50 protein-coding genes, 3 tRNA genes and 1 pseudogene are annotated in these 83,644 nt (G+C 71.4%); 38 read left to right on the forward strand and 16 right to left on the reverse strand.

Annotation, left to right across the window (positions count from 1 at the left end):
• The 4 genes from BLR49_RS09950 to BLR49_RS09965 form a co-directional block, all read left to right on the forward strand.
• The coding region (locus BLR49_RS09950; protein ID WP_143013687.1) for an integrase core domain-containing protein at positions 1–288 on the forward strand (288 nt) is incomplete at its 5' end.
• A 156-nt stretch (positions 289–444) separates the two neighbouring features.
• Entirely contained in the window at positions 445–1,719 is a 1,275-nt protein-coding gene (gene serS, locus BLR49_RS09955) for a serine--tRNA ligase (protein WP_092537208.1), read from the forward strand.
• A 47-nt stretch (positions 1,720–1,766) separates the two neighbouring features.
• Complete coding sequence (locus BLR49_RS09960; RefSeq protein WP_092537210.1) at positions 1,767–2,774, forward strand: HAD family hydrolase; 1,008 nt, start codon at positions 1,767–1,769, stop codon at positions 2,772–2,774.
• The gene (locus BLR49_RS09965; RefSeq protein ID WP_092537212.1) at positions 2,771–4,351 is read left to right on the forward strand and encodes an ABC transporter substrate-binding protein; all 1,581 of its coding nucleotides are present in this window, start codon (positions 2,771–2,773) and stop codon (positions 4,349–4,351) included. The genes BLR49_RS09960 and BLR49_RS09965 overlap by 4 nt, the downstream gene beginning before the upstream one ends.
• 40 nt (positions 4,352–4,391) lie before the next feature.
• On the opposite strand, the gene BLR49_RS09970 is transcribed toward BLR49_RS09965, so the two are convergent.
• The 5 genes from BLR49_RS09970 to BLR49_RS09990 all read right to left on the reverse strand — a co-directional run bounded on the left by BLR49_RS09970 (position 4,392) and on the right by BLR49_RS09990 (position 12,252).
• Positions 4,392–7,469, reverse strand: a complete 3,078-nt coding sequence (locus tag BLR49_RS09970; RefSeq protein ID WP_092537214.1) for an alpha-mannosidase — start codon at positions 7,467–7,469, stop codon at positions 4,392–4,394.
• A gap of 48 nt (positions 7,470–7,517) precedes the next feature.
• Positions 7,518–8,396 (reverse strand): carbohydrate ABC transporter permease, encoded by an 879-nt coding sequence (locus tag BLR49_RS09975; protein ID WP_092537216.1) that lies wholly within the window; start codon positions 8,394–8,396, stop codon positions 7,518–7,520.
• 1 nt (position 8,397) lies between these two features.
• Positions 8,398–9,327, reverse strand: coding sequence for a carbohydrate ABC transporter permease (locus BLR49_RS09980; protein ID WP_092537217.1), 930 nt, complete (start codon positions 9,325–9,327; stop codon positions 8,398–8,400).
• Entirely contained in the window at positions 9,327–10,718 is a 1,392-nt protein-coding gene (locus BLR49_RS09985) for an extracellular solute-binding protein (protein WP_092537218.1), read from the reverse strand. Before BLR49_RS09985 ends, BLR49_RS09980 begins: the two co-directional genes overlap by 1 nt.
• Positions 10,719–11,028: 310 nt before the next feature.
• Positions 11,029–12,252 (reverse strand): ROK family transcriptional regulator, encoded by a 1,224-nt coding sequence (locus BLR49_RS09990; RefSeq protein ID WP_092537219.1) that lies wholly within the window; start codon positions 12,250–12,252, stop codon positions 11,029–11,031.
• A gap of 107 nt (positions 12,253–12,359) precedes the next feature.
• Between BLR49_RS09990 and BLR49_RS09995 the strand changes: the two genes are divergently transcribed.
• From BLR49_RS09995 to BLR49_RS10035, 10 genes and pseudogenes are all read left to right on the forward strand, one after another.
• A complete protein-coding gene (locus BLR49_RS09995) occupies positions 12,360–12,959 on the forward strand; it encodes a malonic semialdehyde reductase (RefSeq protein WP_092537221.1) in 600 nt (199 codons plus the stop codon).
• A gap of 96 nt (positions 12,960–13,055) precedes the next feature.
• The gene (locus tag BLR49_RS10000; protein WP_092537223.1) at positions 13,056–14,414 is read left to right on the forward strand and encodes an AGE family epimerase/isomerase; all 1,359 of its coding nucleotides are present in this window, start codon (positions 13,056–13,058) and stop codon (positions 14,412–14,414) included.
• Between the two features lie 99 nt (positions 14,415–14,513).
• Positions 14,514–14,654: pseudogene (locus BLR49_RS14015) on the forward strand (GntR family transcriptional regulator); the annotation flags it as partial.
• A 25-nt stretch (positions 14,655–14,679) separates the two neighbouring features.
• Positions 14,680–15,030, forward strand: a complete 351-nt coding sequence (locus BLR49_RS13705; protein ID WP_245690600.1) for a hypothetical protein — start codon at positions 14,680–14,682, stop codon at positions 15,028–15,030.
• 56 nt (positions 15,031–15,086) lie between these two features.
• Positions 15,087–15,175: transfer RNA gene (locus BLR49_RS10010), tRNA-Ser, on the forward strand.
• 101 nt (positions 15,176–15,276) lie between these two features.
• Positions 15,277–15,366 (forward strand) — tRNA-Ser (locus BLR49_RS10015).
• Between the two features lie 725 nt (positions 15,367–16,091).
• On the forward strand, positions 16,092–19,649 hold the full coding sequence (locus BLR49_RS10020; RefSeq protein ID WP_245690601.1) for a S8 family serine peptidase: 3,558 nt from the start codon (positions 16,092–16,094) through the stop codon (positions 19,647–19,649).
• A 162-nt stretch (positions 19,650–19,811) separates the two neighbouring features.
• A tRNA-Arg gene (locus BLR49_RS10025) sits at positions 19,812–19,884 on the forward strand.
• 198 nt (positions 19,885–20,082) lie between these two features.
• Positions 20,083–20,814, forward strand: coding sequence for an aquaporin Z (gene aqpZ, locus BLR49_RS10030; protein ID WP_092537227.1), 732 nt, complete (start codon positions 20,083–20,085; stop codon positions 20,812–20,814).
• Positions 20,815–20,979: 165 nt separating this feature from the next.
• Complete coding sequence (locus BLR49_RS10035; protein WP_092537229.1) at positions 20,980–22,425, forward strand: GuaB1 family IMP dehydrogenase-related protein; 1,446 nt, start codon at positions 20,980–20,982, stop codon at positions 22,423–22,425.
• 130 nt (positions 22,426–22,555) lie between these two features.
• Here the strand turns inward: BLR49_RS10035 and BLR49_RS10040 are convergent, their stop codons facing one another.
• The 3 genes from BLR49_RS10040 to BLR49_RS10050 all read right to left on the reverse strand — a co-directional run bounded on the left by BLR49_RS10040 (position 22,556) and on the right by BLR49_RS10050 (position 26,586).
• The gene (locus BLR49_RS10040; protein ID WP_092537231.1) at positions 22,556–23,788 is read right to left on the reverse strand and encodes a PLP-dependent transferase; all 1,233 of its coding nucleotides are present in this window, start codon (positions 23,786–23,788) and stop codon (positions 22,556–22,558) included.
• 112 nt (positions 23,789–23,900) lie between these two features.
• Positions 23,901–25,211, reverse strand: coding sequence for a MalY/PatB family protein (locus tag BLR49_RS10045; RefSeq protein ID WP_092537233.1), 1,311 nt, complete (start codon positions 25,209–25,211; stop codon positions 23,901–23,903).
• A 556-nt stretch (positions 25,212–25,767) separates the two neighbouring features.
• Positions 25,768–26,586 carry a TetR/AcrR family transcriptional regulator gene (locus BLR49_RS10050; RefSeq protein ID WP_092537235.1) on the reverse strand — a complete coding sequence of 273 codons (819 nt, stop codon included), beginning with the start codon at positions 26,584–26,586 and terminating at the stop codon, positions 25,768–25,770.
• Between the two features lie 205 nt (positions 26,587–26,791).
• Here BLR49_RS10050 and BLR49_RS10055 point away from each other — a divergent pair, with 205 nt between their 5' ends.
• The 5 genes from BLR49_RS10055 (at position 26,792) to pulA (BLR49_RS10075) (ending at position 43,818) form a co-directional block, all read left to right on the forward strand.
• Entirely contained in the window at positions 26,792–29,701 is a 2,910-nt protein-coding gene (locus tag BLR49_RS10055) for a YhgE/Pip domain-containing protein (RefSeq protein ID WP_092537237.1), read from the forward strand.
• A gap of 219 nt (positions 29,702–29,920) precedes the next feature.
• Positions 29,921–31,873, forward strand: coding sequence for an ABC transporter transmembrane domain-containing protein (locus BLR49_RS10060; RefSeq protein ID WP_092537239.1), 1,953 nt, complete (start codon positions 29,921–29,923; stop codon positions 31,871–31,873).
• On the forward strand, positions 31,873–33,636 hold the full coding sequence (locus tag BLR49_RS10065; protein ID WP_092537241.1) for an ABC transporter ATP-binding protein: 1,764 nt from the start codon (positions 31,873–31,875) through the stop codon (positions 33,634–33,636). The genes BLR49_RS10060 and BLR49_RS10065 overlap by 1 nt, the downstream gene beginning before the upstream one ends.
• Before the next feature lie 680 nt (positions 33,637–34,316).
• Complete coding sequence (gene pulA, locus BLR49_RS13945; RefSeq protein ID WP_218121348.1) at positions 34,317–40,598, forward strand: pullulanase-type alpha-1,6-glucosidase; 6,282 nt, start codon at positions 34,317–34,319, stop codon at positions 40,596–40,598.
• A 379-nt stretch (positions 40,599–40,977) separates the two neighbouring features.
• Positions 40,978–43,818, forward strand: a complete 2,841-nt coding sequence (gene pulA, locus BLR49_RS10075) for a pullulanase-type alpha-1,6-glucosidase (protein WP_092537245.1) — start codon at positions 40,978–40,980, stop codon at positions 43,816–43,818.
• Between the two features lie 92 nt (positions 43,819–43,910).
• Here the strand turns inward: pulA (BLR49_RS10075) and BLR49_RS10080 are convergent, their stop codons facing one another.
• Entirely contained in the window at positions 43,911–45,332 is a 1,422-nt protein-coding gene (locus BLR49_RS10080; protein WP_092537247.1) for a replication-associated recombination protein A, read from the reverse strand.
• Between the two features lie 396 nt (positions 45,333–45,728).
• Here BLR49_RS10080 and BLR49_RS10085 point away from each other — a divergent pair, with 396 nt between their 5' ends.
• A complete protein-coding gene (locus BLR49_RS10085; RefSeq protein ID WP_092537249.1) occupies positions 45,729–46,688 on the forward strand; it encodes an SPFH domain-containing protein in 960 nt (319 codons plus the stop codon).
• A 31-nt stretch (positions 46,689–46,719) separates the two neighbouring features.
• Positions 46,720–46,992 (forward strand): type II toxin-antitoxin system antitoxin, encoded by a 273-nt coding sequence (locus BLR49_RS10090; RefSeq protein ID WP_092537251.1) that lies wholly within the window; start codon positions 46,720–46,722, stop codon positions 46,990–46,992.
• Positions 46,993–48,214: 1,222 nt separating this feature from the next.
• Here the strand turns inward: BLR49_RS10090 and BLR49_RS10105 are convergent.
• Positions 48,215–50,770 (reverse strand): excinuclease ABC subunit UvrA, encoded by a 2,556-nt coding sequence (locus BLR49_RS10105; RefSeq protein ID WP_092537253.1) that lies wholly within the window; start codon positions 50,768–50,770, stop codon positions 48,215–48,217.
• A gap of 73 nt (positions 50,771–50,843) precedes the next feature.
• Here BLR49_RS10105 and BLR49_RS10110 point away from each other — a divergent pair, with 73 nt between their 5' ends.
• The 3 genes from BLR49_RS10110 to BLR49_RS10120 all read left to right on the forward strand — a co-directional run bounded on the left by BLR49_RS10110 (position 50,844) and on the right by BLR49_RS10120 (position 57,242).
• Complete coding sequence (locus BLR49_RS10110; RefSeq protein ID WP_086615438.1) at positions 50,844–51,314, forward strand: helix-turn-helix domain-containing protein; 471 nt, start codon at positions 50,844–50,846, stop codon at positions 51,312–51,314.
• Entirely contained in the window at positions 51,311–51,718 is a 408-nt protein-coding gene (locus BLR49_RS13720) for an antitoxin (RefSeq protein ID WP_176765843.1), read from the forward strand. Before BLR49_RS10110 ends, BLR49_RS13720 begins: the two co-directional genes overlap by 4 nt.
• A 106-nt stretch (positions 51,719–51,824) precedes the next feature.
• Positions 51,825–57,242 (forward strand): DEAD/DEAH box helicase, encoded by a 5,418-nt coding sequence (locus tag BLR49_RS10120; protein ID WP_092537255.1) that lies wholly within the window; start codon positions 51,825–51,827, stop codon positions 57,240–57,242.
• A gap of 70 nt (positions 57,243–57,312) precedes the next feature.
• On the opposite strand, the gene BLR49_RS13075 is transcribed toward BLR49_RS10120, so the two are convergent.
• Positions 57,313–57,672, reverse strand: coding sequence for a hypothetical protein (locus BLR49_RS13075; RefSeq protein WP_143013745.1), 360 nt, complete (start codon positions 57,670–57,672; stop codon positions 57,313–57,315).
• Between the two features lie 65 nt (positions 57,673–57,737).
• On the opposite strand from BLR49_RS13075, the gene BLR49_RS14020 reads away from it, so the two are divergent.
• Positions 57,738–58,049, forward strand: coding sequence for an L-threonylcarbamoyladenylate synthase (locus BLR49_RS14020; RefSeq protein WP_092537257.1), 312 nt, complete (start codon positions 57,738–57,740; stop codon positions 58,047–58,049).
• 384 nt (positions 58,050–58,433) lie between these two features.
• Here the strand turns inward: BLR49_RS14020 and BLR49_RS10130 are convergent, their stop codons facing one another.
• Positions 58,434–60,890, reverse strand: a complete 2,457-nt coding sequence (locus tag BLR49_RS10130; RefSeq protein ID WP_092537259.1) for a heterodisulfide reductase-related iron-sulfur binding cluster — start codon at positions 60,888–60,890, stop codon at positions 58,434–58,436.
• A 1,235-nt stretch (positions 60,891–62,125) separates the two neighbouring features.
• Between BLR49_RS10130 and BLR49_RS10135 the strand changes: the two genes are divergently transcribed.
• Complete coding sequence (locus BLR49_RS10135; protein ID WP_092537260.1) at positions 62,126–63,187, forward strand: helix-turn-helix domain-containing protein; 1,062 nt, start codon at positions 62,126–62,128, stop codon at positions 63,185–63,187.
• Between the two features lie 62 nt (positions 63,188–63,249).
• Here the strand turns inward: BLR49_RS10135 and BLR49_RS10140 are convergent, their stop codons facing one another.
• Positions 63,250–63,543, reverse strand: coding sequence for a DUF4235 domain-containing protein (locus BLR49_RS10140; RefSeq protein WP_092537261.1), 294 nt, complete (start codon positions 63,541–63,543; stop codon positions 63,250–63,252).
• Between the two features lie 386 nt (positions 63,544–63,929).
• Between BLR49_RS10140 and BLR49_RS10145 the strand changes: the two genes are divergently transcribed.
• From BLR49_RS10145 to BLR49_RS10155, 3 genes are all read left to right on the forward strand, one after another.
• Entirely contained in the window at positions 63,930–65,102 is a 1,173-nt protein-coding gene (locus BLR49_RS10145) for a thiamine ABC transporter substrate-binding protein (protein WP_092537263.1), read from the forward strand.
• Positions 65,103–65,152: 50 nt separating this feature from the next.
• On the forward strand, positions 65,153–66,880 hold the full coding sequence (locus BLR49_RS10150) for an ABC transporter permease (protein WP_245690602.1): 1,728 nt from the start codon (positions 65,153–65,155) through the stop codon (positions 66,878–66,880).
• A 160-nt stretch (positions 66,881–67,040) separates the two neighbouring features.
• Positions 67,041–68,198: an ABC transporter ATP-binding protein gene (locus tag BLR49_RS10155; RefSeq protein ID WP_092537267.1), complete on the forward strand. Its 1,158-nt coding sequence runs from the start codon at positions 67,041–67,043 to the stop codon at positions 68,196–68,198.
• A gap of 107 nt (positions 68,199–68,305) precedes the next feature.
• Here BLR49_RS10155 and BLR49_RS10160 read toward each other — a convergent pair whose 3' ends face one another.
• Both BLR49_RS10160 and BLR49_RS10165 read right to left on the reverse strand, forming a co-directional pair.
• Complete coding sequence (locus BLR49_RS10160; RefSeq protein ID WP_092537269.1) at positions 68,306–69,787, reverse strand: hypothetical protein; 1,482 nt, start codon at positions 69,785–69,787, stop codon at positions 68,306–68,308.
• An 81-nt stretch (positions 69,788–69,868) separates the two neighbouring features.
• Positions 69,869–71,503 carry a hypothetical protein gene (locus BLR49_RS10165; RefSeq protein WP_092537271.1) on the reverse strand — a complete coding sequence of 545 codons (1,635 nt, stop codon included), beginning with the start codon at positions 71,501–71,503 and terminating at the stop codon, positions 69,869–69,871.
• A 355-nt stretch (positions 71,504–71,858) separates the two neighbouring features.
• On the opposite strand from BLR49_RS10165, the gene purD reads away from it, so the two are divergent.
• From purD to purQ, 6 genes are all read left to right on the forward strand, one after another.
• Positions 71,859–73,112 (forward strand): phosphoribosylamine--glycine ligase, encoded by a 1,254-nt coding sequence (purD, locus tag BLR49_RS10170; RefSeq protein WP_092537273.1) that lies wholly within the window; start codon positions 71,859–71,861, stop codon positions 73,110–73,112.
• Between the two features lie 102 nt (positions 73,113–73,214).
• Positions 73,215–74,120 carry a phosphoribosylaminoimidazolesuccinocarboxamide synthase gene (locus BLR49_RS10175; protein ID WP_245690606.1) on the forward strand — a complete coding sequence of 302 codons (906 nt, stop codon included), beginning with the start codon at positions 73,215–73,217 and terminating at the stop codon, positions 74,118–74,120.
• Positions 74,117–74,743, forward strand: a complete 627-nt coding sequence (locus BLR49_RS10180) for a hypothetical protein (RefSeq protein ID WP_092537275.1) — start codon at positions 74,117–74,119, stop codon at positions 74,741–74,743. Before BLR49_RS10175 ends, BLR49_RS10180 begins: the two co-directional genes overlap by 4 nt.
• Positions 74,740–75,621, forward strand: a complete 882-nt coding sequence (locus BLR49_RS13725; protein WP_245690603.1) for a PsbA protein — start codon at positions 74,740–74,742, stop codon at positions 75,619–75,621. Before BLR49_RS10180 ends, BLR49_RS13725 begins: the two co-directional genes overlap by 4 nt.
• Positions 75,622–75,793: 172 nt before the next feature.
• On the forward strand, positions 75,794–76,081 hold the full coding sequence (purS, locus tag BLR49_RS10190; RefSeq protein WP_092537276.1) for a phosphoribosylformylglycinamidine synthase subunit PurS: 288 nt from the start codon (positions 75,794–75,796) through the stop codon (positions 76,079–76,081).
• Positions 76,082–76,777 carry a phosphoribosylformylglycinamidine synthase subunit PurQ gene (gene purQ, locus BLR49_RS10195; protein WP_092537277.1) on the forward strand — a complete coding sequence of 232 codons (696 nt, stop codon included), beginning with the start codon at positions 76,082–76,084 and terminating at the stop codon, positions 76,775–76,777.
• Between the two features lie 630 nt (positions 76,778–77,407).
• Here the strand turns inward: purQ and BLR49_RS10200 are convergent.
• Positions 77,408–78,826: a glycosyltransferase gene (locus tag BLR49_RS10200; RefSeq protein WP_092537278.1), complete on the reverse strand. Its 1,419-nt coding sequence runs from the start codon at positions 78,824–78,826 to the stop codon at positions 77,408–77,410.
• Positions 78,827–79,047: 221 nt separating this feature from the next.
• Here BLR49_RS10200 and BLR49_RS10205 point away from each other — a divergent pair, with 221 nt between their 5' ends.
• From BLR49_RS10205 to purL, 3 genes are all read left to right on the forward strand, one after another.
• Positions 79,048–79,515, forward strand: a complete 468-nt coding sequence (locus BLR49_RS10205; RefSeq protein WP_092537279.1) for a TM2 domain-containing protein — start codon at positions 79,048–79,050, stop codon at positions 79,513–79,515.
• Positions 79,516–79,916: 401 nt separating this feature from the next.
• The gene (locus tag BLR49_RS13730; protein ID WP_245690604.1) at positions 79,917–80,357 is read left to right on the forward strand and encodes a 2'-5' RNA ligase family protein; all 441 of its coding nucleotides are present in this window, start codon (positions 79,917–79,919) and stop codon (positions 80,355–80,357) included.
• Positions 80,358–80,727: 370 nt separating this feature from the next.
• The gene (gene purL / locus BLR49_RS10215) at positions 80,728–83,118 is read left to right on the forward strand and encodes a phosphoribosylformylglycinamidine synthase subunit PurL (RefSeq protein WP_092537281.1); all 2,391 of its coding nucleotides are present in this window, start codon (positions 80,728–80,730) and stop codon (positions 83,116–83,118) included.
• The last annotated feature ends 526 nt before the right edge of the window (positions 83,119–83,644 follow it).

An 83,644-nucleotide genomic window follows, 5' to 3' on the forward strand; every position in this document is an offset into this window, starting at 1 on the left:
ACCTCCCAGGCCTTCGCCGACCACCTGGCCTCTTATGGGATTCGGCCGTCGGTGGGGCGTACGGGGGTGTGTTGGGACAATGCGTGGGCGGAGTCGTTCAACGCGACATTGAAGAATGAGCGCGTGTATCGTATGGTCTACCCCACGCGGGATAAGGCGATAAGGGATGTGGCGGCGTGGATTGAATTGACCTATAATCAAAGACGTTTGCACTCGGGGATCGGGTACCGCACACCCAACCAGTTCGAACGCGAACTACAGCAGGCCGCCACCCCGAAAGCAGCCTGACAAACACACAACAACACCGTGTCCAAAAAACACCCAGCATTCCAGACCGCCTGAGACGGCGTCTAGGGCGGTCCAAGCAGGGCTGGGCGGTACAAGTAGGGCTGGGCGGGCCAAGCAGGCGCGGGCGCCCGTCCGCTCCCGGATACACTCGCACCCATGATCGATCTGCGTGCGCTACGTGAGAACCCCGAGCCCTTCCGTGACAGCCAGCGTGCCCGCGGCGCCGACGTCGCCCTCGTCGACCGCATCATCGAGGCCGACGAGGCCCGCCGCACCAGCCTCGCCGCGTTCGAATCGCTGCGCGCCGAGCAGAAGACGGTCTCCCGGTCGGTCGGCAAGGCGTCCACCCCCGAGGAGCGTGAGGCCGCGCTGCGCGGCGCCAAGGAGCTGGCCGAGCAGGTCCGCCAGGCGGAGGCCGCCTCCAACGCCGCCGCCGCCACGCTCGACGAGCTCGCCTCCCAGTTCCAGAACCTCATCGAGGGGGCGCCCTCCGGCGGCGAGGAGGATTACGTGGTCCTGCGCCACGAGGGCCCCGCCCCGCGCGACTTCGCCGCCGAGGGCTTCGAGCCCGCCGACCACCTGGCGCTCGGCGAGGGCCTGGACATCATCGACACGCGCCGCGGCGCCAAGGTCTCCGGCGCCCGCTTCTACTACCTCAAGGGCTGGGGCATGCGCCTGGAGCTGGCGCTGATGACCGCTGCGCTGGACAAGGCGGTCGAGCACGGCTTCATCCCGATGACCACTCCGACCCTGGTCACTCCGCAGGTGATGGGCGGCACCGGTTTCCTCGGCGCCCACAGCGACGAGATCTACTACCTTCCCGCCGACGACCTGTACCTCACCGGCACCTCCGAGGTGGCGCTGGCCGGCTACCACACCGACGAGATCATCGACCTGTCCGCCGGCCCCAGGCGGTACATGGGCTGGTCCACCTGCTACCGGCGCGAGGCCGGCGCCGCCGGCAAGGACACCCGCGGCATCATCCGCGTGCACCAGTTCAACAAGGCGGAGATGTTCTCCTACTGCCGCCCCGAGGATGCCGCCGAGGAGCACCAGCGGCTGCTGGCCATGGAGGAGGAGATGCTGGCCCTGGTGGGCCTGCCCTACCGGGTGATCGACACCGCCGCCGGTGATCTGGGCTCCTCCGCCGCCCGCAAGTTCGACTGCGAGGCCTGGCTGCCCACCCAGAACCGCTGGATGGAGGTCACCTCCACGTCCAACTGCACCACCTTCCAGGCGCGCCGCCTGTCCATCCGGGAGCGCCGCGACGGCAAGACCGCCCCGGTGGCCACCCTCAACGGCACCCTGGCCACCACTCGCTGGATGGTCGCCATCCTGGAGAACCAGCAGCGCGCGGACGGGACCGTCGTCGTCCCCGAGGGCCTGCGCCCCTACCTGGGTGGTCTCGAGGTCATCGAGCCGGTCGCCTGACGGTATGAGCAGCGATAGCGCGCGCCCCGCCCGGTCGGCGGTCTGAGATGTCCCCCAGGAACGACGACGGCGCCCCCCTGGTCGGCTCGGCCGCCTGGAACTCCCAGACGGTCGGCGTCTACGGGCCCGGATACGACCGGCCGCTGTCACACGACGACTACCACGCGCTCGTACGCGCCCGCATGGCCGACCTGGACCGCCTGGAGGCCACGGGCCCGGGCGGGCGGGCGCACCTGCTCCCCGATGAGCGGCTGGTGGTGGCGTTGGATGTTGACGGCACCATCCTCGACCTGGAAGGCCGCGTCTCCGAGCGCGTCATGGCGTCCATCGCCCGCATGCGGCACCGCGGCGTGCAGGTGGTCATCGCCACCGGGCGCGGCATCACCGCCGCCCTGCCCGTCGCCCGCCGCCTGGGGCTGACAGACGGGTGGATGGTCTGCGCCAACGGCGCCATCACGCTGCGCATGGACCCGGTCTTCCCGGGCGGATACGAGATCGTTGACTCGCGCACCTTCAACCCGTCCAGCGCCATCGACGCCCTGCTGGAGGCGGTGCCGGACGGGATCATCGCGGTGGAGGACCTGGGGGCCGGCTTCCGGGTCTCCCGGCCCTTCCCCGACGGGGAGCTGATGGAGAAGCAGACCGTCGTCTCCCTGGACGAGCTGCGCCGCGAGGAGGTCACCCGGGTGGTGCTGCGCGCGCCGGGAATGCCGGTGGACGAGTTCAGCGCCGTCGTCGGAAGGGCCGCGCTGCACTCGGTGGAGTACGCGGTCGGCTGGACCGCCTGGCTCGACGTCGCCCCGCAGGGCATCACCAAGGCCTCCGCCCTTCAGGCGCTGGTGACCCGGCTGGGCACCGACGCCGGCCACGCCATCGCCGTGGGGGACGGCACCAACGACGTCGAGATGCTGCGCTGGGCGGGTGTCGGGGCCGTGATGGGCTCGGCGCCCCAGTGGGTCAAGGAGCAGGGCGACGTCGTCACCGAGACCGTATGGCACGATGGTTGCGCGGCCGTGCTGGACGCAATCGTGGAGAGGACCCGGAGGAACTCATGAGACCGTCGCGGAGCGCCCTGCGGCGCAGCGCCGCCCACCTCGCCCCCGCCGCTGCGGCACTGCTGCTGCTGACCGGAGGCCTGGCCGCATGCTCGGCGGACGACGCCGATCCCACCGCCTCCGCCACGGACCCCTGCGCCGCGCTGACCGCCTACGGGGACTTCCCCGACGGCGCCACGGTCACCATCGCCACCGCCTTCACCGGTACGGAGGCGGAGCGCTTCGACGCCTCCGTCGAGCAGTTCGAGGAGTGCACCGGCATCGATATTGTCCACAGCGGCTCGGACGCTCTGGAGACGGTGCTGCGCCAGACGCTGGAGGAGCCCGGGGCCGGGGAGGCGACGAGCACGGACCTGCCTGACCTCGCCGTCGTCCCCCAGCCGGGCCTGGTGCGCGACTTGGCGCGGGCCGACGCGCTGACCGCCCTGCCGGACGCCGTCGGGGCGAACGTCGAACTGGGGTGGGATCGCTCCTGGATGGATGCGGGCTCGGTCGACGGCGTCCTGTACGCCGCCCCGCTCATGGCGTCGGTCAAGTCCTTCATCTGGTACTCGCCGGTGGCCTTCGAGCAGGCCGGTTACGAGGTTCCCACCACCTGGGACGAGCTGGTGGAGCTGACCGAGCAGATCGTCGCGGACCAGGCCGCACCGGCAGACGCGGATGGTGCGAAGACCGCCGCGGAGACCAGTGAGCCCGGTGCCACCCCCTGGTGCCTGGGCGTGTCCGACGGCGATTCGACCGGCTGGACCGTCAGCGACTGGCTGGAGGAGACCCTGCTGGCCACCCGCGGCGTCGGCGCCTATGACGCCTGGGCCGGTCACCGTGTGGCCCTCGACGACGCCTCCGCCGTGAGCGCATTGGACGCGGTCGGCGACCTGCTCCTGGCCGACGGGAGCGTCGCCGGTGGCGGCGAGGGCGCCGTGAAGACCACCGTGGAGGAGGCCGGCCAGCAGCTTCTGGACGGCTCCTGCTACATGCTGCACGCCTCCTCCGGCTACGAGAACCTGCTGCCCGCGGGCACCGAGGTAGTCACCGCCGATTCCGCGGCTGTCGGGGCCGCCACCGGCACGGATACGACCGGCGGCGCAGCGTCTACGGCACCTGCCACGGCCGCCGAGGCCCCGGCGGCGACGGGCGGCGTCGTCTCGGCGTTCCTCGTGCCCGGAGTGGCCGACGACGACGCCGGTGCCCCGGTGATCGTGGGCGGTGACTTCCTGGTGCGGATCGCCGCCTCGGACGGTGACGGGGCCGACGAGGAGGACGGCACGGCTCCCGATGCCGTCGAGGCCGTCATGACCTACCTGACCAGCGCCGCGTGGGCGCAGGCCCGGGTGGAGCTCGGTGGTGTGGCCACCGCCAACCGGGGCGTGAACGCCTCCGCCATGAGCTCCGACGTCGCCAGGCGCGCAACCGAGCTGCTGCAGTCGCGACAGTCGGTGATTCGCTTCGACGCCTCCGACTCCATGCCCGCGGGCGTGGGCACGGATGTGCTGTGGAGCGCGCTGACCCAGTGGACTACCGGCGAATTGGACTCCAAGCAGGCGCTGGCCCAGGCGGAGGCCGCCTGGCCCGAGTGAGCGGTCGTGAACGGCGGCCTCCTGCGCGTCGCCCAGCGGGTCAAGCCCGCGCGATCCGCAGGGTGAGGATTTGGAAGGGGCGCAGCGCGAAGCCGCGGCTCAGCGCGCCCGCCTGCCGCCCGCCCGGCTCATCGGCGGGCATGGTGCACAGGTCGACGTCGCCTACCGGCCGCTCCAACAGATCGGTGGCGACCACCGAGGCGGCGGCGAAGCCGGTGGTGAGCGTGCCGCGAGTGCGGGCACCGAGGGACTCGTACAGGCGGACGACGACGTCGCCGCTGCGGTCCTCGGCGAGCTTGACCGCCTCCACCACCACGCCCGCGCCGTCGACCGACACCAGCGGGGCGACCTGGCGGGCGCCGGCGACCATGCGCGCGGGCAGGTTGAAGGCGTAGCCCTCCCGCACGGCGTCGTCGATTCCGGCGCCCGGCCGCAGCGCCACCCGCAGCCGGTGCCGGCCCTGATCGGCCTCGGGATCCGGGAACAGGGGAGCGCGCAGCAGGGACAGGCGCACCGTCGTGGTGGGGCGACCGGCGGCGTCGAGGTCACGGGTGACGTCGTGCCCGTAGGTGGAGTCGTTCAGCACCGCCACCCCGTAACCGGGCTCGCCCACGTGAATCCAGCGGTGGGCGCAGATCTCGTAGCGGGCGGCGTCCCAGGAGGTGTTCTGATGCGTGGGGCGGGCCACGTGCCCGAACTGCATCTCAGCGGTGGAGGCGTCCGCCACCAGGTCCAGCGGGAAGGCCAGCTTGAGCAGCCGCTGGCGCTCATGCCAGTCGACGTCGAAGTCGAAGCCCACCTGCTTGGAACCCGGACGCAGGCGGATGCGCTCCACCAGCCTGGAGGCACGGCCGAGCGTGCGGGTGACGCGCACGCAAACGCCGTCAGCATCCCGCGTGACCTCCCGGTCGCCCGCGTCGAGCACGTCCGTGACCGTGTGGCGGTACTCGGCATCGATGTCCCAGGCGTCCCACTGGCGCGGCGTATCGCGGTGCAGCTGCAGCAACCCGGCGCGGGCTCCCGGCGGCAGCAGCTCCCGGTCGGCCTCCAGGTCCACCACCGAGGTCAGTGTGCCGACGGCATCAACCACCAGGCGGAGCAGCCCGTTGTCAATGACCGTGCCGTCCGTGGTCTGCTCCACCGACACCTCGCCGACGGCGGCTATCGGCGCGGCGGCGCCCAGCGCGGGCACGCCGTCGCGTGACGCCGGGGCGGCGTTGAGCAGCAGGGGGGTGTCGCCGCTCCCCACGAGCACGGCGGCGGCGTCGGCGATCACCGCCTCGAGGGTGCGCGCAACCTCGGCGTACTCGGCCTCCGTGCGCTGGTACACCCAGCCGATGGAGGTGCCCGGGAGGATGTCGTGGAACTGGTTGCGCAGCACCGTGCGCCAGGAGTCCCGCAACTCCGCATACGGGTAGGGCGTCCCCTCCCGGACGGCCGCCGTCGCCGCCCACAGCTCGGCCTCCCGCAGCAGGTGCTCACTGCGGCGGTTGCCCTGCTTGGTGCGCAGCTGGGAGGTGTAGGTGCCGCGGTGGAACTCCAGGTACATCTCCCCGTGCCACACCGGCAGCTGCGCGCCGCCCTGCGCGGTCAGGGCCTGCGCCTCCGCCTGGGTGCGCTCGAAGAAGCTGTTCGGGCTGCCCATCTCCACCGTCGGCACCCCCTCCAGGTTCTGGAAGCGGTGTGCGGCCGCCAGCATCTCCCGGGTGGGGCCGCCGCCGCCGTCGCCGTAGCCGAAGGGCACGATCGAGGCGGAGCAGATCCCCTTCTCCGCGAAGTTCGCCTCGGCGTGGCGCAGCTCGGCAACGGATAGTCGGGCGTTGTAGGCGTCCACCGGGGGGAAGTGCGCCAGCACGCGGGAGCCGTCGATGCCCTCCCAGTAGAAGGTGTGGTGCGGCATGTGATCGGTGTCGTTCCAGGACAGCTTCTGGGACAGGAACCAGGATGAGCCCGCGGCTCGGGCGATCTGGGGCAGTGAGCCGCTGTAGCCGAATGAGTCCGGTAACCACACGTCGCGGGTCTCCACCCCGAACTCCTTCAGGAAGAACCGCTTCCCCTCAATGAACTGCCGGGCGAGCGCCTCAGAGCCGGGCATATTCGTGTCCGACTCCAGCCACATGCCGCCCACGGGCACGAAGCGCCCCTCGGCCACCCGCTGCCGAATGCGCTCGTACAGCTCCGGCTGGGCCTCCTTGACCCACTGGTACTGCTGGGCGGAGGAGCAGGCGAAGACGAACCGCGGGTCCTGATCCATAAGGGCGAGCACGTTGGAGAAGGTGCGTACGCACTTGCGGACCGTCTCGCGCACCGGCCACAGCCAGGCAGAGTCGATATGCGCATGCCCGACGGCGAGCACGTGGTGCGCGCTCGCATTGGCCGGGGAGGTGAGCACGCCCGCCAGCTCGGCCCGCGCCGCCGCCGCGGTGCCGACGACGTCACCGGGGTCGATGCGGTTGGCCGCCCGCTCCAGCGCCGTATCGATGCGGGCCCGGCGGGTCGAGTCCTGCGGGAGGGCGGCCGCCAGCTCCAGCAGGACGGTCAGGTCCTGAACCAGCTCCCACACGACGTCGTCGCGCAGGGCCGCATCCACGGCGCCCAGACGGTACAGCGGCTCGCTGCCCGCGGTCTCCCGGTAGCCCAGGGGAGTGGGGGAGAACTCGAAGCCGCCGGCCACGTCCGGGTTGCTCGCGGCCTCGATGTAGACGTCGATCAGGTCCGGCTCGGCGTCCCAGGGCACCGCGTGGTTGCGCGGGGAGAGCGCCTTGACGGCCGCCCCGTCGGCGCGCAGCAGCAGGCCCTCGGCCTGGAACCCGGGCTGCGCGGCGGTGAACCCCAGGTCGATGCTCAGCTCCACGCGGGTGCCCTCGACTTCCCGCCACGCCGCGGGCACGCCTCCGGTCACGTGGAACCAGGTGGTGCCCCACGGCGGCCCCCAGGGGGTGCCGACGGCGATGGGGGAGTAGTGCTCGCCCACGGCCCGGGTGAAGGGGACCGGCTCGCCGGGCGCCTGCCAGGCCGACAGCTCCAGGGGCAGGCGGTCGCGGTAGATCGCCGGGCGGATGTGGTCGCGCAGCAGGCGCTCGGCGCGCTGCTCAGTCAGGCGGGGGTTGGAGTGCATGGTGATGGTTCTCCCTGGTCTTGTCTGTGGTGGGGTGCCGGCGTCGGATCAGCCCTTGACGGCGCCGGCCATGGCGAAGCCGCCGCCGACGCGGCGCTGCACGATCAGGTAGAGCAGCAGCACGGGGGTGGAGTAGAAGATGGAGAAGGCGGCCAGCTTGCCGTAGGCGATGGAGCCGTGGGTGCCGAAGAAGTTGTAGATGGCCACCGCGGCGGGCTGGTGCTCGGGGGAGAACAGCAGCACGAAGGGCACGAAGAAGTTCCCCCAGGCGCCGGTGAACACGAAGATGAACACCACGGCTATGCCGGGCTTCATCAGTGGCACCACTATCCGCCACAGGGCGGTCATTGCGGAGGCGCCGTCGACCCAGGAGGCCTCCTCCAGGGAGATCGGCACGGAGTCCATGAAGTTCTTCATCATCCAGATGGCCATGGGCAGGGAGGTGGCCGCCATGAACAGGATGGTGCCGGCCACGGAGTCGAGCAGCTGGAAGCTGACGAACAGGGTGTAGACGGGCACCATCATGGCCGTGATCGGCAGGCAGGTGCCGAACAGGATCGTGTACATGAACCCCTTGTTGAAGCGCATCTGGAAGCGCGAGAGCGGGTAGGCGGCGAGCGTGGCCACCACCACCGTGATCGCCGCGGTGCCGAAGGAGATGAGCAGGGAGTTCCACAGCGGGCGCAGGGTCTCGTCGACGTTGGCGATCTCGGTGAAGTTCGCCAGCGTCCAGGTCTCCGGGATAGAGATGGAGACGGTGGCTGCGGGATCGAAGGCGGACAGGACGATCCAGGCCAGTGGGATCAGGAAGCAGATCCCGATCAGGCCCATGATCGCCGAGGCGATGATCCTGAGCCCGCGTCCGCGCGGCGAGGAGAGTCTGAGCGATGCTATGGGCGACTGCTGCGTGTCGGGCCTGTCGGGCATGTCAGTCCACCTCCGGTTTGAGCAGTTTCATGTAGACGACGGAGAACAGCGCTCCCACCAGCAGGGTGACGGTGGCGATGGCCGTGCCGTAGCCGACCTGGGAGAACTTGAAGGCCTCCTGGTAGGCGAGCACCGGCAGGGTGGAGGAGCTGGTGCCCGGGCCGCCTCCGGTCATGACCCAGATGAGGGTGAAGACGCCGAGCGTCTGCAGCGTGGTGAGCATGAGGTTGGTGGCGATGGACCGGCGGATGATCGGCAGCGTGATGCGGAAGAAGCTCTGCACGGTGGAGGCGCCGTCGATGGCGGCGGACTCCTTGACCTCGGGCGGCACCTCCGCGAGCGCGGCGTTGTACTGCATCATTGAGAAGGCGGTGCCGCGCCAGACGTTGGCGAGGATGACCGACAGCATGGGGAAGGCGAGCAGCCACTTGGGGCCTTCCAGGCCGATGAAGGCGAGCATCGAGTTGAGGGTGCCCTCGGAGGCGAAGAAGGCGTAGCAGGCGAAGGCCGCCACGATCTCCGGCAGCGCCCAGGCCACCACCACGATCCCGCCCACCAGGGAGGCCAGGGGGCGGGCGCAGTGCCGCATGAGGACGGCCAGCGCCATGCCCAGCACGTTCTGGCCGACAATCGCCGAGGCGAAGACGAACACCGCCGTCAGGAGGATCGACTTGAGGAAGGCCGGGTCGGACAGGAGGGTGACGTAGTTGTCCAGGCCCACGAAGGAGGGCGCGGCGGCCTTGTAACCGCTCATCGCCCGGTCGGTGAGCGACCCGTACAGCGAGTAGACGATCGGCCCGAGCAGGAACAGGGCGAGCAGGACGACCGCCGGGATGAGCGGGGCGGTGCGCCGCAGAGTCCTGCCGGGGCGAAGGCGGGACGACGGCGCGCCCCCGCCCGCCGTCGTCGCGGTTGCGGCCGGGGCGGTCATCAGGAGGCCGCCTCGGTGCCGTCCTCGCCGACGATGGAGATCAGGCCGGAGTCGTAGGTGGCGGCGGCCTGCTCGGGGGTGGCGTCGTCGGTGACCACGGACTCGCAGGCGATCTGGATGTTTCCGGAGATCTGCGAGTAGTCGGGGGTGGTGGGCCGGAAGTGCGTGTACTGGACCAGGCCGGAGAAGAACTCGAAGCTCGGGTTGTAGGAGAGGTAGTCCTCGGACTCGGCGACGTCCCTGCGCACGGCGACCTGGGCGTTCTCGGTGTCGTACTTGAGGGTGTTCTCGTAGTTCAGGGCGATCGAGATGAATTGGAAGGCGGCCTCGGGATTGGCGCACTTGGAGCCGACGGCGAGAGTCCAGCCGCCCGACATGGAGGTGAACCCGTCGCCCTGCCCGTTCTGGGTGGGCATCTTGGCCAGGCCCATGGTCTCCTCCCACTCGGGCCACGGGTTGTCGCCGGAGATCCAGCCGCCGGGCATCCAGGAACCGTCGATCGCCATGGCGAGCCTGCCCTGGGGCAGGAGCTCGGTGGAGACGCGGTTGCCGATGGTGGAGTCCAGGGCGACGTCGAGTGCGGGGCCGAGCTCCTCGGCGTAGACCGTGTCCATGAAGGCCAGGGAGTCGATGAAGCCCTGTGAGCCGGTGACCCACTTCTTCGTGTCGGCGTTGTACAGCAGCTCGGAGTCGGTGCCGGACAGGAGCATTTCGAAGCCCTGCATGGAGGTCATCTCCCCACCGGCCTTGGCGACGAAGATGTTCAGCGGGATGACGTCGGGAACCTGCTCCTTGATGGTGCGGGCGGCGTCGAGGATGTCATTCCAGTTGGTCGGCTGCCAGTCCTCGGGCAGTCCGGCCTGGGCGAAGATCTGCTTGTTGAAGTAGATGCCGCGGGTGTCGGTGCCCATGGAGACGCCGTACAGCTTGCCGTCGTCGCCCAGGCCCGCCTCCTTGGCGGAGTCGACGAACTGGTCCCAGTCCTCCCAGGCATCCACGTACTCGTCGATGGGCATGAGGTAGCCGGCGGCGGCGTCGGAGCGGACCTGGAAGGAATCCTCGTACATTACGTCCGGTGCGGTGGAATCCGAACCGTTCATCAGGGCGAGCTTGGTGAAGTACTGGTCCTGCTCGGCCTCGATCGGCACCAGCTCGACGGTGACCTCCGAGTTGGCCGCCTCGAACTCGCCCTTGGCCTTGGTCAGCAGGTCCTCGAGCTGGGTGAAGGCGGAGGTCTTCTGGTAGGCGACCTTGAGGGTGTTGCTCGAGCGCTCGCCCGAGGAGCCCGAGCAGGCGGCGAGTGCGGCGGCCGCCGCGAGCGAGGCGCCGATCAGGAAGCTCCTGCGGTTCGGGCGCAGGTGGCCTAGGGGGGTGCGGGTCGACTGGGACATGGGTGGGCTCCTTCGCGCCGGGGGCGTCTACGGTGACGCCATCACTAAATACTCCATCAAATGGATAAAATACTGTCAAGAGGCCGCGGTTGTCGTTGCCGAGTCGTTATATTGTGGCGCTCCTCGCCGCACGGCCGATAAAAGTGTCCGGATTCGGGACAAACGACGTTCTCGCAGCCGACGCTGTGGAAAAGAACCGCATGATTCCAGCGTTTTGCCGACGGCATCCCGGGGCCTTCAGACCCGTTTGTCCCGAATCCGGACACTCTGCGCTTTTTGCGCGCCAACGACGTCCCGCTCCAGCGGGGGTTCACTTGCCGATGAGCAGCGTGGCCGGCGTCGGGGAGAAGAGGCGGTCGAGCACCAGGCAGGCGGCCCCCACGGTGCCGGCACGCTCTCCGAGTGAGGAGGTGTGCACGGTCAGCGGGCGCGGCTGCCCGTGCAGGGTGTGATCGGCGATCATGCGTTGCAGCTCGGGCTCGCACAGCGGACGCATGGCGGCCCAGCGCGGACCGGTGATGACAATCGCGGACATGTCCAGCAGCTCGGTCACCGCCAGCGCCGCCGCGCCCAGCACGCGCCCCGCCGAGGCGAACACCTCTATCGCCGTGGCCTCCCCCCGCCCGGCCCGGCTCAGCAGTTCGGTGAAGCCATCCTCGATCTCATGGGGATTCCACGAGTCGACCTCACCCGGGAGCGTCATGCCGAGTTCGCGCGCGTGGGCCACCAGTTCGCGCTCGCCCAACGATGTCCCCAGGAGACGTCCGCGCGGCGAGGCGGAGCGCGGATCGCCGGGCAGGTGCATGGTCTCGCCCGCGTTACCGGTGGTTCCGCGCACCACCTGTCCGGCTATCACCGGGGAGATCGCGGCGCCGGCGCCGAGGTAGAACACCAGGAAGTTCTCCGGGTCCGGAGACTCGCCGGTCCACAGGTGCGCCTTGGCCACCGCCGTGACGTCCTTGTCCAGCACGACGTCCAGGCCGGTCCGCCGAGCCAGCAGGTCGCGCAGCGGCACCGTGCCCCAGCCCGGCAGTAGGGGCGGGCTGACGGTTCCGGCGGCGTCGTCGATGGGGCCGGGTGCGGCGACGCCGATGCCCAGCAGCCGCTCGCGCGGCACCGACGCCTCGCGCTCCATGCGTTCCACCTCGTGACGCAGATGCGCGATCACCGCCGCGGAATCCTGGGGCGAGGGCAGGGACCCGTAATTCTCGGCGACGACCTCGCCGGTCAGGTCCACAACTGCGATCCCCAGGGCGGAGGGGTCAATGTGGATGCCGACGGCGTAGCCGCCTGCGGGGTTAAGGGTGAGGGCGACGCCGGGCCGTCCCCTGCCGCCGGGAGCTACGATGCCGGTCTCCTGGATCAGGCGCTGTTCGAGCAGTTCACGGGTCACGTTGGAGACCGTCTGCGGCGCCAGGCCGGTGATCCGCCCCAGCTGAGCCCGGGTGAGTCCGTCGCCGGAGTGGCGGATCGCCTCCAATACGACGGCCCGGTTGAATCCGCCCACCCGGGGCAGGTTGCTGCCGCGTCCCATGGCGCCTCCTCCTGCTGTGCTCGCGCCCGACCGCGCGGGACGGGGCGAGAGTATCCGGGAATCCGGCGCCCCGGAATAAACCCTGCGGCAGCTCGGTTGCCGCCGGTATGAGCAGTCACAACACCGCCGTTTCCGACGACGCTCTTGCGGTCCTCTTCACCAACGCCCGTACGGCCCGCTCCTTCCGCGACGAGCCCGCCGCGATCGAGCAGGTGCGCCGCGCCTATGACAATGCGCGCTGGGCGCCCACCGCGCTCAACTCCCAGCCCATGCGCCTGGACCTGCTCGCGTCCCCGGAGTCTCGCCAGCGCCTCGTCCCGTTGATGGCGGGGATCAACCAGGAGCCGGTGCTCGGCGCCCCCCTGGCCCTGATCGTCTCCGCCGACCTCGCCCTGGAACAGTCCATGCGGGAGCTCGGCGCGCCGGAGCAGATGCTCCAGCGCCTGGCCGGATCCCTGGAGATGCGCCAGGGGCTCGCCCGCGACTCGGCGCTGATCCAGCTCGGCTACCTCGTGCTCGCCCTGCGCGCCGAGGGGCTCGACGTCGGCGTCATGACCGGCGCCGACCTGCCCGGTATTGATGCGGAGTTCCACGCCGACCGGCCCTGGCAGGCCATCGCCGTCGTCATTGTCGGGCACGCCGACGCCGATGCCTACCGCCCCCGCGCCGCCCGCCACGACTTCGACGCCGTCTCCCAGGTGCTCTGAGACCGCCGACTGCCTCCGCCCCGCCCTCGCCTGCTAACGTTCGGGGTGCCCCGGCGCCAACAGGTCCGGGCGCGGACGACGGGTCGAGGAGGACTCATGGGACTGGGATGGTTCGGCGCCCCCGAGCACAACCGCTGGCTCGCCGAGGAGACGCACGCCCTGCTGCGCTATGCGCGCTCCGCCAAGGTGCCCGCCGGCTTCGGCTGGATTGGCGCTGATGGCGTCGTCGACACCAGCCACCCCGTGGAGCTGTGGATCACCGGCCGCATGACCTTCGCCTTCTCCCTGGGTGCCCTGCTGGGCATCCCCGGCTGCCGCCGCTACGCCGACCACGGCGTGCGCGCCCTGAGCAAGGTCATGCGCGACTACGACCGCGGCGGCTGGTACTCCGCCGTCCGCCACGAGCTCGACGCCGCCGGTCACGGCGTTCCGGTCGACGCCGACGCCCGCAAGGAGTGCTACCAGCACGCCTTCGTGCTGCTGGCCGCCGCCACCGCCACGGCCGCCAACCGCCCCGGCGCGCACGAGCTGCTGCGGGACGCCATGGAGGTCCAGAACCGCTACTGGTGGGACGACACCTACGGGCTGCCCATTGAGTCCTACGCCGCCGACTTCACCGGCCCCGAGGACTACCGCGGCATCAACGCCGCCATGCACACGGTGGAGGCCTACCTGGCCACCGCCGACGTCACCGGGGACATCACCTGGCTCACCCGCGCCGTCCAGATCATCGACTACGCCGTCAACATCCAGGCTCGCGCCCACGACTGGCGCCTGCCCGAGCACTACGACACCAAGTGGAAGCCGCGCCTGGACTACAACCGCGACGCCCCCGCCCACCCCTTCCGCCCCTACGGCGTCACTCCCGGCCACGGCCTGGAGTGGTCACGCCTGACCGTGCAGGCCCGCGCCGCCCTGGTGGCCCGCTCCCTGCCCACGCCCGACTGGATGCTGGATGCCGCCGAGCAGCTGTTCGACCGGGCCCGCACCGACGGCTGGCGGGTCGACGGGGCCCCCGGCTTCGTCTACACCACCGACTTCGACGGCCGCCCGATCGTGCACGAGCGCATGCACTGGGTGGTCTGTGAGGGCGTGTCGGCCGCCGCCGCCATCCGGCAGGCGCTGCTCGACGACGGCCGCAGCGAGATCGACGTCGAGCACTATGAGCACTGCTACCGCTCCTGGATCGACTACGCCGAGGAGTACCTCATCGAGTCCCCCGGCGTGTGGACCCACGAACTGAGCCAGGACAACGAGCCCTCCACCCGCACCTGGGAGGGCCACCCGGACATCTACCACGCCCTGCAGATGACGCTGGCCGCCCGCATGCCCGTCTGGCCGACGGTGGGGCAGGCGCTGAGCGAGGGCCGGCTGGATAGGCCGTCCCGGCCCGCGCCGGCAGTCGAGCAGTCGCGCGGCCAGACCCGCCGTCGCGGCCTGTTCGGCCGGGGCTGAGCGGCGGCCCGTCCTCGGCCGCATGAGGAGGACGTGATGACGCCGATACAGGTTGCCCCACTGGACCGGCAGAGCACCAGGCCGCTGTTCGCCCAAGTCATGCAGTCCCTGCGCGCCGAAATCGACTCCGGCGATTACCAGCCCGGTGGGTGCATCCCCACCGAGCCGGGGCTCGCCACCATGTACTGGGTCAGTCGCATCACCATTAGGCGCGCCATTGAGGAACTGTGCGAACACGGGCTGCTCATCCGCCTGTCCCTCCTTGATGGAGGCACCGCTGGAGGGTTCTCTGTTCGAAGTGCCGGCCGAGCACGGAGTGCGTGTCGGCGGATCGCGCAACTCCTACATCGACGCGCCCGCGGCCACGGCAACCCAGTCAGAACTGCTGCAGGTACTGGTCGGGGGTCCGCTGTTCTTCTTCTACCGGGAGATGCTCGACGACGCCGGGCGGCTCATCTATGTGGGCCGCCGACACATCGCCGCCGCCCGCCGCCGCTTCAACTACGACATCGCCTCGCTGAGCGCAGTCCACCCCGCGGGTCAGTATGTCCATGACGATACCTGTTGTGTGGCGCGGCGCATAGGGGGTGAAGGCCCCGCTTTGTGGTTGGGGTGACAGCTGCGGGTGTCGCGGCGGTATGGGGGTGAGGTGGTAGGGTCTCGGGCGTACCCGGAGAGGTGACAGAGCGGCCGAATGTGGCGGTCTTGAAAACCGCTGTGCGCCCGGCGCACCGGGGGTTCGAATCCCTCCCTCTCCGCCACGGGCGGTGACGAGCCGTCGTCGGCGCCCCGCGCGGGGCCGTCGGCGGTCGTTGCCTCGCTCCGTGTGCTGGGGTAGGCTCGTCGGGCCGATCCGGCAACTGGAGATGTCGCATAGTGGCCTAGTGCGCCTTCCTGCTAAGAAGGTTGGGGATAAAACCCCTCGGGAGTTCGAATCTCCCCATCTCCGCCACACGTTGGGGCTCCAACGACTGCGTCCCGCGTCCTCGCTCCGGGGATCCCGGGAGCAAATTGTCTGAGATCGGCACAAACGCCGGAGCCGGTGGGGCGTCTGGTCAGTGAAACCGCATGATTTCAACGATCTTCGGGGCTGATTTCGGTGCTCCGGGCACGTTTGTGCCGATCTGCGACATTCTGCGGCCGCGACGCCTGTCATGCGCCCTCGACGGCGGACCCGCGTGCCCGACGGCGGGCCGCCCCTGGCGTCAATCGGGTTGTGAGGCTACCGGCTGCCATATCCGGCTCTTCGTGTTTGGGGGTGTGGCGGGCTGATGGGCGGCGGTTGGCCGGGTGAGGCTCTTGGTGCGTGTGCCCGGGGGTGCGGTGCGCAGTGGCCAGGCTCGGGGCTGGCGGGGTCGTTGTCGGCAGGCCGGCACCTGCCGAGCGCGACCTCCCACGCCCGAGCGCTACCACCGCGTCACAGCCCCGCCCCGAACCGCCGCACCCACAAACACGAACAGCCCCATATCTACCGATCTGGGCACGTAACTTCTGCCGATCTCGGCGAAGGGGGGCGCGGGTGGGCCGGAGCGTGCGGACGCGATTGTGATGTGATCCACGTCCCGCTTCGCAGGTTAAGTCTTCACCAACAGAGTCTCGATTGGATAACGTGGCGTCTGGAGCCTACTGCTCTGGTTCCGAAACGCGTTCGCGCTCCCGACACCAGGAAGAAGAACAGTGCGCCACCGCCACCGATCCGTACGCCCTGAACAACAGATCCGCCGCCCGCTGGCCGCTGCCGCAGCTGCCCTCACCGCCGTGGCCCTGCTCGCCCCGGCGGCCGCTGCGCCCGCCGACACCGACACCCCGGCCGCCGCCTCCGCGATCCCGTCCGTCCCTGACACCGACGCCGTCGCGAGCACCAAGATCACCCGTGACATCACCCTGCCGGACGGGTCCGACGCCGAGGCCATCGAGAACCGCTGGTTCGTCGAGCTCGCCTCGCCCGCCGTCGCCGACGGCGGGGACGCGGCCACCGTCGCCGCCGAGCAGGACCAGCTGGCCGCCGCCATCCGCGACGCGGGCATCGACGCCGAGGTCACCACCGCATACGGGGACCTGTGGAACGGCGTCGCCCTTGCGGTTGACGACTCCGCCATCGAGTCCCTGGCCGAGCTGGACGAGGTGGTCTCCATCCAGCCCGTCGTCCGCATCCCACAGCCCGCTGAGGAGGCCTCCGCCGACTCACGCACCGATGCCGAGCAGGCCGAGGGGGTGCTCACCCCGCAGATGACCACGGCGCTGGATCTGACCGGCGCCGACCTCGCCCACTCCGAACTCGGCTACACGGGCGACGGCATCAAGATCGGCATCATCGACTCCGGCGTCGACTACGACCACGTCGAGTTCGGCGGCACCGGCACCGCCGGCACCGAGACCACCGAGGGCGACGGCTCCACCAGCTTCCCCAACGCCAAGGTCACGGCCGGCTATGACTTCGTCGGTGACGCCTACGGCGACCCGACCGTGGCCGCGCAGGACGCTCAGGCCGCCTTCAAGCCCGTACCGGACGCCTACCCGGACGACTGCTCCGGTCACGGCAGCCACGTCGCCGGTATCGCCGCCGCCCAGGGGACGGCCGGCACCGCGGAGATCACCGGCGTCGCCCCCGACGCCGAGATCGGCGCCTACCGGGTCTTCGGCTGCCAGGGCAGCTCCAACGCCGAGGTCATGGCCGCCGCCATGCAGCAGGCCGCCGCCGACGGCATGGACGTCATCAACCTGTCCGTCAGCGCCGACTACATGGTCGTCACGGGCTATCCCATCACCGCCTCCGCCGAGTCCCTCGCCGCCCAGGGCGTCATCATCACCGCCTCCCAGGGCAACGCCGGCGAATCCGGAGTCTGGACCCTGGGCGCCCCCGCCGCCGCCACGCACGTGCTGGCCGCCGGCAGCGTCGACAACACCATCGCGCTGAGCCACTACCTGACCGTCTCCTCCGCCGGCACCAGTGAGAAGTTCCTCTACGCCACCGCCGAGGGCGGCACCGCCTCCGTAACCCGCGACGACGACGCCCACTACCCGCTCATCGCCTCCGGGGATCCCGCGGCCGACGGCGGAGACGAGGCCGCCGACCCCTCCCTGCTGTGCCGGCCGGTCGACGCCGACGCCTTCGCCGGGAAGATCGTGCTGGTGCGCCGCGGCGGCTGCGACTTCTACACCAAGGCCGCCAATGCCCAGGCCGCCGGCGCGGTCGGCGTCGTCTTCGACAACTCCGCCCCCGGCCAGCTCGGCGTCACCCTGACCAGCAGCGACGGCGGCGTCATCTCCATCCCCGTCGTCGCCGTCGACCAGGCGTCCGGCGACGCCATCCGCGCCGCGCTGGCCGACGACTCCCAGCTGACCTTCGCCGAGGAACCCGCGGAGTTCAACATCGCCACCGGGGGGAAGGTCTCCGCCTTCAGCGCCTGGGGGCTGAACACCGACCTCGGCCTGAAGCCCGACGTCGTCGCCCCCGGCGGCTACATCTGGTCCACCTGGCCGCTGGAGGACGGCGGCTACCGCTCCGCCTCCGGCACCTCCATGGCCGCCCCCTACCTGGCCGGCTCGGTGGCCCTCATCCTGCAGGCGCACCCCGAGATTCGGGACGCCTCCGGCACCGGTCCGGTCGACGAGGTCGCCTGGCGGCTGCGCTCCACCGCCACCCCACTGGCCTGGTCGGGCGCCGACGACGCCGCGCTGCTCGAACCCGTCGCCCACCAGGGCGCCGGCCTGATCGACGTCGACGCCGCCATCGGCGCCACCACCTCCGTCAGCGCCTCCGTGCTAAACCTCGGCGAGTCCGAGCACTACCCGGACGGCAACACGCAGGAGGTCACCCTGACCAACCGGGCCTCCCGGCCCGTCACCTACTCCCTGTCGCACGCCGACGCCGTCACCGTCACCGGAGCCGCCTCGGCGCCCGAGCAGGGGACCTCCACGCCGGCCGCCGTCTCCAGCGACGGCACCACCATCACCGTGCCGGCGGGTGGCTCGGAGACCCTCACGGTCACCATCACCGCGCCTGCAGACGCCGCCGACGGCGACCTCTACGGCGGCTGGCTGGTGCTGACCCCCGACGGCGGCGGGGACGCGGTTCGCATCCCGTACGCGGGGGTGGCCGGCAACCTCGCCGCCGCGCAGGTCTTCGGCGACGCCACCGCCGTCGTCGACCTGGACGGGAAGGCCGTGAACACCGGCCGGTACGTGTTCGGCGACTCCACCCGCACCAGCGAGGGCGCCTACGAGGACCTGCCGGCGGTGCTCATCGAGCCGCTGATCCCCTACCGCGGCGCCGTCCTGGAGGTCTCGCGGGTCTACAACGACGGCACCGTCAGCTACCTGGGTCCGGCCGCCTACGACACCGAATGGCGCGTGCGCGGCCAGAACCCCGCCTTCGTGTGGTCCGGCGGCTACTACGACGCCGACGGCGCCATCCAGCAGGCGCCCACCGGTGACTACCAGCTGACCGTGCGGGTGTGCCCGGTCGGTGGCGACGGCACGGAGGCGACCGACTGGGCCACCTGGACCTCCCCGGAGATCGCCATCGACTGGAAGACCGACGGCTACCTGCCCCAGTCCGCCTTGACGGCGGTCTCGCCCGACGGGGCCGGCGTGGACGACAACATCTTCACCACCGTCGTCGCCGAGTCTGCCGAGGCCGGCTACGTGCTCGACCTCGGGGCCACCCATGACATGACCAAGTTCCACTACACCCCCGACCAGAGCGCCGGCGCCGCGCACGCCACGGGGATGACCGTGTACGTGTCCGCAGACGGGGAGAACTGGGAGTCGGTCGGCACGACGGAGATCGACGCCACCCGGTGGGCGCCCACGATCCTGGAGCTCGACCAGGCGGTGCGCGGGCGCTACGTGCGCTTCGACCTGACCAATGCCCGGTCGGGTGAGACCAGCGGCGTCAGCGCCGCCGAACTGCGCGTCGCCGGCGAGCAGGTCGCCGACCCGACGCCGTCCCCGACCTCGGATCCGTCCGCGGAGCCCACCGCAGCACCCAGCGCCGACCAGCCGAGCGCGCCGACGGGGTCAATGGGCTCCGGGAGCGCCGAGGATGCGATCGGCTCCTCGGCGGAGGGCGGCGCCCACCAGGCCGCGGCCACGGCAGCGGCGGCATCCACCACGGTCACCGGTCAGGCGCTGGCGCGCACCGGCGCATACACCGCTCTGGGCCTGGTGGCGCTGGCGCTGGTGATCGTCGGTGTCGCGCTGCTGTGGCTGCGCCGCCATCACCGCGTGTGACGATCGCCCCGATGCGGCCGCGGGGGAGGCGCACGTCCTCCGGCCGCGGCCGCATCGGGGGCGCGGTCCCCGCTCGGGCTGAGGCTGTGCGAAGGCTCACGGGCTGAGGATTTGTGGGCCGCCGGTTCGCCGGGTAATGTTCCGGGTTGTCCGAACCGGATTGCGCCAGTAGCTCAATGGATAGAGCATCTGACTACGGATCAGAAGGTTGGGGGTTCGAGTCCCTTCTGGCGCACTGACGCCCCGTCATCGGCTGAATAGTCGGTGTTGCGGGGCGTTTTCCATGCCCACACGGGCATGCCGCTCGTCTCCGCGGTGGGCTGCTTGACGGCACCGTCGGCGGAGGCGCCGTCGGGAAGCCGCGCGCTCAGGATCCCTGCCCGGCTCCCGGCCCACCTACCTGAAATCACCTGCACAACAACGAAAGGTCCCCATGGCCCCCCTGTCCAAGCGCCTCGGCGCCGAGTTCCTCGGCACCTTCTGGCTCGTCTTCGCCGGCTGCGGCTCCGCCGTCCTCGCCGCCACCGCTCTGACCGACTCCGACTTCCCGGTCGGCATCGGCTACCTCGGCGTGGCCCTGGCCTTCGGCCTGGCCGTGACCACCATGGCCTACGCCGTCGGCGCCGTCTCCGGCGGCCACTTCAACCCCGCCGTCACCCTGGGACTGGCCGTCGCCGGCCGCTTCTCCTGGAAGGACGTCCTGCCCTACTGGTGCATCCAGGTCATCGCCGGCCTGGTGGGTGGCGGCGTCCTGTACGCCATCGCCTCCGGCACCGACAGCTTCGACGTGGCCGCCAACGGGTTCGCCGCCAACGGCTACGGCGAGCACTCCCCGCACGGTTACGGGCTGGCCGCCGGCTTCATCTGCGAGCTGGTCATGACCGCGATCTTCCTGATCGTCATCCTCGGCGCCACCGACTCCCGCGCCCCCAAGGGCTTCGCCCCGCTGGCCATTGGTGCGACGCTGACCCTCATCCTGCTGGTGTCCATCCCGGTCACCAACGCCTCGGTCAACCCGGCCCGCTCCATCGCCGTCGCCTTCGAGGCCGGCAACGGCGCCCCGGGCCAGCTGTGGCTGTTCATCGTCGCCCCGCTCCTGGGCGCCGCGATCGCCGGCTTCAGCTACGCCTTCCTGGTCGGCAAGGACCCCGAGCAGAACGCCTGAGTCCCGCCGCGTAGCGGCCCGGCCTCGGCCGGCCCACACGCGGAAGACGGCCCCTCACGACCCCGCCCCCGTCACCTACGGGGAGCCGGGCGTGAGGGGCCATGTGCTACCACCAGGACCACCAGGACCCTGTTGAGCCACCACTGTCCGCCGTAGGATTTCCAAGTGAGGTTCCTCAACGGCATGACGCCCACCTTCGACCTGACCTACGACGACGTATTCATGGTCCCCTCCCGCTCCGCCGTGGGATCGCGCACGGGCGTGGACCTGGCCACCGACGACGCCAGCGGCACCACCATCCCCCTCGTGGTGTCCAACATGACCGCCGTCGCCGGCAAGCGCATGGCGGAGACCGTCGCCCGTCGCGGCGGCCTTGCCATCATTCCGCAGGACATCCCCTCCGACGTCGTCATCGACACGGTCGCCCGGGTGAAGGCCTGCCACCTCGTCTACGACACCCCGGTCACGGTCAAGCCGCACCACACCTGCGGCTACACCCTCGGCCTGATCACCAAGCGCGCCCACGGTGCCGCCGTCGTCGTCGACGCCGACACCAACGCGCCCATCGGCATGGTGAACACCGCGGACGTGTCCGGCGTAGACCGCTTCACCCAGGTGCGGCGGGTGATGAGCGCCGAGCTGGTCACCCTGCCGGAGGGCATTGACCCGCGCGAGGCCTTCGACCGGCTGCGGGCCGTGCGCCGCACGCTGGCGCCGGTGGTGGGTGCCGACGGCGGCCTGGTCGGCCTGCTCACCCGCTCCGGGGCCGTGCGCTCCACCATCTACCGGCCCGCCGTCGACGCCGCCGGCCGGCTGCGCGTGGGCGCCGCCATCGGCATGCACGGCGATCCGGCCGGCCGGGCGGCCGGGCTCGTGCGGGCCGGGGTGGACGTGATCGTCGTCGACACCGCCCACGGGCACCAGGACCGCATGGTGGAGGTGGTCGGGGCCGTGCGCTCCGCCCTGCCCGACGGCTTCCCGATTGTCGCCGGGAATGTGGTCACGGCCGCGGGCGTGCGCGACCTGGTACAGGCCGGCGCCTCCATCGTGAAGGTGGGGGTGGGGCCGGGCGCCATGTGCACCACCCGCATGCAGACCGGCGTCGGCCGCCCCCAGTTCTCCGCCGTCCTGGAGTGCAGCCGGGAGGCGGAGCGCCTGGGCGCGCACGTGTGGGCCGACGGCGGGGTGCGTCACCCGCGCGACGTCGCCCTGGCGCTCGCGGCGGGCGCCTCCAACGTGATGATCGGCTCCTGGTTCGCCGGCACCTACGAGTCCCCGGGCGACATCCAGTACGACGCCGACGGCCGCGCCTACAAGGAGAGCTTCGGCATGGCGTCGGCGCGGGCGGTGGCGGACCGCACCGAGGGGGAGGACGCCTTCGACCGCGCCCGCAAGGCCCTGTTCGAGGAGGGCATCAGCGCCGGGCGCATGTACCTCAGCCCCGAGCGGCCCGGCGTGGAGGACCTGATCGACTCCATCGTGGCGGGCGTGCGCAGCTCCTTCACCTACGCCGGTGCGGGCTCGATCTCGGAGTTCCGCGAGCGGGCGATCGTCGGCATCCAGTCCGCCTCCGGCTACCGCGAGGGCGCCCCGGTGCCGGTGAGCTGGTAGCCCTGCTCCCTCCCCGGCCCCGTACGGTGAACGCCGCCCCGCCCGCCGCCCCCGCCCGCCGAGATCGGTAGAAGTTACGTGCTGAGATCGGTAGAAATGGCGGCGGACCCGGACGGGTCCGCATCACCGCTCACGCCGTGGTGTCCGCCCGCTCCAGCGCCTGGTCCAGGTCGGCGACCAGATCCTCGGCGTCCTCGATGCCCACGCTCAGCCGCAGCAGCTGGTCACTCAGCCCGTAGGCGGCGCGGGTGGTGGGCGGCACGTCCGCATGCGTCTGCACGCTCGGACACGTCACCAGCGACTCCACCCCGCCCAGCGACTCGGCGAAGGTGAACACTCCCACCGTCCCCAAGAAGGCCGCCACGTCGACGCCGTCGGCCGGCTCGAAGGACACCATGCCCGAGCGCCCCGGATACAGCACCCGCGTAACCCGTGCGTCGGCGCGTAGAAACTCGACTATCCTCCGGGCGTTGGCCTCATGCCGCTCCATCCGCAGCGACAGCGTCTTCAGCCCGCGCAGCAGCAGGAACGCGTCGAAGGGGCCCAGCGTCGCACCGGTGGTGTTCAGCTGGTACTGGAGCCGCTCGCCCAGAGCCGGATCGGCGACGACGACGGCGCCCGCCATCACGTCGTTGTGCCCGGCCAGGTACTTGGTGGCCGAGTAGACGGCCACGTCCGCCCCCAGCTCCAGCGGCCGGCAGATCACCGGCGTGTAGAAGGTGTTGTCGACCGCCAGCAGCGCGCCGCCCGCGTGTGCCCAGTCGGCCACCCGCGCAATGTCCAGCTGCGTCATCATCGGGTTGGTGGGGGACTCGACGAGCACCAGGGCGGCGGGGCGGCGCAGCGCCTCACGCAGGCCCGCCTCGCCGACGACGAAGTCCACCGTGTAGGCGCCGTCGTCGGCCAAGCACTTCAAGTACCGGTAGGTGCCGCCGTACAGGTCCTCCAGGGCGACGATCCGCGATCCGTACGGCGCCAGCGCCGTGACCGCCAACTGCACCGCCGCCATCCCGGAGGCCAGGGCGAATCCGGCCGTGCCGCCGTCGAGCCGGGCCAGGGAGTCCTGGAGCACGTCGCGGGTGGGGGAGGCGGTCCGCGTGTAGTCGTAGCCGGTGGAGGCCCCCAGCCCTGGGTGCCCGAAGGCCGTCGACAGGTGGATCGGCGTCGTAATGGCGCCCGTGGCGGGGTCGGTGCCGGTGCCCACATGCGCCAGGACGGTGTCGAGCCGCCAGGGGGTGGGGGAGGCCGTCCAGGTGGGGTGGTGCTGGAGCGGCGCGGTGCGACACCCGGGATGATCGACGGCGGGGGCGACGACGGCCTCGGGGGAGGGCGCGGGGCCGACGACGGATTCGGTAATGCTCATGAGTGCTTTCTGGCTGTATATGGGTGATGACCGGTTTGGATGCGTTGCTCGTGCCGGTCTCAGCGAGCCTTTTCGACCGATTTCGGTGCGTAACTTCTACCGATCTCGATGGTTATAACGACCGATCTCGGTGAGTGGGGGCGGCGGGGCGGGTGAGCCGGGAGTGGACGGCGATCTCCAGACGATCCAGTGCCTCGTCCAGGGTGGCCCGCGGGCAGGCGATGTTCAGCCGGGTGAAGCCCGCGCCGCCGGTGCCGAACAGGGCGCCGTCGTCGAGCCACAGGCCGGCCTCGCCGGTGATGAAGTCGTCCAGCTCCGCTGCGGTCAGGCCCGCGCTCTCCAGCAGCCCGGAGCAGTCCAGCCACAGCAGGTAGGTGCCCTCGCAGGGGGAGACCTCGATGCCGGGCACCCGCTCCAGGCGGCGGACGAGGTGGCGGCGCGTGTACTCGATATGGCGGCGCAGGGCGTCCAGCCAGGCGTCGCCGGACTTGTAGGCGGCCTGGCAGGCCGTCAGCCCCAGCACGTTGGGCTGGGAGTATCCGGCGGCGCCGAGGGCGTTGCGGAAGCGGGCGCGCAGGTCGGGGCCGGCAATGAGGATATTGGCCACCTGCAGCCCGGCCAGGTTGAAGGACTTCGACGGCGAGGTGCAGGTGACGGTGCGGGCGGCGGCGTCGGCGGACAGCGAGGCGAAGGGCGTGGTGCGGCGCCCGGGCAGGGCCAGGTCCGCGTGCACCTCGTCGGAGACCACCAGCACGTCGTGGCGGGCGGCCACCTCGGCCAGCTCCTTCAACTCGGCACGGCTCCACACCCGCCCGACCGGGTTGTGCGGATTGCACAGGAGCAGCAGGCGGGCGCCGGTAGCGGTCAGCACAGCCTCCAGGGCACCCAGGTCGCGCCGGTAGACGCCGTCGCCGCCGCGCACCAGCGGGGCGGGGGCGACCACGCGCCCCTGCTGCTCGACCACCTCCCGGAACGGGTAGTAGACGGGCTCCTCAATGACGACGGCGTCGCCCGGCTCGGTCAGGGCGCGCACCGCCGTCGCCAGTGCGGGCACGACCCCGGGGGTGATGACGTTCCACGCCGGGTCGATGCGCCAGTCGTAGCGGCGGGCGAACCAGGCGGCCAGCGTGGCGTCGTAGGCGGCGTCGGGCTCGGTGTAGCCGAAGATGCCGTGCCGCACCCGCCACAGCAGGGCGTTGATGACGCAGGGGGCGGTGGCGTGGTCCATGTCCGCCACCCACAGTGGCAGGGCGGTGGTGGGGCGGCCGCGGCTGGCGGCGCAGTCCCACTTGAGGCTGGCGGTGCCGGTGCGATCGTGGACGACGTCGAAGGGGGAGCTGGAGGCGGTCGGGGCGGCTAGGGGCGCGGTGGGCTCCGCTGCGGCGTCGAAGTCCTGGAGCCCGGTGGGGACGAAGGTGGTCATGATGCTTCCTATAAGGCCTGGGCCGCCATATCAACCGATCTCGGCACGTGATTTCTACCGATCTCGGCGAGGCGGGTGCACGTCGTGGCGGCGAGGATGATTAACGGGAGGTTTGAACGCGGGCCGCACGGATCGGGCGGCAGCGGAGTACGACGAGCGCCTTTGGAATACCGGGCAACTCGGACTCTGACCGTTATCTTGAAACAGCGACGGCTGGCGCTGTCAGCGCATCTGCATTCGACGCATGCTTTCGGCGCGCACCATCAGGGCACGGGTCGTGGGCGTCGAAGCGATCATGGGGCGAGGCTAGCGTCACCGGCGCCGGACCTGTCAAGGCTTGCCGGGATGCGGACTTCCAGCGGGGTTGGATTCCGTGGCGTGGCGGTGGCTCGCGTGGGGTCTGTCGGAGCGTCTACTACGCCACTTCACCGTTGGGTACGCCGGTTAGGGGTCTACTGAATGGCTCGTAGGCCTTCAGCAGACCCCTAACCGGCGTAGTAGACCTCTATGTGGCGTAGCAAACGAGCGGGCCGACTACGGCCGCACGCCCACGGCGTCATTCATCCAGGCCGCGCGGCTGCGGAACCGGCGTCGACAGGCGGGCCAGCAGGGTAGGCAGGGTGCGGCCCAGGAAGGCGGTCAGGTCGGAGCTGTCCGCGGCCCCGGCGCCCGCTACGTCCACGGTGTCAAGGTCGCCGTTCGCCGCGGCGGCGTCGAGCGCCATGCGCATGGAGCGAACGGCGGTGGCGAGAATGAGCTCGGTGGTGTCCTCGGGGCTGAGCAGGCACTCGCGGCCGATCGACGCCAGCCCCTCGACGAGCACTCCGACCAGATGCTGCTTGAAGGCGGCATAGCTCTCGCGCAGGGGGGAGGCCCCGGCGTTGGCATCCTCGGTGCGCGCGATGTAGGCGGCGAACTCGTGCTGCAGCAGGAAAACCTCGCGCGAGATCGGCATCGCCCCGAGCAGTCGGGAGGCCAGCTCCGCCAACCCGGCGGTGAGCTCGGCGTCGGTCTCCGGGGCGGGCCTGTCGGGATCGCCCGGCATCGCCCCGGCCACGGAGCCGTCCACGAAGGCGATGATCGAGTCCCACTGCTCCTCGGCCAGGCGCTGCACGAAGTGGTCCATGTCGGTGAAGTTGGAGTAGAAGGCCCCACGGGTGAAGCCGGCCCGGGAGCAGATGTCGCCCACGGAGGTGCCGCCGATGCCCTTGTCCGCGATCAGCTCGCGGCCGGCGGCCAGCAGCAGCGCCTGCGTCTGGGCGCGCCGCTCGGAGGGGGCGACGCCGATCAGCCGCCGCACCGCCGCCCGGCGGGCCGACAGGCGCGCGCCGGCCGCCTCAATGAAGTCCTCCGCCTGTTCCCTACTCGTGCTCATGTCCGGCTCATCATGTCATTTCGCGCCGTCCTGTGTCATTCGCGACATTAGTGGCTACGGCGTTGAGAGTGTTTTCGGCTTCCCCCCGGGATTTCTTGCTCCGGCGCCCGGCGCCCTGCCAGGCTCACATGATACAGGTCTGTATTGAAGGCGTCGATACACCTGTGTATCGTCGGTCGGCGGAACTCAGGGAAGGCAGCTCAAGATGAAGAAGCTCAGTGGCTCGCGCATCGCAAACCTGATCGTGGTGCTCGCGGTATCGATCGTCCCGCTGCTGTACGCCGGCCTGCTGACGCTCGCGTACCAGAACCCCACCAACCGGCTGTACGACATCAAGGCCGCCGTCGTCAACGAGGACGCCGCCTACACGGCCACCCTCGCCGACGGGCAGACCGAGACCTTCAACCTCGGCGCCGACCTCACCGAGGCGCTGACCCATCCCAGCGGCGATGAGAATGTCGGCTTCACCTGGGAGCAGATGGACGCCGCCACCGCACAGGCGGACATGAACACCCAGAAGGTCCGCGCCATCCTCTACATCCCGGCCGACTTCTCCCAGATCGCCTCCCGCGTCGGCTCCGAGGACCCCTCCGACGCCGTCACCCAGGAGCTCAAGCTCGTCACCGACGACGGCATCAACTACCTGGCCGGCACGATGGCCGCCACCGTCGCCTCCGAGCTGTCCAACCGCCTGGAGCAGCAGGGCGCGGAACGCGTGCTGTCCACCCTGCTGCTGAGCGTGTCCACCATCCGCGACGGGCTCGTTGAGGCCTCCGACGGCGCCACCGCCCTGGCCGCGGGCGCAGCCACCCTCGAGTCCGGCACCACCGACGCCGCCGACGGCGCCGCACAGCTGGCCGACGGCGCCACCACCCTCACGGTCGGCATGCGCGAGCTGGCCTCCGGCGCCGTCACCCTCTCCGACGGGCTGACCACCCTCGCCTCCTCCACCTCCACCGCCGCTACCGGCTCCCAGCAGCTGGCCGACGGCGTGGCGCGCCTGGCCACCGGCACGTCCTCCGCCGCCTCCGGTGCGGACGCCCTCGCCACGGGCGCCACCAGCCTGGCCGACGGCGCCTCCACGCTGGCCTCGGGAGCCGCCACGGTCGACTCCGGCGCCCAGCGGGTGTCCACCGGCGCGGCCTCGGCGGCCTCCGGTGCGAGCACGCTGGCATCGGGAGCATCAGGCGTGTCCACGGGCGCGTCCGACCTGTCCTCCGGCGTGACCGGCTACGTGAACGGCGTCGAGCAGGCCTACACGACCCTCACCAACCAGATCGACCCCGGTGCCCAGCAGGTGTCGGAGGGGCTGGACGCAATGTCCACGAGCATCGGCTCTTCCACCGACTCCTACAGCGGCGGGCAGCAGACGCTGTACGGGGCCGCGAATGACCTGGCGTCGGGCGCCGCGGCGGAGGTCGTCGGGATCGGCTCCGCGACCGACTCGGCCGCGGCCGGCCAGCAGACCCTGTACGGGGCGGTCAACGACTACACCAGCGGCGTGGCCACCGCGCAGGCGGGCGCCGGGCAGGTGGCCGCCGCGCTCACCGGCGCCTACCAGCAGTGCGTGACCGACCACGGCGAGACGGACGCGACCTGCCAGGCCATCGCCCAGGCGGCCGGCGGCCTGGGCACCACCGAGGACACCGCCCAGACCGGCACCGTGCTGGGCGGGCTGAACGCGCTGGCCGCATCCAGTGCGAGCGTCGTCGGCGCGGTCGGCCAGGTGGCCACCGGGGCCGACCGGCTCTCCTCCGGCGCCACCCAGCTGCAGAGCTCCGTCGGCGCCGCCGCCTCGGGGGCTGAGCAGCTCTCCTCCGGCGCCACCGCCCTGTCCAGGGGCCTCGGTTCGACCGGTGATGTCTACGACGCCGCCACCGGCAGCGGTGCCACTCTCACCGGGGTGCTGGCCACCCTGTCCTCCGAAGGCGCCGCGCTGACCTCCGGCGCCGCCACCGTGAGCAGCGGCGCGGCGCAGCTCGCCACCGGCTCCTCCGACCTGTCCGCCGGCCTGAACACCCTGTCGGACGGGGCGACGAGCCTCTCCGCGGGAACCTCGCAGCTGGCCACCGGCGCCGACTCCGTAAACTCCGGCGCCCAGCGCCTGTCCGCCGGGGCCGGCACCCTGGCAGGTGGCCTGGGGACGCTGGCCTCCGGCTCCGCCACGGCCGCCACCTCCTCCCAGAGCCTCGCCGACGGCCTGGGCCGTCTGGCCGACGGCGCGAGCACCGCCTCCACCGGTGCCGACACCCTGGCCGCCGACCTGGGAACCGCCTCCTCCGGTTCCAGCACGCTGGCAGAAGGCGCCACCACCCTCAGCGACGGCCTGACCCGGCTCCAGGAGGGCTCCACCACCCTGGCGGACGGTGCCGACACCCTCGCCTCCGGCCTGGAAGACGGCGTCGAGCGCATTCCCAACTACACCGCGTCCCAGCGGCGGACCATGACGGACGTCGCCGCGGACGCCGCCGATGTGGACGCGGTCCGCGAGCACGCGGTCGCCAACAATGGCGCCGGCTTCACGCCGATGTTCATGAGCCTGGCCCTGTGGGTCGGCGCCATCGCCCTGTTCCTGGTGCTGCCGGCCCTGGACAAGCGCGACCACGGCGAGCGCTGGTACGCCTCGGCCATCCGGCCCGCCGTCACGGCCGCCCTGCTCGCCGTCGCCCAGGCCGTGGTCATGATGGTCGCGGTCAACGCCGCCGGGGAGATCCACGCCGCCAACCTGGTGGGCCTGTGCGCCATGGCGATAGCCGCCTCGCTGACCTTCGTGGCCGTCAACCAGGCCTGCGTGGCCACGCTAGCCTTTCGCGGCCGCTTCGTGTCCATCATTCTGCTGAGCCTGCAGATCACCTCCATGGGCGCGAGCTTCCCGATCGAGACCACGCCGCGTTTCTTCCAGTGGGTTCACCCCTACCTGCCGATGAGCTACACCCAGCTCGCCTTCCGGCGGCTGATCGCCGGCGGCGGCGTGGACGGGATCTACTTGAAGACCCTGGCCGTGCTGGCCATCTGGGCGCTGATCGCCTGGGCCTTCATCCTGCTGGGCGCCCGCCTGCGCCGCGGGCCCAGACCGCTGCCCGCCGACAACGCCCTCGCGCCCACCGCGGCGTAAGAGGCGCTCCGGCCGGGTTCGCAGCCCCGGCGCGTGCGGCCGGGGTCCAAGACACCCCAATTCGCTCTGATGCGAGCTTTTGTACCCTGGTGTGCGTCAATTTGCCATACAGCAGGGCACAAAAGCTCGTAGTAGGCGCGTAGCCCGTGACCGCGGTGCGGGTGACCGCGGTCGGGGCGAGGACGTCCCTAGCCACTCCCGCACGTAGGCTTGGGGATCGTGCCGATCCCCGTCACTCGCGCCCCGCGGCGCTGGCCCGCCTTCCTGTCGGTGCAGACGACGCCGCCTCCCGACCTGCCCACCACGGCGGGTGGACTGCTGCGCGCCCTGACCCGCATGAGCGTGCCCGCCATCGCCTGCGGCGTGGTGGTGTCCGCCGTCGCCTACCTCGCCCAGGCGCTGATCCCGCTGGCGCTGGGCGACCTGCTCGACGCCGGCCTGGAGGCGGGATTGACCGCCCGCCTGCTGCCCGGCCTGCTCGCCCTGGCGGGCCTGGGCCTGCTCGGCTCGCTGGCCGCCGGCCTCGAGGACGCCACCGGCATGGGCGCCTGGGCCAGCGCCTGGAAGCCCGCCATGCGCGGCGCCGCCCACCGGCTGGGCCTGCGCTCGCGGGCCGTCACCCGCCAGATCGCCAGCGGCGACGTCGTGGCCACCATTGACGCCGATACCGACAACATCGGCGCCCTGATGTACTTCGTCGTCAACGTCATCGGCGCATTGATCAGCGTGGTGGCGGTCGGCGTGCTCATGCTGCGCGCCTCGACCGCCCTGGGGCTGTTGGTGCTGATCGGTCTGCCGATCGTGCTGGCGCTGGTGGGTGCCTTCGTCCGGCCGCTGAACCGGCGCCTGTCCGCGCAGCGCGAGGAGCAGGGCCGCCTGTCCACCATCACCACCGACGCCGTGGCCGGACTGCGCGTCCTGCGCGGGATCGGCGGGGAGGACGTCTACTCCGCCCGCTACACCGAGGCCTCACACCGGGTGCGCGACGCCGGCATCCGGGTCGCCTCCACCCAGGCGCTCCTGGCCACCGTCAAGGCCGGCGCCCCCATGGTCTTCACCGCCGTCGTCGTCGGCGCCGGTGCCCGGGCGGCCCTGGCCGGGGCCATCACCCCCGGCCAGCTGGTCACCTTCTACGGCTACACCACCTTCCTGGTCGGGCCCCTCGGGGTGATGGCCGAGCTCATCCAGTTCTCCACCCGCGCCTGGGTGGGGGCGCGCAAGGTGGCCCGCATCGAGGCCGTTGCGCCGCTCACGGACGACACCGGGGTCGTGCCCGGTGCGCGCCTGGACCCGGCCGGCGACCTGGTCGATCTCTCCTCCGGGGTGGTGCTGCGCGGCGGACGCATGACCGCCCTGGTCTGCGCCGACCCGGCCCGCGCCGCCGCCCTGGCCCAGCGCCTGGGCCGTGCCGACGACGCCGACGGCCCCGTCACGCTCGGCGGCACCGCTCTGCGCGCGGTGCCCCTGGAGGAGGTGCGCCGCACGATCGTCGTCTCCGGAGCCCACGCCGAGGCCTTCGCCGGGACGCTCGCCGAGGAGCTCCTCGGCGACGAGATCCCCCTGAGCGGCCCGCGCCAGACCGCCGAGGTGATCCGCTCCGGTGCCGTGGCCGGCGCCCACGGCGACGCCGGACCCGCCGCCGGCGGTGGGTCCGCGCCTCTGACCGCAGCCCAGCGGGAGCGCGCCGAGCACGCCCTCGCCGTCGCCGCGGCGGGCGACGCCCTCGACTCCCTGGGCGGCCTGGACGGTCAGCTCACCGAGAAGGCCCGCAACGTCTCCGGTGGACAGCGCCAGCGCCTGGCCCTGGCCCGCGCCGTCGCCCGCCGCGCCCCCGTACTGGTGCTCGTCGAGCCCACCAGCGCCCTGGACTCCCACACCGAGGACCTGGTGGCCCGGCGGCTGCGGGAGGATCGACGCGGGCTCACCACCGTCGTCGTCACCGCCTCCCCCCTGCTGCTGGGGCGCTGCGACGAGGTCGTGCTGCTCGCGCCCGTCGGGGCGGATGCGGAGCCGGACGGGGAGGCGGACGCCGCCGGCGCCGCTGCTTCAAACGGGACCACCATCCCGGCGGCGGATGTGCGCGAGCTCGCCCGCGGCACCAACCACGAACTGAGCGCGCTGGAGTCCTACCGGGCCGTCGTCGAGCGCGGCCTCGAAGCGGGAGGGAAGTGATGAACCAACGCCTTCCCGTGGCCGACGGCGCCGCCGTCCGCCGTCGCGCCGCCCGGCTGATCGCCGAGCACAAGGGGGCCGTCGCCGCGGTCACGGTCATTCAGCTGCTGGCCGCCCTGGCCTCGGTGGGTATCCCACGGGTGCTCGGCTCCATGGTCGACCTGGTGTCGGGCGCCCCGGGCGCGGACGCCGCCGGTCGGCTGCAGGGGCTGATCGCCGTCGTGATCGCCCTGGCGATCGGCAATGCCGCCCTGACCGGCTGCGGCGAGTACCTGGCGCGCGTATTGGGGGAGCGCGTCTTCGCCGAGCTGCGCGAGCGGCTGGTCGGCTCGGCCATGCACCTGCCGCTGTCCGTCGTGGAGTCCGCCGGCACCGGCGACCTGCTGGGGCGCACCAGCCGCGACCTGGAGTCCATTCGCAACGTGGTCCGGCGCGGCATCAGTCAGATCCTCGTCATCATGCTCACGCTGCTCACGATCGTGGTCGCGGCAGTGGTCACCTCCCCGCGGCTCAGCCCGGCGCTGATCGTGCCGATGCTGGCGGTTGCGCCGGTGCTCCGCTGGTACCTGCGGCATGCGGTGCCCGCCTACCGGGCCATGAACGCCATGTGGGCGGAGGTCGACGGCGTCATTGCCGAAACCGCCGATCAGGCCGCCACCGTGGACGCGCACGCGCTCGGGGCGCGCCGCAACCGCATCCTGGACCGCGCCATGATCGAGGTCTGGTCCACCGAGCAGTACACGCTGTGGCTGCGCATCGTCCTGATCACCGCCCTCGGGCTGGGCTCCTTCGCACCGGTGATCGCCGTCGTCGCCTGGGGCGCCTGGCTGGCCGGGCACGGCGCGGTCACCCTCGGCGCGATCACCACGGTGGCGCTTTACGCCGTCCAGCTGCGCACCCCCGTGTCCGAGGTGACCTTCTGGATCGACTCGCTGCAGTCGGCGGGTGCGGCCATGTCCCGCATCGTCGGCGTGGAACTGGTCCGGCCCGATCGGGAGCCCACCAGCGGGGCGGTCACGGGCCGGCCCCCGCGCGTGTGCGGCGTCTCCTACGCCTACCGACCGGGGCATGACGTGTTGCACGAGGTCGACCTGGAGCTGATTCCGGGGGAGCGGCTGGCCGTCGTCGGCCCGTCCGGCTCGGGCAAGTCCACGCTCGGCCGCATGCTGGCCGGCATTCACCCGCCCACGCGCGGGCGCGTGATTGTCGGCGACGGGGATGAGGGCGGCATCGACCTGACCGCACTCACGGAGGACGCCCTGCACCGCGAGGTCGCACTGGTGACCCAGGAGCACCACGTCTTCGCCTGCACCCTGGCCGACAATCTGCGGCTGGCGCGCACGGACGCCACCGACGCCGAACTGGAGCGCGCCCTGGAGGTAGTGGGCGCCGCCGACTGGGCGCGGGAACTGTCCGACGGGCTGGGCACGCTCGTGGGCGCCGGCGGGGTGCAGCTGACCCCGGGGCAGGCCCAGCAGGTGGCCCTGGCGCGCATCGTGCTGATGGATCCGGCCACGCTCGTGCTGGACGAGGCGACCAGTCTGCTCGACCCCGGCGTCGCCCGCTCCGCCGAGCGCTCGCTGGACGCGGTCCTGGCCGGGCGCACCGTGGTGGCCATCGCCCACCGGTTGGACACGGCCGCGGCCGCCGACCGGGTGGCGGTGGTGATCGGCGGGCGGATTGTGGAGCTGGGCCCGCACGCGGAGCTCCTGGCCGCCGGCGGGGAGTACACCCGCCTGTGGCAGGCCTGGACCAGCGATTGATCCCTGTCCCGCCACTCCCCGTCCCGCCCCTCCCTGTCCCGCCCCGCCCCTCCCCTCCCCGCGAGATCGGTAGAAGTTACGTGCCGAGATCGGCTGTTGTGGTGGTTGCTTCCTGGTTGTCCTGGTGGTGGTCGCCGACGTGCCGGCGGGCCGGGTACGTCCGGGGCGGTCGTGAACACGTGTTTGCGCCATGAACACGTGTTCTTGGAGGTTTGCATGGGTCCTACCCGTGTAAACCTCCAAGACTCGTGTCTTTGAGCCGAACTCGTGTTCCCGGGGCCAACTCGTGCGTTCGGCCCCCGCGGCAGGGACGACGCCTGCCCGGGCAAGGCGAGCGGGGCTGTGTCTCTTGGGCTGGTGCAGCCGCCGATGGTCGGTTGCTCGCGTAGTGGTGGACGCGGGTTAGACCTCGGGGACGCTGGGCAACCCGCGAGGACGCTTGCCCGGAGGGCGTCTTCGGCGGTCGGAGCGCGTCCTCGAGGGTGGGAGTGCGTGCTCGGCGTCGGGACCGCGCCCTTGGCACTTTTGCCGACCTCGGTGTGCAAGGTTCATGCAAGGGTTGCAGATCGCGGTTTCATGTCGTAGCCTCGAGTGACCCTATCCGGCCCCGTCAGGCTCCGGCCGGATCCCAATCTGCTCGCCATGACGCGGGCATGACTTGCACAGACGAAGGAGTCACCGTGCGCTTGCATTCCTTGCACGCCAGGCGGCACAAGCGTTCCCGCGCCCTCGGCGCCATCGCCGCCACCGCTCTGACCCTGTCTACCGGCGCCATCGGCCTGGCCGCGCAGCCCGCCATTGCCGCCGCAGACGAGGCCGCTCCGGGCTCGGTCGCCCTGGTCGGCTCTCTCCAGGATGAACTCGGCTGCGGCGCCGACTGGGACCCCGCCTGCGACGTCACTGAGCTGACCGACGCCGACGGCGACGGCACCTGGGAGTACACCGCCACCGTCCCGGCCGGCTCCTACGAGGTCAAGGTCGCCCTGAATGACACCTGGGACACCTCCTACGGCAAGGACGGCGGTGCCGACAACATCCCCCTCACCCTGGCCGGCGACGCCGAACTCACCTTCACCTGGAACCAGGACAGCCACCGCATCGGCCTGGCCTCTGCCGACCTTGACGGCGCCTACACCGACGCCGACGCCGCCCTGGCCGCCGCCCCCGTCCGCCAGGGCACCGGCGAGCAGTTCTACTTCGTGCTCACCGACCGCTTCGCCAACGGTGACACCTCCAACGATGCCGGCGGGCTCACCGGCGGCAGCGACATCACCGGCTTGGACCCCACCGACAAGGGCTACTACCACGGCGGGGACATCCAGGGCCTGATCGATCACCTGGACTACATCCAGGACTTGGGCACCACCGCCATCTGGCTGACCCCCTCCTTCACCAACCAGGCCGTGCAGGGCACCGGTGAGAACGCCTCGGCCGGCTACCACGGCTACTGGATCACCGACTTCACCTCCATTGACCCGCACCTGGGTGGCAATGAGGCACTCGCGCAGCTCCGGGACGCGCTCCATGAGCGCGGCATGAAGCTGTACCTGGACATCATCACCAACCACACCGCCGACCTCATCAGCTACGAGGAGGGCACCTACACCTACGTCGAGACCGCGGACGTGCCCTACACGGACGCCGCCGGCAATGTCATCGACATCTCCGCGCTGGCAGGCCGGGTCGACTTCCCGACCCTCGACGCCGCCACTTCCTTCCCCTACACGCCGGTGCGCAACGGCGACGTCATCCCCGAGGCGCTGAACGACGTCACCCTCTACCACAACCGCGGCGACTCCACCTGGACGGGGGAGTCCACCACCATGGGTGACTTCCAGGGCCTGGACGACCTGATGACGGAGAACCCGGTAGTCGAGCAGACCTTCGAGGAGATTTACACCGCCTGGATGGACTTCGGCGTCGACGGCTTCCGCATCGACACCGTCAAGCACGTCAACTACGAGTTCTGGCAGGCCTGGACCGCCGCCATCGACGCCCACGCCGAGGCCACCAACCCCGACTTCTTCACCTTCGGCGAGGTCTACGACGCCGACGCCACCAAGACCAGCCCCTACGTGCGCGGCACCGGCATGGACGCCACCCTCGACTTCGCCTTCCAGGCCGCCGCCCAGGGCTTCGCCAAGGGGCGGCCGACGACGAACCTCGGCACCTTCTTCGCCACCGACGACTACTACACGACCACGCACTCCAGCGTCTACGCCGAACCGACCTTCCTCGGCAACCACGACATGGGTCGCATCGGCTACCTGCTGGGCGGTGGCTCCGGCAGCGAAGAACTGCTGGCCCGCTCCGAGCTGGCCCACTCGCTGATGCTGCTCACCCGCGGCCAGCCGGTCATCTACTACGGCGACGAGCAGGGCTTCGCCGGCTCCGGCGGGGACAAGGACGCCCGCCAGGACATGTTCGCGACCCGGGTGGACCAGTACGCAGGCGAGCAGCTCATCGACGGCACCGTCGCGGGCTCCACCGATCGCTACAACACCGACTCCGCGCTGTATCAGCACATCGCCGAGCTGTCCCAGCTGCGCGCCACCTACCCGGCCCTGTCCACCGGCTCCCAGATCGAGCTGTACTCCCAGGACTCCGCGGGCGTGTACGCCTTCGCCCGCGTGGACCGCGACGAGAAGGTAGAGCACCTGGTCGCGCTCAACAACGCCGGCGAGGAGCAGACCGTCACCCTGACCAGCCTCACCCCGGGTGCCGCCTACACCCCGCTGTACGGCACCGACAAGGCGGTCACGGCCGACGGCGACGGCAAGGTCACCCTCACGGTTCCGGCCCTGGGCGCCGTCGTCCTGCGGGCCGACGCCACCGTCGCCGCCGCCGCGGACCAGGCCGTCACCTTCACCACCCCCAATGGCGCCAACCTGTCCGGCTCCACCGCCGAGATCGCCGCCATCACCGCCGCCGACCGCTGGGCGGAGACCACCTTCTCCTACCGGCCGCTCGGCACCGACGAGTGGACCGCCGTCGGCACCGCCGAGGACGACACCCCGCGCGTGTACGCGGACCTCAGCAACCTGTCCGCGGGCACCGTCCTGGAGGTGCGGGCGGTAACCACCGACGCCGACGGCAACCGGGCCGCCGCCTCGATCCTCGCCGTCGTCGGCGCGGACCTGTCCGGCGCGCAGCCGCAGGCCGACCCGGAGGCCCCCATCGACGGCCTGGAGGTCACCATCCCCGGTGACCACAACACCGAGATGGGATGCATCAGCGACTGGCAGCCCGACTGCGAGCAGGCGCTGCTGACCCAGGACTCGGCCTCCGGCCTGTACACCGGCACCTTCGACATCCCCGCGGGCACCTGGCAGTACAAGGTCGCCATCGGCGGCACCTGGGACGAGAACTACGGCGCCGACGCCGTCGCCGGCGGAGACAACATCTACTACACCACCGCCGGCGGCCCGGTCACCTTCTTCTACGACGCCCGCACCCACCAGGTGTGGAACGACGCCGAGGCCCCGGTGGTGACCCTGCCCGGCTCCTTCCAGGACGAGCTCGGCTGCGCCTCCGACTGGGACCCCGCCTGCCTGGCCTCCATCATGCGGCCCGCGGGGGAGGGCAAGTGGACCTTCTCCACCGCGGCGCTGCCCACCGGCGCCTACGAGGTCAAGGTCGCCGTAGGCCGCTCCTGGGATGAGAACTATGGGGTCGACGGCGTCGCCGGCGGCGCGAACTACTCCTTCTCCGCCACTGCGGGCAAGAGCGTCGTCTTCACCTATGACGAGTCCACCCACCTGCTGACCATTGAGGTCACCGACCCGCCTGCCGCCGGCACCGGCGAGGAGCGCGCCTACTGGATCGACTCCACCACGCTGGCCTGGCCGGTGAGCCTGCTGCCCGACGGCGTGACCCGCGCGGACGTGGTCGGCGACGACGGCACTGCCGTAGCCGACGCCCCCATCAGCCTGGGCCTGGTGCTCGCCCCCGAGGGCGGCGCCACCCTGAGCGACGGACAGGTGACGGGCGGCACCGAGACGCCGCTGCGCGTGGTCGGCAACCTGCCCGACGACGTCCTGGCGGCGCACCCGAACCTCGACGGTTACATCGCCGTCTCACTGACCGACGCGGACGGCAACGCCCTGCTGTCCGAGGAGGAGGTCGCCGAGGCCCTCAAGGGGCAGGTGTCCGTGGTTCAGCGCTCCTCCGGGGACGCGGCCGGCTCCGGGGTCACCGCCTTCACCGGCGTGCAGACCGCACCCGTGATCGACGCCCTGTACGCCGACGCCGCCGCCGAGGCGCCGCTGGGCGTCACCTTCACCGACGGCGTCCCCGAGTTCGCGCTGTGGGCGCCCACCGCCCAGGCGGTCACCCTGCTGACCTGGGACACCGGCTCGGCCACCGGTTCCGCGGCCCTGGTGGACGGCGACCCCGTGCGCACGCCCGCCGTGCGCGGGGACGATGGCCGCTGGACGGTCGATAACGCCGACGGCGGCATCACCGCCGGCTGCCAGTACCAGTGGGAGCTGCAGGTCTACGCCCCCAGCACCGGGAAGGTGGAGACCAACCTGGTCACCGACCCCTACTCGGTGGGCTTGACCCTCAACTCTGCGCGCTCGGTCGCCGTCGACCTGTCCGACCCGGACCTGGCCCCCGAGCAGTGGGCCTCCACCGCCTCCCCGCAGGTGGACTCCGATGCGGGACGCACCATCTACGAGCTGCACGCGCGCGACTTCTCCGCCGCGGACGCCACCGTCCCGGAGGCCTATCGCGGCACCTACAAGGCCTTCACCGTCTCCGACTCCGACGGCATGAAGCACCTGGCCGAGCTCGCCGACGCGGGCATCGACACCATCCACCTGCTGCCCACCTTCGATATCGCCTCGATCGAGGAGGATCGCTCCGCGCAGCAGACCGCTGACATCCCCGCCGATGCCGGACCGGATTCCACCGAGCAGCAGGCGGCCGTGTCCGCCGTCAAGGACGCCGACGCCTACAACTGGGGCTACGACCCCTACCACTACACGACCCCCGAGGGCTCCTACGCCACCGAGGGCAACCAGGACGGCGGCGCCCGCACCGTGGAGTTCCGCGAGATGGTCGGCTCCCTGCACGCCACCGGGCTGCAGGTGGTCCTGGACCAGGTGTTCAACCACACCGCGGGCGCCTGCCAGGACGCCACCTCCGTCCTGGACCGGGTGGTGCCCGGCTACTACCAGCGGCTGGACGCCAAGGGCGACGTGCTCACCTCCACGTGCTGCCCCAACACCGCCACCGAGAACGCGCTGATGGAGCGGCTGATGATCGACTCCGTGGTCACCTGGGCGCGCGACTACCACGTCGACGGGTTCCGCTTCGACCTGATGGGCTACCACTCGGTGGACACCATGAAGAAGCTGCGCGCCGCACTGGACGAGCTCACCCTCGAGAAGGACGGCGTGGACGGCTCGGCCATCTACCTGTACGGCGAGGGCTGGAACATGGGGGAGATCGCGGACAACGCCCTGTTCACCACCGCCACCCAGGGGCAGCTGGATGGCACCGGCATCGGCACCTTCAACGACCGGCTGCGCGACGCCGTCCACGGCGGTGGCCCCTTCGACGATGACCCGCGCATCTACCAGGGCTTCGGCACCGGCCTGTACACCGACCCCAACGGGCTGTCCGACAGCACCGAGGAGCAGCAGCTGGCCGACCTCGGTCACCTGACCGACCTGGTCAAGCTGGGCCTGGCCGGCAACCTGAAGGACTACTCCTTCACCCAGTCCGACGGGACCGTCAAGCGCGGGGCGGAGATCGACTACAACGGGCAGGCGGCCGGATACGCCTCCAGCCCGGAGGAGACGATCAACTACGTCGACGCCCACGACAACGAGACCCTGTTCGACCTGGGCGTGTTCAAGCTGGCGACGGACACCCCCATGGCCGACCGGGTGCGCATGAACAGCCTCTCGCTGGCCACCGTCGCCCTGGGGCAGTCGCCGTCCTTCTGGGCGGCGGGCACCGAGATGCTGCGCAGCAAGTCGTTGGACCGCGACTCCTACAACTCCGGGGATCACTTCAACGCGATCGACTGGACCGGACAGGACAACGGCTTCGGCGCCGGGCTGCCCGTGGAGTCCTCCAACGGCTCCAAGTGGGACATCATGCGCCCGCTGCTGGCCGACGCCTCGCTCAAGCCGACGGCTGAGGACATCGCCACCTCGAACGCGCAGATGCTGGACATGCTGCGGATCCGCACCTCGACCCCGCTGTTCCGCCTGGGCTCGGCCGATGCCATCCAGGCCAAGCTCTCCTTCCCGAACTCCGGGACCGAGGCGACGCCGGGCGTGATCGACATGTTCATCGACGACACCCTGGGCGACGACGCGGACGCCTCCCTGGCGGGCGTGCTGGTGGTCTTCAACGCCTCCGATGCGCCGGTCAGCGAGACGATCACGGACCTGGCCGGCCGGGAGTTCGTGCTGCACCAGGTGCAGGCCGACGGCGCCGACGCCGTCGTCAAGGGCTCGACCTTCGACACGGCCACCGGCACCGCCACCGTCCCGGCGCGCACCGTGGCGGTCTACGTGGAGAAGCAGGCGGGCGGCACCGCCGGGCCCACTGCCGAGCCGACGGCGGAGCCCACCGCCGGGCCCACCGCCGAGCCCACGGCGGAGCCCACTGCCGAGCCGACGGCGGAGCCCACCGCCGGGCCCACCGCCGAGCCGACGGCGGAGCCCACCGCCGGGCCCACCGCCGAGCCCACCGCCGGGCCCACCGCCGAGCCGACGGCGCCCACCGCCGGGCCCACGGCGGCGGCGAGCGCCTCCGCGCAGGACGGGGGTGCGCCGTCGGGCCAGGGTGCGACCGGGGCCGCCGCCTCGGCCACTGCGGCCCCCGGCAAGACCGGCACCGGCCCGCTCGCCCGTACCGGCGCGGAGGCCGTCGTCCCGCTGATCGCCATGGCCGTGGCGCTGATCGTGGCGGGAGTGCTCCTGGGTCGGCGTCGCCGCGCCTGAGCCGCAGCGCCCACCACTGAGGGGCGGCGCCCGGGACCATCCGGCCTCGGGCGCCGCCCCTCGTTCGCGCCCGTGGCCGGGGGTCGTCTACTACGCCGGTTCGTGCTCTAGTACGCCACTTAGGCGTGTGTTGAAGGGCTGCGGGCCCTTCAGCAGAGGTCTAACCGGCGTAGTAGACGCCGAAGGGGCGTACCCAAGGGTCGGCCGGCCCAGCAGACGGTGCGGCGGTAGGCGGTGGAAGTGGGCGCGGGGGGCGAGGAGCCGGAGGACCCGGATGGCGCACCCGGACGGCTGACCGCCACCGCAGTGTCTTGACAGGTGATGGAAGTTCCTGGAAGCGTCGGGTTAGACTCGCGTCAGCAGGCAGAAAGGTGTTCCCATGGCCAATGTCGTCCCGGTGCATCACGACGCCCCGGTCCGTCACGAGCTTCCCGGCGTCGGCGAGGCTCGTGCCTATTGGGTGGACGAGACCACCCTCGCCTGGCCCGCCGACCTGCTGCCGGCCGTGGTGGACGTCGAGGCGCTGCGCGTGCGCCCGCCGGTCGGATCCCCGGCACATACCCCGGTCACCTTCGGCCTGATCGCCGCGCCCGAAGGCGGCGCCCGGATCGTCGACGGCATCCTCCAGTCGGGTCCCGATGCCGAGGAGATTCCCCTGTGCATCCACGGCTCCCTGGAGGACCTGCTCGGCGAGGAGGCCATGGCCGCTCACCCCGCCCTGCGGGGCTACCTGGGACTGTCCCTGGAGGACGAGTTCGGCAGCCGCCGCGTTGAGCGGGAAGACGTCATGATGCTGCTGTCCGGCCAGCTCGCGGTGGTGCAGCGCACCGCCGCCTCCACCGGGGGCTGGGTCACCGCCTTCACCGGCGTGCAGACCTGGCCGCTGCTGGACCGCCTCTACGCCGACGCCGCCGCCCGGGACGGCTCGGCCCCGCTGGGCGCCGTCCTCGGCCCCGACGGCGCCCCCGCCTTCGCCCTGTGGGCTCCCACCGCCGTCGACGTCGCCCTGCTCGCCTGGCCCACCGGCGACCCCACCGGCTCCGTGCCGCTGGCGGAGGGCGACCCGATTCGCGTGGCAGCAGACCGGGCCTACGCCGAGTACTGGGACGGCCGCTGGGAAGTGGACGCCCGCACCGCTGCCGCCGCCGGCATCGACGCCGGCTCGCAATACCTGTGGGAGGTGCGCGTCTACGTACCCGCCACCGGGGAGATCGAGACGAACCTGGTCACCGACCCCTACTCGCGGGCACTGACCGTCGACTCCCGCAGGAGCGTCGTCGTCGATCTGAACCAGCGCGCCCTCAAGCCATCCTCCTGGCGGGAGAACCTCAGCCCCGTCGTCGTGTCGGACGCGGCCCGCGCCATCTACGAGCTGCACGTGCGCGACTTCTCCGCCGCCGACGCCTCCGTCCCCGAGGAACTGCGCGGCACCTACGCCGCCTTCTCACTGCCCTCCGAGGGCACCCGTCACCTGCGGCGGCTCGCGGCCGCCGGCATCGACACCCTCCACCTGCTGCCCACCTTCGACTTCTGCTCCGTCCCGGAGGACCGCTCCGCCCAGCGCACCCCGCGCGTTCCGGACCACGCCTCCCCGGCCTCCCGCCGCCCGCAGGCCGCCATCGCCGCCGTCGCCGATCAAGACGCCTACAGCTGGGGCTACGACCCCTGGCACTGGCAGGCCCCCGAGGGGTCCTACGCGCGCGAGGGCCGCCAGGACGGCGGGGCGCGCGTGCAGGAGTTCCGGGAGATGATCGGCGCCATCCACGGCATGGGCCTGCAGGTGGTGCTCGACCAGGTCTTCAACCACACGGGGGCCTCCGGGCAGGACGCCCACAGCGTGCTCGACCGGATCGTTCCCGGCTACTACCACCGCCTCGACGCCGCCGGGAACATGGAGATGTCCACCTGCTGCAACAACATCGCCACCGAGCACCGCATGGCGGAGCGGCTCATGATCGACGCCTGCGTGTCATGGGTGGTCGACTACCGGGTCGACGGGTTCCGCTTCGACCTGATGGGCTACCACTCGCTTCAGACCATGGCGCGGCTCCAGGAGGCCCTGGCCGAGGTGGCCGACGACGCCGTCGGCCACCCCATCTACCTGTACGGCGAGGGCTGGAACATGGGGGAGGTGGCGGACAACGCCCTGTTCACCCAGGCCACCCAGGGGCAGGCGGGCCGGCTGGGCATCGGCACCTTCAACGACCGCGTCCGCGACGCCGTCCACGGGCGCAGCGATGACACCGATCCGCGGGTGCCGCAGGGCCTGGGCAACGGCGAGCTCACCGACCCCAACGGCTACGACGACCGTTCCGAGGAGACCAAGCGCGACGATCTTGCCTGGCGCGCCGACCTGGTGCGCCTGGCCCTGGCCGGGAACCTGTGCGACTTCGAGCTGCCCGGCCCCGAAGGGCAGTGGGTCCGGGGCGACGAGATTCGCTACGGCGACGAGGCCGCCGCCTATGGGATTGCGCCGGTCGACTCCATCAACTACGTCGACGCCCACGACGACGAGACCCTTTACGACCGGCTCGCCTACAAGCTTCCGCCCGGGACCCCCATGTCCGAGCGCATCCGCATGAACACCCTGTGCCTGGCCACCGTGACCCTGGGGCAGTCGCCGTGCTTCTGGGCGGCCGGCACCGAGCTGCTGCGCAGCAAGTCGCTGGACACGGACTCCTACAACTCCGGCGACCACTTCAACGCCATTGACTGGACCGGGCGCGACAACGGCTGGGGCCGGGGCCTGCCGCCCGCCGCCCGCAACTTCGACGCCTGGGTGGTGCAGGCCGGGATCCTCATGCGCGAGGACCTGCGCCCCTCCCCGCAGGACATCGCCACCGCCCGGGAACAGGCGCTCGACCTGCTGCGGCTGCGCCGCTCCAGCCACCTGTTCTCCCTGGGGTCGGCTGAACTGATCCGTGAGCGGGTGTCCTTCCCCACCGGCGACTTCGATGTGCCCGGGCTGGTGATCATGCTGGTCGACGACGGCGCCGGCGCCGACGACATCGATCCGGACCTGGACGGGCTGCTGGTGGTGATCAACCCCGCGCCCACCACGGTGGAGCAGCGGGTGGACGCGCTGGTGGACCGCTACTTCGAGTTGAGCGACATCCAGATGGAGGGCGCCGACCCGATCGTCAAGGACACCCGCTTCGACGCGAACACTGGCACCATCACCGTCCCCGGCCGTACCGTCGCCGTCCTGTACGAGCGCTGACCGCACGTTGCGTGCCTGCGGCTCCGCCCCCTCCTCCTCTTCGCCGAGATCGGTAGAAGTTACGTGCCGAGATCGGTAGATATGGCGGCGGCTCACTGTTCAGCGCGCAGCTTGGCGCGCAGGCCCTCCCAGTAGGCCAGGCGCTCGCGGATACGGCGCTCGTGGCCGTGATCGGTGGGCTCGTACAGGCGCTCGCGCTGCTCTCGCGGCGGGAGGCCCTCGGGCATGTAGTCGGCACCAGAGAAGCCCTCCGGGGTGTCCGGGTCGTACTGGTAGCCCTCGCCGTAGCCGAGTTCCTTCATCAGCCGGGTGGGTGCATTCAGAATGTGCGCCGGCGGCATGAGCGAGCCGGTTTGCCGAGCCAGTTTCGTCGCCCGCCCCAGGGCCCGGTACACGCTGATCGACTTCGGCGCCGTCGCCAGGTAGACGACCGCCTGGGCGATGGCCAACTCGCCCTCGGGGGAGCCCAGGCGCTCGTAGGTGTCCCAGGCGGCCAGGGTCATCTGCAGGGCGCCGGGATCGGCCATGCCAACGTCCTCGGAGGCGAAGCGCACCAGCCGCCGCGCGATGTAAAGCGGGTCCTCCCCGCCGGCCAGCATGCGCGCCAGCCAGTACAGGGCGGCGTCCGGGTCGGAGCCGCGCATGGACTTGTGCAGCGCCGAGATGAGGTTGTAATGCTCCTCGGAGGACTTGTCGTACAGCGGCGCTCGGGAGGCGACGACGGCGGTCAGCGCCTGCTCGTCGAGTTCGGTCAGCCCGGCTCCGGCGGACGAGCCGGCGGGTGCGACGGCGTCCTTGCCGGCGGCGCCAGCCTTCTCCTGGGAATCCGCATAGCCGATGACCTGCTCGACCATGCCCAGCAGATAGCGCCCATCGCCGTCGGCCATGGCCAGTAGCGCGCGCCGGGCGCCGTCGGTCAGCGGCAGCCTCCGACCGAGCAGCGCCTCGGCGCGGGAGAGGAGCTCGGCCAGGGCGGCGTCGTCGAGCCGGTGCAGCACCAACACCTGGCAGCGGGACAGGAGCGCGCCGTTGAGCTCGAAGCTGGGGTTCTCGGTGGTGGCGCCCACGAGCACCACCGTGCCGTCCTCGACGTAGGGCAGGAACGAGTCCTGTTGGGCGCGGTTGAAGCGGTGGATCTCGTCCACGAACAGCAGGGTGCCCTGGCCGACCTCGCGGCGACGCGCGGCGGCGGCGAACACCTTGCGCAGGTCGGCCACGCCGGAGAAGGTGGCCGAGACCTGCTCGAACACCAGGCCGGTGCGGTCGGCCAGCAGCCGGGCGATCGTGGTCTTCCCGCAGCCGGGCGGGCCCCACAGGATGATTGAGGCCAGGCGTCCTGCGGCCACCATCCGCCCCAGCGGGGCGTCCGCAGCCAGCAGGTGGTCCTGCCCGACGACGTCATCGAGTGTGCGCGGCCGCAACCGGTCCGCGAGCGGGCGGGTGGGGTCGTCGACGATCGGGCCGCCGCCCTCGGCCGCGGCGTCGAAGAGTGAGGGGGCGTCCTCCGGGCTCATGCCACCAGGTTACGGGGCGAGTCCGACGCTGCGGGCGGGGTAGCTATTGCGGGTGATGCGCCGCCCAGGCGGCCAGGGCGGCGGAGATGGTTGTGCGGGTGCTGGAGGCGGCGGCAGGCGACGTCCAACTGCTCAGGTGGCACGGAATGCACCGCTTTAGGGTGCGGTCCTGTCGCGAAGACCGGGTGCTGCCGCGGAACTGTGCCGTTTTTCGGAGTGGGGGCTGGGTGGGGCGGCTGAAAGTGGTGCATCTGGTGACAGTTGCGGGCCTGCGGGTGGGTAGCGGTCAGGGGTGCGGCTTGTCATCGCCCGAAAAATAGCTATCATATTGCTATAGCCGTCGCGGGAGTCGAGAGGTCTACGCCTCCGCCGCTGTGGCTGGAACTGGAGGTCGCCATGTCCACGACGCCGCGCGTCGTTGTTCCCCAGCAGGACCCCGTCCCCGCCGAGGGGCGTGTCGATATCGCGGAGAGGCCCGCTGCCGGCGCGGGCTCCGGTGCGGCTTTCCTGGTACTGCTCCTGTTGCTGGGGCTCTTCGGCGTGTCCATTGCCGTCTTCGTTGCCGGCGCCGTCGCCGCGGACCGGGGCGAACCGGGCGGGGTGCCGCGCCTGGTCGTAGGCGCCGTGGGCCTGATCATTCCGCTGCTGTTGTTCACCTCCTTCACCATCGTCTCTCCTGGGCAGACCAGCGTGCGCCAGTTCTTCGGCCGCTACATCGGCACCGTGCGCCGCACCGGCCTGGTCCTGGTGCCGCCGCTGACATCCGGCAAGAAGGTGTCCATCAAGGTCCACAACTTCGAGACCAACGAGATCAAGGTCAACGACCTGGACGGCAACCCCGTGGAGATCGCCGCCATCGTCGTCTGGCAGGTGGCCGACACCGCCCGCGCCGTCTTCGCCGTCGAGGCCTATGAGGACTTCATCAAGGCGCAGGCGGAGTCCGCGCTGCGGCACGTGGCCACCACCCACCCCTATGACGAGCCCGGCCCCGGCGAGACCTCACTGCGCGGCGGCACCGACCTGGTCTCCGCCGAACTCGCGGAGGAGGTCGCCGCGCGCGTGGCGATCGCCGGACTGGAGATCATCGAGGTGCGCATCTCCTCCCTCGCCTACGCCCCGGAGATCGCCCAGGCGATGCTGCAGCGGCAGCAGGCCGGCGCGGTGATCGCCGCCCGCGAGCAGATCGTCGAGGGTGCGGTCACCATGGTGGATCAGGCCCTCAAGCGACTGGAGGCCGACGACATCGTCTCCATGGACGACGAGCGCCGCGCCCAGATGGTCTCCAACCTGCTGGTGGTGCTTTGCTCCGACCAGCGTACTCAGCCCGTCGTCAACACCGGCTCCCTGTACGCCTGAGGTCTGTCCGGTTCGGTTACGGAGGCTGCCGATGGCGGGCGGTAAGCGCAAGCAGGTCCTGCTGCGGCTGGACCCGGCGGTCCACGCGGCGATAGCCAAGTGGGCCGCCGACGACCTGCGTTCGGTCAACGCGCAGATCGAGATCATCCTGCGGCGTGCGCTCGACGACGCCGGTCGGGGCGTCAAGGCCGCGCCCATGCGGGGCAGGGGGCGGCCCCGGAAGGGTGCCGACGACGTCGAGGATGCCGAGGGCACGAGTGGTGCCGACGCCTGCGGCGGTGGGCGCGGCGGTGACGGCGGGTGAGTTCGCCTGGTCGGCTCGGGGTGACTGTGATGGGAAACGCGGCGTTGATGTGCCGATGTGCTGATGCGAACAACGCTGGATATCGATGATGATGTTCTCGCAGTGGCGCGGGAGAGGCTTCACCGGGAGGGAATCTCTCTGGGCTGGGCCGTGTCGGACGATGCGCTGCGCGGGATTCGCGGCAACGGGGGCGAAGCCGGCTCTCGCGGCGTGGCGGTCTTTTCACCTCCGGGCGGGCAGTCGGTTTATACGGTGGCTTTGGGCCTCGTTGAGAGGTGCTGCGATGGTGCCGCCTGACCGGCACCCGCGCCTGCTCGACGTCAACGTGATGCTCACTATTTCCCTTGTCAATCATGCTCACCATGAAGCGGCCAGCAATTGGTTTGAAGGTGTGGTGTCTTGGGCTACGCGTCTGTTGGTCACCAACTTCCACCTCATGGACCTGGCGGCGCGCTCCGGACTGTGCTCGCCACGCTCGGAGCGCGTATCCCAACGGCTCTCGCGAAGGAGCACTGCCGCTCAGTGGAGGTCATACCGGTCGACTGAGGTGATGCAGTCCGGATGTGGGGTCGGGGTGTCAGGATTCATGACAAACGGGTTCGACGGTGTTAGCGGTTGTGGGCGAATCGTTGGAATTGTGCGGGTGCCGAATCGGGACCTGTTGGGCGTCGACGGCGTTTGTCATCGATTTTGACACCGCGTCCGCGGGGTCTCGGCGCACAGGCCACCTCGGGGTGGACAGTTCGCGTGTTCCCTGACGGTCCGGCACTTAGCTCGGACGGTTCGCCAAGTATTGCCGCTGGTACGTGCCTCTAAATGGCTGGCTCTAAGGATGGTGCCGGGGTTCGCCCTGGTGCGCTCGCCTGGACCGTCTGGCTTCAGTTGGACCGTCTCAGACGCACTCTCAGACGGTCCAGCTGGAGGAGCGCGGTCCAACTGGAGGAGCGCGGTCCAAGCAGAGGACCGGGATCCAACCGGGTTCGAGTTAGCCTCCGGATGACTCCCAACATCTGTCTTTACAAGATGCCCCGACGCGCGGGCCGACGTGGGGCGAACCGTTGAGTGAAGACGTGAACGGTGACGCCTCGTCCACCGCGCACATCGCGGCCGCCGGGATCCGCCCGTCACTCGTCGGCCTCCGAACTGCCTGATGTTGATGCAGATCCGCGCTTGTCGGGGTGGGGGCCTTCACGTCCCTGGCGCCGCCGACCTAAACCGGTGTTCAGTGCGCGCTGCTTTGAGCTAGATGTTCCGCCAAATAGCGTCCCGTGATTGAAGCCGGATCTGCGGCCAGCTGCTCGGGGGTGCCGGCGGCGACCACGCGGCCGCCGGCCTCGCCGCCGCCCGGGCCCATGTCGATGACCCAGTCGGCGTTGGCGATCATGTCCAGGTCGTGCTCGATCACCACCACGCTGGCGCCCCGCTCCACCAGGCGATCCAGCACGCCCAGCAGCACGCGCACGTCCAGCGGGTGCAGGCCGATGCTCGGCTCGTCGAGCACGAACACCGTCCCGTGCTGGTCGCGGCCCAGGTCGGCGGACAGCTTCAGCCGCTGCGCCTCACCGCCGGACAGGGCCGTGGTCGTCTCCCCGAGCGTCAAGTAACCCAGGCCCAGCTCCGACAACAGATGCAGGTGACGACGCGCCCTGGGCAGGTCGGCGCACACCTGCTCGGCCTCGTCGACCGTCAGCGCCAGCAGCTCCGGCAGGGACAGGCCCGCGGCGTCCCGGTCGCCGTCGGCCAGCACTCGACGGATGTCGCGCGCGGCCTCGCCGTAGCGGGAGCCGCCGCACTCGGGGCAGACGATGTCGACGTCGGGCAGGAACTGCACGTCCAGGACGATCTGGCCGGTGCCGTCGCAGTGCGCGCAGCGCAGCGAACCGGTGTTGTAGGAGAAGTCGCCGGCCCTCAGCCCCGCCTCGCGCGCAGCCGGGGTGCGCGCGTACACGCGCCGCAATTCGTCCATCACCCCGGAGTAGGTGGCCACCGTCGAGCGGACGTTGGTGCCGATGGGGGAGGCGTCGACGACGACCACCCGCTGCGCCTGCTCGGTCTGGATGGAGGTCGCCGGGGCGGGCAGCGGGGCGTCGTCGGCGAGCGCGCGCAGGGCCGGCACCAGCGACTCCAACACCAGGGTGGTCTTGCCGGAGCCGGACACGCCGGTCACGGCGGTGAGCCGCTGCTCGGGGATGGCGACGTCGAGCGCATGGACCGTGTGGATGGGGGCGGTCTCCAGATGCACGGCGCCGTGGGCGAATACCTCTTCGGCCTCGGTGGGTTCGCGGCAGATGACCTCCGCCGCGCCGGTGATGAACGGGGCGATGCGGCTGGCCGGGTCCGCCACCGCCTGCGCCACCGGCGCGTTGACCACGATCTCGCCTCCGGCGTGCCCAGAGCCCGGGCCGATCTCTAGCAGCCAGTCGGCCTGCCGCAGCAGGGCGACGTCGTGATCCACCACCAGCACCGAGTTGCCGTCGGCCAGCAGGTCCCGCAGTACGCCGGTCAGGCCGGCCAGGTTGGCCGGGTGCAGGCCGATGCTGGGCTCGTCGAGCACGTACAGCACCCCGGTGGTGCGGTTGCGCACGGCGCGGGCGAGCTGGACACGCTGCCGCTCCCCGGTGGACAGGGTCGACGACGCCCGGTCCAGGCTCAGATACCCCAGGCCCAGGTCCAGCAGCCGGCGGGCGGTCACGATCAGCTCGTCGACGATCTGCCGGGCCATGGCCACCAGTTCCTGCGGCATGGTGTCCGCAATGCCGGCCGCCCACTCCACCAGCTCGCTGAGCGGGAGCCGACAGGCCTCGTCCAGGCCGATGCCGCGCACCTTGGTGGAGCGCACCAGCTCCGACAGGCGGGAGCCGCCACAGTCCGGGCAGACGGCCTCGTGGAGGAACTTCTCCACGCGCTTCATGCCCCGCTCGTCCTTGACCTTGGACAGCGCGTTCTCCACCGTGTGCACCGCGCTGTAGTAGGTGAAGTCCATTTCGCCGGCGACGCCGGTCTTCTCGTTGACGTAGAGGATGTGCCGCTTCTCCGCGGGGCCGTGGAACACGATCTCCCGCTCGCGCTCCGTCAGCTCGCGGAACGGCACATCGGTGCGCACGCCCATCTCCCGGGCCACGTCCTTCATGAGCGACCACATCAGGTTCTGCCAGGGGGCGACGGCGCCCTCGTCGATGGTCAGCGACTCGTCGGGCACCAGCGTCGCCTCATCCACGGTGCGCACCACGCCCGTGCCCTCGCAGCGGGGGCAGGCGCCCTCGGAGTTGAAGGCCATCATCTCTGCACCCGGCCCGTAGAACTCGACGCCGCAGGCGGCGCAGGTGGTGGGTATCTCCAGGGCGACGTCGGTGCTGGGCGCATTGGCGTGACCGTTCGGGCAGCAATGGGAGCCCAGCCGCGAGTACGCCAGGCGCAGGGAGCTGAGGACCTCGGTGGAGGTGCCGAAGGTGGAGCGCACCCCGGGCACGGGCGGCCGCTGGTGCAGAGCCAGGGCGGCGGGCACGTGCAGCACCTCGTCGACGTCGGGGCGGGCCGCCTGGGTCAGACGGCGGCGCGTGTAGGTGGACAGGGACTCCAGGTAGCGGCGGGCGCCCTCGGCGTAGAGCACCCCCAGGGCGAGGGAGGACTTGCCGGATCCGGACACGCCCGCCACCGTCACCAGCTTCCCGAGCGGCACCTCGACGTCGACGTTCTTGAGGTTGTGGACACGGGCGCCGCGCACGCTGATGGCGGTGGGGGCGGCGGGGGAGGAGTTAGCGGGGACGGCGGTGGACATGGGGCTCACGCTACGTGGAGTCGCCGACGCAAACAGCTACATCGTTATAGCATCCCTGCTATATGCTTGGTGTGTGAGACGCTTCGATACTGATGCGGCGCCTGAGCTCATCCGTGCTGCACGACGTGACGCGGGGTTGACGCAGACCCAGTTGGCTGAACGCGCCGGCCTGCGGCAGCCGAGTCTGGCCCAGATGGAGTCGGGCAGGCGTTCCGTATCCGACGAAATGCTGGAACGCGTCTTGCGTGCGGCCGACTACCGTCCATCCATTCCGCTCGCCGCACACGCCGATGCGATCATCGCCAGTGCCCGGGCGCACGGCCTGGCGAATCCGCGGGTGTTCGGTTCGGCGCTGCGCGGCGAGGACACCTTCGACTCCGATATTGATCTGCTGGTCACCCCCGCCTCCGGTGCTGACCTGTTCGATCTGGCCCTGTTTGCCGCCGAGGTTGAGGAGCTAACGGGATTCCCGGTCGAGGCGGTGGCCGATACCTCGGTGCCCGACGTCCTCAAGAGCGCCGTCCGAGAGGCGGTGCCTTTGTGAACGACGCCGACCCGAAACGGCGGTTCGCGCCGCGTCCCCGCAGAGCTGCTGCACGCAGCCATGACCGAGAAAACCTGGTGGAAGAGCTGAAGGCGATTCGCAGGCGCGTGCAGATGGTTTCCGGCACCTCGCGGGACTCGTTTCACGACGGCTCGGACGCCTACGACGTCGCATCGATGGTGATCATTTGGCTGGCGGCACTGTTCGAGCGACCCGAGTTCGTGCCGTATCTGACTGCTGTCACTCGCGAGGAGCGGCTGGCGATCAGTACGACGCGGAACATAGCGGCCCACACGGGTTACCGATCAATGAATGACGACCTGTTCTGGGCTGCGGTGACGCAGCGGGTACCGGAGATTCTGGACCGGCTGATCGATGAGGCCGCAGGCGCGGAAGACTTCTGACGGGCCGAGTCTTTGAACTCCGGCGCTCCCGGTGTGAGGTGGGCGCTGCCGGCGGTGCGATCTAGGGGCTCTATTCCTGTCGGTGCCCACGCCTATCCTGGCCCCGATGCCGCCGACACTGCCCGAGACTTTCGCTCCCGCCACCCGCGCCTGGTTCGACGCCGCCTTCCCGGCCGGGCCGACGCCGGTGCAGCTGCGTGCCTGGGAGGCGATTGGCCGCGGCGAGAACGCCCTAGTGATCGCCCCCACCGGCTCGGGCAAGACCCTCGCGGCGTTCCTTTCCGCCATTGACCGGCTCGCCCGTCCCGGGGCGCAGGTGGCCCAGGGCGATGAGCCCACTTCGGCCGACCGCCCCGCCCGGCAGCCGCACCGTGGGGTACGGGTCCTGTACATCTCCCCGCTCAAGGCGCTCGGCGCCGACGTGGAGCGCAACCTGCGCCGTCCCCTGGCCGGCATCACCGCGGCCGCCGCAGACCTGGACGCGCCCGCCGCCCCCATCTCGGTGGGCATGCGCACGGGCGATACCACCCCGGCCGAGCGCCGCCGCCTGCGCACTCACCCGCCCGACATCCTCATCACCACCCCCGAGTCGCTGTACCTGATGCTCACCAGCGCAGTGCGCGAGACCCTGCGCAGCGTGGAGACGGTGATCGTCGACGAGATCCACTCCTTCGCCGGCGAGAAGCGCGGCACCCACCTGGCGCTGTCGCTGGAGCGCCTGGACGACCTGCTGCCCCGGCCCGCCCAGCGCATCGGTCTGTCCGCGACCGTGCGCCCGCCCGAGGAGATCGCCCGCTTCCTTGGCGGCACCCATCCCGTCAGCATCATCGCCGACGACGCCCGCACCGCCCCCGACGTGACCGTGGCCGTGCCCGTGACGGACATGGCCCGCGTGCCGGCCACCTGGGATCGTCACGAGCGGGCCCTGCGGGGCACGCCCCGGCGTAGCGGGACGGCGGGTGTGGGCGGTGGAGCCGGTGATCGCGCGGGTGACCCGGTCGGCGCGCGTGTCGGCAGCACTCGCGCGGATGGCCGGGCGCCGGTCGGGACCGGCGGCCGGGGCGGCCGTAGCGGCCGGGAGGCGTGGCGCTCGGATCGGGCCCTGCGCGCCGCCATGGCCCCCGGCCGCGCCGACGGCGAAGCCCCGGCCCGCATGACGGCCTCCATCTGGCCGCATATCGAGCACGCCCTGCTGGAGCAGATCCTCGCCCACCGCACCACGCTCATCTTCGTCAACTCCCGCGGTGTGTGCGAGCGCCTGACCGCCCACCTGAACGAGGCCTACGCCGAGTACCTGGCCGCGCGGGGCCCGGCGGCTGCCGAAGGCTCCGAAGACATGGCCCTCGAACCGGTCCGTCACCACGAGTCCTGGGAGATGGGGGAGAGCCACCACGCCCGGCCCCTGCCGGAGGGCGTCCCCGTGATCGCCAAGGCCCACCACGGCTCGGTCTCCAAGGAGCAGCGCCGCGAGGTCGAGGAGGAGCTCAAGTCGGGCGAGTTGCGCTGCGTGGTGGCCACCGCCTCCCTGGAGCTCGGCATCGACATGGGCTCCATCGACCTGGTCCTCCAGGTGGCGCCCCCGCCGTCGGTGGCCGCCGGGCTGCAGCGCGTGGGCCGCGCCGAGCACCGCGTCGGCGGGCGGCCCCGCGGAATCATCTACCCGGTTGAGCACACCCAACTGGTGGACGCCGTCGTCGCCGCCGAGGGCATGCGCACCGGCGGCATTGAGCGCACCTCCCTGGTGCCCAACGCGCTGGACGTGCTCGCCCAGCAGACGGTGGCCGCCGTCGCCGTCGAGGACCGCACCGCCGACGACTGGTACGCCACCGTCACCCGCGCCGCCCCCTACCGGGGCCTGCCGCGCACCGCCTTCGACTCCGTCCTGAACCTGCTTGCGGGCGGCTACGCCTCCGCCGAACTGGCCGACTTCTCCCCGCGGATCTTCTGGGACCGCAAAACCGGCGCGCTCACCGCCCGCCCCGCTGCGCAGCGCCTGGCCGTCGCCGCCTCCGGGACCATCCCCGACCGCGGCCTGTTCCCGGTGATGCTGCCCGAGGGCGACGCCGCCGCCGGCCGCCGCCGCGTGGGGGAGCTGGACGAGGAGATGGTCAACGAGTCCAGCGTCGGTGACGTGATCACCCTGGGCACCTCCTCCTGGCGCATTCGCGAGATCGGGGCGGACCGCGTGGTCGTCGACCCGGCGCCCGGCCGCAGCGCCCGCCTGCCCTTCTGGCGTGGCGAGGGGGTCGGGCGGCCCGCCCCCACCGGCGCCGCCAAGGGCGCCTTCCTGCGCGAGGCGGCCGCGGCCCTGGGCGACGGCGGCTTCGGGGACCCTCCGCAGCCGGAGCTGACCGAGCGTCTGGGCCGCGCGGGCCTGGACACGAGTGCCCAGGCCAACCTGGTGTCGCTGCTGCGCGAGCAGCGGGCGGCCACCGGCGTCGTCCCCAGCGACACCACGATCGTGCTGGAGTGCTGCCGGGACGAGGACGGCAACTGGCGGCTGATCCTGCACAGCATGCTGGGCCGCCGCGTGCACGAGCCCTGGGCCATGGCGATCAAGGAGCGGGCGCGCCGCATGCTGGGCTTCGACCCGCAGATCGTCACCGGCGACGACGGCCTGGTGCTGCTCGCACCGCCCAGTGAGCGCCCGCCGGGTGGCGAACTGTTCATCTTCGATCCTGCGGAGATCGAGCAGCTGGTGCGCACCCGCGTCGACCAGACCGCCGTGTTCGCCGCCCGCTTCCGCGAGTGCGCCGCCCGCGCCCTGCTGATGCCGGGAGCCCGTCCCGGCCGCCGTACCCCGCTGTGGCTGCAGCGGCTCAAGGCCGGCCAACTCCTGGAGGCCTCCCGGCAGTTCCCGGGCTTCCCGGTGCTGGTGGAGGCGGCCCGCGAATGCCTGCAGGACGTGTGGGACCTGCCCGCCCTGCGGGGCCTCATGGAACGCCTCGCCGCGGGGCGGGCGCAGGTGGTGGAGGCGGCCACGCACACGCCGTCCCCCTTCGCCGGCCCGCTGCTGTTCGGCTACACCGCCACCTTCCTGTACCAGTACGACGTGCCCAACGATGAGCGCCGCGCCCACCTGCTCTCCCTGGACCCCGACGCCGTGGCCGAACTCGTGGGCGACGGCGGCATCGCCGACCTGCTGGACGAGGAGGTCATGGCGCGGGTCGAGTGCGAGCTGCAGCGGCTGGAGCCCGGGCGGCGGGTGCGCGCCGACGCCGAGGGCCTGGCCGACCTGCTGCGCGAGCTCGGGCCGCTGACTGTAGGTGAGCTCGCCGCCCGCTGCCGGGGCGACGACGGCGAGTCGGCGGGTGAGATGGTGGCGCACGAGGCTGTGGGCGAGCCTGAGCCCGATGCGGCAGGCGGCGGTACGGAAGGTGAGTCGGCCTCGGGCGGTGGCAGTGCGGATGTCGGCGTTGCTGTCGGGTCCGGGATCCTCGCGGTCGTGCGTTCCGGGCTCGCGGAGCTGGAACGGGCACGGCGCGCCTTCCCTGTGCGCGTGGGCGGGCGGGAGTGCTGGGCGCGCACGGAGGACGCCACGGTGCTGCATGGTGCCCTAGGCGTCGCGGTGCCCGACTGGGCGGATGGGGCCTCGTCTGTCGCCGGGTCCCGCACGCCACTGGCCGAGCTGCTGCTGCGCCATGCCCGCACGCACGCCGCGGTGACGGCCGAGGCGGTGGCCCGTGCCTTCGGGCTGGGCGTGTCCGTGGCCGCCGACGAGCTGAAAGCACTGGCCGACGAGGGCACGCTCATGCGCCTGGGCGGCGGCGACCAGGCCCGCTGGATGGCGCCTGGAGTGTTCACCCGGGTGCGCAACCGTTCGCTGGCCAAGGCGCGCGCCGCCGTGAAGCCGGTGCCTGCCGCCGCCCTGCAGCAACTCGTGCTGGAGCGCGCCGGCATAACTGCGCGTGTGGAGTACACGGGCGCCGAGCCCGCAGCTGCCGGGGCGCCGGCAAGGCCTGGTGCTGTGGCCGGCAGCGCCGCATACGGCGTCGGGATCGCGCCCCCGCATGGCGTCGAGGCGCTCGCGGAGGCCATTGCCGCCTTGGAGGGCGTGTGGCTGCCCGCCGGGCTGTGGGAGGCGGTGGTCTTCCCGGCCCGGGTTGCCGACTACCGACCCTCCGTGCTGGACGAGCTCATCGCCTCGGGGGAGGTGGTCTGGGTCTGCCGGGCGCGGGGCGCAGCCGGTGCGGATGCGGCCGCCACTGCGGGCGTCCCGGCGCCGTCGGTCGCGGCTGCTGCGCCAAGGTCTACTGATCCGAGCCGTAGCGGCGCGCTACTTGGCGAGATCGCCTTCTTCCCCTCCGACTCGCCGCTGGCTCCCGCAGTTGGGGCGAGCCTCGGTCGGGACGAGCTAGACCCCGAGGAGCACTGGGCGCTGGTGCTCTCCGGGCGGCTGACGGCCAGCTCTTTCGCGCCGGTGCGCACGGTCCTCCAGCCCCGGCCGACCGCCGCCCCGCTCCGGCGGGTGAGCAGCCGCCGTACGCGCCGCTACGGCGGTTACCGCAGTGGCTACTACACCGACCGCGCCCGCCTGGCTGGGTCTGCGGGGCTGCCGCGCTCGACGCCGCCCGCATCACAGCCGCTGCCGCCACCAGGCTCCCGGCGGCCATCGGCCTCGACCGGTGGGGGCGTCCCCTCCAACGGCAGCACCGTGGCCGCGGGCCACAACCCGGCACTCGTGGCCGCGCTCGCAACGGCCTCCTGGCACCGGCTCTCCCCGCAGCAGGTTACGGCCGAGGAGCAGGCGGTGGTCGACGTCGAGTCCCTGCTCGACCGCTACGGCGTCGTCAGTAGGGACGTGGCGCTCGCCGCCGGCGTGCCGGGCGGCATCGGCCCGCTGCTGCCGGTGCTGCGCCGCATGGAGGACACCGGCGTGGTGGCGCGCGGAGCCTTCGTCGACGGGCTCGGGCCGAGCCAGTTCGCGGGCCGGGAGACCGTCGACCGGCTGCGTGCCCTGGCGGGGCGGGACGCCGACGGCGATGTCATGGAGGCTCCCACTGCCGTGCAGAAGGGCGAGGGCTCCCGGCCCTCCGGTGCGACTTCCGAGTCCCTACCGGCACCCGATCCTGGCGCCGCACCGGTGCCGGTGGTGCTGGACCTGAAGGACCCCGCCTGCCTCGTGGGCGGCGTCGTCCCCTGGCCCGAGCCGGCGCTACCACCAGAGTTGGCCGCGCGGGCCGCAGCTGTCGCAGATGCCGCGGAGCTGCCGCGCCCGGCCGCGCGGCAGGGGGCGCGTGTGGTCCTGATAGGCGGGCGGCCGGTGCTGCACGTGGCCGAGCGGCTGCGCGCCCTGACCGCCTACACGGCCAATCGGGCGGAGCTGGAGCGGGCGCTGGCCGCCGTCGTCGCCGCCGAGACCCGCGACCTGCTGCGCCGGGCGGCCCGTTCCGGCAAGCGCGTGGTGGAGACGCTCAACGGCGTCTCCGCGCTCGACCCGGAGGTCGGTCGGCTGCTGGAGACGGCCGGGCTGGTGCGCGACCCGCGCGGCATGCGCCTGCACATCGACCCCTACCGGAGCTGAGCCGTGCCGGACCCGCACCCGCTTACCGGAGTCCTCTTCGACTCGCCCGTCCCGGCGGGCGGCCGGTCGTTCATTTCTGTTTCGGTGCGCGGTCTACCGCGATACGGTAATCCTCAAGAGCGGTGTGAAGTATATACCGCTGCCGCTCGATTTGCTCATCATCGTGTTCCGCTCGAGCTAGTGAACGAATCAGGGCTAAAGATGCCTCGTATACTGCATCCTGTGTGCGGTCGATGTCCGGGGTGCGCGGCTTCGTTCGGTCCATCGGGGATGCGACTGAGCGTAGAATATCGTTCGGTGTTGTTGGTAGTTTCGTTCTGCTGTCTTCTGGAACTGCTGAAGGACTGAGTGACAGTAAATGCTTAGCGGCATGGATGACTTCATGATGTGCGTCTAGTTGTTCTGGCGTCAGGGGCTGTTCAGCGTTCATGGAGTAAAGGTATCACGATGTGGCCATGGTTGTAAACGTCTGTGACAGGCTCTTTTAGTGGAGATATGCGGAGGCGTGCCTCCCAGGGTATTCATAGTCATAGATGTCGGGTGGTGCCTGACTTCCTGGTGCGCGGAGGCGGTACGGTGGCGCTGGGGGTGTTGTCGAGCCCGACCCTGCAACGATTACTGGGATTTACTGGACGGCCGGTAGCGATGACATCTGCGAACCTGTCCGGCCGGGCCGACGGCGTCCTGGTGGACCTAGAACTCATGAGCGAGCAGATCGGTGACGAGGTGGACCTGATCCTCGGGGCAGGCATCAGGGCACCACGGCGTCGTCGACGATCATCAAGGTTCAGGATGGTCGGATGTTGATCTTGCGGCAGGGAGATGGGCTCCCCAGAGACATCCGTGACGCTATGGACGGGGTGAGCGTTCAGACGGACTTCTAGAGGTGCCTGGGGCGGGTCTGGCGGCTCGTCTGCTACGCCACTTCGGTGTTTGGAACGCCGGTTAGCGGTCTGCTGAATACCTCGGAGGCCTTCAGCAGACCGCTAAGTGGCGTAGTAAACGGTGAACCGGCGTTGCAGACGGGCTCTTGGTGTTTGTGGGGGCGGCGGTTCGGGCCCGGGGCTGCGGCGTGGTGGTCGTGTTCGGGCCGATGAGGTCGACGTCGAGCCGGCCGACGCCGTCGGGAGGGCGTAGCGGCGGCCGGTGGCCCGACCGGCGTCGGCTGCTGGCCGCCGGGCGGAAACGCTCTCAGGCGGGCGTCGGCTGCTGGCCGCGGCGGACGGACTCCAGCATGAGGGTGGCCACGTCGGTGACGCGCACGTCGGCACCCTCGGAGGCGACGCCGTCGGAGAGCATGGTGGTGCAGAACGGGCAGGCCGTGGCGATCACCTGCGCGCCGGTGCCGATCGCTTCCCGCGAGCGCTCCACCGCGATGCGGGTGCCGATCGACTCCTCCATGAAGGCCCGGGCCCCGCCGCCGCCGCAGCAGAATCCGCGCTCGCCGCTGCGCGGCATCTCCAAGGTGGCGGCGCCGGTCGCCTCCAGCAGCTCGCGCGGCGGGGAGTAGACGCGGTTGTGGCGGCCCAGGTAGCAGGCGTCGTGGTAGGTGACGCTCGGGGCGCCGCCCGCCTCAGGCCCTGCGGCGGGCGGCGCCGTCGGCCCCGCCTGCGGGGGAACGGGACGCAGCCGCCCCTCCCGCACCAGCCGACTCAGCAGCTGCGTGTAGTGCAGCACCTCGTAGTGCCCGCCCACCTGCGGGTACTCGCGGGCCAGCGTGTTGAAGCAGTGGGCGCAGGTCACCACGATCTTCTGGGCCCCGGCCTCGTTGAGCGTCTCGACGTTCTGTGCCGCCAGCGTCTGGAACAGGATCTCGTTGCCGGCGCGGCGGGCCGGGTCGCCGGTGCAGGCCTCGGCGTCGCCCAGGACCGCGAAGGACACCCCCGCGGTGTGCAGCAGCTCGGCCACCGCCCGCGTCGTCTTCTTCGCCCGGTCCTCGTAGGCGCCCGCGCAGCCCACCCAGAACAGGTAGTCGACCTCCTCGGCCGACTCGATGTCCTCACCAATAACCGGCACATCGAAGTCCAGGCCCTTGGTCCAGTCCATGCGCTTGCGCGCCGCCAGGCCCCACGGGTTTCCCTTGGACTCCAGTTTGCGGAACATCTGCCCCAGCTCCTTGGGGAAGGCCGAGGCCATTAGCACCTGCTGGCGGCGCACATCGATCACGTGGTCGACGTGCTCGATGTCCACCGGGCACTGGTCCACGCACGCCCCACAGGTGGTGCACGCCCACAGCACGTCGGCGGGGACCACCTCGCCGGCCAAGGGCGCCGGGCGCGTGGCCACGCCCGACTCGGTGGGGGCGGCCTTGGCGGCCAGGAGGGCACCCAGCACGTCGCCGGTGTGGGCGCTGCCCGGGGCCAGGCCCAGATCGTCGTCGTCCTCCAGGCCGTCGGTCATGCCCGTCAGCCGTCCGAGCGGGCCCCGGGCGCTGCGGCGCTCGGCCAGCATCGCCTCGGTGACGTCGTCGGGCTCGATGCCGAGGGCGCTCGCCGCGCGCAGGTAGGGGGCGACGGCGGCGTGGTGGTCGCGCAGGGCCAGCGTGAACAGCTTGGGGGACAGGGGTTTACCGGTGTTCCACGCCGGGCACAGGTCCTGGCAGCGGCCGCACTCGGTGCAGGTGGAGAAGTCCAGCAGGCCCTTCCAGGTGAAGTCCTCAATGCGCTCCACGCCGAGCTTGACCTCGGTGCCGGCCGCCTCGGCGGCCTCCATGGCGGCGTCGAGGTCGTCCAGCGTGTCGGCGGTGAGCGGGCGGCCGTCGGGCAGCAGCAGCGGCTTGGCGGGGCCAAGTGCCTTGGTGCCGTCGGGGTTGCGGCGCGCGTAGAGGTTCACGAAGGCCAGGAAGCGGTGCCAGGCCACGCCCATCGACGGCTGTCGGCCCACCACCACGAACCAGCTCATGGAGATGACCACCTTGATGGTGGCCACCACCGTGATCGCGGCGGCCAGGGCGTTTGCGCTGAGCGGCGCCAGCAGTGGGCCGGTCCAGGCGGTCAGCGGGAAGTGCGTCCAGTGGGCCAGTGCGGCGTCGGCCGGGTCGGGGGAGAGGTTTAACTGGGCGTGCTCCAGCATCCGCAGCACCAGCACGCAGACCACCACTCCGGCCACCACCGCTTCCACGAAGTGCGCCTGCCCCTGGCTGGAGCCGGCGAAGCGGGAGGTGCGGGTGCGGGTGCCGCCGGCGGAGTCGGCGTCGAAGGGGGGCGCGGCGGCGCGGCGGCGGGTCAGGACGCGGCGCACCGCGATCAGGTGGATGATGCCGGCCAGGCTCAGCCAGGCGATGAGCTCAACCACCCACGCCCACCAGGCCTGATGTCCCAGCCACGGCAGCTCCCATTGCGGCCCCGCCAGCACCTGGCCGTAGCCGGTGACCAGGGTCAGGAACAGCAGTGGGAAGCTGACCATCACCAGCCAGTGCGCCGCCCGGATCCAGGGGCGGCCCTTGAAGGCGGTGTGGCCGACTACCTCGCCGAGCATGCGTGCCAGGCGGCGGCAGACGGGGTGCAGGCGCTCGCGGGGGACGGGGCGGCCCACGCCCATGCGGTTGGCGATGGTGCGACAGGCGCGGCCGAAGACGAACACGCCGACCACCGTCGTGACCGCGACGATGACGGCACACGCGATGCGCAAGCCCAGCAACCAACTCATGGCGTCAGCCTACGCAGGTGGGCGGGTGCGGGTGCGCAGGCGTCACCAAGGCGCGGCTGGGATGCGCGTGAATGGGCGCGCCGGGGCGCGGGGGAGATGGCTGGGGTGGAGCTGTTGGCGTTGGTGCCTGGCTGCCGGCGGCTGCCGGCGTGGCGTCGGGTGTCATTGGATGCACCGCTTTCAGGCCCGCGACCGCAGCCCGCGTCAGCCGTGTTCGCGGAATCCTGCAGTTCCAGCGTGATCCTGACAGTGACGCGGTCCGAAAGTGGTGCATTCTGTGACAGGTGCGGGGTGCGTATCCGGTGGAGGCGTCGGTGCGTGTGCGGCGGGTGTGTTGGGACGGAGGAGCGTGGCCGGGGAAGGTGGGTGTTGGCGCGCAGGGGCGCAGCGGGTGTGCCGCACGCTTAAGAAATGAGTGTGTTGGTTGAAATGGCTTGATCCTGCGGTTTCAGGTTTGCGGGGAGGGGTGGTGGGAGGTCTCCCATGAGCGGCGGGGATGTCGGCGCACATGGGAGACTTGGAGGTGGGTTGGGCTGACTGGTGCGGATTGGCGGAATTTCAGCGAAAAGTCTGTTACTGAGGGAGTTGTGAAGGCGCCTTGAGCATGCGGAGGCTCGGGGTGGCAGACCTGTTGCCACGCTGAGGGCCGTGGCTCCGGAAGAACGTCGTTTTTTTCGGGGTGCGCCTCGATCTTAAGGCTCTCGATGAGTTCTTCGCGCCCCTGCCGGAAGGTGAGGTTGAAGATCGACCTGGTCCGTAGTCCACGTGACCCACGCCGACGATGAAGTCCTCAGGACCAGGCCGACGGTCGGCCTGGTCCGGTGGCCCAGGCGACCTCGGATCACGTCGTTGTACCTGTCTGCAACGAGTTTGCGCTGACGGGGATGCATGTGACGGGGCGCTCGCGCCGATCCACTGCAGCTCGCGGGGCAGAAATGAATCTCCCCACCCGGTGCTCGCCGGGCAGCCGGGTGTCGGTACGCGCTTGGTGCCCGCCGCGGCCGACGGGCCTGCCGCTGGCCTCGCTCGCCCGTTCCCGATACGCTGCGGGAACACGGGCGGATCGCGGCGGCCCGGGAGTTCGCTCAACGCGACCACCCAGGAGTCCCGATGACAAGACCGCTCGGGAGCGCCGTTAACGGGTTGCTCGGCAGCTTCGCCTGCGCGTCGCCGACGCGCTGCTTACGCCGCCGCCCAAACAGCCATGGCTGCACCGGACCCTGGAGGAAGTCGACATGAGCCCAAACCGCAGTACCGATGACCACCACGAGCCCGACGATCCCGACATTGCCCAGGCTATGCGCGCCCGCCGCCAGGAACTGGGGCTGAGCGTGCCGGCGATGGCAGCACGCGCCGGAGTCTCCGAGCAGACCTGGCGCAACTATGAGGCGGGCCGCACCCAGGTGCGGGGCGACAAGCAGATGGGAGTGTGGGAGGCCCTCGAATGGGAACCGCCGGCCCATTGGCAGGCCCTGGCCGGACTCCGCGCCTTCCTGCAAGGTGGCGATATGGCGGCGGGTCTGAACGGCGGCCCGGACGCCTTCGGCGCCGGGGTCGGCGGCCCCGACTTCGACATCCCTGACGAGGCCTACGAACCTTTCGAAGGCCTCGATCCCGAGGAACTTGCCGCCCAGGCCGCCGCCGAACTCCCCGTCCCCGACTGGGACGACATCCCCACCGTCCTGTCCGAGGTGTACTCCCCGCGACTGGCGCGCACGCTCGGGGAGGAAGCCGCCCGCTGCTTCGCCTTGGGCGCCTTCCTGTTCGACATGTCCGTCGCCGAGGACCTCGAGAACCTGGCCCAGCTGCCCCGCGGTGCCCACCTGGGCCAGCTCGACGAGACCCACATCGGCTCCACCCTGCCGCAGTTGTGGCTGACCCGTTACGACTACGAGTTCGTTTTCCAGCTGCGCGGCACCGCCCGGGATATGGCACTGCGCCTGACCGACGGGGGCCCGGCGGTCGGTGAACCGCTGGCGCGCACCCTGGCCGACGTCCTCGTGCTCCACGACATCTTCAACCTCGGCGGCGTCATCGCCGACTCGCGCGGCGCCGACATCGACGAGGACCGCTGGGATGGCTGGGTGGACGCCCTGTCCGGCCCCGACCAGCCCGCCCACGCGCTGATCACCATGGGCCTGATCCCGCCCGCCGACGCGCCCGAGCACTTCGACAACTGGTTCAGGCCGCTGCCCAGCCCCTTCATCCCCGACTGGGACGGCGCTTCCGCCGGTGGCTCGACTACGGCCTTCGGGCCGACCGACAGCACCGTCACCCCGCTGCGCCGGAATCACTGACAGCGCCGACGCCGAGAGCGTTTACAGCGCCGGCGCCCCCGCGTCAGGCATTAGGCCCCCAGTTAGGCCTCCAGGGCCGGCGCCTCACCCGCGCCGGGCACGACCCCGCTGCGGCGGGCGTGGATCTTGGCGGCCTGGCGCAGCGTCAGCTGCCGGGTCAAGGTCATGACCGCGCCGGAGATCACCGCGAATGCGACCACCTCGCCAAGGCGGTAGCTGAGCACCTGCTCCTCGTCCTTGGGGGCCGGCTTGCCGGTGATGGCCTTCCACCCGACGGCCACGGCCTTCTCGGCAACGGCGCCGGAGACCAGTAGGGAAAGGGCGGAGGCAACCGTCCAACTGAGACTGTTCTTCATGGTGGTGACTCCCTGAAATCTGCTCGCTGACTGGACACTCGACGGCGGCGACGGCGCTGCGGCCGGTCGCCGACCCCACCCCCGATCCTGTCACATGTACCGGGGGGCCAAGGCCACGGACGCACCCCGTTCAGGCTTTTGCTCCGCAGCGCGCAGCGGAATCACAAGTTGCCGCCATGCGGCATCGCGCTAGGCTGGCCCCACAACGACAGGGGAGCGCCCCGTCGTCGGCGGGCCCGCCCCGCCCACGACCACGGCGCTGAGAGTGCGGGCAGCCGCAGACCCTCGAACCTGCCCCGGTTAGCACCGGCGAAGGAAGTCGAGAATCTCCCCGGGCGCACCGGCTGCGCCCGGGCCCTCCGGAGAGCCCATCCAGGAGGACCATCATGACCATCAACGAGCCCACCAGGTACCCCGCCACGGGCGGTGCCGCACGCGCCACCGCAACGCGCAGCGCCCACCCACTCGCCGCCATCCGTCCCAGCCGCCGTGCGCTGCTCGCCGGGGGCGCCGCCACCGCCGTAGGCCTGGCGCTCGCGGCCTGCGGCTCGGGCAGCAGCGGCTCCGGAGCCAAGTCCACGGCGCCGGGCGGCGGCAAGGTCACCGTCGTCACCTACGACTCCTTCGATCTGCCCGACGACCTCATCGCCGCCTTCGAGGCCGACACCGGCTACACCCTGGAGATCGCCCGCTCCGGCGACGGCGGTGAGGTCGCCAACAAGCTCATCCTCACCAAGGACGCCCCGCTGGGCGACGCCGTCTTCGGCATCAACAACACCATGGCCTCCCGCATCCTCGCCGAGGGCGTCATAGACACCGACACCGCCCTGAACCTGCCCGACGGCGCCGCCGACTACCTGGCCCCCTATATCGTCGACGACACCCCGGCGCTCGTGCCCATCGACTTCGGGGAGGTGTGCGTCAACGTCGACACCTTCTGGCTCTCCGACCACGGCCTGGAGCCGCCCGCCGTCTTTGAGGACCTGACCGATCCCGCCTACAAGGACCTGTTCGTCGCCATCAACCCCACCACCTCCTCCACCGGAATGGCCTTCCTGCTGGCCACCATCGGCCACTTCGGCGTCGACGGCTTCGCCCAGTACTGGAAGGACCTGGTGGCCAACGGCACCAAGATCGACGAGGGCTGGTCGGACGCCTACTACACCGACTTCACCGCCGGCGGCGGGGACGGCGCCTACCCGATCGTCGTCTCCTACGCCTCCTCGCCCGCCGCCACCCTCACCGACGACGGCGCAGCCACCACCACCGCCGCCCTGCCACGCACCGCCACCCGCCAGGTCGAGTACGCGGGCGTGCTGGCCGGGGCCGCCAACCCCGACGGCGCCGCCGCCTTCGTGGCCTGGATGCTCTCGCGCCAGGTGCAGGAGGCCATCCCGGACGCCATGTACATGTACCCCGTCGACCCCGACGCCGCCCTGTCGGACGCGCTCGCACGCTTCGGCTCCACGGCGGAGGACCCGATCGTGGTCGACCCGGCCGACATCGCCGCCCACCAGCAGGAGTGGCTGACCGCCTGGGCGGAGGCCGTCGGCCAGTGACGGCGGCGCGCAACTTCGACCGATCTCGGCGGTTATTTCGACCGATCTCGGTGAGAGGGGGCGGGAGCGCAGGCGGGCTGCGCGCAGCCCACGGCCCACGGGCGACGGCGGGGGAGCGGATCGGCTGGACCCTCGCCGTCGCGCTCCCGCTGGTCTTCCTCGGCGTGTTCTTCGCCTGGCCGGTGCTGACTCTAATCGGGCGCGGCCTGGCGCCCGACGGGGCGCTCGACCTGAGCGGCTTCGGCGAGGTGCTCGCCCGGCCGCGCACCTGGCGGGTCATCGGCCAGACCCTTGTGCAGGCCACTGCGGCCACCGCCATCTGCGTGGCCCTCGGCATCCCCGGGGCGCTGGTGCTCTACCGGCGCCGCTTCCCGGGGCGGGACCTGCTGCGCGGCATCGTCACCGTGCCCTTCGTGCTGCCGGGCGTCGTCGTCGGCACCGCCTTCCACGCACTGGTGACCACCGGCGGGCCGCTCGGCGGCCTGCACCTGGACGGCACGCGCACCGCCGTGGTCGCCGCCCTGGTGTTCTTCAACTACGGGTACGTGGTGCGCAATGTCGGCACCATGTGGTGCCGGCTGGACCCGCGCGCCGTGGAGGCGGCCCGCGCGCTGGGCGCCTCCCCGTGGCGGGCGTGGCGCACCGTCACCCTGCCGAGCCTGCTGCCCGCCGTCGCCTCCGCCGCAGCCACCGTCTTCCTGCTGTGCGCCACCGCCTACGGGGTGGTGCTGGTACTGGGCGGAACCGGCGCCGCCACCATCGAGACCGAGATCTACCAGCTCACCGCCCGCTTCCTGGACCTGCGCGCCGCCGCCGTGCTGTCGGTGGTGCAGCTGGTGGTGATCGCCGCCGCCCTGTGGGCGGGGGAGCGGGCCCGCCGTGCCCGCCAGGCCCACCTGGCCCTGCGCACGGACGTGCCCGCCGCCCCGCTGCGTGCCGGAGACCTCCCGGCGCTGGCGCTGACCGCCGTGACGATCGTCGGGCTGCTGATCGCGCCCATGGCCGTGCTGGTGATCCGCTCGCTGCGCCGGGCCGGGCGCTGGACGCTGGCCAACTACGCCGACCTGTCCACCACCGGCGGCGACAACGCCCTGCTCGTCTCCGTCTGGGAGGCGGCCGGCAACTCGCTGCGCGTGGCCGCAGCCGCCACGGTGATCGCCCTGACGGTGGGCACGGCCGTGTGCCTGGTGCTCTCCCGCAGCCCGCGACGCCGCCTGCTGACGCGTGCCGTGGCGCTGTTCGACGCCGTCTTCATGCTGCCGCTCGGGGTGTCGGCGGTGACGGTCGGCTTCGGCTTCCTGATCACCCTGACCCCGAGCGGACTGACCAATAGCTGGTGGATCCTGCCGCTGGCGCAGGCGGTGGTCGCGGTGCCGCTGGTGGTGCGCACCCTGCTGCCGGGGCTGCGGGCGATCGACCCGCGCCAGCGGGAGGTGGCGGCCACGCTCGGCGCCGGCCCGGGCCGGGTGCTGGCCAGCATTGACGGGCCGCACCTGCTGCGTGCCGCGGGCCTGGCCGCCGGCTTCGCCCTGGCCACCAGCCTGGGGGAGTTCGGGGCGACGTCGTTCCTGGCCCGGCCCCAGGGGCCGACCCTGCCGGTGGTCGTCTACCGGCTGGTCGGCTCCCCGGGCGCGCAGAACCAGGGCATGGGGCTGGCCGCCGGGGTGGTGCTGGCGGTCGGCGCCGCCGCCCTCATGCTCGCCTGCGAACGCCTCCAGACCCCGGCCCCCGCCCCCCACTCGCGCCCCACTCCCGCCCCCACTCGCCGAGATCGGTAGCAGTTACGTGCCGAGATCGGTAGCAGTTACGTGCTGAGATCGGTAGCAGTTACGTGCTGAGATCGGTAGATATGGTCGCTGACACCGGTGCCGACAACGTGCCGGGTCCCGCACAAACGACGTCCTCCGCATCGCCCAACAACAGCCCAGGAGCCCCGGCATGATTCAGCCCCACACCCCTGACTCCACCGCCCGGGGGCGCGGCCGTGGCCTTGAGGCCTCCGCTTCCGTCACCGCCGACACGCCGCCCGCCGAATCCGGCCTGAGCGTGCGCAACCTGAGCGTCGTCTACCCGGGTGCTCGCGGCGCCGCCCCGCTCACCGCCGTCGACGCCGTCAGCCTCGACGTTCCCCGCGGCCAGGTCCTCGCCCTGCTCGGCGCCTCCGGCAGCGGCAAGTCCTCGTTGCTGCGCGCCGTCGCCGGCCTGGAGGACATCGCCGACGGCACCGTCACCTGGGACGGCGACGACGTCGTCCCCGTACCCGTGCACCGACGCGGCTTCGGGCTGATGTTCCAGGACGGGCAGCTGTTCCCCTTCCGCGACGTCGCCGGCAACATCGCTTACGGGCTGGCCGGCATGCCGCGTGCCGAGCGGGCGCGCCGCGTGGAGGAGGTGCTCGACGTCGTCGGCCTGCCCGGATACGGGGACCGGGCGGTGACCACCCTGTCCGGCGGGCAGGCGCAGCGGGTGGTCCTCGCCCGCGCCCTCGCCCCCCGCCCCCGCCTGCTGCTCTTGGACGAGCCGCTGTCCGCCCTCGACCGCGCCCTGCGGGAGCAACTCGCCACCGATCTGCGCAGGATTCTGAAGGCGCAGGGCACCACCGCCCTGTACGTCACCCACGACCAGGACGAGGCCATGAGCGTGGCCGACCGGGTCGGCGTCATGGCCTCCGGCCGCCTGCTGCGCCTGGACACTCCCGAACAACTGTGGACCGACCCCGGCAGCGCGCCGGTGGCCCGGTTCCTCGGGTTCGGCCCGCTGCTCGACGTCGACGCCGCCGCACGCCTGGGCTGGTCCGGCCTCCTGGAGGGACGACCGGGGGAACTCCTGGCGCTGGCGCCCGGAGCACTGACCGCCTACGCCGCCGACGACGTGGGCGCTGGAGCCGACGTCGTCATCAGTGGGAGGACCGAGGCGGGTGTGCGGGTGCCCGTGTCCGCAGTGGGAATGCGCGGCGGGAGGCGCGTGATCGGGGTTGAGCTCGCGGGAGAGACTGCCACCGCCGTGCTTGCCGACGACGGCGCCGAGCCGGTGCGGGCTGGGCAGGAGGTGACGGTGCGGCTGGACCCGCGTCGCACCGCGGTGGTGCAGGCATGAGCGGGGCGCGCCGTCACAACGACCGATTTCGGCACGTAACTGCTACCGATCTCGGCACGTAACTGCTACCGATCTCGGCGAGGGGCGCAGGAAGGCGGGGCGGGATGTCAGTCGCCCAGCTGGGCGCGCGGCGCGCGCCAGATGCCGAAGCGCTCGATCTCGGCCCGCAGTGCCGGGCGGGCGGCGATCTCATCCCACGGCAGAAACACGCGCCGCATGCGGTCGTCCACGAGCATCAGCACCTGGCTGTCGGCGTCGTAGCCGGTCAGCTGCAGGCGGGACATGTCGGCCCAACGCACGGAGGTGTTGCCCGTCAGGCGCCAGGTGCCGTCGTCGCCGCGACGGCGCTCGTGCCACAGAGCGGACAGCGTGTGCTCGCCGACGCACACGCTTTCGGGACGGGAGATGTCCCGGGCACCCGCCGGGTCCCGGGGGAGTGACACCTCCAGCCGGGTGGGTTCCTCCGGCAGGGCCCAGACCAGGTATCCGTAGCGGTTCGCCAGGGCCTCGGTCTCGCCGTTCAGGGGAATGTGCACCGAGGCGCACAACTGGTCATAGGCGTGTCGCACCCCGGCGGAGGTCGGGTGCAGCTCGGCGCTGCGGCCGGTCAGGCGCAGGTGGCGGTCGAGGGCGGCGATCTGCTCGGCCCCGAATTCTTCGAGCGCGCCATCGACGACGGCGTCGGGGATGGGCAGCGGGTTGTGAATCAGCTGCTCAATGATGCGGCGCAGCAGCATTGAGGTCGGTACCTGCTCGTCCAGGTGGATGCAGCAGTAGGCGACGTCCCGCAGCTCCACGACGTTCAGACCGAGGTCGTCATAGACGTTGAACTCCCGCAGGGTGCGAATCGTTTGACGGGCCAAGGCGCGCATGGCCACCAGCGTGTTCGCGCCCGGGTTCCCGACCGCGCTCAGCAGGATGCGCCCATCGTCGTTGCAGGGCAGCAGCGCGGGGCGGCGGTCGAGGTACAGGGGCGGGCGGGCCGGCGCCGTGCCGTAGGCGGGCTGGGCGGTCCACCCCACCCCCACCAGGTAGGGGTCGTTGGTCTCGAACACGTGCCGGACCTCGCCGCGCCGCGGGTCCAGGTGCGCCAGCAGGGCGCGCACGGCCTCCCAGGCGGCCTCGCTGTCGGGAGCGTGGATGCGCAGATTGCCGAGGGTCTGGGTGTTCGTGCCGACGTAGGTGGCCAGATCGCGGTCCCAGACGACGCCGGGGCGGGGCACGGGCTTGGCGTCCGTGCTCAGCTGCTGCGGGTCGGCGAACAACTCGCCGAGGTGCGCCCAGGCGCGCAGCACGGCCTCGCGCCGTCCCCAGACGGCGACGGTGAGTCTGGTGGCGGTGAAGCTCGCCTCCGCCTCGGGCACGGAGACGTCGCCGACGCCGAGCTCTATCGGCCGCTGCAGCTCGGCCTGGAGCGCCCCGCACAGGCGCGCCAAGGTGTCGAGCGCGGCGGGAGCCTCGTCGACGGCGCCGTAGTCCAGGCTCAGCCCCAGCAGCGCCTGCCCGGGCTCGAGGCTCGCGGTGCGCACCATCCAGTCGTGCCCCGCGAAGGAGGCCCACTCGTGCTCGGGCTCGACGACGTCGCTCATGCCGGGCTCACCTGCCTGACTGTGTGCTTGGGTGTTGGGCGCGGCCGGGCTCGGCGGGGCGGTCGGCCCCGGCGGGCGCGGTCATTGGATGCGTCCGAAGGTACCGCGCGGCAGGCCCCAGATGCCGCGGCGTTCCAGTTCGGCGCGCAGCTGCGGGTGGGCGGCGACCTCGTCCCAGTACAGGTTGACGGTGCGCAGCCGGTCGTCGATCAGCTCCAGGTACTGGTCGGAGGGGTCGTAGCAGGCCATCACCAGGCGGGTGGAGTCCACCCACCGGTAGCCGACGGAGCGGGCGGGCAGCCAGCGCCGGGGCAGGCCGCGCTGCTCCCACTTGAACTGGTGCGTCTGAATCTGGTGGGCGGTGAGCCTGATGGCGTCGGGATGTCCGGCATCGCGCCGGTGCTGCGGCGCTTCGTGGAGAAGAGTGACGTCGTCCCCGGGCTCATCAATGTGCTTCCAGAGCAGGTAGCCGGCCTGCTCCGCCAGCGGCTCGGTCTCCTCACGCAGCGGCAGGTGCACCGAGGCCCGGATCTGAGCCAGGGCCCGCCGCACGCCGTCGGCGGTGGGCTGTACGCTGCCCGCCCGGCCGCTGGTGCGTAGCCGCAGGGCGTGGTCGACCGCCTCGGAGGGACCGTAGGCCGCCAGCGCCCGCTCGATGAGCGCGTCGGGCACGGGCTGGGGGCGGGCGACGACGGCGTCGTGCACGGCCATCACCTCCCGCCCGCCCAGGCGGCCGTCGTTGGTGTTGAGCGCGAAGCAGCAGTAGAAGGCGTCGCGCAGGGGGATGTACTCGTAGCCGAGGCGGGCCTGCATCCCCATCCGGTCCAGCAGGGTGCCGATCAATGACTGCATGACGAACCCGGCCACATAGGCGTCGGCGCCCGGGGTGGCGGTGCCGGAGAGCACCACGCCGTCGTCGGGCGGGCACAGCACCAGGGCCGGGCGCCGGTCGAGGTAGCGGGGCGGATGGGTGGGAGGCGCGGCGGCGGGCGGGTCGGACGTCCAGCCGACGCCGACCACGGCGGGATCGTTGGTGATCAGCACGTGGCGGACCTCGCCGCGGCGCGGATCCAGGTGGGCGAGCAGCTCGCAGGACAGCAGCCGGCCGGCCTCGCCGTCGGGGCCGTGGATGGGCATGTCGGCCAGGTTCATGGCGGTCACGCCGGCGTAGGTGGCCAGGTCCCGGTTCCAGGCGTTGAGCTGGCGGGGGAGCAGTGGCGCGCTGGCGGGCAGGTCCGGGCGGTCGAACAGCTCGCCCAGTCGCGCCCAGGCGCCGAGCACGGCGGCGCGGCGTCCGCGGATGCGCAGCCCCAGCATCGTCGGCTCCAGCTCGACGGCGACCTCGGGTACGGAGACCTCGCCGACACCGACCTCGATCGGCCGTTGCAGCTCGGAGCGCAGCGCCCCGCACAGGCGGGCGGCGGCGTCCAGGCGGGCGGGCGGCTCGTCCACCAGGCCGTGGTCGAAGTAGGCGGCCAGCAGCAGCTGGTCGGCGTCCGGGTCGGACAGCACCAGCCAGTCGTGCCCGGCGGCGGTGGTCCAGGTGCCGATCTCGCCCAGGTCCGGGGGCGGTGCGGATGGGGGCGGGGTGCCGGTGTGTCCGGGGGCGCAGGTGCTGCCGTAACCGGCGGGGTTGCCGGTGGCCGCGGAGTTTCCGGGGGCGCCCGGGAGACCGTAGCCGTCGCCGACGTGTGAGCCGTGATCGCCGTCGCTCATGAGGGTGGTCCTTCCTGCGCCGCGGCTGGGAACCGCGCACCCTGGCAGGCTACTCGGGTGAGCCCGTGCCGCCATGGGCAGCGGTGCCCACCCTTCGCCGAGATCGGTAGAAGTTACGTGTCGAAGTCGGTTGATCTGACGATGTGACGGCGGGCCCGTGGGGCGCGACAGCCGGCGACGGTCAACCAGACGGACCTCAGCACGTGACTTCTACCGAACTCGCCACGTGACTTCTACCGAACTCGCCACGTAACTTCTACCGATCTGGGCACGTCACTTCTACCGATCTCGGCGAGGGGAGGGGGTGGCGCGACGAACGGGCGACGAACGGGCGCCGGACGGCTAGGCTGGGGACGTGAAGATCTTGCTGCTGGGGTCCGGCGCGCGCGAGCACGCCCTGGCCCGTGCCCTCGCTTCCGACCCCGCCACCACCGAGCTCGTCGTCGCCCCCGGCAACCCCGGCACGGCCGACATCGCCACCAACATCAAGATCGACCCCACCTCGCCGGAGGAAGTCGTCGACCTGGCCACCCAGATGGCCGCCGACCTGGTCGTCGTCGGCCCGGAGGCGCCCCTGGTTGCCGGGGTTGCCGACGCCGTCCGCGACGCCGGCATCCCCGTCTTCGGGCCCGGCGCCGAGGCCGCCCGCCTGGAGGGCTCGAAGTCCTTTGCCAAGCGAGTCATGGCCTCCGCGGGCGTGCCCACCGCCGACTCCGCCACCTGCGCCACCGAGGAAGACCTGCGCGTCGCGCTGCAGAACTTCGGCGCGCCCTACGTCGTCAAGGAGGACGGGCTCGCCGCCGGCAAGGGCGTCGTGGTCACCACCGACCTCGAGGCCGCCCTCGCCCACGGCCGCGCCTGCCTGGCCAAGGAGGGCGGGACCGTCGTCGTCGAGGACTACCTCAAGGGCCCGGAGGTCTCCCTGTTCTGCGTGTGCGACGGCGCCACCGTCCGCCCGCTCGCCCCCGCCCAGGACTTCAAGCGGCTGGGCGACGGCGACGTCGGCCCCAACACCGGCGGCATGGGCGCCTACACGCCGCTGACCTGGGCGCCCGCCGACCTGACCGAACAGGTGCTGCGAGAGGTCGCCCAGCCGGTGGTGGACGAGATGGCCCGCCGCGGCACCGCCTTCATCGGCCTGCTCTACTGCGGCCTGGCCCTGACGGACAAGGGCGTGCGCGTGGTCGAATTCAATGTCCGCTTCGGCGACCCCGAGACCCAGGCCGTCCTGGCGCGCCTGGACTCCTCCCTGGCCGAGCTGCTGCTCGCCGCCGCCACCGGCCGCCTCGCAGAGGTCCCCGCGCCCCGCTGGTCGGAGCAGGCCGCCGTCGACGTCGTGCTGGCCGCCCCCGGCTACCCGGGCACCGTCACCACCGGCGGCCTGATCACCGGCATCCCCGACGCCGAGGCGCTCGACGGCGTCCACGTCCTGCACGCCGGCACCGCCCGCGACGACGACGGCAACCTGATCGCCTCCGGCGGACGGGTCCTGTCCGTGGTCGGCCTGGGGGACACGGTGGCCGCCGCCCGCGCCCGCGCCTACGAGGCCATCTCCAGGATCCACCTCGACGGCGCGCAGTACCGCACCGACATCGCCGCCGGGCGCTGAGACGAACGGCGGGCATCGCCGTCGGCGCCGCCGCGGTGGCAGGATGGGGCCATGAGCGAGACCAGGACCCCTGACGCCCCCGCTGCCGAGCCCGGTGCAGGCATGCCGCCGTCGGCCCCCGCCCTGCCCGGCTGGGAGCACGTCTCCTCCGGCAAGGTGCGTGACGTCTACGCCCCCGCCGACGCCGGCCCCTGGGCCGGGCAGGACGTGCTGCTGCTGGTGGCCTCCGACCGCATCAGCGCCTACGACCACATCCTGTCCACACCGGTGCCGGACAAGGGCAAGGTGCTCACCGCCCTGTCCGTGTGGTGGTTCGAGCAGCTCGCCGACATCGTCCCCAGCCACCTGGTCTCCCTGGACGTGCCCGCGGCGGTCGCGGGCCGCGCCATGATCTGCCGCCGCCTGGAGATGTACCCGGTCGAGTGCGTCGCCCGCGGCTACCTCACCGGCTCCGGCCTGGCCGAGTACCGCGACTCGGGCACCGTGTGCGGCCTGCCCCTGCCCGCGGGCCTCACCGAGGCCTCCCGCCTGCCCGAGCCGATCTTCACCCCCGCCGCCAAGGCAGAACTCGGCGAGCACGACGAGAACGTCTCCTTCGAACGCGTGGCGGAGATGGTGGGCACCGACACCGCCGAGGCGCTGCGCGAGACCACCCTCGCCCTGTACACCCGCGCCGCCGACATCGCCAGCGCGCGCGGCATCATCCTGGCCGACACCAAGTTCGAGTTCGGCCAGGACCCCGCCACCGGCCGCCTGATCCTGGGCGACGAGGTGCTCACCCCCGACTCCTCCCGCTTCTGGCCCGCCGACGCCTGGACGCCGGGCCGCCCCACCCCCTCCTTCGACAAGCAGTACGTGCGCGACTGGCTCACCTCCCCCGCCTCCGGCTGGGACCGCGGCTCGGCTGCGGCGCCCCCGGCCCTGCCCGACGACGTCGTGCAGCGCACCCGGCAGCGGTACCTGGAGGCCTATGAGCGCCTCACCGGCAGCCCCCTGGACCTGACATGACTGCACCCATGGCCACTCCGGGCTCCGCCGCCCCCGGCACCACCCGTAGCTTTCAGCCCGGCCCCGGCTTCTTGGTGGCGCTGGTCGCTGTAGTCCTGGTGCTGCTGCTGGCGCTAGCCGCCGCCGTCTCCAGTGCCTTCGGCGCCCGGGGGCTGTCCGCCATCCTGGGCGGCGTGGCGCTGGTGATCGTCGGCGTCGGGCTGCTGCTGCTGTTGCGCGTGCCGGCGCGAAGCGTCGTCGTCAACGCCCCGCGGCTGCGGTTGGAGCGCAACCGCGCCCGACTTGCCCGCCGGGATCGGGATGGGCGCCGGCCCGCCGGGCCGAGAGGCTCAGGCCGTCAGGGCGGAACCGAGGAGACGGCCGCACCGCTGACGGTGCCCGGCACCGACCTGGTCATCCCCGACTCGGGTGGACGCCGGGAGCTGACCACCCTGGACGTGGTGACCGGGCCGCTGACCACCGCCCTGGCCACCACCGGTGTGGGCCGCAAGGCCGATGAACTGCTGGCGGGCACCGCCACCGGCGAGACGGCGATCCGCGTGCTCCAACTGCTGGCCGGCACCCTCGGCTTCCTGCTGCTCGCCCTGGGGCTGGCCTCGATCCTCGGGCAGGTGATCGCGTGACGCCGCCGCTGCGCGACCGCCGCTCCGAGGATGAGCGCGGTCCCGTCGACTGGGGTACCGGCGCCCGCGCCGCCGCCTACGCGGGAGGGCGGGACAGCTACACGCATGCCTACGGCGGAGCTGACGCCGAGCCCGATGTGGACTGGGGTGCGCCGGCCGCTCCCGGCGGCTCACCACGCGTGCGCCGGGCCGAGGCCGGTACCGACTGGGGCGTGGGCCGGGGCGCGGCTCCCGCCACCTCCGGGGAGCCAGGACCTACGCCTTGGCCGCAGGCGGCGCGCAGGCAGCGACTGGTCGGCGTCCTGTTCGCCATGGCCGGCTTGGCGCTGGCGACCTGGTCGGCGATGCACCTGGCCACCAACGCGGAAGCGGGGCACCCGTGGGTGCCGCCGTGGCTGGTGGTGGTCCTGGGAGGGGCGGGGCTGGTCTCGGCGGCCGGATACCTGGCCTGGGCCGGCGGCACCGCCGTGCGCCACGAGGCCGAGCGGTGGGAGCCCACAGTGGTGGATGCCGCGGCGGGATTGACCACGGGCACCGTTGACGCCGCCGACCCGCACCACCTGCTGGCGGCCTCCGGCCTGTCGGCAGCGGCGCTGCCGCCGGGGCGGCGAGGCGCGGGCCGGGGCGTCGATGGTGCCGGGGGCGTGCGCGTGGACTCCGGGCCCAAGCCCGTGATGGGCACCTCCACCATGGACCAGTCGGTGCACGCCCCGGCGGGCGTGGCCGGCGCCGTCGGCGGCTTCATGCTCGCCGCCGCGGTGGTGTGCGCGGTCCTGGCGCTCGTGCTGGGCGCGGAGTGGCTGCTGGGCACATTGGCGCTGGCTACCGGCGGCGTCCTCGCGGTCCGCCTGGCCGGCGACTGGCTCGGCGCGATCTAACTCGCCGAGATCGGCAGAAGTCACGTGCCGAGATCGGTAGAAGTCACGTGCCGAGATCGGTAGAAGTTACGTGCCGAGATCGGTAGTTGTTGCGGGCGAAGCCGATTCACGGGGCGCGGACGGGTAGGCTGAGCGCGGACCCGCTCCCGCCCGACCGCATCCAGGAGGACCGATGGGACGCATCGTCGTCGAGGTCATGCCCAAGCCCGAGATCCTTGACCCGCAGGGCAAGGCCGTTATGGGCAATCTCCCACGCCTGGGATTCGACCAGTTCACAGCGGTGCGCCAGGGGCGCCGCTTCGAGTTGACCGTCGACGGCCCCGTCACCGACGCCCACCTGGCCGCAGCCGCCGAGGCCGCCGAGACGCTCCTGTCCAACCCGATCATTGAGGACGTCGTCTCCGTCACCGCCGACCCGGCTTCCGACGCGGGCGCCGCGCCGAGCCCCGAGGAGGCCTGAGTGACCCGCATCGGCGTCATCACCTTCCCCGGCACGCTCGACGACGTCGACGCCGCCCGCGCGGTCCGCCTCGCCGGCGCAGAACCCGTGTCCCTGTGGCACAAGGACGCGGACATCCGCGGCGTGGACGCCGTCGTCGTCCCGGGCGGATTCTCCTACGGCGACTACTTGCGCTGCGGCGCCATCGCCCGCTTCGCCCCCGTCATGGACGAGGTCATCGCGGCCGCCGAGCGGGGCATGCCGGTGCTGGGCATCTGCAACGGATTCCAGATCCTCACCGAGGCGCACCTGCTGCCCGGAGCGCTCATCCGCAACGACCACCAGAGGTTCATCTGCCGCGAGCAGCGCCTGCGGGTGGAGTCCACCACCACCGCCTGGACCAACCTGTTCGAGGAGGGGGAGGAGATCGTCGTTCCGCTCAAGAACGGCGAGGGCAACTTCATCGCCTCGCCCGCCGAGCTGGACCGCCTGGAGGGCGAGGGGCTCGTCGTCTTCCGCTACCTGGGCAACCCCAACGGCTCCGCCCGCGATATCGCCGGAGTCCGCAACCAGCGCGGCAACGTCGTCGGTCTCATGCCGCACCCCGAGCACGCCGTCGAGCCCGGCTTCGGCCCGGACTCCGCGGCGGGGGCACGCCAGGGCGTGGACGGCCTGCGCCTGTTCCAGTCCGCCATCAGCGCGCTGGTCGGCGCCTGAGGCCGAGGGCCGCGCCGCTCCCTAACCGAGCGCCTTCGCAGCCGGGCGGCTCCTGACGACGCGGTGAGGGCGCCGACCGGCAGATGCGGTCGGCGTTGGCTGCGCCAGTTGGATATTCGGTACGCCACTCAGCGGTCGGTTGTGCCCACTACGGGTGGGCGGTGTCTGATGCTGGTTGGCACCTGTTCTCATCCCGGTTGCCTGTGGATAACTTCTTGGACGTCGAGCCGTGCGGCCGCGGCGGCCCGGGTGTGCGGGCGGCGCGCATCCGGCTTCGGGACCGCGGCGGAGACCGCGGAATGACGCTTGCTGGTGCGGATCCGTTCCGTTCGGGGGATACCGCCGGATGGCGTAAAACCGCGAAATTGCAACGATTTGACCGCATGGGTGCGTGTGCGATAAAGGGGCTCGAAGATAGGCTTCGCGCCTGCTGGGGTGTTCCTGGACGCCGATCGATGACTTCCCTGGGGGCTGCCCACAGGTAGAGCGGCGTGATTCCCCCTGTCCTCAGAGCTGTGCACAAAGCTGTGGATAATACCTGTGGATTACCGTGTAACAAACATGCTGCGAGTGGGCGGCAGAACCCGCCTCACAGGTTTGCTGGACGCCTCTGCGGCGCTGTGGTTCTGCTCACCCCAGGGCCTGCGCGATGGCCTCGACCAACTCGAGCAGGTGCCGGTCGGGCAGGAACTCCCGGCGCACGGACTCGTGCGCCGCCAGTCCCATCTCATGCGCCCGCTCCGGGAAGCGCAGCACGTCCGCGACGGCCTGGGCCCAGGCGGCGCCGTCGGCCGGGTCAACGAGCACGCCGTCGACGCCGTCGTCGATCTGGTCCTGGATGCCGCCCACAGCCGAGGCGACCACGGGCGCCTTCTTCCACATCGCCTCCGCCACCGGCAGCCCGAAGGCCTCCACGAGGGAGCGCTGCGTGACCACGTCGGCCACGCGCTGGACGGCGTTGACCACTGTGGCGTTGACATCCCGGTCGTGCATGGGCACGGCGGCGATGTGCACGCGCGAGGCCACCGAGTCCGGCAGCAGGTCCCAGCGGTCCAGCACCTCTCCAAGCACGGCGGCGGATTCGGCGTCGCGCTCCGGGTCCGGGTCCGGTCCCACCAGCAGCAGGTGCGCATCGGTCGGCAGCAGCGCCACGTTGTCCGCGAAGGCGTCGACCAGCTCCTTGCAGCCCTTGAGGCGGTCCCAGCGGGACACCTGCGCGATCACGCGCACGCCCTGCGGCACCGGCAGACCCGCACCCGCCAGGGACGGCAGCTCACGAATCGCGTCCGGGCGCCCGTCCTCGTGCACCAAGGCGACCGCATCGAAGGGCGGCTCGCCGTCGAACACGCCCGCCAGGCGCGCCACCGACCACGCCTCGTCCAGGTCCAGCACCCGGTTCTTGGGGGAGTCGGGGTTGATGGAGGGCGCGATCACCACGCAGCGCTCCGGCTCCACGAAGGGTGGCCGGTAGTTCGGCCGCGAGACGACGACGAGGTCCACCTCCTCCAGGTAGCGGTCCAGGAATGCCCAGGCGCGCTGGCCGGCGTCGCCCGTGTCCTGGGCGCCCAGGTGGCAGCGCCAGATGACGGTGGCCCCCGCCGCCCCAAATGCCTTGGCCAGGCCGGCGGTGGGTGGGTCGTGCAGGATGACGACGTCGCCGTCGCGGATGTCATCGACGACGTTCTCCGCGTTGGAGGCGATCACGTGCTCGTAGATGTCGCGCTGCTTGTCCCCGAGCTTGCCGCCGTCGCCCCGGTCGCCGTGGATGCCGGCGTGCAGCCGTGAGGCAATGGTGTTGAACTCGCGCGGCGCGTCCAGCACCAGCCACCGGGCGTCGATTCCGATGTCGAGCGCATAGCCGACCAGCGGGGCGACGATCTCCGCGGGGCCAGACGCCGCCGCGGCTGTGGGCGTCACCGTCCAGACGGTGCGCCCTTCAAGCAGGGTTCGGGCCGCAGCGACGCCGTCACGCAGACGCCGAGTGGCGACCTCATCCAAGTGGCTCTCGAGGTCCGACAGGGGGAGCGGGGCGACGTCGATGGTTCTCATGTCCCGATACTGCCCCAATGTTGTGTGATGCGCAGCACTTTCGACGGCGTGCCGTGTGTTTCAAGGTGTTGCGTCACCCTCAGTTGTCCGCACCGGCTTGCGCGTCGGGAGGTGCGGGGGAGAGGCTAGCCGGGTAACGAGCATGTCGCGGGATGGCTGTGTTACCGGTGCGACCTGCGATCATCCCGTGCCCGGTCCAACCCGTCTGAAGGGAAACAGTCATGAGCCAGAGCCCCAATATCCCCGGCCAGCCGCAGCCCCCTGCGTACGGCAGTGGGCAGCCGAGCAATCCCTATGGCCAGCAGGCATACAGTCAGCAGCCGGCCTATGCAGCCCCCGGTTACGGTGCGCCCTACGGGCAGGCTGGGTATGTGCAGCCCAAGTCGAAGGTCGCCGCAGCGGTGCTGGCCTTCTTCCTCGGGACCCTGGGCATCCACAACTTCTACCGGGGTCAGACCCGCAACGGCATCATTCACCTGTGCCTGGTTGGCGGGGCGATTGTGCTGCTCATCATCGGCGGGGTGGTCCTGGGGGCTAACGTCGATGCCTACGGCAATGTGTCGGGCGGTGCAGCTTCCACCGCCGGGATGCTGATGCTGCTGGGCTGGCTCGTCGCTGCTGGTAACGGCATCTGGGCCTTCGTCGAGTTCATCATGATCCTGGTCTCCAACGACGGCAGCCTCCAGTGAAGGCGCTCCGCGCCGTCTCCTCAAGGTAATCGCCGCCGTGGTCGGTCGACGTTACCGCCGAGGCCGGTCGACGTGGCTGTCCGGGCGGGATTCGGCGGCGCGGTGATCTGGGGCCGTTGGTCTTCCACTGAAGGAGTCGGTTGTGGAGACGCTGCCTGAGTTCGACGAGCGCGTCAGAGCATTCCAGACCAACTCGGTCCCCGACGAGCCGATGTTCGGGCTGCCTGCGTCGCTGGAGGAGAAGGTGGCCCGACGAGTAGGCGCGCTGCGGCCCTTCTATGGGGACACGATCGCCTACTTCCTCGACGATCAGGTTCGGGAACTCGTAGGGGCGATCGCGCATGGCCTCCACGGCCGTTTCGGCGAGTCGCTGTCGCTACCGCTGCCCGTGGAGATGACATGTGACGCTCCACGATCTCCACGCCGGCCCGGACCGGGCGCAGGTGTGGCCACTGGTGGAGGCCGGCGCGGCGAGGGTCGCGGAGCTGGTTGCGCGGGCGCGCGCGGTCGGCCCGATCCGCACCAGGTGCACGGCGGTCTTCAACCTGGTGAATACGAGCGTCGTCGTCGGGACCAGAGCGGTGGAAGAGGGCGAGCACCACAAGCTGCTTTCGGCGCGCGCCCTGTTCGACGAGATCGTCCCCTCCGGGCCGTTCACGCCCCATATCACTGTTGCCTACTACCGGCCGGACGCGCCCATACCGCTGGCACCCGGAGCATTGCGCGCCGCGCTCAGCGAGTTCACCGTACAGATCTCGGGCAAGTCCGTCGTGCTCGCACCCGAGCGCCTGCACGCCCTGCACTTCGACTCAATGAGCAACTACTGGGTGGCCCAGCCGTAGGACCCGGCGCCATCGTCTGTGTGTACGCGCGGCTTCGATAGTTCCGCCGGACGCCATTTGGGCCGCTGTCCTCTGTTTGGACCGCCGTAGTGCGCCACTGGGGCGGTCCGAATAGACGCAAGGGGTCCAAACAGAGGGCCGGGGTCCAGACCGAGGGCCGGGGCAGCTTGGGGCAGGACACGCCGCGGCTCGGGGACGCGGGAAGTCCCCTGGTTGAGGACGCGGGCGCCAGGCGCCGGACTCGTGCAGCCGCCGCTCGGCGTTGGGCTCGCGTGGATGCCGCTCGACGTCGACCACGTTGTGAAATAGGTGCAAGGCCGCCCCGCCGGGTAACCTCTAACCCGGTTCCACCGCCCACCCAGGAGCAGACATGTCCGCCGTCGAGCCCAACGCCGTGACCGAACCCGCCCGCCCCGACCGGGTGGCCGAGCACCCCGACACCGTCGCCCACGCCGCGGCCACCCCCGACCAGGCGATGCCCTACCGCGAGCTCGGCCTCAAGGACGACGAGTACGCCTCCATCAAGAGCATCCTCGGCCGCCGTCCCACCGCCGCGGAGCTGGCCATGTACTCGGTGATGTGGTCCGAGCACTGCTCCTACAAGTCATCCAAGCTGCACCTGCGCCAGTTCGGCCAGAAGACCACCCCGGAGATGCGCGAGCACCTGCTGGTGGGCATGGGGGAGAACGCCGGCGTCGTCGACATCGGCGACGGCTGGGCCGTCACCTACAAGGTCGAGTCCCACAACCACCCCAGCTTCGTCGAGCCCTACCAGGGCGCCGCCACCGGCGTCGGCGGGATCGTGCGCGACATCATCTCCATGGGCGCCCGCCCCGTGGCCGTCATGGACCAGCTGCGCTTCGGCGCCGTCGACCACCCCGACACCGCCCGGGTGGTGCACGGCGTGGTGGCCGGCGTGGGCGGCTACGGCAACTGCCTGGGCCTGCCCAACATCGGCGGCGAGACCGAGTTCGACCCGTCCTACCAGGAGAACCCGCTCGTCAACGCCCTGTGCGTGGGCGTGCTGCGCCATGACGACATTCACCTGGCCTCCGCCTCCGGCGCGGGCAACAAGGTGGTCCTGTTCGGCGCCCGCACCGGCGGCGACGGCATCGGCGGCGCCTCCATCCTCGCCTCGGAGGCCTTCGAGGACGGCATGCCCGCCAAGCGGCCCAGCGTGCAGGTGGGCGACCCCTTCATGGAGAAGGTCCTGATCGAGTGCTGCCTGGACCTGTTCGGCGCCGACCTGGTGCTCGGCATCCAGGACCTCGGCGCGGCCGGCATCTCCTGCGCCACCAGCGAGCTGGCCTCCAACGGCGACGGCGGCATGCACGTGGACCTGGAGAACGTGCTGCTGCGCGACCCCACCCTGACGGCCGGGGAGATCCTCATGAGCGAGTCCCAGGAGCGCATGATGGCCGTCGTCGCCCCGGACAAGCTCGACGACTTCATGGCGGTCATCGACAAGTGGGACGTCGAGGCCAGCGTCATCGGCGAGGTCAACGGCACCGGTCGGCTGACCATCGACCACTTCGGGGAGCGGATCGTGGACGTCGACCCGCGCACCGTCGCCCACGAGGGGCCCACCTACGACCGCCCCTACGCCCGCCCCGCCTGGCAGGACGAGCTGAACGCCGACACCTCCGACGCCCTGGCCCGGCCGGAGAGCGTGGAAGAGCTGGCCGCGCAGGTGCGCGCCGTCGTCGCCAGCCCCAACCAGGCCTCCGCCGCCTGGGTCACCGACCAGTACGACCGCTTCGTGCGCGGGGCCACCGCCCTGGCCCAGCCCGACGACGCCGGCGTGATCCGCGTGGATGAGGCCACCGGCCGCGGGGTCGCCATCGCCACCGACGCCAATGGCCGCTTCACCAAGCTCGACCCGGCCACCGGCGCCGCCCAGGCGCTGGCCGAGTCCTACCGCAACGTGTGCACCGTGGGTGCCCGGCCGCTAGCCGTCACCGACTGCCTCAACTTCGGCTCCCCGGAGGACCCCGACGCCATGTGGCAGCTGGTGGAGGCGATCACCGGCCTGGCCGACGCGTGCCGCGAGCTGGGCGTGCCCGTCACCGGCGGGAACGTCTCCCTGTACAACTCCCACGGCAAGGTCAAGGGCCTGCCCGACTCCTCCATCAACCCCACCCCGGTGGTGGGCGTGCTCGGCGTCATGGACGACGTGCGCCGCGCCAACCCGTCCGGCTGGCAGGAGGAGGGCCTGGCGATCATCGCCCTGGGCGAGACCCGCGACGAGCTGGACGGCTCGGCCTGGACCCGCGTGGTCCACGACCACCTGGGCGGCCTGCCCCCGCGCGTGGACCTGGACGCGGAGGCCGCCCTCGGGCGCGTGCTGGTGGCCCTGAGCGAGGCGGACCTGCCCGACGGCGCCCGGCTGGTGCGCGCCGCCCACGACCTGTCCACCGGCGGGCTCGCGCAGAGCCTGGTCGACGCGTGCCTGCGCTTCGGCGTCGGTGCGGCCGTCGACCTGGCGGCCCTGCCCGGCGACGTGGACGACTTCACCGCCCTGCTGTCCGAGTCCGGCGCCCGCGCCCTGGTGGCGGTGCCCGAGGTGGCCGTACCGGCGGTGGCCGCGGCCGCCGAGGCCGAGGGCGTGGCCTGGGGGCGCCTGGGCACCACCGGCGGGGACATGCTCGCCGTCACCGGCACCGACCTACTCGCCGACGGCGGCTCCGGCCGCCCGCTGGTGCTGGACCTGGCCGAGCTGCGCGCGGGCGTGGACGCGACGCTGCCGGCGCTGTTCGACTGAGGTCGACTCAGCGACGGAGGGGCTGAGCCTGCCCGGGGTCGGGTGGGTGTGCGCTTGCGCAGTCTCCGCGGCCGAGTGACGCCACCGGTGCGGGGCGTATTTCGCGGCCCGGAGCACGTTTGGAACGCCATTTCGTGGTTTGCTACGCCGGTTTGCCGTCTGCTGCGCCACTTGACCGTTTGCTGTATACCTCCGCGTCCTTCAGTAGAGCGTTGGCTGGCGTTGTTAACGGTGAAGTGGCGTGGTGGACGTCCGGCGGGGCGGTGGTGGTTGTGGTGGTCTTCGTCGGGGTGCCTGTGGTCGGCCGTGGGTGTCCGGAGGCGGGGTTGGGTGGCGGTTACGGCTGTGGCAGGTGGTGCTGTTGGGGCGTGTGTGCCTGGTGTGGCGTGCGCCGGGAGGTCACAATTTGGTCTACGGTACAAAGATTGGTACGTTTTGACCCCGACTTTTCCGCATGACTTCGTTGAAAGTTGGTGGCTGGAGGGGCCTGGAGGGGTGTCGGTGGCGCTTGGCTTGTTTCCAACGA

The sequence above is a fragment of the Actinomyces ruminicola genome, assembly GCF_900103885.1.
GTDB classification, from domain to species: Bacteria; Actinomycetota; Actinomycetes; order Actinomycetales; family Actinomycetaceae; genus Actinomyces; species Actinomyces ruminicola.

Excerpts from the sequence above, each read along its gene's own strand:
- BLR49_RS10050 (WP_092537235.1), bottom strand. The coding sequence starts at position 26,586 with ATGAGCACGAGTAGGGAACAGGCGGAGGACTTCATTGAGGCGGCCGGC.
- BLR49_RS10155 (WP_092537267.1), top strand. The coding sequence starts at position 67,041 with ATGATTCAGCCCCACACCCCTGACTCCACCGCCCGGGGGCGCGGCCGT.
- BLR49_RS10055 (WP_092537237.1), top strand. The coding sequence starts at position 26,792 with ATGAAGAAGCTCAGTGGCTCGCGCATCGCAAACCTGATCGTGGTGCTC.
- BLR49_RS10180 (WP_092537275.1), top strand. The coding sequence starts at position 74,117 with ATGACTGCACCCATGGCCACTCCGGGCTCCGCCGCCCCCGGCACCACC.
- BLR49_RS10000 (WP_092537223.1), top strand. The coding sequence starts at position 13,056 with ATGGGACTGGGATGGTTCGGCGCCCCCGAGCACAACCGCTGGCTCGCC.
- BLR49_RS10065 (WP_092537241.1), top strand. The coding sequence starts at position 31,873 with ATGAACCAACGCCTTCCCGTGGCCGACGGCGCCGCCGTCCGCCGTCGC.
- BLR49_RS10120 (WP_092537255.1), top strand. The coding sequence starts at position 51,825 with ATGCCGCCGACACTGCCCGAGACTTTCGCTCCCGCCACCCGCGCCTGG.
- aqpZ (WP_092537227.1), top strand. The coding sequence starts at position 20,083 with ATGGCCCCCCTGTCCAAGCGCCTCGGCGCCGAGTTCCTCGGCACCTTC.
- BLR49_RS10090 (WP_092537251.1), top strand. The coding sequence starts at position 46,720 with ATGGCGGGCGGTAAGCGCAAGCAGGTCCTGCTGCGGCTGGACCCGGCG.
- BLR49_RS10175 (WP_245690606.1), top strand. The coding sequence starts at position 73,215 with ATGCCGCCGTCGGCCCCCGCCCTGCCCGGCTGGGAGCACGTCTCCTCC.
- BLR49_RS10105 (WP_092537253.1), bottom strand. The coding sequence starts at position 50,770 with ATGTCCACCGCCGTCCCCGCTAACTCCTCCCCCGCCGCCCCCACCGCC.
- BLR49_RS09975 (WP_092537216.1), bottom strand. The coding sequence starts at position 8,396 with ATGCCCGACAGGCCCGACACGCAGCAGTCGCCCATAGCATCGCTCAGA.
- BLR49_RS09985 (WP_092537218.1), bottom strand. The coding sequence starts at position 10,718 with ATGTCCCAGTCGACCCGCACCCCCCTAGGCCACCTGCGCCCGAACCGC.
- BLR49_RS10145 (WP_092537263.1), top strand. The coding sequence starts at position 63,930 with ATGACCATCAACGAGCCCACCAGGTACCCCGCCACGGGCGGTGCCGCA.
- BLR49_RS09970 (WP_092537214.1), bottom strand. The coding sequence starts at position 7,469 with ATGCACTCCAACCCCCGCCTGACTGAGCAGCGCGCCGAGCGCCTGCTG.
- BLR49_RS09995 (WP_092537221.1), top strand. The coding sequence starts at position 12,360 with ATGAGCAGTCACAACACCGCCGTTTCCGACGACGCTCTTGCGGTCCTC.
- serS (WP_092537208.1), top strand. The coding sequence starts at position 445 with ATGATCGATCTGCGTGCGCTACGTGAGAACCCCGAGCCCTTCCGTGAC.
- BLR49_RS09980 (WP_092537217.1), bottom strand. The coding sequence starts at position 9,327 with ATGACCGCCCCGGCCGCAACCGCGACGACGGCGGGCGGGGGCGCGCCG.
- BLR49_RS10045 (WP_092537233.1), bottom strand. The coding sequence starts at position 25,211 with ATGACCACCTTCGTCCCCACCGGGCTCCAGGACTTCGACGCCGCAGCG.
- BLR49_RS10165 (WP_092537271.1), bottom strand. The coding sequence starts at position 71,503 with ATGAGCGACGGCGATCACGGCTCACACGTCGGCGACGGCTACGGTCTC.
- BLR49_RS10160 (WP_092537269.1), bottom strand. The coding sequence starts at position 69,787 with ATGAGCGACGTCGTCGAGCCCGAGCACGAGTGGGCCTCCTTCGCGGGG.
- BLR49_RS10130 (WP_092537259.1), bottom strand. The coding sequence starts at position 60,890 with ATGAGTTGGTTGCTGGGCTTGCGCATCGCGTGTGCCGTCATCGTCGCG.
- BLR49_RS10040 (WP_092537231.1), bottom strand. The coding sequence starts at position 23,788 with ATGAGCATTACCGAATCCGTCGTCGGCCCCGCGCCCTCCCCCGAGGCC.
- BLR49_RS09960 (WP_092537210.1), top strand. The coding sequence starts at position 1,767 with ATGTCCCCCAGGAACGACGACGGCGCCCCCCTGGTCGGCTCGGCCGCC.
- BLR49_RS13075 (WP_143013745.1), bottom strand. The coding sequence starts at position 57,672 with ATGAACGCTGAACAGCCCCTGACGCCAGAACAACTAGACGCACATCAT.
- BLR49_RS09965 (WP_092537212.1), top strand. The coding sequence starts at position 2,771 with ATGAGACCGTCGCGGAGCGCCCTGCGGCGCAGCGCCGCCCACCTCGCC.
- purL (WP_092537281.1), top strand. The coding sequence starts at position 80,728 with ATGTCCGCCGTCGAGCCCAACGCCGTGACCGAACCCGCCCGCCCCGAC.
- BLR49_RS10080 (WP_092537247.1), bottom strand. The coding sequence starts at position 45,332 with ATGAGCCCGGAGGACGCCCCCTCACTCTTCGACGCCGCGGCCGAGGGC.
- purS (WP_092537276.1), top strand. The coding sequence starts at position 75,794 with ATGGGACGCATCGTCGTCGAGGTCATGCCCAAGCCCGAGATCCTTGAC.
- BLR49_RS14020 (WP_092537257.1), top strand. The coding sequence starts at position 57,738 with ATGCGGAGGCGTGCCTCCCAGGGTATTCATAGTCATAGATGTCGGGTG.
- pulA (WP_092537245.1), top strand. The coding sequence starts at position 40,978 with ATGGCCAATGTCGTCCCGGTGCATCACGACGCCCCGGTCCGTCACGAG.
- BLR49_RS10205 (WP_092537279.1), top strand. The coding sequence starts at position 79,048 with ATGAGCCAGAGCCCCAATATCCCCGGCCAGCCGCAGCCCCCTGCGTAC.
- BLR49_RS13705 (WP_245690600.1), top strand. The coding sequence starts at position 14,680 with ATGGAGGCACCGCTGGAGGGTTCTCTGTTCGAAGTGCCGGCCGAGCAC.
- BLR49_RS10140 (WP_092537261.1), bottom strand. The coding sequence starts at position 63,543 with ATGAAGAACAGTCTCAGTTGGACGGTTGCCTCCGCCCTTTCCCTACTG.
- BLR49_RS10135 (WP_092537260.1), top strand. The coding sequence starts at position 62,126 with ATGAGCCCAAACCGCAGTACCGATGACCACCACGAGCCCGACGATCCC.
- BLR49_RS09990 (WP_092537219.1), bottom strand. The coding sequence starts at position 12,252 with ATGGGACGCGGCAGCAACCTGCCCCGGGTGGGCGGATTCAACCGGGCC.
- BLR49_RS10200 (WP_092537278.1), bottom strand. The coding sequence starts at position 78,826 with ATGAGAACCATCGACGTCGCCCCGCTCCCCCTGTCGGACCTCGAGAGC.
- BLR49_RS10085 (WP_092537249.1), top strand. The coding sequence starts at position 45,729 with ATGTCCACGACGCCGCGCGTCGTTGTTCCCCAGCAGGACCCCGTCCCC.